Below are 115,343 nucleotides of genomic sequence, written 5' to 3' on the forward strand. Positions count from 1 at the left end.
CTACCTAATAGATTGGCTCAATTTTTCTTGGCACTTGGCTTCACAAATTGTGTGGTATAAGCCGTTTTCCAATCTACTTTAGGATCCAGCAATTTGGCTTGTACCATAAAGTCACGAGTTTTCTTCCAGCGTGCATCTGTCATGACACCGATACCCATTTTTTTGGCATCTCCACCATCAATTAAGCTCAGTTGTTTCATTTGAGACAGCGCAAAAGCAAGTAATTGATCATCCATGTTTGGATTTTCTTTTTTAATAATGGCATTACCCGCAGCAGGATTGTTTAAATAACTTTTCCAGCTTTCCATAGATGCTTGTACAAAACGGCGCATCACATCTGGCTTGGTTTGTAGAACATCATTTCGGGTCACTAAAATACCGCCGTAGGCTGGATAACCATCGTTGGCGAATAAAAAGAATTTACTCGATGGCTCTGCTTTTCTTGCCTGAAAGACTTCAGATGTTGCATAAGCTTGCTGCACCACATTTTTACCCGCTAAAAATGGCTGCATGTTAAAGGTATAAGGACGCGCCTGAGCATTATCTAGATTGTATTTACCACGTAACCAAGGCCACCAGCTGGCTTGTCCACTGGTCGATACCAGCACAGTTTTGCCTTTTAAATCTGCCAACGATTTAACATCGCTATGTGTGATTACCCCTTGAGGATCAAACTGAAATGGTGCAGCAATGGCTTTAATTGGGAAACCACTTTCGATTCCTTTGAGTACCTGTAAGTCATAATTGATAATGACATCGGCTCGTTTTGCCAGAAGTAAAGTCATATTGTTGACTTGAGGACCACCCACTTTAATGGTGACATCCAGACCATGTTTTTTATAAATGCCTTCTGCTAAAGCTTGATAGTAACCACCTTGTTCAGCCTGTGCATACCATGTGGTTTGTAGAACAAGTTTGTCATTTGCCTGAGCAAGAGTTGTGAAAAGTAAAGAAGCGGCAACGACAGCCAGACGCGATGTGCCTAAACGGTTATAAATTTTCATAATAAATCCCTGATGAATAGGTGAAATCTTTTTGCTATTCATTCCAAGGAGGGAGTTTGAGTAATTTCTAAATGTCGACAAACTCTCAATACCTTTTAAATTTTATAAAGGTATTGTCCCCCTAAGAGGAACAGCTGATGCTGTAGAGCAATGTCCCATGCGACTGATCGCACTAACCGCTTATACTCATCAAGATATTAGCAAGCGTTATGCCAATCGGAATGAATCGATGCAATATAAGAAAATTTATATAATGATTTTCTAAAAAAAGATAAAACCTTAATAGCAATATTTAATTTTGTTTTTATTTATCAATGAAATAAAAATTATTTATTAAAATAGAATCTTTTAGGAGTTTGATCAGGACTTAATACAAGATGTTTTATCAGGTGTGCGATTGAAAATGGATCAATGTCATGATGCATTTATAAATATCTATAATGGTCAAAAACTTTTCATCGATGCCAAAAGAACTTATCTTGCATCTTTTTTGTGCAGTTTGCGATTCTTGAGATGATTTGAGTCTTGAAATATGACATTTAGCTATTTTTATTTTGAGAACCTCAATTCACTATTTATATATATATCTTTACCATATTCTGATACCAAATTTATTAAAACTTATTCATGTGAAGCAATAGCTTTAGGATTTATGTAATAACACATATTTACTTCTTATTTGTTACTTCTAAATACCAAATCGTTTCACCCCAACTATTATTTCCTACCTCAGGAAACACCTCTCCCTGTTCAAAATGACGAGATTGCAATTGATTTGCAGGACTCCACCAATTGCCTGTTCGTTGACAAGTTTGACCAGCAAAACCTTTTAAGTTTTCAGTTTGAATTGTTTCAGCAGAGCCGCCTTCATCTCCAATGCGTTCAACCAATACCCATTCAGTATCTTCTTCATGATCATATTGTGGGCAATCTGGATCAAGTCCGACTAATGCTTCTATCGCATCATGCCCTTTAAGCAGCAGCTGTGCACTTGCTTCCTCTATCTCAGGAATGTAAATACCATCCTGTGGCACAGTTTCGCCTGTTTTTACTGTAACGTTTTGGTTTAACTTATACATTGGTAAAGATGATGGTAAGTTTAACTCTCCTAAATACTCTGCATCATAGTCTTCTGTTAAAAACAGTCATAGGCCAATTACCAAAAACTGTAGCTTTAATATTAGATGATAATTTACTAGCTTTACTTTGCCACTCATCAAATAATGACAAATTTTTTTCATCCATCCAATCAGAAAAATAGTCTATTCTTTGATTTCTAAAGTCAGTAACCACATTCCCTGCATATTGCAAAGCAGATAAGTCACCCTCTAATAAACGTTATACCCATAATTCAAGCTCTCAAAAGTTGATCTAAAATTAGGCAATACATGCTCACCCCAAACTATGTCAGGTTGTTGTGAAATATGTTGGTTTCGATAATCATAAGGTAAATCCTGCATAAACTGCTCAAGTGCATTCTCTGCTGCATCCAACATATTTTTAAAAGCATCTACCAGTTCTTTAAAATATTCCGCCGAACTATAGCGTTCAAGTAGGTAAATTTCCTGCGGACGAATTTCAGATGATTGTGACATTACTTTTTGTTCGTTACTTCTAAATACCAAATCGTTTCACCCCAACTATTATTTCCTACCTCAGGAAACACCTCTCCCTGTTCAAAATGACGAGATTGCAATTGATTTGCAGGGCTCCACCAATTGCCTGTTCGTGGACAAGTCTGACCAGCAAAACCTCTTAAGTTTTCTATTTGAATTGTCTCAGATGAACCACCTTCATCTGCAATGCGTTTCACTAGTAACCACGTTGTACTCTCTTCTCTAGCGTATTGCAAACCACTACGACTTAATCCCACCAGAGCCTCAATAGCATCGTACCCTTTAAGCAACAGCTGTGCACTTGCCTCAGATATTTCAGGAATGTAAATACCATTCTGTGGTACTGTTTCTCCTGTCTCTACTTTAATATCAGCGCTTAATTGATAAATAGGTAAAGAAAGTGGCAATTTTAATTCGCCCAAACAATCCGTGTCATAATTTTCTGTTAGAAAGGTTATAGGCCAACTGCTAAAAACCGTGGCTTTTATATTAGATGCTAATAATCTTGCTTTGCTCTGCCATTGATCAAACAATGCAAAATTACTTTCATCCATCCAATCTGGCAAGTAATCAGTAGTCTGAGCATTAAAATCACTTTTCACATTTCCTGCATATTGCAAAGCAGATAAATCACCCTCTAGTAAACACTTATAGCCATAATTCAATGCTTCAAGAGTTGATCTAAAGTTAGGCAATACTCGCTCCCCCCAAACTACATCAGGTTGTTGTGAAATATGCCGGTTTCGATAATCATAAGGTAAATCTTGCATAAACAGCTCAAGTGCATTTTCTGCTGCATCCAACATATTTTTAAAAGCATCTACCAGTTCTTTAAAGTATTCAATCGAACTATAGCGTTCAAGTAAGTAAATTTCCTGTGGACGAATTTCAAACTGCAACATTACTTTTTATCTCCATACCAGTTCTGCTCTAAACGAGGTACACCCACCATAATGGTTCTAGCTTCACCAATTAAACCACTATCATAGCCCCAAGGGGTTGCTTCACGTTTACTTATATTTGCTCGTACCAAATCCTTGGGATCAAGAACAATCTGCATCCCACCACCTTCAAGCACAAATATCTCGCCTTTACTATTTACCTTCTCAACTTTGCCAGCACTATTTTTAAAAGTTTGGCTCGCTGCTGGACCCTCCCATACCTTTAAGCCGCCTTTAGGAACCCTATATTTAACCATTTCTCCATTGTGATTCCATGAAGCAAATACCGCAAAATAGCGTCGCCAATCGGCTTTACTCTTAAGTTTCTTATATTCAGATTCACGCATCCAACAAATACTATTATCATAACTGCTAGGATCAAGGACACGATATAAAATCGTCCCCTCAGGAAGGTCTATAGGTTCTAGGTCATGAAATGTATCAAATTTACCTTTTAAAGCATAACTATTAGAACTATTAGAAATATCAGGATAGCCTTCTAGAATTTTTGGTGATTTTTTCAAAGCTGTATATTTTTCTTTCGCTGCTATATCAACCCAATTCGGTTTATTGTTTAAAACACTTTTTAACTCAGCATCTGTTCCTACTTTCTTAAAATTATGAATATTCTTAACATTAGTCGTCGCTTTAAAAGCCTGATCACTCTCTTTCTCGATTCTAACCGCCAATCTTTCCAAAAACTCTTGTACAGGTTTTAAAAACTCACCAAGTTTTTGATTCGCCAAGTTACGGACATCAATTACGGTTTGCAACATTTGGCGTGCTTTCTCACCAATCGCCTTACTTGCATATTTATCAATAAATTTAACAGTATCTCTTAAATACCCTACAAGTTGATCAAACACGCTTAACAAAGCCTGCTTTGTCAATATCCCTTTAACTTCTCGAATTTTGCTCGCAGTAGCTTTATAAATATTGGTGATTTTTGCGTTTTTGATGGCTTTTTTTACCGCCGGGCGTGCAAGAAATTTATTTAACTCTGTAATACCACTTTCAATCGCAGGTTCAGCAAACTTATAAATATTTCCACCTGTAAACTTCAAACCTTTAGTTGCAGGCTTAAGCATAAAGCGTCTAATAGGTGCCAGAATAACTTTAAAAATCCCTTTAAATAATGAACCCAATACAGGAAATAAGCCAATCAGTGTTAGAATCAGCCCCACCCATGCCCACGGATTATTACTGTCTTCTTTTATTTTTGTTGCGTTAGCGCAAAGGTCCCGAACATCACAAACCTGATCTACAAAAGGGATCATTGAAATCACTGTACCAGTGACAATTTGTGCAGTGGTTTGATCCTTAGCAAAGTCTCCTTGTAATACAACCCACAGCCATTCTGCAATATCTGCAGCAGTCTCTTGTCCTTTTTTGATTGCATCATTTACTGGGGCTGTAAACCACGCTAACGCATTGGTTAACTCTTTCTTAGATGGTAAAAAATCTGGCATTAAAATTGCCCCTTATTCTTATCAATCTTGTTTAACTCAGCCATTACTGTATCAAACCGATCCCAAGGTTTATCTTCTTCCATTTTTGGTTGTTCATACTCAACTCTAATTGCTTTCTCTGGAACATTTTCATGATGAGCTTTACCATGCTCATCTAATCTCCCTTCAATAGTCTGATTATTTTCAAAAAAGATTTTATAACCCAAATTTGCGAATGGCTCCTGATCAACATCTAGATGTTCTAAAGCAATCCAATTTTTATTATCAAATTTAGGCAAAGCTGGTAATTGTGCATTCACTTGCGCTCCCCCCACAAACAAATGCTGCCCTGCCTTCACCTCAAATTTGCCACTTGTCGTTGGAAAAACACCTGAACTATTAATCTTGATTTGTGAACCACCTGACGTAATCACGATCTCTTTTGGACTAGAAATTTCAACTTTGTCTTCCGTAGAGATAATCTTCACATCTTTACGTGCAATTAGATCAATGCCATCCCCTTGTGCCTGTATCTCTACTTTTCCCTTGCCTGCATATAATCTTGCACCTTGTTGTGCTGCAAACAGGCTTATCTTCTCCTGTGCATGTGCAATCATACTCTTTTGTGTGCTCAGATTAATACTTTCGCCCGCATGTTGGCTGAATTGTCCATTTGCACTGACGTAAATATCTGCATTGCTAGACATCGCGATTGATTGTGGTGAAGCCAGTAACATGACGGCTGTTTTAAAATCAACCGCTTTCTCAGGATGCTCTATTTCAAGATCTTTGAGAAAAGCCTGTATATTTTCTAATACGTCCAGCGGATCGGTTTGCTGATTTTTCGCAACTTCACTTAAAGCTTTGGCATTGTTAAGATTGCCTTCTATTTGCTGTTGAGCCTCTGTTGCTTTTAAATGCTGACCTTGTGCTTGTTCTTGTCGATGCGTCGTCAGGTATAGACCTTTTCCAGCCCTTACAGCCCCCCATTGGTCCGTCCTTAATTCAAAGCCCTCTCCACGCCCTTCACTTGTCGCACGTTCTTTAGGGTGACTTAAGTTTCCTAGATTCAATTGCGTAGCACCATGACTACTGTGTAGTTGGGCACTGATTTGTCCTGTGGTATCGTCAAATCTGAGTTGGTTGTAGCCCTCACCACCGATTTCTTTAGAACGAATGCCGCTGAGTTTTTTGGTATCAGGCAGTTGACCTTTGATATCAAATTTGGTCGGTGATCGTTGGGCTTCATGGATTCTTCCCGTGACAAAGGGACGGTCAATGTTGCCATCAAAGAAGTCGATCACTACGATTTCACCAACACGAGGTAAGAAACGAGCGCCATAACCTTCACCCGCCCATGGGGTCAGTACATCTACCCATGCTGAATCTGTATCGCTGTCATTACTGCCTGCACCACCATCGTGTTGATGGTCTTCATTTCTGGTAAAGAGAAAGCGGACTTTAATACGTCCCCATTCATCGACATGGATTTCTTCTCCCTCTGCACCCACAACTCTGGCGCGTTGCACATGGGCAGTCGCACGATGTTGTAGTGGATCATACTCTGGAACAATATCAATACTGCGGCGGACTAAAGTCAGTTCATTGGCTTGACGTTCTTGTTGGCTGTCTTTGCTACTTTGCCAATGGCTCAGTTTAAGGAGTTGTTCAACTTGGTTGTGTATGTCTTTGGGCAAGTTATTCTGGTTGTAAAAGCGTTTGCTCAGAATCAGAAACTCTTTGTCATTTTGACTGTGGTTTTTTTCTAATTCAGGATGATCAATGAGTTGAAACCAGTATCCGACTTGGATATCGCGTACGCTGCTGTATGCAATAAAGGATTTGGCTTGTAATGCTTGATATTGATTCAATTGTTTGTTGAGTTTTTCGAGTTGGCTATTGCCCGAAGCAGTGGCTTGGTCTTCACCATTCAGATCAGTGATCCATGCTGGGGACATGTTCCATGCCTGTTCCAGACTTAAGCTTTCGTTATCGCGTTGTTGACTATGTTGGTGGGTACTTAAGACTGAGCCACTGGCATCTTCCTGACTCAAGCTATCGGCTTGCCAGCGTTGTACATATATGGCGGTCGGTTGCAGTTGACGTTGTGCGATAAAACTGGTGATGCTGTCTTGTTGTTCGGTGGCATTGCTACGATGGTAACGAATGGTACGGCGTTGCAATGCTTGAAAGTGGCTATTGTCATCGATGAGGCGAAGTTTTTGTGCCTGAATTTTTTGCCCTTGTGCAGCAACCAAATAATGATCTTCATCAATCAGCCAGTTAATGGATTCCTCACGCATTAAGCGTGTTAGATATGCGTAGTCGCTCTCATTAGACTGCATGGAAAATGGGCGGATGTCGTAGTCTTTATTGAGTCCACTACTGTCAAGTTTAAGACTGGCAGCAAATAACGGGCTTTTGTTTTGCCACTCTTTAAAGATGATTTCGATAATTTCAATCGCGCTTTTATTCATAAAGACACGACTGTTACGGCGTTTATGCCATAGGCTGGTGGCATCTTGTAAGGTGATACGGTATAAGCTCAGTGCTCCATCACTTTGTCCTTGACTCGCACCTGTGATCATGCCTGTAGTTCGATACAGTTGTCCTGTATCAGTGACTTGATCGACTGCAACCTGACAGCCTATGAATTGTTTGAGGGGAATATAAGGATTGGTTGAAAGACAAATCAGTTCGGCAGAAAGCCCTTCATTCATGGCATGATAACCGTCAATGCGTTGTAGCATGACTTGATGATTCAGTTCTTGATTTGAAAATTGAAAGCTGATTGCACGTTTTTGTTGGTTAAATCCCAGTTGATCAAGAATGCCAAAAATATGATTCAACATTATTATAAGTAGCCTTATTATTGATCGAAAAAGGCTACCAGAACGTCCTGTCTATATCAATTTAAGTTATTTTGTCTTTTTGTTTCAGCTCATGCAAAAGCTTTTATAGGATTTGAAACATGAAATTTTATTTATTCAAACCACATTCGTAAAGTGATTATCAGGCATTTTTTGAAAGCGGTCTAACATAATCAAAACGCCAATATTTCCCATCATCAATTAGAAGATACAGTCCAAAAGCCCATCTGAAAGCTTGATACTCTTTTCTAGTGATTTCTTGTGCACTGATACTACAGACTTTACTTTTGAGTCAGTCAAACTCCTAACAGATTGAGCCATAACTTTACGGTATATTTTCATTTGTAATTAAACATACCGTAAAATATACCGTTAAAAATAAAGACATCCTAAAACGGTATCGGACAAAAATGGAGAGAGTTTAAACCTAATCTAATGATTTTTAATGTTTTTAGGATTTTATCGGGCAGGGTAAAATAGAAAAATGGTGCGCTCAGCGGGACTCGAACCCACGCCACAGGCTTCGGAAACCTGTACTCTATCCAGTTGAGCTATGAGCGCATGCGAGGCACATCATAGGCAAAAAAACTCAACTGGTAAAGTAGATAAGCGACTCAAAGGCTACTTATGTTTAATTAATCATCAGTTTAAAGATGATCGCCGTGTTTTATATAAGCTTTGGCAGATACAATTTATACGATATGCAAAAATTGATGCATCACATCGTTGCAAATTTAGTTCGACTAAATCCTATCAATGGGCTTGGATTATATTTTCAGATCAATCAAAATACCGCTATTATTTCGTAATGTGAGATTTTCATGACTGATGCATTGAAGTTACACGATTTGTCCAAGACATATCGCAATGGATTTCAGGCACTTAAAGGAATTGATTTAACCGTTCCTGAAGGCGAGTTTTATGCATTGTTAGGGCCTAATGGTGCAGGAAAATCGACCACGATCAGTATTATTAGTTCACTGACAAAAAAAACTTCAGGTATCGTCGAAATTTTTGGACATAATCTTGATACACATCCATCTCAAGCCAAGCAATGTCTGGGTGTCGTCCCCCAAGAGTTCAACTTCGGTCAATTTGAAAAGACGTTCGATATTCTGGTCACTCAAGCAGGATATTACGGTATTCCTCAGAAATTAGCGGAACAACGCGCTGAGTATTATCTGGAAAAATTGGGTCTTTGGGAAAAGCGTAATATTCAATCACGTATGCTCTCTGGCGGTATGAAACGTCGCCTCATGATTGCTCGCGCCATGATGCATGAACCTAAATTACTGATTTTAGATGAACCCACGGCAGGAGTAGATATTGAACTGCGCCGCTCTATGTGGGATTTTTTGGTTGAAATGAATAATAATGGAACATCCATCATTTTGACGACGCATTATCTGGAAGAAGCAGAAATGCTGTGTCGTCGTATCGCGATTATTGACCGCGGCACAATCAAGGAAGACACTTCAATGAAAAACTTCCTGAATCAGTTAAGTGAAGAATCTTTTATTTTTGATTTGATCGAACCGATTCAAGCTTTGGAAGATTTGAACATTATCGGGGTACGCTTTAACCTGATTGATCCACTGACTTTAGAAGTTACCATGGATAAAGGTCACTCTCTAAATGATCTTTTTCAGTTACTGGAAGCCCAAGGAATCACTGTACGTAGTATGCGTAACAAATCAAATCGCCTTGAAGAACTATTTGTAAAAATGGTTGAAAAAAATCTTCAAGGGGCAGCATCATGAATTTTAGTCAACTTCAAACTGCACTTTGGACCTTAGTCCGCAAAGAAATACGTCGCTTTATGCGCATTTGGCCACAAACCTTATTGCCACCAGCCATTACCATGAGCTTGTACTTTGTGATTTTTGGTAATCTGGTGGGGTCACGCGTTGGTCAAATGGCTGGGTTTAGCTATATGCAATTTATCGTGCCCGGTTTAATTATGATGGCGATTATCACCAACAGCTATTCTAACGTTTCCTCCAGTTTTTTCAGTGCCAAATTCCAAAAAAGCATTGAAGAATTGATTATGAGTCCAGTGCCTTTGCATTTGATCTTATGGGGCTATGTCATTGGTGGCGTGTGTCGTGGGGTGTTGGTCGGCATTATTGTCACAATCATGAGTTTATTTTTCACAGACCTCTATATTCATAACTGGTTTGTCACCATTTATACGGTTTTAGTGACCTCATTTCTATTTTCATTGGGAGGATTTATCAATGCGGTTTATGCCAAATCCTTTGATGATATTTCAATTATTCCCACCTTTGTACTTACGCCACTGACTTACTTAGGTGGTGTGTTTTATGCAATTAGTGCTTTGGGCCCATTTTGGCAACATTTATCATTAATCAATCCAATTGTGTATATGGTCAATGCCTTCCGTTATGGCATTTTGGGGCAAAGTGATGTCAATGTGACCATCTCTTTAATTGTAGTTACTATTTGCTGTGCTGTTTTATATGTAGTTGCATACTATTTATTGGCTCGTGGTTCAGGAATGCGTGAATGAGTGTCGAACAATCTTTATTGGGTAAAGAAACTGAATATCCTACCGAATATCAGCCGAGCGTATTATTTCCAATTGCTCGTGCCGAATCTCGTAAAAACTACGCAGATCTAGCCGGTATTTCTCAAGGTTTAGACTGGTGGCATGTGTTTGAATTGTCATGGCTAAATAGCGCAGGTATTCCACAAGTTGCGATTGGTCGTATTACCCTACCCGCGACCTCTAACTATTTAATTGAGTCGAAATCACTCAAACTTTATTTTAATAGTTTGAATTTTCATCAATTTAGCTCAAAACAAGCATTAATTGACCTTGTAGAACAAGATTTAAGTCAAGCTGCCAATGCAAAAGTTACACTGCAATTGTTTGATGTAGATGCGCTCGAAATTAGCCGCCCCCAAGGCATTTGTATTGATGATTTAACGCCTGAACGTTTGGAAAATCATCCCAACGCAGGACTGTTAAAACACGATACAGAACAGCAAGAGCATGTGGAAATCAGTTTATTTTCACATTTACTGCGTAGTAATTGTCCTGTAACAGGGCAACCAGATTGGGGTACGGTATTTATACGTTTTCAAGGACTTAAGCCTTGTTATCGTAGTATTTTGGCGTATATTATCTCGTACCGTCAGCACAATGGCTTTCATGAACAGTGTGTAGAACAGATGTTTGCCGACATCTGGACTCAACTTCAGCCAGACAAACTGATGGTATATGCAGCATATACACGCCGTGGAGGATTGGATATTAATCCATGTCGTGTATCGGATTTGTCATGGATGCCAAACCCTATTCGCTTGGCTCGACAATAAAACGAATAATTGAGGAACTCACATGCCATTTTTTGGTTTTATTCCATCTGAATCATTACTCAATAACATCCAAACGGGTATTCAGAAAAAAAACTCAAGTGAACCACTTTATCCATTACGTGATGAAGTGGCATTACAAATTAATGATGAAATTCTGGATGCCATTTTGCTTGAATTGGTTCGTCGTTTTCCCGAAAGTGATAAACGTGAAACAGCCGAAAAACTTGCTGGGTATGTAAAATCAACAGTTGCAGTGTTATTGAAACAACTCTTAAGCAAAGCGCCTAACGATGTCGTGAAGCAATCGATCGAGTTTTCTGAACGTAGTTTACACAAAGATCCAGAAGGTCGTTATCGTGTCGGTGAAGATCTGGATGCGACACTGGTCACGAATCTCAAAAATAGTTTTGCAGAAATTAAAGCAGGCAATGACGTGGATCGCCATGCTTTATCTGAACTGTATAAACAATTTGCTGATGCCACCATTCGCCATTTTATGATTGATTTTAATAAGACCCTTGATTTGGGCATGATCAAACGTAAAGGTGCAGACATTGGTGCCGCAGCGGTGACAAAAGCCGTGCATATTGCAATTGATAAATTGATTCCTCATCTACATAAAGAAGAAATCAAAGCCTTGGCAGAGTATCACGACACCTTATTTTTCCATTGATAGATCAATAAAGTTTAAGTGCTATCGAAAACTCGACAAAAGTCGGGTTTTTTTATTGCAAAATATTGATATTCATTGCCTAAAATAGCAATTATGTTAGCATGCGCCAAGCATTGATTGACCGTGTATGAAATCGCATGTCTCCAAGTTCTCAATACAAATTTCTACGTCAGGCACCACGCGATGGTTTAAGCACCGCAATGCAGCCTTCACGCTTTCAAAAATTACATATTGACCCTTGGCTATGCTTTTTTCTGATCTTAAACGCCTGTTTAGGGCTGACTGTACTTTATAGTGCTTCAGCACAAGATGTCGGCTTAGTGACCAAACAAGCCATAAGCTTTGGAATTGGTTTTGCCGTCATGTTTGCTCTGGCGCAGATCCCTCCCAAAGTCTATCAAGCGTTTTCTCCTTACTTTTATCTGTTTGGCGTATTGTCATTACTGGCGGTGATGATATTTGGCGAAGTACGCATGGGCGCTCAACGCTGGATTGATATTCCCGGTTTTGGTAGCGTACAACCTAGTGAATTTATGAAAATTGGTATGCCCATGATGATTGCATGGTTCTTATCACGTAAACCACTCCCACCTAGCTTAATTAATGTCATTATTTCACTGGTACTGATTGGTGTTCCTTTCCTACTCATTGCAGAACAACCCGACTTGGGCACATCCTTATTAATTTTAGCCAGTGGTGTCTTCGTGCTGTTTTTAAGTGGCTTGTCATGGAAAATGATTGGTGCAGCCGCGCTTGGGGCAGGCATTGTAATTCCAATCGCATGGGAATTTTTATTACATGACTATCAACGCCAACGGGTTTTGACTTTATTAAACCCAGAAGCAGACGCTTTGGGTACGGGCTGGAACATTATTCAGTCCAAAACAGCCATCGGTTCTGGCGGATTTTCAGGCAAAGGTTTCCTTGAAGGAACTCAGTCGCATCTTCACTTTTTACCCGAAGGTCATACCGACTTTATTATTGCTGCCTTTTCCGAAGAGTTTGGCTTAATTGGTGTAACAATTTTAATTCTGCTTTACTTTGCCATCATTTTTAGAACGTTTCAGATTGGGATGAATTGTTTCCACAATTACGGCAGATTAGTCGCGGGTGCATTAGGTTTGTCTTTTTTTGTTTATGTATTTGTAAATGCGGGTATGGTCAGTGGTATTTTACCAGTAGTGGGTGTGCCTTTACCTTTTATGAGCTATGGCGGTACCGCGATCATTACTTTGATGGCAACTTTTGGCTTGGTCATGTCCATTCATACGCATCGTTGATGAAAAAACTAATCATTAGGAAAATTTTAAATCATGTTGAAACTGGTATTACAAAAACCATTGAAACAATTTTGTCTTTTCAGCGGTCTTTTTGCCGCAGCAGTCTGTGCAAATGCCAATGAATTTATAAATACTCCTAATTATTTAGCATTTAAACAAAAGACCATGAATCAATATGGTTTAAGTGCAGAGCAGATTGATATCGCGATGAATGGCGCGCGAAACTTGCCTAATATTTTAACCATCATGACCCGTCCTGGTGAAAGTAAACCATGGTACGACTATAAAGCCATGTTTCTGAGTGAGGGAACCATTCAACGTGGTGTACGCTTTAAAAACCAATATGCGGATGTTTTAAACCGTGCTGAACAACAGTTTGGTGTACCTCAATCCATTATTTTAGGAATTTTAGGGGTTGAAACAGGCTATGGAGCAAATAAAGGTTCTTTTATTACTCGTGACGCCCTAGCAACTCTTGCTTTTGGTTATCCTCGTCGGGCGGACTATTTTAGTGATGAATTGAGTGCCTTACTCGCATGGACCTATAAAGAAGGATATCCAACCAGCAGCATTGTGGGCTCATATGCAGGTGCGATTGGCTATCCACAATTTATGCCGAGTAATATTACTAAATTTGGGGTTGATTACGATGGCAGTGGTCATATTGACCTCAGAAATTCCGCAGAAGATGCAATTGCTTCGATTGCCAATTATCTGGCTCAAAATGGTTGGCAGCGTAACCGCCCAATTGGTTTTGCAGCCCGATATACAGGCACTACCCCAGACAGCGTGATTGCCAAAGATTTAACTCAGCCTGTACCTTATGGCACACTTCAGGCACAAGGTATTACTCCCCTTAATCCAGTGATTAAAATCGATAATTTAGATTTAGTGAATGTCATCCAATTGCAAGAAAACTATGGTCCTATGTACTATATCACCTATCCAAATTTTCAAGTGATTACCACCTACAATAGAAGCAGAATGTATGCGACTGCGGTATGGTTATTAGGTAGCGAAGTTGCCAGCCGTTAACATGAAATTTTAACTACAATACAAAAGTCAACAAATATTTTTGACGAATTGCTCACAAAAACGTCTTTTTAAATAAATTGTTACAATATTGATTATTTTTTAATCTATTTTTGTGAGTTTTTGTCCTTTTTGTAACTATTTTCTTATAAAGACTAGACACTCTTGTTAAGCGATGAATATTATCCACAACCATAAAGCAATTGCAAAAGTGAATAATTTGGATACTTTTCGCTTTATTTTTTTAGGAATCCGCCTGAATAAAGAAGTGTTTTGGTATTCGTAGGAGTTTAAATAATGCAGTTTTCGCTAAAATATGCACTCGCTCTAACAGTCGGGCTGACGGTAACTCAGTCACAGGCTGAAATGATGCCAGCAAGCACACTTTCTAATGATACTGAAAGTTCAAGTCTTGCTGCACGAGTGCTTAACAAGCAGTCTCAAAGTTTTAATTCGCATTTTTCGAATTTAAATAGTCTTTCAATCACCGAAAGTTCGGGTGACCAAATTCGTCGTCAAACAATTGCGGCAAAAATTGAAATTCCTGAAGATGAGCCTTCAGTGATTGAAAAATTAAATACTGTTGCATCGAACACCGTTCGTAAATTTACTCAAACTGGTGTTGCATCTTGGTATGGTCGTCAGTTCCATGGTCGTAAAACTGCCAGTGGTGACACATTCGATATGAATGAATTAACTGCTGCTCACCGTAGCCTCCCTTTAAACTGTTATATCCGCGTAACCAACAAGGATAATGGTCAAAGTGTTGTGGTTAAAGTAAATGATCGTGGTCCTTTCCATGGTAATCGTGTACTCGATTTATCTTATGGTGCAGCAAAACGCATTGGTATTACCAACGCAGGTACTGCAAAAGTAAGCATTGAACGTGTTGATGGTCCAAATTCATAAGATCTAAACTCCTATTCACTGCTTTAGAGAGCCACTTTATTGTGGCTCTTTTGCTTTCATCACTTCCTTTTTTTCATAAAAATAGAACTCAAAAAAAGCTTTTTTCAGTCTAATTATTTTTACAATTCACTCAATTTTCTTATTTCGCTCTCATTTGCGCTTAGCAAGGTTTATTTTAGAAAAAGCTACCCTAGTATTGTTTTTTCATAAACATGCGCTTAAACGCAATTTAAGGCACTAAATAAACATCATTTTTTTACGAATTTTAGCTAAAAGTATTTTTTTCTAAAAAAAGCACAAATTTGAGCATTGAAAACTCTAAAAATGACTGGCTCATTCAACTTGAGTTTTGACCTGATCAATATTCTATTCTATATTCAATCTTAGTAATGGTTTTAACGTGCATGGAGCGCATTATGAAAACAATTAAAGCGTGGTTTGACGATTATAGTGACAGCCACCAAAATAAAACCAACAAAGCGATTCATTGGGTCTGTGTACCCGCCATCCTTTTTTCAATTATTGGAATTTTGGCTCACTTTAGTGCGCTATTAACTGCCTTATTACTTGTACTGACATTGGTTTTTTATGCACGGCTGGATTTGGTGCTTGCTGTCGCAATGGCTGCCTTACTCGCCGTGATGGCATGGCTGATTGTGATATTGCCAGTAGGGGTCGGTTTTTATATTGGCATTTTCGTAGTTGCATGGATTGGTCAATTTTATGGACATAAAGTTGAAGGTAAGAAACCCTCATTTTTTAAAGATTTACAGTTCTTACTCATTGGTCCAGTTTGGTGTATGGATGCTTACTTGGCTAAAATTTTTCCGAACTGGAAAAGCCGTCAAACTCTAAACACATCATCCTAAATAATCATAATCATTTGGGGTGGTTAAGTTGACCATCCCCAATTAACTTAAACTGATAGGTAATATTGAAGTACATAAAAAAATAAAAGACTGAAAATGACGTTGTAAATAATTTTGACTCGACAAACAGCCAAGATCACGCATAAGATCGCCGCATAAAGATATGCATTGTTGGCCATGTTACGAAGCTGATGACCATCAAAGAAAATGATCGGTAAACAGATCGCAGTTAAAAGACAAGGTGCTGAGTATTTCAGCATTTTTTCTAAAAAAGTCGGTAATCGTACTTGTATATTTGGCGATAAAAACACATAACGATTAAAAAATACGATTGCTGTCAATGCGAAAATCATCAGCCAAGTCATGTTTGCGACTCCTTCTCAAATTGTTCCAAAGTGACAGCCGTTAACATTCCCAATAATCCTGAAATTAAAATTGCACCCTCAACCTGATAAAAACGTAACATGAAGCCACTTAAACACGTTATTAATACCGCTATCACGACTTTAAAGTTTTTAATCAATGGCACAACCATGGCAATAAAAATGGCAACAATTGAAAAATCCAGATGATAATCACTTAAGTTTGGAATCATGTTTGCCATAACAATTCCAACAATGCTAAAAATCACCCAAAATAAATAAAAACATAAACCAGCACCCAGCATATAATCTGGATGACGTTTGTCGGGCGATAAGCTGATAGCAAATAATTCATCTGTAAGTAAAAAACCTAAACTTAAACGCTGTTTCAACGGAAGAATCGAGATGTTATTTCTGAAGGTTAAGGCATAAATAAAATGTTGCGCGGTTAGAAAAAAAATCGTAATCAAAATGGTTAGTTTTGATACACCTTCAATCACTAAACTCAAACTGACCAACTGAGCGGCACCTGCAAACACCATTGATGACATTGCCAATGCTTTGGCAAAGGATAAACCCGCATTGATTGCCATCGAACCAGCCAAAATTGCCCACGGAATAACCGCAATTGACAATGGCATGATTGCCATTGTCCCCTGAAAAAATCGCTTCGACTGAAAAAGAGATGAGTCTACTTCTTTTATAGGCATTGAATGCTGGATTCCCAATAAGGTTACAAAATGAATAAAGTTGAATATTCTACTATTTTAAAGACTTGATCTTGAATAAAATTGCGGTGTTTACACTCAGCTTTATTTGAGGCTAGAGACATATTGTGCAGGTGTTACGCCCATTGCTTTTTTAAAATGACGATTAAAATGACTCTGATCAGAAAAACCACATGTCAAAGAAACTGCCAAAATTGAATGTCCATTTTTTAACATTTGTCTGGCCAACTGTAGTCGTACTTGTATCAACCAGCCATGCGGTGGCAATCCCACATATTTTTTAAACTGACGCAAAAAATGCCAAGAACTTAAACCCGCCAAATTTGCCAATTCTGTCAAACTATAATTTTTCTCGGGAGAACTGGCTAATAACTCCTTAATCATCAGAACTTTTTTCTGAGCTTCGGGTAATTGAACCAGATCTCGCTGAGATTGCCCATAACGTGACATTAGATAAGTTAAAGTCGATAAGTACATGGTTTCTTTCAAAAGAAAATTATCTTTTTGTTCAAGTAAATCAAATAGTAGACACAGCTGTTGAGCCAATCCCTCATCACGCACGACGGCCTGAGGAAACCATGGCGCACCCTGATGTTTAACAAAAATATCCCCCCCCATTTCAGTCAACATTTCTGGGGTAGGATAAATCGCGCGGTAACGCCAACCTGACTCAACCGCAGATGAACCTGTATGAATTTCATCGGCATTGACTAAAATAATATCGCCTTTGGGCGCGACATGAAGCTCGCCTGTCCTAAAAAAGGACTGTGCACCATCTTCAATTACCCCAATGCAATAGCCTTCATGCACATGCTTGGAAAATTGCGTTTGGTGATAATGCGCTTTTAATAATTCTAAACCACCTAATTCACGTAAATGTAAATAGTTGGCTTGCTCTTGATACATACCCAGCCTCATCCATCTCTACATGAAACCTTAACATGTTGATGATGGCTGTCTAGAATAAAATTGCTGTCATGCAAATTACCAAAAAATAGATCACAACTGTATGGCACAATTGAATACATGAATTATTGATAAATTTGTCCCTGATGTTTTAACCAGCCATTTTCATGGATTCCTTTCGGGTCATGGTGCGTCCAATGAATGACTCCCCCTTTTGGATTGTATTCATACTCCCCATTAAACTCGACCCTATCCCCTTTTTTTAACTGATCAATACGCGGTGCTAAATCAATATTATGTGCAACCAAGACCGTTAAACCATCGCCCAAAGTTAGGATAAACTTTTGATGACGTGAACCATCATTGTCATCTGCTAAAATGGCTTTGACTTGCCCACTTGCCTGAACCTGTACATTACTTTGTTGCTGAGCAAAAGCATTGGAAATCGCTTCAAGGCCTTTCTGGTCTTGCGTTTTTGGGTTCTGTGCTTGACCCAGAACAATCTGATGTTGCAATGGATGTTGGGCATTTTCAGACTGAGATTTCGAGTGTGGATTTTTGAGCGTATAACTGTAATAGCCAGCCAAAAACGCAATAATGGCAATCAGTAAATAAGTTAATGTTTTATTCATTGTTGTTTTGTTCTCCACCCTGTAGATAAAACAGCTATAAAAAAAGCCCCAGATGGGGCTTTTCTTGCAAAAAAATTATTTTGCAGCGGCTTGAGCAGCAGCAACTTCTTCAGCGAAGCTCATTTCTGCTTTTTTCTCAATCCCTTCACCCACTTCAAAACGTACAAATTCAACAACATTTGTAGCAGTTGCTTTGAGTACATCAGCAACTTTCTTGTCATTGTCAATTACGTACATTTGACGATCAAGCGCAACTTCGTTCAAGTATTTTTCAACTGAACCAGATACCATTTTTTCAACGATGTTTGCAGGCTTACCAGATTCAATTGCTTTTGCTTCAGCAATTTCTTTCTCTTTTGCGATAAGATCAGCAGAAACCGCTTCAGCATTTACCGCAACTGGATTGAACGCAGCAACGTGCATTGCAATACCTTTACCAGTTTCAGCATCACCAGTATAAGAAACGACAACACCAATACGAAGACCGTGCTTATAAACAGACAAAGCATCGCCGCTCACGATTTTTGCACGACGAACTTGGATGTTTTCACCAATTTTTTGAACAAGCGCAATACGAGCTTCTTCAACAGTTTGGCCATCTTCTAACTTTAATTCTGCAATTTTTGCAGGATCAGTTTCGCCAGAAGCAAGAATTGCCTGAGCGACTTTGTTAGAGAAGTTAGCAAAGTTTTCGTCTTTTGCAACGAAGTCAGTTTGGCAGTTGACTTCAACCAATACGGCTTTGTTACCGTCTTGAACAATTGTGATCGCACCGTCAGCTGCAATGTTACCTGCTTTTTTAGCAGCTTTTGCCTGACCAGATTTACGAAGGTTGTCGATTGCAAGCTCAATGTCACCATTCGCTTCTGTTAATGCTTTTTTGCATTCCATCATCGCAAGACCAGTACGGTCACGTAATTCTTTTACCATGCTTGCAGTAATTGCAGTCATGTTGTTCTCCTAAATCGGTAGAAAATAAATCTGTTCAACAAAAACGGCCCAAAGTAAAACCCGGGCCGTTTGCTTTTCGACGCTTTAATTTGCCACCATTACATGTCGCAAAAATGACAAGCCTGCGTCAAAACGCATTAAGCCTCAGGAGCTTCTTTCGCTTCTTCGCCTTTTGCTTGTGCATTCGCTTGAGTTTGAGCGTATTCTTTACCAGCAATGATTGCATCTGCCATTGATGAAGCATACAAAGTTACTGCACGGATCGCATCGTCATTACCAGGAATAATGTAATCAACATTGTCTGGGTTTGAGTTTGTATCAACGATACCGATAACAGGAATACCTAAGTTTTTAGCTTCTTTAATTGCAATTGCTTCGTGGTCAACGTCAATTACAAATAATGCGTCAGGTAAACCACCCATGTTTTTAACGCCGCCTAAAGCACGCTCAAGTTTGTCCATCTCACGAGTACGTTCTAATGCTTCACGTTTAGTCAGTTTAGCAAAAGTACCGTCTTGAGATTGAGTTTGAAGGTCTTTTAAACGGTTGATAGATTGGCGAAGTGTTTTCCAGTTCGTCAACATACCACCTAACCAACGGTGATCTACATAAGGTTGACCAGCGCGTTGAGCTTGTTCACGGATGATGTTTGAAGCAGCACGTTTAGTACCAACGAACAAAACTTTGTTCTTTTTGCTTGCTAACTGGTTAGCAAAGTTCAAAGCATCATTTAACGCAGGAACAGTGTGCTCAAGGTTGATGATGTGAATTTTGTTACGCGCGCCAAAAATGTATTGACGCATTTTTGGGTTCCAGAAACGAGTTTGGTGACCAAAGTGCGCACCTGCTTGAAGAAGGTCGCGCATGCTTACGTTGTAATCTGCCATTTTTCTTTACCTTAAAGTTGGGTTAGGCCTCCATATGTCCAGCATTCTCCACCTTATAAAAGGCACCCAGAGTAACGTGACGACATATGTGCGGATTTTTCCATTGCATCAAATTTCTTCGTAAAGGATATTCACGAAAAGCATTTGATAAAATGGGCGGCTATTTATACCATAGACACCTACAAATTACCAAAAGTTTTTAGAGATCATGAATACGACTTATACAGCCCCTCGCCGATTAATCAAAACCCCTGATGAAATTGAAAAAATGCGCATTGCAGGAAAACTGGCGGCTGAAGTATTGGACATGATCAAGCCTCATATTGTGCCGGGTGTCACCACGCTTGAACTCGATACAATCTGTCATGATTATATTGTCAATGTACAGCAGGCCATTCCCGCTTGTCTGGGTTATGGAGCAGCACCTGGGCGTCCTGCCTTTCAGCACGTGATTTGTACTTCGGTCAACCATGTAGTGTGTCATGGTATTCCATCTGAAAATAAAGTACTTAAACACGGCGATATCTTAAATATTGATGTGACAGTCATTAAAGATGGTTATCACGGCGATACCAATATGATGTATGTGGTGGGTGGTGAAACCTCAATTCTGGCAAATCGCCTATGTAAAGTGGCTCAAGAAGCGATGTATCGCGGCATGGAAACGGTAAAAGCGGGTTCTTATATTGGTGACATTGGTTATGCCATCCAAAAATATGTGGAATCAGAACGCTTTAGCGTGGTACGTGAATATTGTGGACATGGCATCGGTACAGTGTTCCATGATGAACCGCAAGTTTTGCACTATGGTCAAAAAGGCACAGGCATGCAACTTGAAGCCGGTATGACGTTCACCATTGAGCCGATGGTCAATGCAGGGGTTTGGCAGACAAAACTTTTAGGTGACAAATGGACAGTTGTGACCAAGGATCATAAATTGTCTGCTCAATATGAACATACCATTTTAGTCACTGAGACTGGTCTTGAAGTGTTAACTGCACGTCCAGAAGAAGACTTATCACGTTTTCAAAAGTAGATAAATTTGTTTTTTTCTCCATAAAGGCTACATTTTTGTAGCCTTTTTTGTGTATTTTTACAGTATTTCTGATGCATATTTTCAAAAAATATACCAAGTATTTCATTTTCATTACATTTAGTAATTTTTCTTGAACAATGTAAAAAATAAAAAAGCGTTATGGTGAGCGCATAAAAATTATCTACAAATGTTAATCGGACATGGAGTCCCGCTGATGAAAAAGTCTTTGCTAGGAATAGCGACGAGTCTTATTGTACTTCCTACTTTATCTTATGCCGATTCACCCTATTTTAGTTTTAAAGATGGTGATGGGTTTAAACGCTTTTCTGTTTCCGCTGGTTGGCTGCATGCAATGCCGCAAGGTAAAGCCAATAACGTAAAGGTCAATACCAGTGCCAAAAGCGGAACCTATGCAGTAGGCGATGTAAAACTGGATACAGTAACAGGAGCAATAGCCGATACCGAAGCAGGCAATAAAGCCAAAGATAAATTACTGGGTGTTGCAAAGCTTGGTGAAGCATTAGGTCTGATTAAAGATGGTACACTTACCGCAGATATGAGTGGTAAAGCTCAAATCAACAGTCTTGAAAGTTGGGATAACCCAAATACAGGACTGGAAGCAGATGATGTTGACACTGTCGGGATGATGTTTAACTACAACTTTACCGACAACGTTTCACTTGAAATTAAGGCAGGTATCCCACCTAAAGTCGATATTAAAGGTAAAGGACAAATTAATGCGCCTGTGGTTGGTGTCGCCACACCAGAAGGTAAAATAGATACGCCTATAATCGGTGGAATTGCCAATAATCTTATTAATGGCATCGGTAATATACCGCTGGATACTCAAATTCCTATTACGGATTTAACTCAAGGCAGTAAAGCTGCAACCGCCCGAGCATGGTTACCTGCTGCCGAAATTCATTATCAATTTGGTAAATCTGGTGTAAATAAATTCCGTCCCTATGTCGGTGTCGGGGTTATGTATGCCTACTTTAACGATGTGAAGCTTAACTCAGGGATTGAGTCGGATTTGGTTACAGCAGGTCATATGGTACAAAACGTTTTAGATGGAAAGGCAGGCGCAGCATTAGATGGTAAAACCTCTTCTGCGGATCCGCGAGTGAAAGTTAAAGCAACCGATACTTTTGCACCGATTGCTACTGTAGGTGCAACTTATGACTTTAATGAAAACTGGTTTGCAGTAGGCTCTGTGTCTTACTCAAAAATGAACAATGAAGCCAAAATTAGTGTAACGGACAATAACACGGGTAAAGAATTGATTAATGCCAAAACCAAAATTGACATTGATCCTGTGATTACCTATGTCGGTGTAGGTTATCGATTTTAATCAGTTTGATCTGATTTAAAGCAGCTTCGGCTGCTTTTTTATTATTTTACTTTTCAAATATCGACTTGATTATATCGATTATTTTCGATTTGTGATCTACAATAGAGCCAAGTCCATAGTTTTCATTAATCAGTATGTCTAGTACCAATACTACATTTTCCAAAACCATGATTTATATGCTGATTGGCAGTGCCTGTATTTTGGCACTTTCATTAGGTACGAGACATGCGTTTGGTTTGTATTTGGTACCTATGAGTCATGAATTTGACTGGAGTCACCAAGTTTTTAGCCTTGCCATTGCCATGCAAAATTTAATTTGGGGCGCGGTACAACCTTTTACTGGAGCTTTGGCAGACAAATACGGCAGTAAAAAAGTCGTTGCTTGTGGAGGCTTATTATATACCGTAGGTTTATTGCTTATGGCATTTAGCTCAACTGGATTACTGCTTAATCTCAGTTTAGGCCTGATACTAGGTATGGCACTCTCTGCAACGTCTTTTTCAGTCTTGCTTTCAGCCGTTGGACGTGCAGCCGCACCAGAAAAACGAAGTATGGCAATGGGTATTGCCAGTGCTGCGGGCTCTTTTGGTCAATTCATTATGTTACCGACCACGCTTTTACTACTACAGCATTTTGGCTGGTCAGCGACTTTAATGATTAGCGCCATTTTAATTGCGCTTATCATCCCGTTGGCATTCACTTTAAATGCACCAGCTTATCGAACAGCAAGTTTAAATGTTACTCAACCCAGTAAGAGTTTTAAAGAAATTTTAACACTTGCCAAAAATCATAAACCTTTTTGGTGGTTAGCTTTAGGCTTTCTAGTCTGTGGTTTTCAGGTAGTATTTCTAGGTGTACATTTACCGGGTTATCTCATTGACCATGGTTTTGATGCAACCACAGGAACCATCTTTTTGGCATTGGTCGGACTATTTAATGTTTTCGGAACTTATGCTGCTGGCTGGCTAGGTGATCGTTATTCAAAACCCAAATTATTAATGCTTTTGTATGGCTTACGTGGCATTGCAATTATCGCTTTTCTATTGCTCCCTCTCTCAAGTCTCACCGTTTATGCATTTGGTATTGTGATGGGTTTGCTCTGGTTATCCACCGTGCCCTTAACCAATGGTATCGTGGCCAATATGTTCGGTGTCCAATATTTATCTATGCTCAGTGGCATCGTGTTTTTTACTCATCAGGTCGGATCATTTTTTGGTGGATACTTAGGTGGACTTAATCACGATATGACTGGAAACTATAATGCGATGTGGATGATTTCAATTGCATTAAGTATATTAGGTGTCTGTGTACACTTCTTTGTTAATGAGCGGAGTGTGATTGATGATGAGCCTAAACACGCTTAAATATTTGATCGGTTTATTTGTACTGACTGCGATGATTGCGGCGATTTATATATGGTCACAAACGCCTGAATTATTTCATTATTTCAATCAGGCCTTCTGTCCTCATTAAATTCAGATATTTATTTATCATAAACAGCTAAAAATAAATAAAACAATAGGATAGCTATTAAAAATAGATCAATCATAAGCTTTGCATTTTTTCTCATTTCAACATTGGCTTTATCTTTTCTATGCTTGGAACATTCTAAAATTATAAGAGTACGATTTTCATGAGCAGCCTCAGCCAACTTTCACAAGCCATTCATGATGCACCGCGTTGGCACCAACCTGAACATTTTCAACATATTGATGAAATTCAAATTGAGGTTCAAAAAGATCAAGCTCTTGGTGCGATCGTTACTGGATTGGATGCGCGTAAGGCACAATCTGGCGAAACTATTTTTAAACTCAAACGTGCGCTGGCTGAACATTTAATTCTAATTTTCAAAGATCAGAGTCTGGATGATTTACAATTTTTGGCATTTGCCAGTTATTTCGGTTCCATTTTCCGCCCAAGTAAAGACAATCCTGTGCTGGGCTATGACTTAGAAACAGGCGTGCCACCCGATGTGGTTCCTGTTTCTAATGCTGTTGGTCAAGGCGATTACACAGGTCATGGCGAACTCGCCCCGCATGCTGACCATCAATGGACACCACTTCCCTCTTTTGGTTCTTTACTCTATGCGATTGAATTACCCAAAGATGGAGGAAAAACCTCATGGTTTAATACCATTGCCGCTTATGATGCACTGGATGAGACCACTAAAGCGCATATCGATCAGTTGCAGTTGATTACCTATAATCCTTTTGTCCGCGCACAAAGCAACAAAGGCTCTGGCAATTATGCAAACAGTCCACTGTATCGTTTTAAAGATCAACCCATTTTAGGTCACGCTTATCCGCATCCTTTGGTTCGCACACATCCTGAAACAGGACACAAAGCACTCTGGCTCAATACTAAAAGCGAAGTTGAATTGGTTCATTATGATGATCAAGCTGGTGCGAAACTCATCGAAAAATTACGTCAACATATCGAAAAACCAGAATTTCGCTATCAACATCACTGGCAAACTGGAGATATTGTTTTTTGGGATAATCAGGCGACTTTACACGCCAGAGAACCCTTTCCAGCCGATCAAAGACGATTATTGAAAAGAATTAGTTTGGCAGGCAGTCGTCCTTTTTAATAAAAAATTTAGGCTGTCATAAAATGATCAAATTTGTCTGCTTTAATAAAAACAAAAACACAAAACAAAAAGAATCAAGGGTCATCGCAAAAAAGCCCGTCATTTGACGGGCTTGATTTTTTTCATGAATATTTTTTAATGAACTTGCTTAGAACAGTCGATTTAAACCATTTAACGCTGCCACACGATAGGCTTCTGCCATGGTTGGATAGTTAAAGGTGGTTTCCATAAAATACTTCATCGAATTATTTGGACTTTGCATGACAGCTTGTCCAATATGAATAATTTCAGAAGCATTATTACCAAAACAATGAATGCCTAAAATTTCCAAAGTATCACGATGGAATAAAATTTTAAGCTCACCGACTGTATCACCTGTGATTTGCGCACGTGCCAAGTGACGGAATGATGACTGACCGACTTCGTAAGGAATTTTTTCTTCCGTTAATTGCTGCTCAGTCTTACCAAAACATGAAATTTCTGGAATGGTATAAATCCCGGTTGGAATATCGGTCACAGGTTTGACATTTTCCTCACCACTCATGTTGGCACCCGCACAGCGACCTTGGTCATACGCCGCAGAAGCCAGTGAAGGCCAGCCAACAACATCGCCCGCAGCATAGATATTGTCAGCTTCGGTTTGATATTTTTCATTCACTGCAAGCTGACCCCGGCTATTTGGCGTCACACCGACATTTTCAAGTCCCAAGCCATCGGTATTGCCCGAACGTCCATTGCACCAAAGAATCGCATCAGCTTTAATTTTCTTACCACTTTGTAAATGTAACACCACATAATCATCGTGGGTTTCAAGGTGATCAATTTGTTCATTATGACGAATCAATACGCCTTGTTCACGCAAGTGATAAGACAAGGCATCCGCGATTTCATCGTCCAGATAACTGAGTAGCTTGTGCTGTGTATTAATCAAATCAACTTTATGATTTAAACCAATAAAAATAGAGGCATATTCACAGCCAATTACACCTGCACCATAAATGATGATTTTTTGAATAGTGAAATCCAGATCCAGAATTTTATCCGAATCAAACACACGTGGATGTTTAAAATCAAGACCTTGTGGCTGATATGGGCGACTACCCGTTGCAATGACCAATTGATCAAATACAATGCTCTCTTTAACCCCTTCAGGGTTAAAAACGATGACAGTATTTTTATCCTGAATATAAGCACGACCATGAAATACATCAATGTTATTGCGGTCATAGAACCGTGTATGTGTCGCAACTTGCTGTTGTATAACACGATGTGCATGACTCAGCACTTGTTTCATGGTGAATTTTTTCCACTCACCTACTTTTTGAAACATCGGATCACGTTGATAACGGATAATACTGGAAACGGTTTGTCGAAGTGCCTTACTCGGGATGGTTCCTACATGAGTACAGTTACCCCCCAACTGCTCTCGAATATCCACAATTGCAACGCGCTTACCCGCTTTTGCAAGCTTCATTGCCGCGCCTTCACCCGCAGGTCCTGAACCGAGAACTACCGCATCATATCTAACGAAATTCCCACTAATGACCTCTTTCTTACGTGGCATTTAAAGCTCCTGTGCAATCTAGTTATGGTGCTATTTTATAACAAACTATGCCTAATATGCTGTGCAATAATGTATTTCTCAAGCCAATATCTTTGAATAACGACATTTTTTAAATGAATAGTGAATTTGCCCAATTTACAGCGAAGTCCGTTATAATAGTCATATGAAATCCTCTCGAATCACAGTGGAACAGTTGACTATGTCTGAAAACCGTAAACCAGAACAGGGCGTAAAGCTGCGTGGTGCAGAAAAAGTTGCTCGAATTCCTGTAAAAGTTGTTCCTACGGTTGAAGTGCCGCGTAAGCCCGACTGGATTCGCGTAAAAATGACTGCGCCTGAAGAAGTGCAACGTATCAAAACTACACTTCGTGCGCAAAAACTGCATACCGTTTGTGAAGAAGCAGCTTGCCCTAACCTACCAGAATGTTTTGGTGGTGGTACAGCCACTTTTATGATTATGGGCGATATTTGTACGCGTCGCTGTCCTTTTTGTGATGTGGCACATGGTCGTCCAAATGCGCTTGATGCAGACGAGCCACGTCACATGGCGGAAACGATTGCCAATCTTAAACTGAAATATGCGGTGATTACGTCGGTGGATCGTGATGATTTACGCGATGGCGGTGCACAGCATTTTGTCGATTGTATTAAAGAAGCACGCGCTTTAAGTCCAAACACCTTATTAGAAATTTTAGTTCCGGACTTTCGTGGCCGCATGGATATTGCGCTACGTATTATGACTGAATGCCCGCCAGATGTGTTTAACCATAATATCGAAACTGTGCCACGTCTTTATAAAGCCATGCGTCCGGGTTCAGATTATCAGCATTCATTAAATTTACTTAAAATGTTTAAGGAATATTGCCCTGACATTCCAACCAAATGTGGCTTAATGGTCGGGATTGGTGAAACTGAAGAAGAAGTGATTTCTTTGCTGAATGACTTACGTGCGCATGATGTTGACTATGTCACGATTGGTCAATATTTACAGCCATCCAAACAACATGCACCTATTGACCGTTTTGTCAGCCCAGAAGAATTTGAGCGTTATGCAGAACACGGACGCAAACTTGGCTTTCGTAATATCTGGTCTGCGCCGATGGTTCGTTCAAGTTACTTTGCAGATCGTCAATATTATGGTGAGCCTGTACCAGCCGTTCGTCGTAAAGTGGATCCAGCTAAAAAAATCGCTGTACAAACGATTGAAGCTTGATTTAACTCAACTTCAAAATAAAAAACCTCTCATCATTGAGAGGTTTTTTTATGAGAAAGTCAAAAATTTCAAGAATAACCTTTTGTGACAAATCAATAACCTAACTCTCCTCCGAAAAACTGAAAAAATACACTATTTATAGGAAGAACAAAAAATTACTTTTTAGCTTGATCAATACAACTAGGAAATTAAGCTACTCATTTTATAAAGATTTTTCCTATAACGACATGCATACGTCATTGATCAAAATAAAAAGTTAAACCTCTCTCTATCACTTTTAACACATTGATTTGATGTGAAGTGCAACACTCAAAGGAGCAAGTATGACTTTTTTCCTGTTTATCGTTGCCATTTTGGTACAGCTATTCACCATTTGGGCTGTGTTTTATTTTGGTCTGTCGCGAACTGTTGGAAGCATTGTCACCATCGTTGTGACTGTCTTATCTGCCTTTATTTTTACCGCATGGTCTTTATTACTTGGTCTTCCACTCATTTTGATCAGCTTGATTATACTGATTGATCCATTGCGCTTTAACCTCATTACTAAACCTGCATTTAATACTTTAGGTAACTCAATGCCGAGTATTAGTACCACAGAACAAGAAGCCCTTGAAGCAGGAACCAGTTGGTGGGAAAAAGAATTATTTACAGGCGCGCCTAATTGGGACACTTTTAATGCCTATCCCTTTCCACAATTATCAGAAGAAGAACAAGCTTTTATTGATCATGAAGTCGAACAATTGTGCGCGATGCTAGATGAATGGGAAATTCATCATAAAGCGAAAGATTTACCCGATCATGTTTGGCAATTTATTAAGGATAAGGGTTTTCTCAGCTTAATTATTCCAAAATCTTATGGTGGTAAAGAATTTAGCTCATTTGCACAAAGCCGCATCATGAGCAAAATTGCCTCACGCTCACTCACAGCGGCTGTCAGTTGTATGGTACCTAACTCATTAGGACCGGGTGAGTTACTGATGCATTACGGTACTGATGAACAAAAACAACGCTACTTACCCGGTTTAGCCGCAGGAACGGAAATTCCATGTTTTGGCTTAACCAGTCCGGAAGCGGGTTCAGATGCAGGGGCAATTCCAGATACTGGCGTAGTGTGTTACGGCGAATTTGAGGGACAAGAAGTTCTTGGGCTACGCATGAACTTCTCTAAACGCTGGATTACGCTTGCTCCAATTGCAACTGTAGTCGGTTTAGCATTTAAATTATATGATCCTGATGGATTAATGGGTGACACGTCAAAAACTGAATATGGGATTACCTGTGCCCTCATTCCAGCCAGTCACGAAGGTGTAGAAATTGGACCACGTCATTATCCGGGCTCACCGTTTATGAATGGTACAGTTGAAGGACGTGACGTGTTCATTCCAATTGACTGGATTATTGGCGGCCCTAAAAATGCAGGTAAAGGCTGGCGCATGTTGATGGAATGTTTAGGGGTTGGTCGTGGTATTTCACTGCCTGCACTTTCCACCGCAGCTGGTGAAATGAGCTACTTAACTGTCGGCGCATTTGCCAAAGTCCGTGAACAATTTAAGCTTCCTGTTGGTAAATTTGAAGGTGTACAAGAAGCGACCAGTGATATTGCCAGTGATGCCTATATGCTGGAGTCATTCCGTTATATGGTGACTTGTGGGCTGAATCAAGGAGGAACACCAGCAGTCATGACTGCGATGGCAAAATACTATGCGACTGAAACCATGCGTAAAGTCGTGAATCACGGTATGGATGTGGTGGGTGGACGTGCGATTCAGCTTGGACCACGTAACTTTTTAGCCTTGTCCTATCAAGCGATTCCTGTTGCGATTACTGTAGAAGGTGCCAACATTCTCACCCGCTCCCTCATGATTTTTGGTCAAGGTTCGATGCGTTGTCATCCTTATTTATTTAACGAGCTTCAATTGTTGCAATCGGACGATAAACCAAGCGCCTTAAAACAATTTCATGAGATCTTGTTTAAGCATCTGGGCTATACCTTTAATCGTGGCGCACGTTCCTTTGCTTATGGTTTTACTGGTGGATCAAATGATGCACCCGTCATTTCCGATGATTTTACACAGCCATACTACAAAATCATCAACCGGTTAAGTGCCAATTTAGCATTGACTGCCGATATGTCGCTGGGTTTACTCGCAGGTGATATTAAACGTAAAGAAATGCTGTCAGGTCGTTTGGCCGATATTCATGCTTATCTCTTTATTGCGAGTTCAATTTTAAAATATTATGCACACGGAACCAAATCTGAAGCTGAACAATTACATGCGAAGTTAGCACTAGAAAAAGCCCTATATAATGTTCAGGAAGCTTTCTATGGGTTGTTTGAAAACTTTCCAATCAAACTGGGCGCAGCATTGGTTAAATTTGTTTGCTTTCCATTGGGTCAACCTATTGCGAAACCGAGTGATGAGTTAAAACAAGAAGTTGCAGAGCTGATTATGCAGGAAAATCCGTTCCGTGAGCAGCTTAAAAAGCATGTGTATTATTCTCAAGATGCCAATGATGTTACAGGGCGCATGGAATCTGCTTTTCAAATGCTGCTTCAAATTGAACCCTTGTGGCATAAATTTAAAAAAGCTGAATCCAAAGATCAGTTTAAAGGTTTAAGTTTTGAAGAACATATCACAGATGCGGTTGCAACAGGCTTTATCACTGAATCAGAAGCGCAAAGCTTGATTCTTTATAACGCTAAACGTTTCGACAGCATGTTGACTGACATCTTCGACATGCAATTAAATGAAGATCTTGAACTGGAAAATCCACATATGCCCATTACCGGTGAAGCAGCTTTGGATTAAAGTAAGCTATTAGACACTTACTCAATATGATAAAAGCGTCTCAAGACGCTTTTATTTTGCTACTGATACAGGAAACGCTATGTCTCAACAAGATTATGAAAATGGATTAAAAGTTCGCACTGAAGTTATGGGCGAAAGTTTTGTCAAACGCGCTCAAGACAATACCGTACCATTTACAGCTCCCCTTCAGGACTGGATTAATGAACATGCATGGGGATCAACCTGGCAACGCGAAGGTGTATTACCTCGCAAATACCGCTCACTGATTACACTTGCGATGCTGACTGCATTAAAAGCACCCACAGAAATTAAAGGACATGTGAGAGGTGCACTCAATAATGGCTGTACGGTCGAAGAGATACAGGAAACGCTATTACATAGCTTACCGTATTGTGGCGCACCAGCCACTCAAGAAGCATTTCGTGCAGCACTTGAAGTGATTCAGGAATATCAACAAAATCAGGTTAAATAAATTTTAACTATAGCAGTTGAATACCATCTCGACCGTTACGCTTGATGTAATACAACGCTTTATCTGCCAGACTAAACCATTCTGAGACTGTTTTAACAGTCTCTATAGATGCAATACCAATACTAATACTTGCAAAAAATGTTTGGTCACTTTGCAAACGAATCTGCTTGATACAGTTTGAAATATTCTGGGCTAATTGCAAAATTTCTTCATCACTTTGATCCACCACAATAATCGCGAGCTCGTCTCCACCAAAACGTGCTGGAATATCTTTGGGTCCAATCATGCCCCTTAAAATTGTAGAGATTTCTGACAAAAAGTAGTCGCCTGCTTCATGTCCATATGTGTCATTGATATATTTGAAATGATCGACATCTAATAACATCAGATGTGCTTGTGCTTGATTTCTCTGAGCTTGCATAAAAGTTGATAACAATCGCTGCTCAAATAAGCGGCGGTTAGGAATATGCAAACGCGGATCCATCAGTGCAATACGTTCAAATTCACGATTTTTATCAATCAGTTGCACGGCCAAATTTCGAGTCAGTACACTTAAAGACATAATATAAACTGTCGCCAGCGGTAAGGATAACCAAATCATAGCGCGATCAAACTGTATATTGACTTGAAAGCCAAGGATTGCCCAGACGATAAAAAAACTGCTTAACATTGCAATCAAAGAGGGTTTTAAAATAACCCACCCACCCGCAGCATAACGATCAGACACTAAAATAGCTATCATGATTAAGGATGGAAATGGGCTAATTGCCATAACACCAATCCAGAGGCCGCCCAAAGCCGCATCAATGACCAAACTCAAATTTGTTGTCTTTACAGCATCAGAATTATTTTTTGCATAGAAATAAGCCACGACTGGCCAGCAAAAAGCATTGATAGCAAGAAGAATATAGACGAAAAAAGGATAATTTAAAAAATGAAAAACAGCTGAAATTGAAAGAAAACAAAGCGTCGTGCCCATTTGTCTCATGATAAAAATACGAGAAACATAGCGGTTACTGCGCTCAAGTAAGATGGATTCATCCGCTTTTATATATGGCATGGTCATATGTCGTTTCTGGATTGCTATCGTTGTAAGGCTTCGTTATCATGCTTTTGCATGAGCAACATTTATTAAAATCATGATTGAATTAATTTTAACGTTATTTTCAATTTAATATAATGCATTAATATACCAATTTTTTAAATACGTGAATAAATCAATGCTCATTTTATTTTGTTATTACATTTCTTATTATCTTGACTCAAGAACTCAACTTCTTAATGCGATGAAAATATATATTTTAATTTCAATACAATAAAAAGGATACGACAAAAAAATCAAATAAACATATACTCCACATTTTCTCCATAATTTATAAATCTAATCTTAAATATAAAATATTTTCCATTTAATATTAAATATCTTTAAACCGAATATTAATAATCTATATTCCAATCTAAATTTAACTTAAAAAATGTGAAATATATCACATATTTAAATCTTATCATCATATCATTGCCCTATGGGTCTTGTCATGAAAACCCATAGGACAACTGTTTCAGGTTTTATTTACTTTGTCTTTGATCGAACTAATCCAGTCTTTAAAATATCCGAATTGTTCTGCCAAAAAGGATTCTGCTTCAGGCTGATCCACATGCGTTGGTAAAATATGTTCATAGTAAGTGCCTTTTAACACATGGCGTAGCAAACGCTCACCAGGAAATGGACCACCATCATTTAAAGTTTTCGCGCCTTTAATAAGATGCCGAATATCATATTGGAGTGGTGATAAGTCCGGCACCTGCTTATCTATATTCAACAGGTTATAGACAGCTAGGCGACCTGTTCTGGCCGAACTTTCAATGGTAAATACAACATCATTGTTGGTTTCGACAAACTGTCCCACCAGTGCTAGATTTTTACATCCTTCAGGCACCACTCTTGGACGATCGCCTTTAGCACGTGGCATAAACATGGAAGTGATATAAGGCATAAAAGAAATGCGGGTAATGGTGTTTTCAATCACATTTTCTACTTGATCCAGAATATCCAAGTGATAACACAACTCTGTTAATATTTCATTGCCTGTACATTCAGGCATGGTTTTCTTCACATAATTGCCTTGTTTATCCATAAATAAAGCATAAACCCAAAGTACCAGAACATCATCGGGCTGTGTAGGGAAATGCGGTTGTCGGTTACAGGTAAAACTCATGAGCCAATTTGAATCAGTAATGGTAATAATTCCCCCAGTTACGGATTTTCCAGAGTAAGGATCATTGACTGAATAGGTTTTAAGTTTTTCAACAAATGCTGAAGGCTTACACGTTAAGGTCACCGATAACCATGATGATTTTTCAATATTGCTGCAAAATTTCTCTGGCTGACCAAAAACCGGAGATTTGGCTGCCAGATTTTTCCACAATTGCCAACCTGCACTTTGCCCACTACTTTGGTTATCAATTTGACTCACGGCTGGTGTAGTGTTATTTCCATAAGCAGTATCTTCGGTCATTGAACCGGTGGTAATGACTACAAAATCATGATCTCCGAGACTAATTTTTTCTTCTTTGCCCTCTTTTTCAATTAGAAGTGATTTAACAATTTTTTTCTGCCCTTTTTCTTCAAGCTCAACATCTTTGACCAATGTATTCAATTGAATCGAAACACCCTGTTTCTTTAGATATTGTCCTAAAGGTTTAACGAAGGTGTCATGTTGATTATATTTTGGAAAAACCAATGCTGTCATGTCTTTAAAACCATCAAACTGATGTAAAAAACGATGCATATACAGTTTACATTCCAACAAACTATGCCAGTTTTCGAAAGCAAACATAGTACGCCAGAGTGTCCAAAAGTTTGAAGCCAAAAAAGACTCGCTAAAATATTGTTCAATGGTGACATCGTCCAGATCTTCTTTTTTAGCTAAAAGAAGCTTAACAATGGCAAGTTGATCTTTTTTTGTAAGACCAAATTTACTAAAGTCTTGAACTTTGCCCTGCTCATGAATTAAACGTGCTTTGGAATAATTTGGATCGTTATCATTTAACAATCGATACTCATCCAGCACACTAAAAGGTTCTGGTAACTCTAACGCTGGAATGTCCTGAAAAATGTTCCAGATATTTTCATAGGCAAATTCCATTTCGCGTCCACCGCGAATGAGAAAGCCCTCTTCAGCATTACCTGCACCATCTAAAGAGCCACCCTCAACATGCAAATGTTCTAGGAAAACAATATTAGATGCTGGAATTTGCGCATCTCGGATAAAGTAATATGCTGCGGACAATCCAGCAATACCACTTCCGACAATATAAATTTTACTCTGCTTGTACTCTTCTGAACCAATTCCTCTATTGCGCTGATAGTTTCCGATATAGTCTGCCGGAGGAGTGGTAATGTCTGGCCTATTTTGGTAGGTTTCTGTACTTGAATCTGGTTCATGAACCATTTTTTTATAAAATGTAGATGCATTAAGAACCTTGTCAAATTTTGAAGTAATTTTACTCATGAGTTCCTCTTCGGATTTATTATCTGAAATATGTTATTTATGAGCTTATTAGTATGATCATATCAACTGCTATTTTAAGCCAAGTTCTGTATTAAGTTTGTATTTCAGCACTTCAACTTTTAAATCCGTGTATTTAAGTCAAGTTTAACCATATATATTATTCAGAGTTTAAATTCTCGTCATAAAAATAATATTTATCAAAGTAGTAGAATTTTTATTTCAATATTGGCACAAAAATAATATCAATATTCTGAGTAGGCTTAAAATTCTTTTCAGAAACCTTGAACTGAGTCGTATTTATTTTTTGTATTTTTCCCTTCCAGCATAACGAAACCAATTCATTTTTATCACGCTCGATAAGCATGTTAAAGTTTCTAATGGAACTCGCCCAATTTGCCCATGTTTTTAAAATATAACTCAGTCCCATATATGGTGGATTTTTATTTTGCATTTTATTGAGTGCATTCCTAAAACTCTGATCAACACAATGATCTTTTGCAACCTCATCATCAAGATACACTGAACCACCGACCAATGGCTGATATTGATGCTGAACATCTGTCACGCTATTCGCTTTAAAAACTTGTGGCCAACTATAAATGATCTGTGCTTCCCAATAGATTTGTTCATCTTGATGATAGGGTTTGATTAATTTTTGAATCATTGGTTGTTGGCATTGATAAATACGTTGATTTATCGCTTCATCATTCAGTTTTTGTGTCCACGGATTCATCAATTCCTGATCGGTCAAACCACATGTCTTTAATGCCTGAGTAACATCAACAGAATCACGTTTCCAATCAAGTTCACCCTTTTGATTTACATTTAATAAAAAAGCACGGACATGTGTTACAACATCCACAGGCTGCTGATTAACCTTGACCTTAAAACTTTTGATCAATGCTTCTGTGTGTGCAAAATCGCTTTCACGTGAATTTGCAACTTTGGGCAAGGGAAATACGATGTTTTCCTGAATATTATGAGAAGTTAAGTTTTTAAACTCATATTCAACACGGATTTGCCGCTTACTTATAAATAGATTTTCTTTTTGCATCTGAATATTAGGATTTTTAATATATTCAACCCCACCTGTTGCGACATATCCAGTTGAATCATTGGCGTGTACATTAGAAAAACTTAAAATACTGAATAAACCAATAACAATGAGCTTTTTAATCATTATGAAAACCCCTTTATTCTCTTTTTAATAGACTACATTTTCCTGTTATTTATTCATCATACTTTAAATCTCATGGTCTTTTTTGAGATTGTTAGCTCACTTTTACCGATTGCATCGGTTGTATATGTTGATCATCTATCAAAATGACCTGTCGGCAAATTCCTTCTGCAGCACGTTGTTGCTCAAATAAAGCAGCAGGCATCGGCTCAAAACTATCAAAAAAACAAATGTCTTGTTTATCTATTGAATAGACCAACGACTGATTGCCTACACCATCTAAGGTGTCATAAGCAACGATTGCCATTTTTCCATTTTCAATTGCTGTCTGAATTTCTAAATAACTAAGTGCCGAATGTATTGGAATATTCAAAGCTTGGGCTTGCTGATAAGTCAAACGCTCACTGTCATCGATATCTGGATCAGGATCTGTGTAAAAAGATACATCGAACCCAAAGTTTTTTAATGCAACTGCTAAAGCAATCGTAAAAGTTCCGTGTTCTTCATCGTGCTGAGTTGCCTGTATAAGTTCAGCAATATTTATTTCAATGCCATGATGTTGAAACAACATCCATAACGCAAAAACGCCGCAGTTAGCTTCAAGATTTAATAAAGATTCGGGAATATTTACAGCCATCACACTGAGCTCGTTGTATATTTATGCGAATCATACACAAAACAGCGTTGGCACTATACCTATTTCCAAGTACAATACGCCACTAGTCGAGGGATGCTGCGACGTTTTCATAAGCATATATGTGAAACCGCTAGGCTCGACGATTCGGTTAAAGCTCTGATCTTTAATCAACAACGGCATCCGCGAACTGAATGATCAATATTTGTTTTATAAAAGGAGATCGTGATGAACGCGGTTACTGCTTCATTTACAGATTATAAAGTTGCCGATATTTCTCTGGCAGATTACGGCCGTAAAGAAATTAAACTTGCTGAAGCAGAAATGCCAGCATTGATGGGCTTACGTCAACGTTATGCACAAGCAAAACCTTTAGCTGGCGCAAAGATTCTGGGTTGTATTCACATGACCATCCAGACTGCGGTATTAATTGAAACACTGGTTGAACTTGGTGCAGAAGTTCGCTGGACTTCTTGTAATATCTTTTCTACACAAGACCATGCTGCGGCTGCCATTGCAGCAAGTGGTGTTCCTGTTTTTGCATGGAAAGGCGAAACAGAAGAAGAATATGTCTGGTGTTTAGAACAACAAATTAATATCAATGGTACTCCTTGGGATGCCAATATGATTCTGGACGACGGCGGAGATTTAACCGCACTTGTTCATGAAAAATATCCAAATGTTTTGGCAAAAATTCATGGTATTACTGAAGAAACCACGACTGGCGTAGCACGTTTACTTGAAATGTGGAAAGATGGTTCACTTAAAGTTCCAGCGATTAACGTCAATGATTCTGTGACCAAATCTAAAAATGACAACAAATATGGTTGCCGCCATTCACTTAACGATGCCATCAAACGTGGTACAGACATGCTGCTGTCTGGTCGTCGTGCCTTAGTCATTGGTTATGGCGATGTAGGTAAAGGTTCTGCGCAATCTTTACGTCAGGAAGGCATGATTGTACGTGTCACTGAGGTTGATCCAATCTGTGCAATGCAAGCATGTATGGATGGTTACGAAGTTGTTGCACCTTATAAAAATGGTGTACAAACAGGCAACAAAGAAGACATCAATGTTGATCTTCTACAAAACACAGATTTGATTGTTACCACCACAGGTAACTACCATGTGTGTGACGCTGCGATGCTCGATACACTTAAAGCGGGTGCAGTTGTATGTAATATTGGTCACTTCGATACCGAAATTGATACTAACTACCTTCGTGGCTACAAATGGGTTGAAGTTAAACCTCAGGTACATCAGGTCTATCGTTCAGAAAACGAAAATGATTATTTGGTTCTGCTTTCTGAAGGCCGTCTAGTCAATCTGGGTAATGCAACCGGTCATCCTTCACGGATTATGGATGGTTCATTTGCCAACCAAGTCCTCGGTCAAATGCATTTATTTACTGAAAAATTTGCTGATCTTCCAGAAGATCAAAAAGCAGCAAAAATCCGTGTTGAACTGATTCCGAAGAAACTAGATGAAGAAGTTGCTGCGGCAATGGTTGCTGGTTTTGGTGGTGTCTTAACGCAATTGACTCAAGTTCAGGCCGATTACTTAGGCGTTCCTGTTGAAGGTCCTTTCAAATCTGAAGCTTATAAATATTAAACAAAACTGGGCAGCCCTTTATGCTGCCCTTTTTTTAATGTCTAAGCAATTTTAAAAAGGATTTGAAATGACAAAACGTGTTCCTATTTCTTTTGAGTTTTTCCCACCTAAAACTGATGCAGGTGCAGAAAAATTACGTGTGGTTCATCAAGAACTCCAACAACTCAATCCAGAGTTTTTCTCGATTACTTATGGTGCTGGTGGTTCAACACGTGAGCGTACTTTAGCGGCCATTCATGATTTTAATGGCAAAGGAACGCCTGTTGCGCCTCACCTTTCATGTATTGGGGATGACAAAGCACGTATTGCTGAACTGTTAGATTTATATCAGGCGCAAGGGATTAACCGAATTGTTGCTTTGCGTGGTGACTTACCATCTGGTCAAGTGGGTTTAGGCGAGCTACCTTATGCACAAGATCTAGTCCGTTTTATTCGTGAACATTCAGGTGATCATTTTCAGATTGAAGTCGCAGCCTACCCTGAAATGCACCCACAAGCGGAAAGCTTTGACCACGATATCAAACGGTTTATAGAAAAAGTAAATGCCGGTGCGAATGCTGCAATTACCCAATTCTTTTTTAATCCAGATGCCTATTTTTATTTTGTTGAACGCCTTCAAAAACAAGGGATACATATTCCAGTTGCACCAGGCATCATGCCAATCACTAATGCCAGTAATCTGATTCGTTTTGCAGACGGAACGGGTGCTGAAATTCCACGCTGGATTCGTAAGCAACTCCAGGCCTATGGTGATGACAGTGCAAGCATTAAAGCCTTTGGACATGAAGTCATACTCAAGTTGTGTGAGCGTCTGATTTCAGGTGGAGCACCAAGTTTGCATTTTTACTCCATGAATAATACCGAACCAACCAAACAGTTGGTACTTGATCTCGGCTTAAATTAATTTTGTTTGTGCTGTAAATGAGAGCAAAAATCCAATGAACCGTTTTTATGTTGAAACAGAACTTGAAGTCGGAACTGATTTAGCGTTACCCGAATCAGTTTTCCATCATTGGATTCGGGTACTGCGTGCTCAACCTCATGAACAGGCGATTTTCTTTCATGGTCAAGGCGGTGAATACACCGTGACTCTGAAAGAAATGAATAAAAAAAATGCGATTGTATCGGTCGACCATTTTAATCCAGTCGATCGAACGCCTGCATTTAAAGCCTTACTTGGTCAAGTCATGAGCAAAGGTGATCGAATGGATTACGCCATTCAGAAAGCCACGGAACTGGGGGTAAGCACTATTCAATTACTCACCAGTGAACGTTGTGAAATGCGTTTAAAATACGAGCGTGATCAAAAAAAAATTGAGCATTGGCAAGCCGTTGCGATTGCCGCATGCGAACAATGTGGCATGAATCGTGTCCCTCAAGTTTTGGCACCTGTAAATCTAAACGAGTGGCTAAAATCCTCTCTTCCAGCGACGAAATTAGTTCTTGCCCCAGAAAAACAACTGCAGCAAGTATTACAGCATGCGCAGTCAGAAATCGCATTATTAGTTGGGCCTGAAGGTGGATTAAGCGAAAATGAAATAATGTTAGCCAACCAACATGGATTTGTGAATTGGTGTATAGGTGAACGAGTCCTGCGTACGGAAACAGCTCCAATTGTGGCACTTTCGATTCTAAATCACCATTTTTTGTCAGAAGGTGACTGATTTTGTAGAAAGAATCATTGATTTTTTGTGTCAGGTATGACAACTTTGAAGCATATTAACAAACGTCTTAATCAACACTAAAAAGCAGATTATTTTTATTTTTGTAGTTATTTATTTTTATTTATATATTGGCCGGGTCATATTTATATGTCTGAAATACAAGAAACTGAATTGTTCGACCATGTCGATACAGTGCATATTAAAAGCTCAATCAGACATAGCAAAGCTTTATTAATTAATTTATTTTTACTCTGTATATTTGATTACCTACTTTACCGTGTATTTTACAGCCCTGTTTCTTCATTTGGCTTTAATTTATGGGTTATTATCAGTAGTGTGTTTTTTATGAGTTGTCTTTATATTCACTCTCATTTTTTCCAAAATAAAGATTATAACTTTAAAGTCGCACATCGCTGGTTGCAATTTGTGTGTTTGAGTAGTGGCTCTATTATTGGTACAGGCATTTTACTCATTTTATATAATTTAACCCAACTCATTCCGCCTATTTCAGCAGCACACATTTTAACATTGAGTTCGCTCTTGTACATTCTAACTGGAGTGATTTGTCTTACATATTTAACCTATTCTTTACGTTATTTCTTTCTATTATTTATCCCTAGCATTATTCCAATTTTTATTTCTCAGTTTAGTCACCATCAAAATGATTATGCCTTATTTTATATTGCTTATAATTTTATTGTCATTATTCTGATCATCAGTGCCATCAATTCACACCGTAATAAATATAATATGTCACTTCTGTTTTTTAAGAATAAAGAGCTTAAAAAAACTGCTGAAGAACAAGTAAAATGGACTGATGAGCTGTATCAACAACTTCAGTTGGAAATGGAAAAATCCAAGGAAATTGAATTACAACTACAATTACATAATCAGTTACTTGAACAAAAAGTAAAAGAACGAACCTATGATATTGAGAAGATGAATGATCGTCTTGAAAATCATGCACAAAATTTACGACTTGCACACGAGATTGCAGGAATTCGTCCATGGAGTTGGGACATTGAACATAGAAAAATAGAAATCACGACCCCTGAACAAGATAAAGTTATTAAAGACTGGAAACTGCATCAACGTTATCTGGAAGAGATTGTCCATCCTGATGATTTACTTCCTGTTAAAAGAGCGCTGTACCGTCATTTGCGCGGTTATACACCACGCTTTGATGTTGTGGTTCGCATTCAACAAAATGATCAATGGTGCTGGGTACAAGAAGTAGGTCAAGTGGTTGCAAGACAAGCTAAAACGAATATTCCTTTACGTATGGTTGGTATTCGTCGTGATATTAGTCAGGAGAAAAAAGATCAGGACCGCCTAAAACTTGCAGCAAGTGTGGTGCAACAAGCTGCGGAAGGAATTTTCGTACTGGATGAAAATTTATGTTATATCGATGCCAATCCATGTTATGAGCAATTAACCGGATTTAGCCAGAACGAAATTTTGGGGAAACACTTATTTGACATTACCAGTAATGATAAATTCCAACAAAAAAATATGCATTTAAATATCACCAAACAACTTTTACAAAAGGGTGAGTTTGATGGTGAGTTAAATGAGTTATTTTTATCAGGACGTGAAGTGTCGATATGGACCCATATTAATGCGGTTAAAAATGATAATGATCAAATCATGAACTATATCGGTATTGTTTCGGATCAAACCGAACGTAAACGTCAGGAACAGCGTCTATCCTATCTTGAAAATTACGATAAGTTAACCGACCTACCGAATCGTTTTTATTATAACTATCAACTGCATCAGTATTTAGTCAGCCAGAAAGATCCAATTAAACAATTTGCGGTTATTCGTTTTAATATTGACCGTTTCCGTACTCTCAATGAATTTTTAACCAATCATGGTGGAGACGAATTATTAAAAAAAGTGGCTCAACGGTTACGTATTACCAATTCTGAAGCACTGTTACTGGCTCATCTTAATGGCGATAATTTTGCAATTATTTACGAAATTTCCCACATTCGCCCTTCGATAGAACAACATTGTGCGCGTATTTTTAATAGTTTTCTGGAACCTTTTCATGTTCAGGATCAGGAATTTGTTATTACTGTATCGATGGGAGTGGCGTATTACCCCGAACATGGTCGCCAGATTGATAGCTTAAATAGTCATGCAGAACAGGCTTTAAATGATGCCAAACGTCTGGGCGGCAATACCGTTTGCTACTACTCCCCAGAAAAAGCAGCGTTGTTGACGCAAGGGGTAAATATTGAACGCGAATTGCGTAATGCCATTAAAAATAATGAATTGATTGTGTATTACCAACCTAAAATTTGTGCACAAAATAATCGAATTTATGGTTTTGAAGCACTTGCACGTTGGAATCATCCAGTTAAAGGCATTATTTCTCCTGATTTATTTATTCCGATCGCTTTGGAAACTAGTCTGATTTCAGACATTGGTCGTTTTGTGATCCTAGAAACAGCAAAACAAATTCGTGCATGGGAAGATCAAGGTTATCCAAATATTTGTGTATCTGTGAATGTGGTGGCTCAACAAATTCATCGCGGTCAATTACTCAATGATCTGGATGACGCGATGCAACTTTATCATATTGATGGAAAAAATTTAGAACTTGAAATTACCGAATCTTCACTCATGGAAAGCTCTGAAATTGTTCAGGAAATGCTTCAAGAGATTAAAGAGCGTAATATTTTAATTTCACTGGATGACTTTGGTACAGGTTATTCATCGCTGGCCTACCTTACAGAATATCCAATTGATATTTTAAAAATTGATCGAGCTTTTATTTCTAATATTGGTAATCCTAAACAGGAAGCCATAGTCAGTGCCATGATTGCGATGGGTAAAGCGATGAACTTAGGATTGGTTGCCGAAGGGGTAGAAACCGAAGAACAAGCCAATTTTCTACGCCAACAAAAATGCGATATTTTACAAGGTTTTTTATTTTCCAAACCTTTATGTGCCGAGAAAAGCACCGCTTTTCTAAAAAAACACGCTTCACTCAATTCATAAGTAGAAATAAGCAAAAACCCATATGTTTAAAGGAAATTGATCTTTTTTGTCTGGGCGTAAGGTCGAACTAGTGGTATATTCGAACGGATTTACCAATTACCCCAGTATTCATTAGTTAAATTCTGTAACAACCGAGATTCAGATGGACGATCAATCATTAAAACAAGCTGCTTTGTATTACCATGAACATCCTACCCCAGGAAAAATCAGCGTTACTCCAAGTAAACAGCTTGTCAATCAGCATGACTTGGCACTTGCTTATTCTCCGGGAGTTGCAGCTCCGTGTTTAGAGATTGAACGCGATCCTTCCGCTGCTGCCAAATATACTGCACGTGGCAATCTGGTTGCCGTTGTCAGTAATGGTACTGCTGTTTTGGGTCTGGGCAATATCGGTCCATTGGCTTCAAAACCTGTCATGGAAGGTAAAGGCGTACTGTTTAAGAAATTTGCAGGCGTGGACGTTTTTGATATTGAAATTGCAGAAAATGATCCAGATAAAATTGTCGATATCGTTGCTGCGTTAGAACCTACTTTTGGCGGTATTAACCTCGAAGACATTAAAGCACCTGAATGTTTTTATATTGAGAAGAAACTGCGTGAGCGCATGAATATTCCTGTGTTCCATGATGATCAACATGGAACCAGTATTATTGTCGGGTCAGCCTTATTAAATGCCTTACAATTAGTGAATAAAAAAATTGAAGACATTAAAATTGTGGCATCAGGTGCAGGTGCTGCTGCGTTATCTTGCCTCGACTTACTTTGCGCGCTTGGTGTAAATAAGCAAAATATCACAGTTGCTGACTCGCGTGGTTTGTTAACAACCTCACGTGATGGCTTGGATGATTCTAAAAAACGTTATGTTCAAGATATTCCACAGACCCAATTACATGAAGTGATTGCAGGTGCGGACATGTTCCTTGGTCTTTCTGCGGCGGGTATTCTCACCAAAGAAATGGTGAAAGGCATGGCAGAAAATCCAATTATTTTCGCATTGGCAAATCCAGATCCAGAAATTTTACCTGAACACGCACATGAAGTTCGCCCTGATGTGATTATGGCGACTGGTCGTTCTGACTATCCAAATCAGGTGAACAATGCCCTATGTTTCCCATACATCTTCCGTGGTGCCTTAGATGTAGGTGCAACCACGATTAATGAAGAAATGAAAATTGCCTGTGTTCATGCGATTGCACGTATGGCACATGTAGAAGCTGATGCTGCGACGTATGGCGAAAAATCGGCTTCATTTGGTCGTGATTACCTAATTCCACGTCCATTAGATCAACGCCTGATTTTGGAAATTGCGCCTGCTGTAGCGCAAGCAGCAATGGATTCTGGTGTAGCGACTCGTCCAATCGAAGATTTTTCTGCATATCGTCAAAAATTATCTGAGTTTGTATATAACTCAGCATTTATGATGAAGCCAATTTTCTCACAAGCCAAAGCCAATCCTAAACGAATTGCCTATGCTGAAGGTGAAGACTTACGTGTACTTCGCGCTGTACAAATTGCAGTTGATGATGGTATCGCTTACCCGATTCTGGTTGGTCGTACTGCGGTCATTGAAGCAAACATTAAAAAGCTAGGTTTGCGTTTAGAAAACGGCAAAAACATGCAGATTGTTGATCAGGAAAATAATCCTCAGTATGAAGATTTTTGGAAAGATTATCATCAAACCATGCAACGCAAAGGTGTGACGGTTGAATATGCTCAACGTGAAGCACGTCGTCGCTCGACTTTAATTGCAGCATTACTGGTTAAATTTGGTCAAGCAGATGGTATGCTGTGCGGTACATACAGCAGTTATGACATCCATTTAGATTTTGTCAGCAATGTGATTGGACTTAAAGAAGGTGTAAATAACTTCTTTACTTTAAATGCATTAATGCTTGAAGATCGTAATCTGTTTATTGCAGATACCTACGTCAATACTAATCCAACCGCAGAACAGTTGGTTGATATGACCATTATGGCCGCTGAAGAAGTACGTCGCTTTGGTATTACCCCACGCATTGCTTTGCTTTCTCACTCAAGTTTTGGTAGTGACCAGAATGATCCGAGCGCAAAAAAAATGCGTGAAGTTTACCGCTTACTTTCTGAACGTGCCCCTGAACTTGAAGTTGAAGGTGAAATGCATGGTGATGCTGCGCTTGATGAAAACATTCGTCATTTCGCGTTCCCACATTCACGTTTCAAAGGTTCTGCTAACCTATTGATTATGCCGAATCTTGATTCTGCAAATATTTCATTTAACTTATTAAAAGCAACCTCTGGTAACAATGTGACCATTGGCCCTATTTTACTAGGTGCAGCAAAACCTGTTCATATTCTTACTCCGACGGCAACAACGCGTCGGGTTTTAAATATGACAGCCCTGACTGTGGCTGAAATTCAACAAAGTGGTGGCTAATCTCTAAACATAAGTTTAAAGAAAAGCTTAACTTTGTGACTTGAGAAAACCTCTGTTCTGTAGCATGATGCTGATAAGAACAGAGGTTTTTTCATGCATGTTTATTTAGTAGGCGGTGCCGTACGCGATCATTTACTTGGGCATCCCTATCACGAAAAAGATTATGTTGTGGTCGGAGCTACACCACAGCAATTGCTTGATCAGGGTTATCAGCCCGTTGGTAAAGATTTCCCCGTATTTTTACATCCGCAAACCAAAGACGAATATGCACTGGCACGTACCGAACGCAAATCTGGTGTCGGTTATCATGGTTTTCAATTTTTTACTGACCCAAGTGTTACCCTTGAAGATGATCTGATTCGTCGTGATCTCACCATCAATGCTATTGCAATGGATGAAGGTTCTGGTCAGATTTATGATCCTTATGGTGGTCGTCAAGATCTGGAAATGAAAATCTTACGCCATGTTTCCGATGCTTTTTTAGAAGATCCACTTCGAGTACTTCGGGTTGCACGTTTCGCAGCACGTTATTTTCAATATGGTTTTAGCATTGCACCAGAAACACTAAGTTTAATGCAAAAATTAAGTGAATCAGGCGAGCTCGATGCACTCACACCTGAACGTGTCTGGAAAGAAACGTACAGAGCACTGATGGAAACAAATGCTCAGGTCTATTTTGAAGTTTTACGTGCGTGTGGTGCTTTGCAGGTGCTATTCCCAGAAATAGATGCACTATTTGGTGTACCGCAACGTCCAGAATATCATCCCGAAATTGACTGCGGCATTCATACCCTCATGGCCTTGCAGCAAGCCTGTAATGCTAATTATTCGCTTGATGTACGCTATGCAGTTTTGGTTCACGACTTGGGTAAAGCTCTGACACCTAAAGATGAACTTCCACGGCATATTATGCATGAAGAACGAGGGGTTAAACCTGTACAGATTTTATCGGATCGTTTAAAAGTCCCCACCCAACTCAAACAATTAGCAGTTTCAGTCTGTAAAGAACATTTAAAATGTCATCAAGCCATGACGCTGAAACCAGGCACTTTATGGCGTTTATTACAACGTTTGGATGTTTTAAGACGACCTGAACGGGTCGAAGCTTTTATACAAGCCTGTGAATGTGATGCACGTGGACGCTTGGGACTAGAACATCGAGAATATCCTCAAGCAGAATATATGCGTCAGGCCATGAACATTGTCCGCTCAATTAAGGCATCAGATTTGCCTGATCATATTCAGGGACCTGAAATTGGTGAAATGCTGATTCAATATCGTATTGATGCTTTGGCTCATCTTAAACAGCAATATGAAAACCATGTTTAACGAGTAATATTTAAGTAGACATATTTCAACTTCATAAAAAAAACCTGAGAAAAATCTCAGGTTTTTTCAATCACTCAAATCAAGCTTCTGGCGCTGGGCTATGTTGCTCAATTAAAGGTTTTAATTCACCATTTTGGAACATTTCCAACATGATGTCGCTACCACCAACCAGTTCACCATTGACCCAAAGTTGTGGGAAAGTTGGCCAGTTGGCAATTTGAGGAAGCGTTGCACGAATGTCTGGATTTTCCAAAATATTCACATAGGCAAATGGACGACCGATTTGACTGAGTGCTTCAACTGCACGCGCAGAGAAACCACATTGTGGAAACTGTGGAGTGCCTTTCATATAAAGTAAAACCGAGTGCTTGGCAATTTGATCGCGAATCAGTGCTTCGGTATCACGTGCTTGTTCAGTCATAGATAAATCCTCAACTATTCTGCATGCATTATACCTAAAACCAGTCTCTTTGTTATGATCCAATACGATAATTCTATTTTAATTTCGTTTAGCCCTTTCATTCTGTAATGGTTTTTGCTTATATAAACCCTTTCCATTTATTCAACAGATAAGAGTTCGTTATGAATCACATTACTCTCGCCCCTGTACAAGCTGATCAACCTTCACATTTGATGGCAACCTATGGCCGCCAAGCGATCAGTTTTGTGCGAGGACGAGGTTCTTATCTTTACACAGCAGATGGCACAGAGTACCTGGACGCACTGACAGGTATTGCAGTCTGTGGTTTAGGTCATGCGCATCCTGTCATTGCAGAAGCGATTGCGGAGCAAGCCGCCACTCTTGTTCACACCAGCAATTTATTTGAAATTCCTTGGCAAACGGCTGCTGCACAAAAACTGGCTGAAGTTTCAGGTATGCAGGAAGTGTTCTTTTCTAATAGCGGTGCTGAAGCCAACGAAGGTGCAATTAAAATTGCACGTAAATATGCCAGCCAGCAAGGTATTCAAAACCCCAAAATTGTGGTTGCTGAAAAATCCTTTCATGGTCGAACGTTAGCGACGTTATCTGCAACAGGTAACACGAAAGTTCAGGAAGGTTTTTTCCCTTTAGTGGAAGGTTTTATTCGTGTGCCTTTTGGTGACTTGGAAGCATTGCAGGAAGTTGCATTGCAACATCCTGATATCGTCGCGATTTTAATTGAACCGATTCAGGGTGAAGGCGGTATTAATACTGCACCGCAAGGTTTTAGTTATTTAGAAGATGTTCGTGCCTTATGTATTCAACATAATTGGCTGATGATGCTGGATGAAATTCAAACAGGTAATGGTCGTACAGGCAAATATTTTGCTTATCAACATACCAATATTATTCCAGATGTATTAACAACCGCCAAAGGCTTGGGAAATGGCTTCCCTGTTGGTGCTGTAATGACTCAAGCAAAAGCAGTTGGGATACTTGGCCCGGGAAGTCATGGTTCAACTTATGGCGGAACTGTGCTAGGTTCCCGTGTGGTCTACACGGTTATTGATACCATTCAAAAAGAGAATGCCGTAGAAAATGCTGCAAAAGTCGGACAATATATTGTTGAACAATTGCGTGAAAAACTTTCTGGTTTAAATGTTGAAGTTCGCGGTTTTGGTATGATGATTGGTGTTGAATTACCAAAAGCCTGCCCTGAAATGGTTGCCATTGCGCGCGATGAATATAAATTAATTATCAATGTGACCGCAGGTTCTGTGGTGCGTTTATTGCCACCACTGAATATGACGCAACAACAAGCAGATGATTTATTATCTCGTTTAGTGCCAGCTATTCAGCAATTTTTAGCTTAATATTCCAAGTCAAAATGTTGAGTTCAACATTTTGATAAGAAAGCCGCAACGTTGTAGCTTAAAATCAATGTTGCGGCTTTTTTCAATCTTAAAAGCAAAAAACGAGCTATTGGCATAACTCGATTTTTTTCACTATTGCATTTTAACTAAGACAGATTAAAAGTAATTAGGATACTTCCTGAAATGTTCTCCCACCGGGTAACTGACTAAAATATTGCTTTAACGCATCCAGACAACGATGGATCTTCATCGGGTGCTGTTCACGTTTAGATGTCATGGCATAGAGTGTGAAATGCGGTAAATTCCATTCAGGCAACACTTCAACCAAAGAACCATTAATCAGTTCTTTTTGTACATCCAGATAAAGGATTCGGGTCAGCCCATGGCCTTGTTGACATAAAGATTTCGCTACAAAAACATTGTTCGTTTGTAGACGAGTTTTCATGTCAATATTTACGGATTCGCCCGTTGACGCATGCTGAAATGAAAAGTGCTGATAATTATTCATCAGATTTACTGGAATCAGATCGTGATTCTTCAAATCTTCAGGACGCGAGATGGGAGCAGACTGATTTAAATAGCTCGGTGAAGCAACCAAAACCTGATCAACTCTTGCCATCGGAATGATAGTTAAATTTTGATCTTCGATTTTTGCACTCATACGAACGGCAATATCAATACGACCTTCAATCAGGTCAATATAGCGATGGTCTGCTTCAAAATTAATAGATAATCCACGATGTGCGGACATCCAGTGAGATAAGGCTGGAACAATGTGTAATGCACCTAGTTCTGGTGTCGTTGCGATACGCAAATCACCCACCAAGTCATCACGCAATTCGTTAATTCGAATTTTACCACGTTCCGCTGCGGCAAGCATTTCTTGACAACTGTGGAAAAAAGCCTGTCCAGCTTCAGTTAAGCTAAGTTTACGGGTAGAACGATGTAGAAGTGTAACCTCCATGTCCTGCTCTAACGACCGAATCTGTTGACTCACTGCGCTTGTAGTGATACCCAAATCACGGGCTGCACCACTAAACGAGCTTTTTTCTACAACACAAGCAAACACTCCCATTGCTCGAAGTTGATCTAACATAAATTTCCCTCTAAACTTATGAGATGCAGTTATCATTATTTGATAAAATCATCTCATTGTATTATACGGAGAAATTTACGATTTGCATTAGCTAATTTGAATATAGAATTAGTTAATTGGGATAATATTTGCAGGGTTAATTGGCTTTCCATCTAAGCGAATCTGGAATTCCAACATCACACTATTTGCGCCAGATGAGCCCATTTCTGCAATTTTTTGCCCTGCTGTGATGTTGTCACCACTTTTAACCAGCATTTTACTGTTATGTGCGTATGCAGTGATGTAACCATCAATATGCTTAATTAAAACCAGATTACCATATTCTTTCAGTCCATCTGCGGCATAAACCACTTGCCCATTTGCTGCTGCATAGACAGGATCACCCACATTTCCACCGTAACGCAAACCTTTGATGTTATTTGCCAGATTAAATTGTTGAATCACCGGTCCAGTTGATGGTTTTACCCAACGTAATGTCGTTGAGGTAGGTGTGGTTGTAATAGGCGGTGCAGTTGTGACTGGAGCAGCGGTTTGTGGCGCTGGACGTGTCGTGGTGGTTGGGGCAGTTGTTGTTGGCAACGCAATAGTTTGACGCTGAATTGGAGCACTTTGGGTAATGGCTTGAGTCGTGGTTGTACGCTTGGTTGCAGTGCCTTTCAGTCGTAATGATTGATTTACATAAATCCGATACGGCGGCGCGATATCATTAAGTTCAGCAACATTGATATAGTTTAAACCATAACGTGCTGCAATCCCGCTTAGCGTATCGCCTGAACGGACGGTATAATAATCTGGTGAATTTATGGTACGAGTAGAATGACCATTAATTTGAGGTTTGGAAGCACACCCTGTTATCGCCATGGCTGAGACAACAGCTACCGACATTATTATTGTTTTTAAAAATTTACGGTCTGAAATAGTCAGCATCTGGTCATTTAGTCGAAGCAATCGCATCGATCTCCCTCTCTCATAATATAAAACAACAGATATTTTCGCTAAGAGTACCAAAAAAGGACGAAGACGCACGTTCCTCGTCTTAATTTTCACAAAGTTATAACATTTTGTTTAAACATACAGAGAACCGTTTCACAAAGATAAATTCAAGTTCTGCTGTAAATCTTCAAGCACACTATAATTGGTGGCATCCATCTGGATCGGGGTAATACTGACATAGCCATTAGCAACAGCAAAAAAATCAGACTGAATATGACTTCGTGTTTTCTTTGGATCTGTGACTGCTTCGCCAGCTAACCCAATCCAGTAAACTTGCCGACCACGCGGATCAACATGACTGGTAATCGGCTTAGATTGGGCACGAAGCCCCTGATAGGTCACTCTTTCGCCTTGAAGCTCTGCAACATCTGGAATATTAATATTTAAAATATGTCGCGGTGGTAGGCTTGGCAAACCTCGTGCAATAAAATCATGTACCCATTTTGCTGCAACAGCATAATCATTTGCATGTTCATACGAACGAACATTACTACCTGCCAATGACACCGCAATTGCGGGCTGTTTCATCAAGCGTCCTTCAAATGCTGCCCCGACTGTCCCTGAGTAAAGTACATCATCACCCAAGTTTGCACCGCTGTTGATGCCACTCACCACCAGATCAAACTCAAAATCAAACAAACCATTCATGGAAAGATAGACACAATCGGCGGGTGTACCATTTACAGCCCAGACATCCTCTGCAATTGGAATTGGGCGTAAAGGACGATCCAGTGTTAATGCACTTGAAAATCCACTTCGCTCACTTTCTGGAGCAACGACGACCACACGACCTAAAGGTTTTAAAGCTTGAGCAAGTGCCTGAATGCCAGGTGCAAAAACACCATCATCATTGGCTATAAGGATATTCACAAAACAAGATCTCGATAAATGACTGTTGAGGTTAATCAATTGAAATATTTATTAAATTATATATATTTAACGATTAAATTCATTAATAATTTTGTGAAATCATGAGAATGTCCCTTCTATCACGCTTTTGTTTAATTACTTTAACGGTTATCACACTTAATCAAACTGCTTCTGCGGCAGCAACTTTAAATTCTGATGAAAATAATGCGCTGGTAAAAGAGGATATTGCAGGAACGCAGGTTTTAAGTGAAGTTTGCCCTGCCCTTATCGGAAAAAATGCCAAGTTTGAACAAAATATTCAAAAATTGATTCAAATGAACTTAAAACAATATACAGGTCAAACCATGACACTTTCAGTATTACAAAATGATGCTGAATACAAAGCATTGCTGGATGATGCCCATAAAGCAGTCAAAGAAACTCCAGCGGACGAACAAAAATCAGTCTGTGAAGATGTGCTGAATTTTGAAGACTAATTCAGCTCTTTTCAATGCTCATAAAGACTTTAAACACTGTCTTTAAAGTCTTTAGCCCTTTCATGCTCTACAGCAAAGATACAATTCAGAAATTAATTTTATGCTATAAGTGGTTCAAATTGTTTAAGTCTTGTTTTGAGTTTGAGTTTTTTATGAAGAAAAATCTTTTTAAAATAGCAGGTTTATCATTTCTTATCGCATCCAGTACGCTAATTACTGCAACCTCAACATTTGCAGCTGATAAAAAAACTGATGCTGAAAAAATTGAAGTTACACCTAGTTCAGATAATGTGACCCCCCAAGAACTTGCAGCCATTTATGTACTTTCTGAAGTCTGCCCAACTCTGATTGGCAAAGATTTGAAGTTTAATAAAGCTTACGAGAATCTGGTCAAAGCTTATTTGAACAACGAGCCAAACGCTGTTGAAATCTTGAAAAAACGTGTAAAAACCAAAGAGTTTCAGCCTGCATTAAAAGAAGCACGTGCCGATGCCAAAAAAGCATCTGATGATGATAATCGTCAAATTTGCGATGATGTTCGTAATTATTATTCCAAGTAGTCAATTATTTACAATATGTATGAAATAAGCCGACTGAAACCGTAGAAGTCGGCTTGGCTTTATCCTAAAATGCTAGGCTCGTCTGCTTCACACAAGTTATCGGAACCGCCTAGAATGATTCAAAAAAGCACCTTTGCTGCACTCATACTTTTACCTTCATTTTCATATGCAGCAACTGTTTTATCCTCACCCCCAGAATTAAATAATAAAGCTTATGTATTAATGGATTATGAGACGGGGCAAATTCTCGCATCGAAAAATGAAAATGAACACCTCGCCCCTGCTTCAATGACCAAAATGATGACCAGTTACATCATTGAGCAAAAACTTTTAAAGGGCGAGCTGACAGAAAACGAAAATGTTCGTATGAACGAATCAGCATGGTGTCGTGGGAGTAGTTCAGAATCATGTATGTATGTTCCCTTAAACGGAACAGCAACCGTACTGGAAATGCTACGTGGCATTATTGTTCAATCAGGTAACGATGCTTCTGTAGCCATGGCTGAACACATTGCGGGCAATGAAGGTACTTTTGCCCACATGATGAATCAGGAAGCCAAACGAATTGGCATGAGCAATACCCATTTTATTAACTCTACGGGTATGCCTGCTGAAGGTCATTATTCTTCTGCCAAAGATATGGCACTTCTTGCACAACATATTATTAAAGACAGTTCAAAATATTATCCAATCTATTCTGAAAAAGAATTTACATTTAACGGTATTAAACAAGGTAACCGTAATGCCTTACTTTATACCGATCCAAGTGTGGATGGTTTAAAAACAGGTCATACCAACGAAGCTGGTTACTGTATGACCACTTCAAGTAAACGTGGTCCTATGCGTTTAATCTCAGTGATCTTTGGTACACCAAGCATGAATGAACGTGCTGCTCAAACACGTACTTTACTGGCTTGGGGCTATGCAAATTTTGAAACGGTTAATGTTCAACCTGCGAACCAAGTGCTGGCTAAAGCGAAAGTCTGGTTTGGTAAGCAAGATGAAGTACAGATTGGTTTAGCTGAAAACTTCAATGTTACGATGCCTAAAGGTCAAGCAGATAACATCAAAACGCAACTGGTGATTCAGCCAAAACTGAATGCACCTTTAGCCAAAGGTCAGGTCGTCGGTAAATTGGTGGCGAGCCTTGACGGTAAAGTCATTGCTGAAAAACCGCTTGTTGCCTTAAAGCCTGTGGAAGAAGCAGGTTTCTTCGCACGTATGATTGATCATATCAAAATGTTTTTTAGTAACTTATTTTAATTTTTAGAATAAGCAATTCGGGCATTCAGGCGCTTTAGTCTGAATGCTTTTTTATTTTATAATTCTTTAATCTCTGATTTTGAAACTAGCCATGACCAAGAACATTCGTCCCTATTTAGATCACTATCCACACATTGATGAAAGCTGTTATATCGATGAGATGTCCGTCGTGGTCGGAGATGTTCATTTAGCTGAGAATGTTTCTGTGTGGCCTTTTGCGGTGGTTCGAGGTGATGTTAATCATATTCGCATTGGTAAAAACAGCAATGTGCAAGATCACTGCATGCTGCATGTGACCCACAAGCAAACAGGCAAACCTGATGGTTCTCCTTTAATTATTGGTGAAGATGTCACAGTTGGACATCATGTGACTTTACATGGCTGCACCATTGGTAATCGGGTTTTAATCGGCATCAATACTGTGATTCTGGATGATGTGATTGTTGAAGATGATGTGATGATTGGCGCGGGCAGTTTGGTTCCACCACGTAAGGTTTTGGAAAGTGGATATTTATATGTCGGAAGTCCTATTCAAAAAGTACGACCTTTAACCGATAAAGAAAAAGCCTTTTTACCTTATTCAGCGCAGAATTATGTGAAGGTGAAGAATAATTATTTAAAAGAATAAGGATGTCTAACTCTTACCTTTTTAGAAAGTTTAATTTTTTGATTGGATATTTTTAATAAAATCCCTTTTAATTACATTTTAATCAAAATTAAATTGCTATGGAAAATTGGATCATTCCACTATTAGGTGACCTTGGTATAGGTTCTGTACTTACAGCAATAATTACAAAATTATTAGACCATTTTATTAATAGAAAGTCAGCCAAGCAAACCTTATTATATAAAGAAAAGAGGGAGGCTTATTTTGGTTTACTAGATGCCTTACATAAAGCAGCTATTCAACCTAGTATGGAAAATTCAAAGTATTTTGCCCTATGGCAAACTCGTGTAGAAGTTTTTGGCACACAAGAAATAGCAAATGGCGTACAAGGGATGGTTAATACCAATGAACCTAACCAGCGCCATGAAAGAGATATATTTTTCAAACAATTAATTAGTGCTATAAGAAAAGATTTACAAGATAACGCTTAGGAAACGATTGAATAGCCTACTTATCTAAGACAACATCACCTAGCCACCAAGCTTCAAATTTTGTATCATACTGCTTTTAAATCAGGGTGCTTTTTATGACCACTTGGACACCGCACGTTACCGTTGCCACAGTTGTTGAAAAAGATGGACGTTTTCTATTTGTCGAAGAACATACCGAAGGCGTGACCCATACTGTATTCAATCAACCTGCGGGTCATGTCGAATATGGTGAAACCCTGATCCAAGCCGCGATTAGAGAAACACGGGAAGAAACAGGACATACAGTTGAGATTGATGCCTTGCTTGGTGTCTACACCTATACCCCACCCATGTTTCCAGATCGTACCTATTATCGCTTTTGTTTTATAGCGCACAGTGTCAATGCTGATTTAAATGCAACGTTAGATACAGGTATTGTGCGTGCCGTCTGGATGAATCTGGATGAATTACAGGAAACCGCGCGCGCGCGTAGTCCTTTAGTTACTAAAGCCATTCAAGATGCTTTAAGCGGTCAACGTTATCCTTTATCGTTGATATACGAACATCACTCTCCTTCTTTCACTTCAAATCTGGATGCTTAATCCTATGTCACAACGCGTCATCGTCGGGATGTCTGGCGGAGTCGATTCTTCGGTTTCTGCTGCACTTTTACTTCAACAGGGATATCAGGTTGAAGGTCTTTTCATGAAAAACTGGGAAGAAGATGATGGAACGGAATACTGTACAGCACTTGAAGATCTAGCAGATGCGCAAGCCGTTGCCGATAAAATTGGCATTAAACTCCATACGGCTAACTTTGCCATGGAATATTGGGATCGCGTATTCGAGCATTTTCTTGCTGAATATGCTGCGGGACGTACCCCGAATCCAGATATTCTATGCAACAAAGAAATTAAATTTCGCGCGTTTTTAGATCATGCGATGACTTTGGGCGCAGACTTTATTGCCACGGGTCATTATGCACGTCGTGGTGAGAGTCTGCAAAATTCACGTGGTGAAAGCTATGCACCGTTATTGCGTGGTGCAGATAACAATAAAGACCAAACCTATTTTCTGCATGCAGTTCATGGTCGTGAAATTAATAAGACGCTATTTCCTGTGGGTGAAATTGAAAAACCTGAAGTGCGTAAAATTGCGGAACAACTTGATTTAGCAACTGCCAAGAAAAAAGACTCGACTGGAATTTGCTTTATTGGAGAACGTCGCTTCAATGATTTTCTTAAACAATATCTGCCTGCACAACCCGGAAAAATTGTTTTGGATAATGGCCAAGAGGTTGGTGAACATCATGGCTTAATGTACTATACGCTGGGTCAGCGTGGTGGTATTGGTTTAGGTGGTCTTAAAAATGCACCTGAAGGTGCATGGTTTGTACTGCATAAAGATATTGCCAATAATCGACTGGTGATTGGTCAAGGTCATGAACATCCACTCATGCAAAGTACACAACTTTGGAGTGAGTCGATTGACTGGGTGGCAGGTGAGCAAGAGATTCCAGCAACGGGTTTCCGATGCACGGCGAAAACTCGTTATCGTCAACCTGATCAAGCGTGTACAATCTATCGTGATGAAAATAGTGAAACAGGGATTCGCGTAGAATTTGATCAACCACAACGCGCTGTCACTCCAGGTCAAAGTGTGGTGTTTTACGCTGATGATGTATGTTTAGGTGGTGGTGTCATTTTACACACCAATGCACCCAAACCCGATTTTATTTAAAGTGTATTTGAAGGAATTTTAGGCATGGTTGATATTCCTTTTCAACAGCCTCAAGCACTCAATGTACGTCAAAACCGTGCATTGGCGCTTGCGGGTGTCTTTCAGTCCGCACAGTTGACGCACATGACAGCCATGACTGGTCAGCAAAGCATTGGTGAAAGTGGAAACTTTTATTTCGAACAACTGATTAAAGCGTGTCTCAATATTCGACCTGCCGTTAATTCTACAACTCAAACACTCGATTTTTTTAATCAACTTGCTGATATTTCATTGGGCTTAAAAACACTAGAAAGTAGTATTACCCAACCTTTTAGTAGCACACCCAAATCGCGCCTGCCCAAACTTTCCAATGCCAAATTGCCTATGACCTATGCCATGGCACTGCTACAACTGGAAAAGAAAGTTTATAAAAACCCAGAATTTGTTGAAATTATTGAAAAATCACAGCAAAAAATTCTAAAACAACTGTCTTTTTTCGATAACAACTACTTGCACCCCAGTATTATTGCCAATCTTGCTCAAACTTATGTAGATACAGCGGGTCAGATTAATCCACGAATTATGGTGCGTGGCAATGCTGAAGCCTTTAAAGATAGTCATCATACCAATCGTATTCGCGCCTGTTTATTTACAGGTTTACAGATGGCACATCTATGGCGGCAGTTGGGTGGTAGCTCTTGGAATATGATTTTTAGCAAACGTAAATTGCTACAGGACATTCAAACTCTCGCTCGTTTGCAATATCAAATGGTCTAATCCTGATGCTGCAACGAGTTTATTTTATATTTTTATACCCTCTCTAAATCTCTCCCTGAGGAACAACTAAAGTTCCGCAAGAGAGACTAACTTTAAGGAATCTGTATGAATGCTTTAACCGCACTCTCGCCACTTGACGGACGTTATGCAAGCAAATGTGATGCTCTACGCCCATATCTTTCTGAGTTTGGTTTAATTCATGCTCGCGTGACTGTTGAGGTGCGTTGGTTACAAGCACTTGCTAACCATTCTGAAATCATTGAAGTTGCTCCATTTTCAAGTCAAACCAATGCTGCCTTAGATGCGATTGTAAGCGACTTCTCTGAAGATGATGCCAATCGTATCAAAGAGATTGAACGTACCACCAATCATGATGTTAAAGCAGTTGAATATTTCCTTAAAGAAAAAATCGCAGGCATCGACGAACTTAAAAATGCAGGTGAATTTATTCACTTTGCATGTACTTCTGAAGACATTAATAACTTGTCTCATGCATTAATGCTAAAAAATGGTCGTGAAGTTTTACTGACCAGCATGAAGCAAATTTTAAATGCGATTGCAGCTTTGGCAACGACACACGCTGAACAACCAATGCTCTCTCGTACACACGGTCAAACTGCAAGCCCAACCACTTTGGGTAAAGAAATGGCAAACGTTGCTTATCGTTTGGCACGTCAAATCAAGCAATTTGAAAATGTTGAATTACTTGGCAAAATCAATGGTGCGGTAGGTAACTACAATGCCCACCTATCAGCTTATCCAGACATTGATTGGGCAGCACATGCACAAGCCTTTGTTGAGTCTTTAGGTTTAACCTTTAACCCATACACCACTCAAATTGAGCCACATGACTATATGGCTGAATTGTTTGATGCTTTACGTCGTTATAACACCATTCTGATTGATTTTAACCGCGACGTTTGGGGTTATATCTCTTTGGGCTACTTCAAGCAAAAATTAAAAGATGGCGAAGTAGGTTCTTCCACCATGCCACATAAAGTCAATCCGATTGACTTTGAAAACTCTGAAGGTAACTTGGGGATTGCCAATGCCGTCTTGGCTCACTTAGGTGAAAAATTGCCAATCTCTCGCTGGCAGCGTGACCTGACTGACTCAACCGTACTTCGTAATATGGGTGTTGGTTTTGCGCAAAGCTTGATTGCTTTTGATGCTTGCTTAAAAGGTGTCGGTAAGCTTGAACTCAATGCCAACCGTTTGAATGAAGATTTAGACCAAGCGCAAGAAGTTCTGGCAGAACCGATTCAAACAGTGATGCGTCGTTATAATGTTGAAAAACCATATGAAAAATTGAAAGCACTCACACGTGGTCAAGCCATGACACGTGACATGATGGTTAATTTTGTGAATGGTGACGAGCTTGCACAAGTCCCAACAGATGAGCGTGCACGTCTTGCTGAACTGACACCTGCAACTTACACAGGTAATGCCACAGAGCAAGCTAAACAAATCAATGATTTGATCAATAAACTTTAATCAATATCAGTTAAACTAGAGCGGAATCATTTTATAAATGGTTCCGCTTTTTATCGCCTATTACAAACAAAAAGAATGACCGTATATGATTGAAAAAAATTTTACCTTAAAACACTACCTTGCCATTCTTATTATTTTTGTTGAAATTGTCATTGCAAGTATTCAGCCGTTAGAGCTGGAATCTTATTTATTACATCAAGTGGGCACGGTATTGATGCTCATTCTACTTTTTGTGAGCTTTAAAAAAATTGGATTAGATTTTCAAAGTTTTAGTTTATATCTGGGTTTTCTTTTTATTCATATTCTGGCCGCCCATTATTTATATTCCTATGTGCCTTATAATGAGTGGATTAAAACAATTTTCCATGTTGATCTTAATCAGTTGTTTGGCTGGCAGCGTAATATGTATGATCGTCTAGTGCATTTTAGCTATGGCTTTTTACTTTACCCTTTTTTCTATCGCTGCTTTCAGGTTTGGTTTCCACAATCAAAGCCCAGTACATTATTCTTGCTGGTCTTACAGTTTGTGATGGCATCCAGTATGGCGTATGAACTGATTGAATGGCTAATCGCAATTGGCATGTCACCTGAAGCGGCTGAAAAATATAATGGACAACAAGGTGACATATGGGATGCCCATAAAGATATGCTGTTAGCCACGATTGGAGCCCTAATATTTGGTTTGGGACAATTATTGCTCGATAAAAAGCACTCTTAAATGAGTGCTTTTGAATTTAAACAAACAGAATCAAAGCTTAGGGTCGCGTATCTGAACCAGATGACTATTGGCTTTGCTTAAACTTTCGATCATTTTATTCATGATGGCTGGAATTAAGTTATCTGCCAATTGTGCAGCTTGCAATCCTAACTTTTCACCCAAAGTTGGACGCTTGCGTGTGCTAATTACATACACATCGTGCTGAGGCAATAAACCTAAAATATATTCATCTGATGTTTGTAATTTATCTACTAAATTCAGATCTAAAGCATCCTGACCGTACCAGTGTTCGCCTGTTGCAACTTTATCAACATTCAGTTGTGGACGGTATTTTTCTACAAAATGTTTAAACAGCGCATGCGTTTGCTGTAACTCTTCTTCAAATTTAGCTTTTCCTTCTGGGGTATTTTCACCAAACATGGTCACGGTACGCTTATATTCCCCTGCGGTATAAAGTTCAAAATCAACATTATGCTGCTTAAGCAAACGATTAAAGTTTGGAACCTGAGCCACTACCCCAATTGAACCTAAAATGGCAAACGGTGCAGAAATAATTTCACTGGCAATACAAGCCATCATATAACCACCACTGGCAGCGACTTTATCGACCACGATAGTGACGTGAAAACCTGCATCACGTAAACGAACCAGTTGCGCTGCTGCCAAGCCGTAACCGTGCACCATCCCCCCCGGACTTTCCAGACGTACAACTACACGATCTTTGCCTGCTTTTGCTGTGGCTAACACCAATGTAATTTCTTCACGTAATTGTTCAACAGCCGATGCCTGAATGTCGCCCTTGAAATCAAGTACAAAAACTTTTTGATTATTCTTTTTGCGTGATCTGGATTCTTTTGCCAGTTGTTGAGTTAACTGTAGCAACTCAAATTTTGATGCAGTCGTTTGCGCAATTTTTTTACGCTGTTCATTGACTCGTGCATTTAAATGGCTGACATGAAGTTCGGCAGGTAATTTGGGCAAATGAAATAGCATAAGCTGTTTGTTCTCTAAAGTTCCTATTTATGAACAAAAGATGAGGGTTAATCATAAAAATTTCAATATGACTTTTGAAAACAAGATGATATATAAGCTTTTTTTCAATAAAAAAAGCACCCCAAGGTGCTTCTCTGTACGTTTAGCAACTAACCGAACCGGCCTGTAATATAGGCTTCAGTTAACTGATGATCAGGTTGGGTAAAGACTTTCTCCGTCGAGTTCACTTCAATCAGGTCACCCAAGTGGAAATACGCTGTACGATCTGATACACGTGCTGCCTGTTGCATCGAGTGGGTTACAATTGCAATGGTATATTGAGTAGAAAGCTCTGAAATCAGCTCTTCTACTTTAGCCGTTGCAATCGGATCAAGTGCCGAACAAGGCTCATCCATCAAAATAACTTCTGGGCTAACCGCAATCGTACGCGCAATACATAAACGCTGTTGTTGACCACCTGATAAACCTGTACCCGGCTGGCTTAGACGATCTTTGACTTCGTCCCAAAGACCTGCTTTACGTAAGCTATTTTCAACGATTTCTTCCAGATCGTATTTATCGCGCGCCAAACCATGAAGTTTTGGTCCATAAGCGACATTGTCAAAAATAGATTTCGGAAATGGATTAGGTTTCTGGAAAACCATGCCCACTTGCGCTCGCAATAACACCACATCCAGATTTGGATCATAAATGTCATGATTATCTAACAACACCTTACCTGTCACTCGACAGCTATCAATGGTGTCGTTCATACGGTTAAGTGTGCGCAGAAAAGTCGATTTACCACAACCCGAAGGTCCAATAAATGCAATCACTTCATTTTCATAGACTTCTAAGTCAATGCCTTTAATGGCTTCACTGTCACCATAATAAACATGAACATCATTGGTACTTAGCTTTACTTTGGTCTTTGTTTCTTTTTTAGTACTGACTTGAGTATCAAACTGAGAAACAAATGAAGTTTGACGCTTTTGTTCAGTTTCAACACCGCTAAATTGTTTTTGCTCAGAAGTCACGGCTGTATCCTTTTCTAAGGCGTTTGCTGTATCAGTTGTATCAATATTCATCATCTTACCCTCTATTACCAACGCACTTCGAATTTTTTACGTAACCAAATGGCTAAACTATTCAAACCAATCATCATTGCCAGTAAAACGATAATTGCTGCTGCGGTACGTCCTTCAAAGAAATTACGTAGTTCATTACCCTGCCATAAGAAAATTTGCACGGGTAACGCAGTTGACTGATCTAAAGGACTGGTCGGCACACTGGCGACGAAAGCACTCATACCAATTAAAAGTAACGGTGCTGTTTCACCTAAAGCTTGTGCCACACCAATAATCGCACCTGTTAAAATACCCGGTAAAGCAAGCGGTAATACATGATGAAAAACCACTTGTACACGCGAAGCACCCAAACCTAAAGCAGCTTGACGAATCGACGGCGGCACGGCTTTGAGTGCCGCACGTGTAGTAATAATCACGGTTGGTAATGTCATTAAACTTAGAACCAAACCACCGACCAAAGGTGCAGACAATGGTAAATGCATCCAGTTAATAAAGATGGCCGCACCCAATAAACCAAATACGATGGATGGAACTGCTGCCAAGTTGTTAATATTGACTTCGACGACATCTGTAATCACATTTTGCTTGGCAAACTCTTCCAGATAGACCGCACTGGCCACCCCAATTGGAATCGAGATAAAGATCACGATCAGCATCATGAATAATGAACCCATAAATGCGCCGGCTAACCCACTGGTCGCTGGTGAACTACGTGAGTCTGGATTGGTAAAAATATTGGTATTAAACGAATGCGTTAAGACTCCATTTTTATCCAATTGATCGGCCAATTGACGTATTTCTGGGCTGAGTTGTTGTTGTTCGTCAGGTAAGCTACGGTCAATTTTCCCCGTGAGCCAGACATCAATATTTGCATCTGCCAAAAACTTAATTTCTTCGCGTTTACCAATCAAAGATGGATCCTTAAACACCATATCCCGTAATCGATAAGCTTCTGAACTGGTATATAAGCTACTCAAGTCATCACGTTTTGCGGCTAAAGCTGGATCTTTGGCAATCAAGCCATTCACAATCAGTGCATCCCAATCCACCATGCCCATTTTAGTTTGCCAGTCGATGTAACGCTCCTGAAAATGTGCGGGCGTTTCTCCTGCTGCCTGTACAGGTTTAGGGCCTGCATCAATGACAGTCGGATCAAAATAAACAGGAACTTTCATGCTGGTTTGCCAAAAAGCAGGCAAACCTTTTGACAAAATACTGCCAAATAAAAGCGCCACAAAGAACAAACCAATCACAACAGCCGAAAAGCCAAATAATCGAAAGGTTGTTTCTTTACGATGACGCTTTGCCAAAGATTTTTCAATTTTATCTTTGCGTTTTGCACGTAATTCAGCGGCAACTTCAGGATCAAAACCTTTTTGGTCCATTGATGTAGATGTATTTGATGTACTCATTCGTATTGCTCGCGATATTTACGCACGATATAAAGTGCAACAATGTTAAGCCCCAAGGTAATCACAAACAGTGTTAACCCCAAGGCAAATGCCACCAATGCCTGCGGACTTGCAAAGTCTGTATCACCGGTTAACTGGTTTACAATCGTGATTGTGACGGTCGAAACAGCTTCGAGCGGATTAGCATGTAATAATGGGCTATTTCCTGCTGCCAACACCACAATCATGGTTTCACCAATTGCGCGAGACGCGGCAAGCAAGAATGCACCAATAATTCCCGGTAATGCAGCCGGAATAACCACCTGAAGAATTGTTTCTGATTTAGTCGCACCTAGTCCAAGTGAACCATCACGTAATGCACGTGGCACTTGAGTAATAATGTCGTCAGAAAGTGAAGAAACAAACGGAATAATCATGATCCCCATCACGAAACCCGCAGTCAGCGCACTGGTGGCATTAATATTAATGCCGACCATTTCTCCAAGCATTTTGAAGAAAGGTCCAATAACCATTAACGCAAATACACCATATACGATGGTCGGAATACCTGCCAAAATTTCAATAGCGGGTTTTGCCCAAGAGCGTAATGTAGAAGATGCATATTCAGCCAGATAAATCGCAATCATTAGACCAATTGGAACCGCAACCAGTAAGGCAATCGCGCTCACCATCAGCGTACCCCAGAGCAATGGAAGTAAACCATAACTGCCTTCTGCGCTACCTGATGTACTAAACCCCGGATTCCATTCAGTTCCAAAGAAAAAGTCTAGTGGGCTAACAAATGAGAAGAAGCGTAATGCCTCACTAAACATTGACATGACAATGCCCAGTGTCGTTAAAATTGCCACACCCGAACATAATGCCAATGCAATATTAATGACACGTTCTACTTTATTACGTGCACGATACTGCCCTGCCACATGTTTTTTTGCCCAGATTAATCCCACAATTGCAGCACAAAGTACCACTGCAAATTTAGCATATGAACCAATGGTCTGAATTTTGGCAAGCTGTTGAGCGGCTGCGAGCTCATAGACGGCAGGTTGATCTGTCACCCCAAAACCAGAAGCAATGGCTTTGACACGATTCATCAGCACTTCGATACTGGCCTGATCCATACTGGCTAAAGTTGCCGCCGGCACCTGATCCAATACCACATGTTTTAAAATATTAGGTTCAACTAAATTCCAAACAATCAAAATTAAAAAAGCAGGGATCCCGCACCACAGCGCAACCAGCGCACCGTAGTAACCCGGACGCGAATGTAATACCGCAGTATTATTTCCCTTACCTGCTAGGCTACGACTTTTTGATAGCCCGATTTGATAAGCTATGGCGATGAGTGCCAGTAGCACGCCAATCAATAGCAGATTCATGTAATCTCCACCGTTTTCTCAATTTTCATGATTTGAAAAAACCCAGTTAAAATCTTGCTAGACCAAAAGCTGATGGAGGTCTATACCCACCATCAGCCTTCGATTCAAATATATTACTTAACAGACTTGCCCGCTTTAAAGTCTGCTAGAACTTTTGAACGCTCTGAATCAGACATCGAAATTAAACCTGCTTTTTCCAGCTTAGAGCCTTTACCTGAAGTCTTCTTGTTCAAGAAAAATTCAACATATTGTGGTAAGCCTTTGATTGATTTCAAATGCTCGCCTTTTACATAAAAGAATAATGGACGAGATACCGGGTAGCTGCCATTCAAAATTGTCTTTTCAGAAGGTGCAACATTGTTTACAGTGGCAACACGTAACTTGTCACGGTTTTGATCATAGAAACCTAAACCAAAAACACCGACTGCACTTGGAGAAGTTTTTAAACGAGCCAAAGTTTCAGTGTAATCGCCAGCGATTTCAATGACGCGACCATCTTTACGGAACGCTGAACAGGCTTTTTTCTGGTCATCTTTATCCAATTTTTTGAAATAGTCATACGCTTCACAGCCTGCTTCTACCATTTTTTCCTGGAACACTTCACGTGTACCGTGGTTAGAAGCTGGAATAACTAAAGTAATTGGCTCATTTGGCAGTGACTTATCAATCTGATTCCAGCGCGTATACGGGTTTGCAACAAGCTGACCATTTGATGGTAATTTTTCTGCAAGTGCAGCAAATACAAATGCTGGTTTTAATTTATATGCAGCTTTATTTGAATTTGATGCAAAGACGATGCCGTCATAACCAATTTTAATTTCTTGTACTTGGTTCACGCCTGCTTTTTTACAAGCCGCTAATTCAGTATCTTTGATTTTACGTGACGCGTTTGCGATATCAATCGTGTTATCACCAACACCTTGACAAAACTGCTTTAGACCACCCGATGTACCACCAGAACCAACAACAGGTGTTTTAAACTGTGGAAAAGTATTCCCAAATTCTTCTGCAACAATACTTGCATAAGGTAAAACAGTTGATGAACCAGCGATCTGAATGGTATCACGGGCTGCATTTGCAGTTGTCGCTACAGCGGCCCCAGAAACTGCAAGTGCAATGGCAAGTTGGCGTGAATTTAAGCGCATGCTTTTCTCTCTTTATTTAGCGTAATGTGGGTACATCACTTTAGAAACAGTGTTTGTACTTTGGATAACAGCATTTTGATTTTAAAATGTGACAATTAAGTGACAGCTACATGACGCTTTTATGATAATTACCGCCTAAACTTTGATTTTTATAAAATTCTTTTAATTTCAATATGTAACTTCAATTTTCAAGACATACTTTTTATTTTTATTTACCAATGAAAATGTAATATTTCATTGTTTTGTCATAAAAAAGGCCACCGAAGTGACCTTTTTGTGACCATTACAAGATTTAGTCAATCGCAGGCGTATAAGTTCCCGCAACAATTGCATCTTTAATGCGATCACTTTCAGCAACAACCATTGCCAATAAGCTTTTTACATTATCCAGTGTAGCCACTGGGCTCAGTGTGGTCATTTTTAAAGACTGCACCTGGCCGACTTTAGTGACGCCAATATTGGCATCGCCACGCGCAAATAATTCATCTGCCACGTTTTGATTCAAGCTATCAATAAATTCAACCGGATAGCCTTCTGGCACAACACGGAACAATACCGAAGCAAATTGTGGCTCAACCAACAATTCAAGTCCATCAGTCGCCTTGATGTAATCGGCCACTTCACGGGTTAGCTTCACACCATGATCAATCATCGAACCATAAAGTTCTTCGCCGAGTGCTTCCACAGTCATCCATAGCTTTAAAGCATCAAAACGACGTGTCGTTTGCAATGATTTAGACACAAGGTTCGGAACACCGTGCTCTTCATCATAAGCTGAGTTTAAATACTCTGCTTCATAGTGCATAAAGCGGTAATTGGCTTCATCTTTGAGTAAGAACGCACCACAGCTAATGCTTTGGAAATAATGCTTATGGAAATCCAGTGTGATTGAATCAGAAAGCTCAATACCATCCAACATATCACGATGTGCATTAGACAGAATTAATGCACCACCCCAAGCCGCATCAATGTGCATCCACGAACCATATTTGTTCGTAATTTCACGGATTTTCTTGAGAGGGTCAATCGCACCAGCATCCGTTGTCCCTGCAGTTGCAACCACACACGCCACAATTTTGCCTTCAGCTTGCAAATGTGCCATGGTTTTTTCTAGTGCATCGACATCCATTTGGGCATTGTCGTTCACAGGAACAGTCACCACAGACTGAAAACCCATGCCCATCATCGCCATGTTCTTTTGCACAGAAAAATGCGCATTTTCAGAACAGATAACTTTGACATTTTTCATCGCATCGCTTGGAATGCCGTCACGCTGTACTGACCATGGCTGACCATTTTCATCTTTCCAGTTTTTGGAAATACACCAGTCACGTGCCAGTAGAACGCCCATTAAGTTAGACTGGGTACCACCTGAGGTAAATACACCCGCCTGACCCGATCCATAACCGACTTTTTGACGCAACCAATCGATGAGCTGCACTTCCATCAATGAACCCGCAGGACTTTGATCCCATGAGTCCATCGACTGGTTAGTCGCATTGATCAGCACTTCTGCAATTTGGCTAGTCACCATGGTTGGACAGTGCAAATGCGCAAGTGAATACGGATGATGCACTTTCAAACTTTTGTTGAGAAATAACTCAACCATACGACTTAAAGACTGATGTAAACCTAATCCTTCTTTTGAAGGATTAAAAGAAATCGCTGAACGCAATTCCTTGATGCTACCACCTGTGTACATTTTATCGTTTTGCAACCATGCAGCGACGGCTTTCACCGCCTCATCCATAGCTGACTGATAATCAGCTATAGAACCCGCATCATTGCAGAGTAACGCTTTACGATGTTCTGCAAAATCAACCATGCGCTTAGCCTCGAACTGCTTTCAGTGCTTCACCTATTGCTTGTTTAAAACGAGCAATCACTTCAACACATTCATCTTGACTAATGATAAGCGGACAAAGTAGACGAATGACTGTACCGTTACGACCACCTTTTTCAAGCAAAAGCTTATTGTTAAAACAAGCTGTTTGAATGGCAGCAGCCAATTGTGCATCGGCAGGACGTGAACCAATACGATCTGCTGGTTTACGCTCATCGACAATTTCGATACCAATCATGAGACCGCGACCACGCACGTTGCCAATACATGGAAATTCCTGAGCCAATTTTTTAAGTTCAGCCTGTAAGAAGTCACCGCGTTCTTGTGCATTTTGAGCCAGATTTTGCTCTTTAATGGTTTTTAAAACCATTAGGCCTGTACCCATTGCTAACTGGTTACCACGGAAAGTACCCGTGTGACCCGCAGGTTGCCATGCATCAAACTTACGTTTAATACCCAATACGGCAAGTGGTAAACCACCACCGACTGCTTTTGACATCACCACCACATCAGGTTCAATTCCTGCATGTTCAAACGCAAACATTTTGCCTGAACGAGCAAAACCAGCCTGAACTTCGTCCAGAATAAGCACGATATTATGCTTTTCAGTCACTTCACGGATTTTTTGCAGCCATTTTACTGGTGCTGTGACCACACCACCTTCACCTTGAATCGCTTCAAGAATCACGGCAGCAGGTTTAGTCACACCGCTTTCAACATCTTCAATTAAATTTTCAAAATAATAGGTTAATGCGTCAACACCCGCTTCACCGCCTAAACCCAATGGGCAGCGATATTCATGCGGATATGGCATAAATTGAACGCCGGGCATTAAATTGTTGACTGCATTCTTAGCACTTAAGTTACCTGTCATCGCAAGTGAACCGTGCGTCATACCATGATAACCGCCAGAGAAACTAATCACTGAGCTACGACCAGTATAAGTTTTGGCAAGTTTAATCGCAGCTTCGGTCGCATCTGCACCAGATGGACCACAGAACTGTAAGCAGTATTCTTCCTGACCACCCGGTAGATGAGCCAGTAATGCTTCAGTAAATGCATCTTTCAAAGGAGTGGTTAAATCTAAAGTATGTAATGGAAGACCGCTTGCAAGCGTGTCCTGAATACTTTGAATGACCGCAGGATGATTATGGCCTAAAGCCAATGTTCCTGCTCCTGCTAAACAATCAAGGTATTGTGTACCTTCCACATCTGTTACCCAACAACCTTGTGCTTTAGCAATGGCGAGTGGTAACTTGCGTGGATAACTACGAACGTTCGATTCCATCTGACTTTGGCGAGTCAAGTAGTATTCGTTAGTTGAATGGGTGGCAGGATTTACGGAATTAACGCTCATATCGAATTACCATCTCTGATATGGGTTGAAAGAAATAAGTCTGGTGACTTGCGGTCCTTTGACTCGGTGCTTGTAGGATTCTAGTTAGGCAACATTTGCTTTCTTATCACTAGGAGGGCGATGATACCCTTTTTTGTATAAAAATAAAGACCTTTTGGTCCATAATTTCATGCAACTTGATCAAAAAAAATAAATGCCTAACTCCTTGAACAATTTATAATCATACTATGTGACAGACGAAAGAAAATACGCTTTTTTTCTTCAAAAAATCATTTTTTACCTATTTATCATATTCGCGCTGCAATAAAAATATTAAATACATGATTTTTAATATCTTATCTGTCAATATTTGGATTCTAATTTCATCTAAACTATTACAAACTTGCCACAAAAGATTTTTAAGTTCTACATCACTGATCATTAAGATAGATTCAGATAAAAACAAGTTTTTATTTTTATATTCTAAGGAGATTTTATGCGTCATTTATTATTGGGCAGTTTATTACTTTCAGCAAGTATCAGCCCTGCTGTGTTTGCAGCTGAAAATGAGTCACTTCACTATAATGTGGTCAATGTTCAGGCAGAAGCATCCCGTCAAGTGTCCAATGATGAAATGCATGCCACACTTTATATTGAAAAGAGTAATAAGCAACCTGCTGCTCTGGCGACACAGATTAATCAACTGATGAACGAGGCCATGGCTGTTTCACGTAAATACCCTCAGGTAAAAGTTGAAACAGGCGCACAAAGTACTTATCCAATTTATGACAATGACAGCAGTAAGTTTAAAGAATGGCGTGGACGTGCTGAAATCCGTTTGGAAAGTAAAGATTTTAAAGCAGCGAGCCAACTGATGAGTGAGTTACAACAAAATTTCCAGACTCAATCGGTTAATTTTACTGTTTCGGATGAACAACGTAAAAAAGTTGAAAATGAGCTTATGGTTGAAGCATCAAAAAATTTTCAGCAACGTGCTCAGGTCATTACACAGGCTTGGAACAAAGCAAGCTACAATTTGGTTAATCTCAATTTAAATACCAATAATTATTTTCCACAACCCATCATGTTGCGTGCCAGTATGGCAAAATTTGCGACGGCTGAAGCTGCCCCAGCACAGGATGTTGCTGCGGGTGAATCTAAAATTACAGTCAATGCCAATGGTTCGATTCAGTTTAAATAATAATGGCTGGATTAAAGTGGTAAAAATAGAGAGTTTAGACTCTCTATTTTACAATGAAGAACTAAAAACTATTTCTTAAACGGAAACGCATATTTCACAATACGACCTAACACCTGTCCGTACTGTTTAACCAGACTCGCATTGTTGTAATGAATACCATATTTTTTACAGACCGCTTCAACTTTGGGTGCCATTTTACGATAACGGCGCGCAGGCACATCAGGGAACAAATGATGCTCAATTTGATGACTCAAATGCCCTGTCAAAATATGAAAAACTTCTGAACCTGTCAAATTTGAAGAACCTCGAATCTGACGCATATACCAATGTCCACGGCTTTCATTTTGTAGAACCGTCTTTGGAAAGACTTCCACATCTTTGGTAAAGTGACCACAGAAAATAATACTAAACGTCCAGATATTACGTATCCCATTCGCTACAAGATTTCCAGTAAATACAGGCAAAGCCGCAGGTCCAGCAATCAACGGGAAAAATACATAATCTTTAAACAGGAGTTTACCCATTTTTTTCTGAGCAGGTTTCCAATCTGACATAAACTGTTTCCATGTTCTACGTTTGTAGATCACTTTCCCAATTTCCAGATTTTGGATGGCAACACCCCATTGAAATAATAAACAAAATGGAATGCTATAAATCGGTTGTAATAAAAAACCCGGTTTCCAGCGTTGCTCTGGAAATAAACGTAATAGTCCATAACCAATGTCATCATCCATCCCTTTGATATTGGTATAAGTATGATGTTTAAAATTATGCGTTTGTCGCCAGTTGTCAGAAGTTCCTACTGTATCCCATTCATAGGTTTGACCATTAAATTTAGGATCATTCATCCAGTCATATTGCCCATGCATCACATTGTGACCCAATTCCATATTTTCCAGAATTTTTGAAACGCCTAAAAGTCCTGTACCTAAAAGCCACGCAGGCGGAAACCAGCCTGCAAATAAACACGCACGACCAAAAAAACTGGTATATCGGATCGCACTATAAACACGGCGAATATATGCAGCATCTTTTTCGCCAATATCATCCAGTACTTCCTGCTTAATTTGATCCAACTCTTGAGCAAATTGGTCTAACTCTGCTTGAGTCAACTCTCTATTTTTTGGATTTTTAAAATATTCAACTTTGACAGGCATATTCATGGGAGTGCTCTCTTTAAAGGTCGATCACAAGATCAGACTTGGCTGAACTAACACAAATTTTGATGAGGTTTTTAGGTTCGCTATTTTCACTGGCATTGAGTAAATCTTTGGTGGTGCCTTGCGTTTTTTGGCACACGCACTTGTGACAAACTCCCATACGACAGCCATAAGTTGGTTTAATATTGGCTTGTTCCAAACCAGCCAAAATGGATTGTCCTTTGGGTATCGCGATGATTTGATTGGAACGACTTAAGGTGACATTCACAAATCCGGTGTCATTGTCAGAGATCTGAGTCAAACTAAATGCTTCACTCATAAAAACTTGAGCATGACCAAATAGCTCTTCTGCTGTTTGCACAAACCCTGAAGGACCACAAGCATAAACCGTTGTATTTTCCAGATGTTCAATATCAGCCAAATGTGTCACGTTTAAACGAGCATCATGTTGGTGGTCTTGGGTACTAAAAATTTTCAACTCAAACTGAGGATATTGCTGTGCAAGTTGTTCAAACTCAGTTGCAAAAGCGGCTTCATCACGGTGTTTGACCCAATACAAGAGTTTGACCTGTGATTGAGCCAATTGCTGATTGTCTTTAAGCTGCTTAATCAGGCTGTACATTGGAGTAATACCACTCCCAGCCGCCAACAGTACAATATTGGCTTGATGAGTAAGTTGCATTTCACCAAAGGGTTGACCTAACTCTACGATATCGCCCACTTGGCTTTTTTCATGAAACCAAGTGCTGACTTTTCCATCTGCAATTCTTTTTACCGTCAAAATCAAATTGCCATTATGTTTAGTTAAGCTATAGCTGCGCTCATATAAACGGCCGTCTATTTTAACCTTCACAGGATGATGTTGCCCTGCCTTCCCTAATTCTACGTGACGATTGGTTTGCAGCGTTAAACTTACAGTATCCTTGGCGACGTGTTTTTTTTCTATTATTTGTGCCAAAGCACGTGAAGTTGACCAAATTGGATTTATTTTTTGTAGCCAAAAATCAGCTGCATGCGGATCGAACACAGATTGTGTCAATGTACGAAAGAGAGATGAACTCTTTTGAATTGCTTGCATAGGAATGCCACTCTAGGTTGCTTTCCAATTATTATACACATGTATATAAATTTGTGTATATATATGTATTTTTATTTGCATTTCACAATGGCTCATACTGTGGTTATAATGACGAAATACCTACAATGTATTGAAAAATATGACTGCTTCCTCTTTTTCTACAACACTTGACGCTCATTCTGATGTATCTGAATTTAATCAGAAAATCCCGAGTCGTACGGTAGGTCGTAAAGCAACAATTACTAAGGAAGAATTGTTTGAAGCCGCATTAAACTTGATTGGACCACAAAAAAGTATTGCATCTTTAAGCCTTAGAGAAGTGGCTCGCGAGGCGGGTATTGCTCCAAATAGTTTTTATCGTCATTTTAAGGATGTTGACGAACTTGCAATTGCCCTGATTGATCGCTCAGGAATTGTGCTACGTCAAATTATCCGTGAAGCCCGGTTACAAGCGTCCAAGCAAAACAGTATTATCCGTAGCTCGGTTGAAGTGTTTATTCAGCAACTTGATACTGATGAAGGTAATTTAAGTTTATTACTGCGTGAAGGTTTTACAGGGTCAAAATCTTATAAAGAAGCGGTTGAACGCCAATTAATTTTTTTCCAGCAAGAATTACAAGAAGATCTCATTCGCTTAGAACGTTTAAATCGCAATAAACTCTATCATCCAGATCTTGTGGCAAAGGCAATTACACAACTGGTATTTAATATGGGCGCAAAAGTGATTGATTTGCCCATTGAACAACGTGAAGAAGTGGCTGAACAAACCATGATTATGATCCGTATGATTTTACAAGGCGCACGTCATCTGGACGAATCAAAAATTTGATAATTAGTTGACTTTACGGACAAAATGACAAGAAAAACTTCTAATACAAAACTTGAAGAATAAAAACAATTCTCACTCTCATTATGTGCTAGCTTAAATAGACAACATTCATTTAGTCAGACCTTTCAATTCTTGCAAGGACTGACCTTTTATAAATTGGGACTATGATGAGCAAATCGACTTCAAAAGTATTAAAAGTATATACACGTAATAATCTTGATGCTTCTGTCAAAGAAGCCACCGTTAAAATTTTAAACCAAATTTTGGCGAATTTAATCGATCTTTCATTGCTGACCAAGCAAGCGCACTGGAACATGCGTGGCAGTAACTTTATTGCCGTACATGAAATGTTAGATACCTTTAGAACATCGTTGATTACACATTTGGATAATGTCGCTGAACGTGCGGTACAGATTGGTGGTACAGCACTGGGTACAACTCAAGCGGTCAGCAATACGTCACATTTAAAAGCTTATCCTGTCGAAATTCATGATGTACAGGATCATTTAAAAGAATTAGCCGATCGTTATGCAATTGTTGCCAACCATTTACGCGATACGATTGAAAAAATTGAAGATCCAATTTCTGAAGACATTATTCATGCTGCTTTGGAAGATCTAGATCAATATTTATGGTTCCTTGAAGCCAATATTGATCAAGACAAAACAGCGTAACGAGCTTTGTAAATAGTGATCTTTGTAAATAAATTAAAAACATACGCTTTTTAATCAAAAAGGAGGAATTTAAATTCCTCCTTTTTTATATTTTTATTCCATCAAATCACTTATGGTTTGACCACCACCATGATCTGAATCGCTTCTGGAGTCACCGATAATCCATCCAGAAGATTTAAACCTTCTTTTTGCAATTTTTGTAGACGTTCAATTTCATCAGGACGAATGCTTGGATTAAACTGTTTTAAATAGCTTAAACGCTCAATTTCATATTGCCACTTTTGACCATAATGTTGTTTGGCTTGCTCAATTAAACTTGGTAATGATGTTTTGGCAATATCAAGTGCCTGCGTATAACGTTGCTCAATCACTTCACGACGCGCTTTCACGACTTGACGACAGCTATTACCATCCAGATGATGCAAATATGGTTTTAAAATAGCGGGATCAATTTTTTCAGATAAATCCTGACCTGTTTCACTCAGTAATACGCGAATCAATTGCTTTGGCAAACTTGATGGCAAATTCAAAGCTTTCGGTGCAACCACATCCACTTTAAACCAGACTTCAATCAGTACCGAACCTTGTTTCAGTGCATTTGACTTCAAGACCGCAACATTGGTACTCCCAAAAGCTTGGGTATTGATCATTTCCATGACACTTTCAACAAATGGATGTTCCAAAGTCAGGTATTGCGCATCTTCACGAATCTGTGCCTGATCGCGATAGAATGTAGCGGTCATTCCTTCTTCATCAAGCGTTAGACCCTGTACCTGCATTTGGTCAGTTGGCTTGATAATGACCGTACCATTACTTTGCTCATCAAAGTCGATATTGGTCGATGACATAAAACGCTTCATAAACATCGGCAATGTCGTGTTGTCATCATAATCTTCAAGCGCTTCGACAATTTTTTGCGCGACCATTGGACGGCAAGAATTGTATTCAAGTAAACGGTCACGACCTGCTTGTAGCTCCCCTTCTAATGCCTGACGCTGAACATTCACTTCTTCGAGTAAATCTTCAAAACGCTGACCTAAGTCAGCAAGTAAGCATTCTTTTAAATCGACAATAAAGTTTTCCTGTAGCGTTTGCGCGGTTGGCGAAATACTACTAAAAATATTTAAAGCTTCGTTGTACCAACGGAACATACGCTCTTGTGCTGTTCCAATTAAATAAGGCACATGAATCTGGATACGGTTTTCCTGACCAATACGATCCAGACGACCAATACGTTGTTCCAACACATCAGGATTGGCTGGCAAATCAAATAAAATGAGATCACTGGCAAACTGGAAATTACGCCCTTCTGAACCAATTTCTGAACAGAGTAAAATCTGCGCACCATAACTGTCTTCAGCAAAATATGCAGCCGCCTGATCACGCTCCAATAGACTCATGCCTTCATGGAACATCGCAGTACGAATACCGGCATGCAAACGTAGCGCATTTTCTAGCGCTTCTACCACAGGCCCACTACGCGCAATCAACAACACTTTTTCGTGTTTTAAATCCTTGCGCAAAATTTCCATCAGCCATGCAACACGTGGATCAGTTTGCATCCATGAACCATCAAGTTGAGCTTCTTCTGGCCACATTTGCTCAAGCAGTTTACCATCCATTGACCAATCGGCTGGTGCTGGCAAAGCGGCTGGCTGACAATCACGTCCCGGAAAGCCCTGAATCGCTTCACGCGTATTACGGAACAAGATACGACCTGTCCCGTGACGATCCAATAATTCTTGAATAGCTTGATAACGCTGTTCAGGTTGATCCTGAATACGATGGCTGAGTAAACCTTCCAAAGCATCTATATGTTGATCGGTTAATGCTTCATCCGACATCAGCACTTCAGCGACTTTTGCCGTTTGTTGATATTGTTCTTCTTCATCCAGAAAACGATCCAGACTGCTAAAACGCTGTGGATCAAGCAACCGTAAACGAGCAAAGTGACTTTCTACTCCAAGCTGTTCCGGCGTTGCAGTGAGTAACAATACACCTGCGGTTTGTTGTGCAAATTCTTCGACCAGATCGTAACGATCATTACCACCTTCTTCTTCGCTCCACATTAAGTGATGCGCTTCATCGACCACAAGCAGATCAAAGCCCGCTTCAAGTGCTTGTTCACGCAGGTCCTCATGGTCAATCATTAAATCGATACTGGCAATAATGCATTGTTCGGTCGAAAATGGATTTAACTCAGGATCATGTTCTTTTATCGACGCAGTACGGGTCAAATCGAATAAAGAAAAATGCAGATTGAAACGGCGACGCATTTCAATCATCCATTGATATTGCAATGAATCTGGCACCAAAATCAGGATACGTTCGGAGCGTCCTGTTTTAAGTTGCTGGTGAATAATCAAGCCTGCTTCAATGGTTTTACCTAAACCCACTTCATCGGCAAGCAAGACACGTGGTGCAAAACGCTGACCAACTTCATGTGCAATGTACAACTGATGCGGAATTAAACCGACACGCGCGCCAATCAAACCGCGCAAAGGACTGGTTTGCATTTGCGCTTGCATAATCAACGCTTCGATGCGTAAGTCGTACCATTCCTTATAATCCACTTGACTTGCAAGCAAGCGATCGACAGGTTTGGATAACTGGATTTGAGCACCAATACGAGTTTCATTTAGCGCTTTACGCTCTTGTTCACCGCCATCAATATGACGTACTACGTTATAGCGCAGTACTCCATGGCGATCTTCAATCGATTCAACCAGCCACTTATTGCCTTCTTGATCTTGTACTTCATCATTAATATTAAAAATAATACGTGATAAAGGTGCATTGTTGCGTGCATAGACACGAGTTTCATCACTTTTGGGGAATAAAATGCTGATTGAACGCTCATCAACATCAATCAAAACACCCAAGCCGAGTTCAGTTTCCGTATCTGATAACCAACGTTGACCAATAGCAAACTGCTGCAATTTTTCCACCTTTATCTCAAATTTGCACCACACATTTTACGCTGTTCATTGAAATCAATGGCAGTCATTTTGTGTAGTCTTTCATCACATATTTTGACACAAAGCTCATTAAAAAGAATGAGCTTTTCGCGATTGTTAAAAAAGTTTTGACCTTAAAACGGAACTGGACAACTAAATGTTAACTGTTGTTCCGTTTTGGGATGTTGAAAACTTAAAGTCATCGCATGCAAACACAAACGAGACATAAGTTGCTGATATTGTTCATCTGCATACAAGGTATCCCCTACAATTGGATGACCTAAATATTGCATATGTACCCTTAACTGATGAGAACGCCCCGTAATGGGTGTCAATTCTACGCGCGTCACGGGCTGACCTTGTAATTCAAAATTTTCAATCACCTTCCAGTGTGTTAATGCTGGTTTATGATAGCTTGGATCGACCACATGCAAAGGCGGTCGATCCGGATCATAAACGACTGGAATATCGACTGAACCTTCGCCAGTCAAGCTACCTGCAACCACAGCCTGATAAATTTTATCTGTCTGGCGAGCCTGAAACTGTTTTGAAATATGAGTTTGCGCCGCTTTGTTTAAAGCAAAGACTAAAATTCCAGAGGTATCCCGATCCAGACGATGAATCAGTAAGCTACGTGGTTCAATTGCAACCAGACGTGTTAAAACACTATCGTATAAATCACCCTTACCCGGAACACTAAGTATGCCTGCTGGTTTGTGAATGACAATAAAATCATCATCACGATGAATCAGGTGATCGCTTAGAAAATTACTCAAAGTCTATTCCAGAAGTGATTTTTAAATCAGCGGGCAATAATAAAAATCTTGAGCCAGAAATACAATCAAAAATCTGCATTTTTCATCAAGTTTTAAAAGTATCTTCGATCAAAACTTAAATTCATACTCAGTCGCAATAGTTCTGCTCAGCATTGATCAGATTTGCTGAAAAAAATCACAGATTGTAGTCTGTGCAATGTCTGCATCTTCAAAAGCTTTCGCACCCGAAATACCGATTGCACCAATCAATTGTCCTTCATAAATGATTGGCTCACCCCCTTCGAGCATGCCCGACACACTTTCAAGCGTTAAGAAACCCATTTGACCATTACGGATAATATCTTCATAAAACTTAGATGGACGACGACTCATGGCTGAACATTTGGCTTTTTCCAGACTTAAATGCGCTGTTAACGGTGTTGCACCGTCCATACGTTTCATCATCATTAGAGCACCAGCATCATCGACAATCGAAATACTCATATTAAAACCACGTTCATAGGATAATTCGATGGCACGATTCATTAAAACGTCTGCATCAGTCAATGTAAGATAATGTTTAGTTTTCATTCAATATTCTCCATTAAAAAAGCCCGTAACCACGGGCTCTCACATCATTACTTCATTGATTGAAAGGTATCTTTCGCCGCTTGAATGGTAAATTCAATGTCTTCATCGCTATGTGCTGCCGAAATAAATCCAGCTTCAAATGCGGACGGCGCAAAATTCACACCACGATCTAACATGCCATGAAAGAACTTTTTAAACGCTTCAGTATCACAGGCCAGCATTGAATCAAAACTGGTAATGTCGTCTTGATCGGTAAAATACAATCCAAACATGGCACCTGCTTGTTGGGTTTTAAACGCAATGCCTGCTTCATCCGCCACCGCTTGTAAACCTGCAAGCAATTTTTCAAGCTTTAGATTGAGGTTTTGGTAAAAATCAGGCTGACGTAAATGCTTAAACATTTCAATGCCTGCTCGCATTGCCAATGGATTACCAGACAAAGTACCTGCTTGATAGACTCCACCCAAAGGTGCGATGCATTGCATAATTTCACGTTTACCACCAAAGGCGCCAACAGGTAGCCCTGCCCCAATAATTTTACCGAGTGTGGTCAAATCTGGTTTAACATTGTAATGCGCTTGCGCACCACCTAGTGCCACGCGAAAACCAGTCATCACTTCATCAATAATAAACACTGAACCGTATTCATCACAGACATCACGAATCGCTTGTAAGAAACCGTCAATTGGTTTTACCAAATTCATATTGCCCGCGACAGGTTCTACAATCACCCCTGCGATTTCATGACCAAATTTGGCAAAACATTGTTTTAAGGCAGCAATGTCGTTATAAGGCAGGGTTAAAGTATGTTTGGCAAAATCAGCAGGTACACCTTTTGAGGTCGGTTCACCTTCGCCTTTGGTCAGTAAACCTGAACCTGCTTTGACTAAAAGTGAATCTGAATGTCCGTGATAACACCCTTCAAATTTGACGATTTTGTCACGACCAGTATAACCACGCGCCAGACGAATTGCGGTCATGGTGGCTTCAGTGCCTGAGTTGGTCATGCGCACCAATTCAATCGATGGCATGATCTCACAAATAATATCGGCCAAAGTGGTTTCATGGACTGTTGGCGCACCAAAACTCAAACCATCTTCGGCTGCGGTTTGTACTGCCTGAATAATATCAGGATGAGCATGACCCAAGATCATCGGTCCCCAAGAGCCCACATAATCGACATAACGCTGATTATCTTCATCCCAAAGATAAGCACCTTTGGCTTTTTTGATAAATACCGGAGTTCCACCCACACCATTAAATGCGCGAACAGGAGAATTGACACCACCAGGAATATGTTTGCTGGCTTGCTCAAATAATTGCACTTGTTTTGGAGATAAACTCATGAATACTCTCGATATTTTTAAGTTTGTATAAAATCAGAATACAGAACATTTTCTTTAAATCAGGCTTTGATCAAAAGCCTAGAATTTTTAGATCAATCTTCTGCAAATAACGCAGCCCACGCATGTACACGCGCAGGAATGTCTTGAACCGAACAACCTAATATATCACTAATCACGGCACACAGGTCAGCACCACTTTCAATCACCTCTTTGGAGTTTTCAACAGTTAAACCACCAATGGCGCAGATGGGCACATTGATTTTCTTACGTGCCTGTTTTAGCGTTTCTAAACCAATATTGCCTGCTTCTGGTTTGGTCGTAGTCGCATAAATTGCACCAAATGCCACATAGCTTGCGCCGTCAATAATCGCCTGTTCAGCCAGTTCAATCGAGTTGGCACAGGTTCGACCAATGATCGCATTGGGCGCTAATCTAGCTTTGGCATCGATAATTTCACCATCGGATTGACCCAAATGTACACCCAGTTGAAATTGAGCCGCTAACATCAAATCATCATTGATGATCAAAGGCACCTGAAATTTTTCACACAGCCATTTAATGGCATCGACTTCGGCAGGTTGATCCAGTGGCGCAACTTTTTTACGACGATACTGCAAAATTGCCACTTGACCCGTTGCCAAAGCAGCTTCTAACTTTTCCAATAAGAGTTCAATCGGATCATCATTGGTAATTAAATATAAACCACGCATTGAATTTCAATCTCTTGATGCATTTTTAAAGCAAAGTATAAGTAACGCTAGATTTCTTTCATCAAGATTTAGTCCTTGTTTATTTTTCTCGCCAAAAGAGAATGGAAGGAACTGATGAAAGAAATCAGGTATAAAAAAACAAAATTTTTTATACCGCCATGATTTATTTAAGCCATGAATCCAGTTTGGATTGATCTTCAATCTTAAATTCAACTGTTTGTAATGGAATTTCGCCAGCTATCACATTGAACTGCAACAACTCATCACGACGGAATGCAAACACGGTAAATTGACCCTTTTGTTTTGCATATTGCGCCAATAGTTTTTCAGAAGCTTTAAGTCCATCAATCGAGATAATGATATCTTGAGCCGATAAACCTGCTTTTGCCCCTTCTCCTGCACGATTGGCTTGCTGAATGAAGACGCCTTCTGGCTTATCTAGCAGCTTTAAACCAAAAGGTAATGCTTTATCATGTTTAAACTCATAGCTGAGTCCAAACGATGGCAATAACTCATTGAGTGGCAATTCTTCTGTGGTATTGATCAGGAAACTTAAGCGTTCTGTCCAATCCTGTCCTGTGAGTTCTTTGGCTAACTCAAAAATACTTCGTTCACTGACCTGAATACCGTTTTGGGTATTGTCATATAAACGGCACAGTAAAGCATCTAAGCTTGAGCCATAAGTACGCAAACCAAGATCCAGACACAACGCAACCAAAGCACCTTTGTTGTAATAACTGGTGCCTGCATTATTGGAGTTTTCATCCTGACGATAAAACTTGATCCATGCGTCAAAACTTGATTCAGACACAGATTGAATAAAACGTCCCGGATTTTGTAGATAACGATCAATCTGGGCTTTTAATAATTTAAGGTAAGAGGCCTGAGAAATCACGCCGCTACGCAGCAAAATCAAGTCATCATAATATGAAGTGAAACCTTCAAATATCCACAGTAAAGACGTATAAGACTCTTGCTGTAAATTGTATTGGGCAAAATTTTCAGGCCGTATAAATTTAACCAACCATGAATGAAAATATTCATGACTGCACAAACCTAAAAAGCGTTGATAATCTTCCGATGGTTCTTCTGGCTCATTGGCTTTTGGTAGATCATGACGCGGTGTGATCAAACTGGTACTGTTGCAATGTTCCAATCCACCATAACTATTGCCCGTTGCCATGGTCATAAACGTATAGTTTTTAAATGGTGCAGAACCAAAAATTGCAATTTCTGTTTCACAAATTTTGCTTAAGTCAGACTTTAAACGTGCAACATTGGTCTGATGCTGACCTGACACCACAAACTCGTGCGCAATGCCCTTTGCTTCAAAATTAAAGCGCGTTTGTTCTGCCAATTCAAATGGACTATCAATCAGTTGATCATAATTGTCCGCTTTTAAGGTAAAACGTCCTTTGACTAGACTTTTCGAGCCTAAACCTGTCGCCAACTGAAAATGTTTAAGTTCATCTGGTAAAAAAACTTCAACTTCACAGGCTGATTGTTCCTGATCTTGTAGACCTAAACACACACAAGCAGGATTCACATATAAACGGGTTTGATCGACATAGGCACCACGAACAGAAAGGTCGTAAGCATAGACATCATATTCAACCGTAATCAGTTCATGGTCGGTATTAAACAAACGCCATCTATTTTTCTGATCTTTTCGAATCGACAATAATCGACCGGCTTCATCATAGGCTTTAACCGATTCAATATGCTTTGCAAATTCTCGAATCAGATAACTTCCAGGAATCCACGTCGGTAGCCAAAGTTCCTGATTGGGATTGGCTAGAAAACGCATCGTGACATGAATCAGGTGTTGGCGATAATCATCAAATTCAATTTGGTAATGCAACATATTTTTAAGAGATCAAATGAGTCAATTTCACTTAGCTTAACATTTTTTTAAGAGCGCATGACTTTTTCACCGTTTAGAAGTTACTTAACAGTGCATCAATAAAGTCTGCACTCCTTTCATCATCAAATGAACTATCATTAAAATATAAGTAGATTTTAATTGTCGTATTTGTCTACAAAAGCCACTAGCCTTCATGAAAAAAAAGGCATAGCATGCAACTATTTTTAGCATTTCACACCACGGGATGGTCATGCAGGTGAACACGTGAGATTTTTTCTTTCACTTTTTACGCTTTTTAGTTTGTTTTGTACCACAGTTACCCATGCACAACTCCTGAATATTGCACCCGAAAGTGTGGAAGCTCAGGCATGGAGTATTATTGATGCTCAATCAGGACAAACCATTGCTGAATACAATAGTCATGCTCAGCGCGCACCCGCGTCTTTAACCAAAATGATGGTGGCGTATATTGCTTTAAAAGAAATTAAAGCGGGTAAATTGCGTAAGGACGAAATTTTAACTGCAACACCTGTGGTTAAAATGGTGATGTGGGATGAATCTCAAATGTACTTAAAAGAAGGTGAACAGATTTCTGTTGATCAACTTTTGGCAGGTCTAATTGTAATGTCAGCTAATGATGCTGCGGTAACTTTAGCTGAACGCATTTCTGGCAATGTTCCTGCATTTTTACAGCGTATGAATCAGGAAGCTCAAGCGTTAGACATGAAAGATACACACTTCTCTAATCCTGCTGGTGTGACCATGCCAGATCATTATTCGACTTCTCATGATTTGGGTTTGCTTGCCAAAGCACTGGTGAATCAGGTTCCTGATTATTTAAACTATTCAAAATTGCCTAGTTTTAGTTATAACCAGCGTTTTCACCGTGCAACCAATTTGGTTCTTAAAAATGACCCAAGCGTAGATGGCTTAAAAACAGGTTTTACCAAAGCCGCAGGTTATAATCTTGCTCTTACCGCAAAACGCCCAACCCTCAATCCTGACCTGCCTGAGCGTCGTTTGATTGTGGTGGTTTTAGGCACCAAAAGTGCGCTGAAACGTGCAGAAGTTGCACATAAATTAATGAATCTGGCCTACACCTATACACGTGATGAAGAAGTCATTAAAGACAAACAACTAATTGCAGAATTACCCGTGGTGAAATCTACCTTAAAAATGTTTAAGGTTGAAACCCAACAACCTACGATTGTCACCACGTCATTGTATGACTCAGCCCAAGCGATTGATCTGAATCAGTTTGATATGCAAACTCAACGCTTGCACGTGACCTATGACAATGGAATTATGACCACCATTGAACCTTTGCAAACCACAAAAACCCATGTCAATGTTGAACTGAACGAAAAACAACTGACTGCCCCCCTGATGAAAGCAGTTAACCTTGCAACGGTTCAGGTCTATCAAAACAATCAGTTGATTCAAAGCATTCAAATTAATGACAATGTGCAAATACAAGAAGCCAATATTTTTGAACGTTTCTTCATGTGGTTCAAAAGTCTTTTCTCACTTTTTGGACACGATGAACCAAGCGTAAAGCTTTACCCACTCAACTAAGACAAGTCACATAGATTTTTGACAAGGTAGCTTTTAAGCTGCCTTTTCTTTTTGAAGTTATTCATTTTTGAAACGATGTGCTGATATTTAAAGCATAAAAAAGTAGTTTTGCATTGAAATTTAAAAAAACACCCCGATCTATGAAAAAATGAATATTTAAATGTGAAAACTTGTGCTTTTTTACGATTTTTAATCTACAAAACGAATTTTTCACTTTATGATATGTACTTAAATTGATTGAATGGATCAAATAACATGACTGCTATTGCAAATAACCACGTGGTTTCATTCCACTACACGCTGACTAATGCTGAGGGTGAAACTCTTGACCAATCACAAGGTGAACCACTTGCCTATTTGCACGGTGCAGGTAACATCATCCCAGGTTTAGAAAATGCATTGTTGGGTAAAACTGTAGGTGAAAAATTTACAGTCAATGTTCCTGCGGCTGAAGGCTATGGCGAATACAACCCAGATCTAGTTCAGGAAGTTCCTGCACAAATGTTCCAAGGTGTTGAAAACATTCAACCTGGTATGCAATTTCAAGCTCAAACTGACGATGGCGTGCAAATCGTAACCGTTAAAGCAGTTGAAGGCGATAACGTTGTGGTTGATGCAAACTTCCCACTTGCTGGTCAAGATTTAACATTTGAAGTTGAAATCGTTGAAATTCGTGATGCAACTCAAGAAGAACTTGATCATGGTCACGTACATGGTGCGGGTGGTCACCACCACTAATCATAAAATTTTATGATTGTTGTGACGCTCTAATTTTATAAAGCAAAGTTTCGACTTTGCTTTATTTTTATTGAAATTGCCCTTGGGCATAAATTTGAACTTAAATACAACTATTATTGCTTCTTTAGATTTAATCAAACATACAATTCATCTATATCGCCTGATGGCAATCAAAAAGAGTTTAATTTTTTCAGATTTTGTCATGCTAGTATGGCGCGCCTACGTTCGAAATCAAAATTAAGTAATTGATTTTATTTAAATTAAAATCAAGTTTAAATAAATGGAGATTTAATCAATCAAATTAATGATGAATAAATCACAATTATTGACCAATATTGTGACATATGTTAGATTTTTAATCGAATTATGATTTTTTCATATATTCATCCCTCGAGAAGCCGTCTTTTGATTACTCAAAAGACGGTTTTTTTAATGATGTCTTGACCTTAAATATTGATGTTGAACCAAGTGCAATCATGTCATACAGAGTGTTTCATACGTGATAGCAGCATAAAATTTTATTCGGAAAATAAGTGAATGTAATTTTAATGATCAATCATTCAAGCATCTCACTGCAAAACATTATTTTAGATTTGTAATTCGCCTTGTACTTGTTTTCATTTATTTTTATGATGGAATTGAAAGCGGAGACTCATGAAATAATTCAGGTGTTATTCGCTATTAACTTATAAGAATGATTGGCTACATAGGAATAATATATTATGAAATATCAACACATTTTAGTCCCAGTTGACGGTTCTGACATTTCTCTTGCAGCATTACAGCAAGCGGCTTCTATTGCTAAAGCCTTTGAGAGCAAAATTACGGCAATTAGTTTATTGGCTGTAGATCCTTTTAGTGGTGTCGATTTTTATTATGTTTCTCCTGTGATGAAAGATTACTTTGTAGAAGCACATGCTCAAGCAGAAGAAACTTTAGCAAAAGCTAAAAATATTGGTGCTGAGCTGGGTGTAGACATTGAGACTCAAATCGTTAAGGGTGAAGTTTCAGCAGAAGGAATCTTACAGGCAGCAGAAGATTTAAAAGTAGATTTAATCGTCATGGGTTCACATGGACGTAAAGGCTTTCAAAAATTCTTCCTAGGTAGTTTTGCCCAAGAAGTTTTAGGACATACCGAACTTCCCGTTCTTATTGTAAAAAAATAATTTTTAAACACTAAAAAGCCCGTTTTTACGGGCTTTTCTAGAACTTGAACAATTATTGAGTGAATATCCTCAAATGGTTCGTTGTTAGCATATAACGCATCAAGGTTACCACATCTGTTTCACCTTAGCCGAGAATCAACTCTTGTAAACCAAGCAGTATGTGAATACCTTATAAATAGATTAACAGCTACTCTTCGACTGATCAATATTTAAACACCCCTTACCTGCTCATGATTTGTAAAAAAACGTATCCCTAATATTACGCTTTAGCATTATTTTTTATAGAGTATTCTAAATTTGTACTTAATCAGTAAAATAATGAATTAAAAGCATATTTTTCAAATAAACTACGCATGTTGTTCGTTAAAGTATTTAAGAAATTTATTATACAACTTTAGTGCTTAAAAATGATTTGGAGAAAAAAATGTTGAAGAAATTATTCGTAACAACAACTTTTGTATCTGCTTTGACTATGGTCGGCTGTGCCACTATGAGTAATCCATCGACAGATCGTAACCTATCTATGTTACAAAATAAGCTGTGGTTAGTGACTGAAATCAATGGCGTAGAATACAAAGCAAACCCTGCCCAAACGGCCAATGTTGCTGCCCTTATGTTTGATAATAATGCATTGAGCGGTTCTGATGGATGTAATCGTCTAATGGGCGGATATACAGTCAAAGGTACAAAGATTGCTTTCACTCAGTTGGCAAAAACTCAAATGGCTTGTTTATCTGCAACAGATGTTCCAGAAAAATTCTCGAATGCTCTAGGTCAAACTACAAGCTATAAAGTGTCTGAGAAAAAGTTAGAACTTTTAAACAATGACGGTAAAGTCCTAGTTGAATTAAAAAGTAAATAATTTAAAAATGCTCCCAGTTTAGGCTGGGAGTAGTTGACTTAACTTTATAAAAATAAAAAATTTTTGGAACAACTTAGTTCTACAATAGAATAAAAAAACTCTAACTCATTAATATAAAATTTAATTAAAAATGATTAACTTTACTTTGCGATTATGAAATGTTTTGCGAGCCTTATTTTTCCCTTCTCTGATCTTTTCTTGAATAGCTTTTTTTGGACATTGCTCTACACAAGGTGATCAAGATTATACAATTTTTATTAAAATACTGACATTACCTTAATTTTTTTATGGTTTAATAATGAATAAGAATCAATTAACTTTGGCAGATTGACTATCGAGAATCATCAAATCATTCTTCAAGATGAGCATCAAAAACGCCATAAAATTATCAGGGTGCATGATGTTTCATTTAATAGCCAAACCTTGATGAACACTTATCAATGGTTATGGATTTATGCTGAAAGCTACGAATTCTTCCCATTTGAGTTATGGGAGTGTTTAGATCGTGCCCAAATTGATGACATCATTCAAGATCATCAACAAACTTATAGAGTCACTCAAATTTTCTTGATTCGTAAACCTAAATTTTCATAAGCTGCTCTCAGTATTGAGACTTCATTCTAAAATAAAGCAAGTGTGCTCAATTTTATAAAATATTTATGACAGATTTCATGTGAATGATTACATCTGTTTGGCTTTGTTGCACAAACCTATCTCTAAAGGCTTATTCCACAATATAATTCTCAAATGAATAAGCCCACACCTAAAATCTATCGTACAACCAATTGGTCTTCTTATAACAGTGCATTAATAAATCGAGTTCTTGACTCAAGCATTAATGCAGTACGATCTTCAAAGTTAAGATGATGGTATGACAATTTTATATACTCCATAAACCCTTTAAATTAATTAGGTGGTTTATGTCGCACTTCAAGTTTTACTCTGCCATGCTTCATTATCTAAATGACGATCCTGATAAATGATTTCACCTTTCCAGATCAGATTTGGTAAAATTCGATAATCCAAAGCCAATGATGTAGCAGTATTGTCAGCATCTGAACCGTTGTATGTTTCACCTTTTTCTTTCACCACATTAAAACGATAACCAAATTGCTTATCCTCTCCTACACGGCCTCCAGCATCCAAACTTGCGGATAGAATGCCTGCATTTCGATAACCTATTTTGGTACTCAGCAAAGTTTCTTCAGTGGGTTGTTTTGTTTGATAATTAATAATCCCACCTGGTGTAGCAAAACCATACATTAAACCAGACAAACCTTTTAATGCCATTACATTCTGGGCAAGCTCAACAGGGAACTCTCCTCCCCATGCACTGACTGAATAACCATTGACTTTATAACCATTCGTTTCATCGAGCTTTAAACCACGTATAGAAACAGGTGTACTCCATCCACTACTGTATGAATTAACTTCTGTGACAATACTTGGATCACCGACAAAAATTTTGCCCAATGAATTAGTTTGTCTAGTTTCAATTTCTTCAGCCGTTTTTGTAGTAATTGAATAAGGTGTATCGATCACACTTTTATTGCCTAATACACCTACAGTGTTCACTCGTTTTAAAGGTACATTTTGATTGTCAGCTTCCAGTGTAATCGTCGGTAATACCGAACCTGAAGATGCCTCTAAAGAAGATCGGCCACTTTGATTGGCTTTAGATTGAAGTGGGGTAAGTTTTACTACTTCTTCTTTTTTATCATTTTGACTTTTTTGTTCTAATCGGTAACCACTCGATGTTTGTTTAATTTGATAATTGGTATTTTTTAATAACTCTGCAAAACCATCATTGATGTCATAAGCACCTTGTATTCCTTGACTTTGTACTCCAGAAAACAAGCGACTATCGAAAACAATATTGACACCCTGCTCTAAGGCATAACGATTCAGCACTTGCGCCAGATTTCCTGCGGGAATATTAACTTGAGTCGGCGCTGCATGAGCAATCAGAGGCAATGCAGCCACAGAAAAAATTGCCATATGAATCGCTAAAACCAAAGGTTTTGGATTGAGAAATGGACGACGAAAAGACCCCATTTTAATTTCCTTACATCATTTGTATTTGCCTATTAACTAAGACGTTTCAGAAATCAAAACAGGAAAAAATTTTTCTATTTTTTAATTTTTTTGGATGACAGTAAACAAATCTCCTACCGCATAGGTGTTGAGATGAAGTTGCTCTTTCAATAATTGCATGGCTGCATTTGGGTCATCCAAAGGTAATACCGCATTAACACGATATTGGCTTAAAGTCTTGTGATTAAAAATATATCGGCTAGATTGATAACTCTCAAGCATATCTAAAACCTGATCTAAGGCCATATCATTGACCACCAGTTTTTTACTTTGCCATGATTTTCGTAGAATATCTGGATGAACAGGTTCGATGTGAACCTGCTTCCCATCAAAATTAAAGCTTTGTCCTGTTTCAAGCACGATCGGCTCAAACTGATGATGCACCGAATAAATTTTGGTTTTCGATTCAATCATGCTGACATGCGCCTGATTGTGATCATAATTGACAATAAATTGGGTTCCCAGTGCCTGCACCTGAATATCACCCAAATCAACGACAAAAGGACGGGTATGATCTTTAGCGACATTGACCAAAATGTTGCCTTTAAACAAATGTATTTTTCTTTGATCCAAATTGTATTGCTGGTTGTAAGCGGTTTGTCCTGCCATCTCAATCGCACTTTGATCCGATAAAATATTCTGTTTCCATTGTTGTGCTTGTGTTGAATGATCTGCATTCCAGCGTTGATAAGGTAGTTGGGAAACGATCCAAACCGCAATCATGGCAATGATTAAACTGCTTCCCCACAATAAACTTGCCGATTTTTTCTTGGCTGTGGTTTTTCTTAAAATCATCTTTTGAACAATTGGATGTTGCGATTGCAGACTTTGCGCTTTCAGGAGATCCATTTGACTTAAAAATTGTTGTAATTCTTCAAAGGTTTTTAAATGCTCAGGACTTTGTTGTTTCCATTGTTCCAATCGAGCTAAATCATCCTGAGAAAAATCGCCTGAACTTAATGTAATCAAACATTCTGATGCTTCGTTTATAATTTGTTGATCAGGTTTTGACATGAAAATTGGCTATTATAAGGATAAATTTATAGATCTGATATTATCACAGAATAACAATGACTTAATGTTTTGACTAAATCATGATGAATGGTTTTGCTACTCACGTTTAACTGTTTGGCGATATCAACTAAACTTAAACCATCAATATAATGCATGAGAAACGCGAGCTGCTGACGTTCAGGCAAACCATGCAAAACTTGAGCAAGTTGATTGAGTATATCAATCGCCATAATGGTTTGTTCGGGGCTAATGTCGTAAGTTAAATTTTGCTGAGTCAAATATTCCAGATACGCCTGCTCAATCTTTTGATGACGTGCTCGATCGATCAAAATCCGTTTTGCAGTGGTGGTTAAATATGCCTTAGGCTGCTGAATATCAAGTAATCCCTGACTGCGAATCAGTTTAGCAAACGTATCCTGTAAGACATCTTCAGCGTTTTCAGCCGATCCTAATTTTTTATATAACCAACCGTATAACCAGCCATAGTGGGCTTTATATAGCTCGGCGATATAGTGCGTGATGATTTGTTGATTTGCCGTCATGAGAGTAACGCCACATCGTCAGAAATGTGGCTAATTTAACAGTAATGAGAATTACTATCAATTTTATTTAAAATTAATTTTTACGACTTTGGTCGTTATCCCATCCTGTTCCCAAAGCTGCAATCAGTTGCATTGAACTCATCATTTGACGTTGTTGTAACGCTAATCGATCTTGTTCAGCTTGTAAACGTAAGTTCTGAGCAATGGCGACTTCGAGATAACTGACCATTCCTGCGTTATAGCGTTGCGTCACCACTCGCTCATTTTCATGGGCCAGATTTAACAATTGAGCTTGCTCCGAGGCTTGTTGTTTTAAACTTGCTGCTTGCAGCAAGCTATCTTCCACTTCTTTCCATCCTGTCAACACGCTTTGCTTATACGCTGCTAATTTTTCATCATAATTGGCTTGAGCCTGATCTATTTCAGCTTTACGTTTTCCACCATCAAATACGGTGGCTACGGTGCTTAAACTGATTGACCAGAGATAGTTAGGCGACTGAAAAAGTTGCGAAAATACATTGTTATTTAGACTTCCATTTAGACCAATACTGACATCAGGCAACCATGTGGTTTGTGCCAGACCCAGGTGTGCGTGTGTGGCAGCAAGTTCACGTTCGGCACGAATCACATCAGGTCGCTGGATCAATAAGTGGCTTGGAATCTTAACAGGAATTTCAGGCAGATGAAATTGAGCTGTTTGTTGAGTCAGTTGAAACTGAGCCACCGTTTGCCCCAGTAATACCGCAAGAATATTCTCTTGTAAATTTCGCTCACGTTGCTGTTCTATTTGCTGGATTTCAACTTGTTTAAGCTGAGTTTCGGCCTGAATCACATCTGCACGAGCAATCATTCCTGCCTGATATTGATTTTTTAAAATCTGTAAAGAACGCGCATAACTTTGCTCAGTTTGTTGCAGTACAGTAAGTTGTAAATCTAATAGTCGGATATTCCAATAGCTTTGTGCAGCTAGTAATTGTTGGTTGAGTTTAATCGCAGCTAAATCTGCCTGCGAAGCCTCTAGATTGGCTTGTTGCCCTTCTATGGCTTTAGCAACCCTGCCCCAAAGATCAGGCACCCAACTGGCTTGCAATCCTGCACTAAATTGCGCACTGGATTGATGCTTTAAGTCATTATCTTTACTGCCATTACGATTTGCGCCTGCTTCTACACCGAGTGTAGGCAAACGTACTGAGCGTTGTACATTTAACAGCGCATTGGCATGACGGTAACGAGCTTCGGCTTGTTTTAAACTTAGATTTTCTGCATTAAGTTGTTGAATCAAAAGATTCAGCTTGTCATCCCGATAAAGTTGCCACCATTGGGAGCCTTGGCTCGTTAAACTTTGGGTTTGCACCCAGTTGAGTGAGGCATATTTATATTGTGAATCTGCTTGAATGATGGGTTGTTGATATACAGGTGGATGCATCAGCATCGTTGAACTACATCCAGTAAAAAGCACAACACATCCAAAACTTGCCAGATATTTAGATAAATCCGAACTGATCACTTTTATATTTTCCTATCTATTTCTATAGCCGATGGCATGACTGATCTTAAATTGCTTAAACATTTGAGCCAGTTTCTCTAATAGAAGATACATGACAGGTGTGGTATAGAGGGTTAAGAGCTGGCCTAATGCCAAACCGCCAACAATCACCAGACCCAAAGGCTGTCTTAATTCGGAGCCTTCAGTGGTACTGAGTGCCAAAGGAATCGCACCTAATAACGCTGCGGTATTGGTCATTAAAATAGGGCGGAAGCGTAATGTCGCCGCAGAGATTACCGATTCAAATGCTGTTTTGCCCTGACGACGTTGTTGCAAGGTAAAATCAATCAGTAAAATGGCATTTTTCACCACAATCCCAATCAATAAAAACATGCCAAGCAATGCAATCAGGGTAAATTCAAAATTAAATAACCAAAGCGTGATTAAGCCACCTAAAGCCACAGCAGGTACGGTTGATAAGATAGTCAAAGGATGCATCATACTTTCATAAGTCACCCCTAACACGATATAAATCAATATAATGACTGCCAATAGCAACACGGGGGTGCTTAAACCTGCTTGTAAACTTTCAGCTTCTACGTCTTTATCTGTCGCCACAAAAATCTGATTAGGAAGCATGACTTGTGGCAACACACTCCGAATCGCAAGCTCTGCCTGTTCTGCGGTATAACCTTGTTTCAGCACATAACCGATGCCCATTGCGGCATACTGATTGCGTCGATGTACGCGATCATTGGTGATTCCATATGACCACGTGGCAAAGTTGGTCAGAGGCACATATTCGCCGTTTTGATTTGGAACTTTAATATTCGCCAAAGCTTCGGGATTTTCGGTAAAGCGTTTATCAATTTCCATGACTACATGAAACTGATTGGTTTGATCATAGATCGTAGAAATTTGTCGTTGTGAAAACGAATTATTCAGGACACTGGAAATACTTTCGATATCAACGCCTAAACGCCGTGCTGCTTCTCGGTTAATGTCAAGTGTGACATGCTGTGCGCCCTCATCCCCTAAAGTTTCAACTTCTTCAAGCTCAGGGAGTTTTTGCATGGCCTCTGCAACTTTGGGTGCCCATTTTCTGAGTAAAGCCACATCATCAGATTGCAATAATAGTAAATAATCCTGCCCGCCACTGGCTGAAAACATATCTTCCAGATCCAGATCTTGTTGAACACGTGCCGAGAAGACTGCACCTGCGAGCCAAGGTGCATTTTGGCGAATCCGTTCAGCAATTTCATGCGTGGTTTTGCCATCACGTTGTGCTTTAGGTTTCAAACTCACCATAAAAAAGGAATTGGTGGTTCCGCCTGCGCCGCCTGAAGTTCCAATGACATCTTTGATTGCTGGATCTTTGAGCAAACTTTGGCTAAAGGTCAAAATTTTAGGCTGCATAATCTGAAAGGAAAAACCATCATCACCGCGAATAAATGTTTCGATTCGACCTGTATCCTGTTCAGGTAAAATCTTTTTAGGCAAGCTTTGATATAAATAAACAGAACCTGCAATTGCAGCCAACCAAAGTAAGATCACCAAATAAGTATGACGCATCATCCACTTTAATGAACCTAGATAATAATGCGTCAAGGCTTGCATCATGCGTTGACTATAATCGTATAACGGCTGTTTATGCTGCTCATTAAGTGGTCGTAAACAATGTGCAGATAGGCTTGGTGTCAAGATCAAAGACACAAAAACAGAAAGAACTACAATAAACACCAGTGTCAGTGAAAATTCACGAAATAGTCGCTCGATCACACCGCCCATAAATAGCACGGAAATAAAAATCACAATCAGTGCCAGATTCATGGCAATCAAAGTAAATCCGACTTCTCGAACGCCCTGAATCGCGGCATGAAATGGATGTTTACCCTGTTCGATGTGTCGTTCAATATTTTCAAGCACCACAATGGCATCATCTACCACAAGCCCGATCGCAACAATCACCGCCATGATGGATAAATTGTTCAGTGAAAATCCGGCCAGATAAACCAGACTGGTTGCACCAATCAAAGTCACCAACATTGCAATGCTCGGTACAATTGCACTTTGTAAGCGGCCTAACATCAGCGCAACCACAATCACCACCAATAACATCGAAAAAAGCAAGGTATTACGCGCTTCTTTTAAACCCGCATGAATCACCTCTGAACCGTCCATCACCGTGGTTAATTCGGCATCGGCAGGAATCATCGAATTTAATTCAGGTAATTTTGCTTTAATTTTTTCAATCGTTGCGATGGTATTGGCATTGGGCTGTCGACTGATTTTAAGAATCACCGCAGGTTCGCCATTATGAAAACCACTGACATAACGATTCTCAACTGAATCTTCTACTTCTGCGACATCTTTAAGTCGAACAACGCCTTGCGCTGTTTGATGCACAATTAAATTTGAAAAATCTGCTGCATCTTTTAAATGGGTTGAAAGTGCCACTTGCCAACGAGTGTTTTGATTTTCAATTACACCCAAAGACTGAACTACATTACTTTTTTCAACTGCCTCGCGTACTTGTTCCAACGAAACCCCTTGCGAGATCAAGGCATTGGGATTGAGAATAATCCGCACCGCAGGCATTGAGGCACCATCAATCTCGACCTCACCCACACCGCTAATTTGGGCAAGATTGGGCTGTAATTGATTGCTTGCCAATTCATACAATTTACCTGCCGATAAATACTTGGAGCTGAGTGCCAGATAAAAAATCGGACTTTGACTTGGATTGACCTTAAAATATTCAGGTGGGCTTGGCATTCCTGATGGTAATTGTGACATTGCAGCATTAATAGCGGCCTGTACTTCTCGCGCTGCTTCATTAATGTCTGTATCCAGATCAAAATGCAAAGTCACTTGTGTTGAATTTTGACTGCTCGATGAATTAATCGCTTTGACCCCAGACACGCCCATCATGGCGCGTTCCAATGGAGTCGCAACAGTAGCGGACATACTTTCTGGGCTTGCCCCTGGTAAACTTGCCCGTACTACAATCGTCGGAATATCTGCCTGAGGTAAAGCCGCGACAGGTAAACGAAAATAGGCCAATATCCCAAGCAAAGTAATGGCAATTCCCAGTAAAATACTGGCCACAGGACGATGCACAAATAAAGCAAAGATATTCACGTGATTGCCCCTGACTCATCCATCGGCGCAGTCGCTTTTTTGTGTTGATACTTGCTTCCTTGCAAACGATCAAAAAATAGATAAACCACAGGCGTGGTAAATAATGTAAGAACTTGACTTAAAATGAGTCCACCGACCATCACAATACCAAGTGGCTGACGTAATTCAGCCCCCGAACCAGAAGCCAACATCAGTGGAATTGCCCCGACTAAAGCCGCTAATGTGGTCATCAAAATCGGGCGAAAGCGCATTAAAGCAGCCTGATAAATTGCTTGCTGAGGAGATAATCCTTCATTGCGCTGTGCTGCCAGTGCAAAATCGACCATCATAATGCCGTTTTTTTTCACCAGACCAATCAGCAAAATAATCCCGATCAGTGCGATCATATCGAGTGGCTGATTGACCATAAACAGCGCCAATAACGCACCAATCGCGGCAGATGGTAAGGTCGAAAGAATAGTAATCGGATGAATAAAACTTTCGTACAAAATACCCAATACGATATACATGGTCACAATGGCAGCAATCACTAGCCAAAAAGTATGCTGTCGTGAGTTTTCAAATGCTGCTGCTGCCCCTTGTAAACTCAGGCTAATTTCAGCAGGTAGCTTGAGTTGCTGTTCGACTCGATCAATCGCCTGAATCGCTTCACCAAGTGAAACTCCTTGAGCCAGATTAAATGAAATGCTATTGGCAGGAAATTGCGCTTGTTGTTGCAAGACACTCGCCACTCTTTTTTGCTCAATTGTTGCCACCGCGCTGAGTTGGATTGCCTCACCATTGGCATTGTGAATATAGGTTTGATTTAAGGCATCAAGTCCTTGTGCCTGATCAGGATCAAGCTCTAATACAATCCGATATTGATTAGACTGCGTATATAACGTGGCAATTTGACGTTGCGCAAATAAATTCTGCAATGCCAGACTGATATCTTCAATAGAAAGCCCTAAACGCACCGCGGCATCTCGATTAACATCGATATAGGCCTGCAATGCTTGTCCACCATCTTCACTGGTCACATCTGAAAATTCGGTCTGCTGCTTTAAAGCATCCACAACAACAGGTGTCCATTGTTGTAAATCCTCAGCTTTCGCTGCGCTCAGACTGACTTGATATTGGGTACGACTGATTTTGTCTTCAATACTCAATTCCTGAACAGGCTGCATCCAAGCGTGAATTCCTTGTACATTTTTAAGCTGATCTCGTAAACGATCGATCACCTGCTGCGCCGAATCACTCTCTGCATGGGGTTTTAAATTAATTAAAATACGGCCATTGCTGAGTTTAGGATTATTGGCATCTATACCAATAAAAGATGACAAACTGGCAACCGATGGATCTTTTAAAATTTGTGCGGCTACGTTTTTCTGACGTTCGCTCATGGCCTGAAAAGAAATATCATCGGGTGCTTCAGTCACCACCTGAATCACACCGCTATCTTGTACAGGAAAAAATCCTTTAGGAATCATCCAATATAAAACGCCTGCTAAAACTACCGTACTGAGCATGATCCCGAGCATCAACGACTGATGCTTAAACACCCACTGTAATGCCTTTGCGTAGCGGTCAATAATTTGATCCAGACTCCAGCGACTAGGCTTGTGAGTATGTTGATTGTTTTTAAGTAAATAAGCGCACATCATAGGCGTAAGGGTTAAAGACACCACCAACGAAAGTGCAATGGCTGCCGCTAAGGTCACGGCAAACTCATGGAATAAACGTCCGACCACATCGCCCATAAAGAGTAAGGGAATCAAAACTGCAATTAAAGAAATCGTTAATGAAATCAAAGTAAATCCAATTTCTTTCGATCCTTTCAGTGCAGCATCTAGCAGGCTTTCTCCTGCTTCACGATGCCGTGTAATATTCTCTAGCATGACAATGGCATCATCAACCACAAAACCCGTGGCAATAGTTAGCGCCATCAGCGTGAGATTGTTAACTGAAAAACCCAGAAAATACATCAGTACAAAGGTGCCAATAATCGATAAAGGCACGGCAATACTTGGGATAATGGTCGCTGACAGATTCCGTAAAAACAGAAAAGTCACCATCACCACCAGACACACGGCAAAAACCAATTCCTTTTGTACATCACGAATGGAACTACGAATACTTTCGGTACGATCTGTTAAAACTCGAATCTTGACATTTTCAGGCAGATTTTTTTGCAGTTCAGGCAAAACATTTTTGATCTGATCTGCAACCTGAATCACATTGGCATTGGGTTGTCGTTGTACATTAATCAAAATGGCAGATTGTTGGTCTGCCCATGCTGCCATATAACGATCTTCACTGCCTTGCTTCACCTGCGCGACATCTTTAAGCCGAATCGGTGCGCCATTATTCCAGCGTAAAATCAAATTTTCATAATCTGCAATAGAGCGAATCTGGTCATTGGCATCGAGCATCGTGGTTCGATATGGCCCATCAAAACTGCCTTTGGGCTGATTGGCATTGGCAGAATTAATTGCTGAGCGCACATCCTCAGCACTCATTTTATAGGCGGCCAAAGCAGTTGGATTCATTTGCACACGGATGGCAGGACGTTGCCCACCTGCCAAACTCACCATTCCCACACCAGATAATTGCGATAACTTCTGCGCGATCCGCGTATCAACCATGTCATAAACAGTGGTGAGCGGCAGAGTATCTGAACTTACCGCTAAGGTAATTACAGGCACATCTGCGGGATTTACTTTTCGATAAACAGGTGGTGTGGGTAAATCATTGGGCAATTTACTGCTTGCGGTACTCAGCGCAGATTGTACCTCTTGCTCAACTACACCTAATTCGGCACTGAGTTCAAACTGTAAAGTGATGACTGATGCACCAACGGAGCTATTGGAGGACATCTGTTTAAGTCCAGCAATTTTGCCCATTTCACGCTCAAGCGGCGCAGTAACGGTTCGCTGAACCGTATCTGGATTTGCACCAGGTTGAAAGGTATAGACCTGAATAATTGGATAATCGACTTGTGGTAAAGCAGAAACAGGAAGAAGCCGCCAAATCAATAAGCCACTGAATAAAAGTGCCAGCATCAATAGTGTGGTTGCAACGGGACGTAAAATAAAGAATCGGGAGATATTCATTGAACTTATCCACGTACTGTTGGTGTGGATGCCGATGAAACGGTGCCATCCTGAACCACTTGCGCTTCTTTACCTTCCGAAAGGCGATCGATTCCCTCTAAAACGACACGTTCATTGCCTTGTAATCCCGCTAAAATCTCGGTCTGGCCATTCGAACTCATCCCCAGTTTAAGTATTCGAATTTCGGCTTTACTGTCTTTATTAATGATATACACATAGGTGCCTTTCGCGCCATTTTGAATCGCATCGGTCGGAATATTGATTGCATTTTGAATGGTTTGAGCATTTAAACGGATATTGACAAACTGATTTGGAAATAACGCATCATCACGATTTTCAAAAATGGCTTTGAGTTTTAAAGTGCCTGTATTGGTATCAATCTGATTATCAAGCGCTTCCACATATCCTGTTGCAAGTTGTTTTTTCTCTGCACGATCCCAAGCGCTGACTTCAACTTTTTGCCCCTTTTTCAGACTTGCACGTAAAGTGTCCAGATAGTTTTCAGCGATTGCAAATTGAACATAGATTGGATGTACCTGTGTAATGCTGACCAGCCCTGCTTCTTCGTTGGCTTGGATCAAATTTCCTGTATCTTTTTGTTTGAAACCGACTCGACCTTCAATTGGCGCATAAATCTTAGTATAGGAAAGCTGTAATTTTGCGGCATCAACTTGCGCTTGATTGGCTTGAATTTGACCTTTGAGCTGATTGACCAAAGCCTGTTGTTGCTCAACTTGTTGTCGGGCGATGGAATCCTGTTTAAATAACAATTGATAGCGAGCAAGTTCACTTTGTGCATTACGTAATTGAGCCAGATTTTGTTGCTGTGTCCCTTGTGCTTGAGCTAAAGCCACCTGAAATGGCGCTGGATCAATTTGTGCCAGAAGTTGACCTTTGCTGACGTATTGACCTTCTTTAAAATAAATCTCTTGTATAACACCCGCTATCTGACTTTGCACTTTGACCAAATGCGTCGGAAGCACTGTACCAATCGCTTTGATTTCTAGCTGTAAATCGTTTCGTTGTACAGCAATTACTCTGACAGGAACAGGCTTACTCCACTGGCTGTATTCCTGTGTCGGAACTTGGCTCGATTTCCACCAGTAAATTGCAAGTGCAATCGCCACAATAACAATTACAAATAGCACAAACCATTTTGTATTTTTTGGGAGAGTTCGAGATTTTTTTTCAACATTTAACGGTTGTTCTATCATTACATTCACTTAAATCGATATCAATATTGATCAAATCCCTTTCATCCCGCTTCCCCTTTAAAGCATCTGTGATGGGATGAAAATTGTATTTGTATTAACTAAGACGGTTGAATCAACAAAAAAGGATCAATCTTCATGTAAGGAATTGTATATTATTTTTGCAAACGATTCTCATTATTATTAAAAGTGACTTAAATTCTTCAAAATTTTGTGTCGTTTACCGTTATTATCTAATTATTCGAAACAGAGAGATTTTGGTTTCAATTTAACATCAACAATAATGGTCTTCCCTGTTTAGGGGTAGATATTATCTAAGACCATAATTATGGCAAACCAATCAATGTATCCCTGCACGATCTACAATTTATACATAACAGTGAAGCCCTAGCAGGTAGCGGTGTTACTCATGAATATGATTTCGATGACCTAAGCGATGCGACCCAATTGCCTTGGTGTCATAGCAGCACCAATGAGAGACCCCATGTTAAAACTTGGTGTCCATATAGTGCCAAGATGAAAATTTAGAAAACAAAAAACCCACCTTTGATGGTGGGTTTTAAGTTACTGATTTAACAGTATATCTTGGTAGGCATATCCAGACTCGAACTGGAGACCTCTACGATGTCAACGTAGCGCTCTAACCAACTGAGCTATACGCCTAAGTGTGAGCAATCATATTCAGTTTTCATGAAGATGACAAGTTTTTTTCTGCTCGCTTGATTTCAGATGAACAGTCTTTAAGCAATCGCCTGAATTTCACAATATCCTGATCATGATATTGTTCAACATATCGTATTTTTTCCTGTAAATGAATGACTTCAAAAAATACCTGTTTGTACGCTACATGTTCAGCCAGACGTTGCATCCATTGTTTAAAGGTTTCTGCATATCTTTTTTTCATTTCAACTGATAGTTTTTTTTCAAAGCTATAAATTTCATGTTCAAGTACTGAAAGTTCTCTTCGCCGATCCATCCGCCATTTTAAGTAATAAAACAAAATCAAAATTGCGATTGCAACGAGCATGACCACAACAGAACTATACAATGAGTGTAGCCCAAGTCTGGACAAAAAGCTTTGCTGGCGATCTACATCATAGCCGACAACTTTACTCTGCCACTGATAAGCTAAATAATCACTCCAAACACGTGTCTGTTTTAGAAGATTAAACTGGTGTTTCCAGATTAGCCCAGATTGCTCTCCCCACACACGTTGATCTTGCTGCAAATATTGTTGCATGCCCATATCCAGACGTGTCGGGGCAATAGCAGATGTAGGATCAACTCTTTGCCATTGACCATTTATATAAACTTCTGCCCATGCATGAGCATCAAGCTGTCTGACTTCCCAACTTTGGGCATCAGGAGCCAATTGTCCACCTTGATAGCCCACCACCACTCGTGCAGGAATCCCCGCGTAACGCATTAATATGACAAAACTCGAAGCATAATGTTCACAAAAGCCTTTTTGAGTTTCAAATAAAAATTGATCCGTTCGGTTTGCAGTTAAATGACCCGGCGATAAAGTATAGACAAAGCCCTGTTGACGATACCAATCGAGCACTTTATGCACATAACGTTCAGGATTGAACTGACTTTGCGCCCATAACTGTCGTGCCAACGCTTGAGTTTTAGGTTGTAAAGTAAAGTCGGTTTGTTGAGCCGCCTTAATTTGTTGTTGATCACTTGGATAAATACGATTCTGATCCGCCTTCCAGCGCAATTGAATTGGTTTGTTTTGTTGTATCAATCGGCGTGGTTTGACACTTCCATCCATATGAGTTTGATAAAAAGAATCAACTGGAAATGATTGTTCTAATGACATCACCCATGGCTGTGGCTCGGCTGCCAGATATTGATATTTGACCGTTTTGTCCGTATCAACTGGTTCATGCACTGGCAACGGCAACTGATTGAATGGCTGGCTTGTCCACACTGCACCATCATAGTGATCCAATACCATTGCACGCCAATACATCTTCTGCACAGGAGGCAGTTGTTTTAAATGACCAATAATACGAAATGCCAATGCAGACGATTGGGAAAGCTCTGCAATATCTCCAGGCGACATTCGATCACTCATCCCTGTCACCCCCTGATGAGATGCAATTGGAACACGCCATAATGGTGGTAATCTTGGGAAAAAAATGAAAAGAATAATAAAAAAAGGCAGTGCAAAAGCAATGAATTTTAATACGTGTTGAGCATCATTTTTTATAGATATTTTTTTTGTTTGAACATGCTCAAAATTGTAGGTCTGAATCCGATATAAACCTATAAAACAAAATACAAGCCCGATCAAAACCAGACAGGTCATCCAGAACGACTGACTATGCAAAAACAAACTGGCACAAACAAATAATCCAAAATTAAAAACAATCAGTAAATCGCGAACACTTTTACTTTCAAGACATTTGGCAAATAGACAACTGCTGAGTAATGCAACACCAGCCTCAACTCCCCAAAAACTCTGATATTGTAAGTAGATAAATAGCAGACATAGCATGACAAAACCAAGCAAAATCCATTTGGAAATGGGTGCAATTTTGCCACGGTAATAACGCCAAATCTGCCAAAATAGTGCCCCCGACCACAACGCACTGAGACTGATCGGCAAATAAACCAATTGCGCCAATAGAATAATGATCAGTAAAGGAATTAAACAAAAATATAGAATAGCGGTCATACTAAGCCTGCGCCAGTAATCTTCTGGCTTGTATACTCTGCTTTTCCCCAGAACCATATTCAAGCGATGCATGTGGTAAAACCAGTGCGAAAGTCTCCTGACGCTGCTCACAAAGTTCGACCAAGCTCATCATCCAGTTTAGTTTTTGTTCATGTCCCTGACAGGGAATATCAGCATAATCAATCATTAACCTTTGCTGATCCATTTCATTTTCAAATACTTTGACAAATAAACCTTGCCCTCGTGCAAATTGTTTCCATGAAACAGATTGAAGACCATCCCCTTCTCTAAAATTACGTAACTCTCTAAACTCATGTAAATCATGCTGATTCATTTGGCTTTGCTGTTGATCATCCAGTTCAATGCTGACCGTATTCGGTGCAATCCAGATTTTCCGCTGAAGATAAAAATAAGTCCACGCACGGACTAAACCAAATGGATAGGTCGAATAAATGTGTATCGCAGGTAACTCAAATTCACCGCGCTGCTTCGGTTCAAAAATAAGTTCAAACTGCTGGTCATGCTGGTTAAACAACATATGCTGTTGCTGATGCTCTGTCCTTATTTGCAAAAAACGTGTCGACATGTGCAATTGTCTAAACTGAAGTTTAAGCACCAGAAAATGCCCCACTTGCCCAACTTCTGGATAAATAATCTCGACTTTTAATTGATGTAATTGTTTAAAAGTCAGATAAAAACTGATGCACAACACTGCACTGATTAAAAAACAAAAGCCCAGAATCAGGTTGTTGGCATAATTAATACCTGCAATAAATGTAATGACAATTAAAACCAAATACAAAAAACCTTGCTGATAACAAAAAACTAAAATATCGCTTTGTTTCAAAATCTTTGATTGGTCTACTCGAAAACGTTTTGCAAACCATTTTTGCACAGCAGTTTGCATTGTTTGCTCTCCATATTTTTAAATCGTTATAACACGTTCACACTTTCCAGAATTTGTTGTGCTTCATATTCATTCACATTCATACGATGTGAAACCACTGCAACAAAAACTGCTTGTATATCGTCTGTAATGACATAACTACGTTTGGAAATAAAGGCAAATGCCTGAGCAGCGACTTTCAGTGCCAAAACACCACGTGTCGATAAACCATGACGGTGCTTGCGCGTTTGTTGAGCCAAATCCAGTATGTATTCTAAAACTCGATCACTGCTATGAATTTCTGGGATAATATTCTGAATTTCGACAATTTCTGATGCACTAAATACCGCCTGAATATGTGATAGTAAATCTTGCCTGGATTGCTGCTGTAATAATAATTTTTCAGCATCACGTGAAGGATAACCTAAAGACAATCGCATTAAAAAACGATCAAGCTGTGATTCGGGTAAAGCATAAGTGCCACTTTGAAAGAGTGGATTTTGTGTCGCGACCACCCAAAATGGATGCGGTAAGGAATAACGGATACCATCTACAGTGACTGCCCCCTCTTCCATCGCCTCAAGCAAAGCACTTTGGGTTTTGGGACTACAACGGTTAATCTCATCTGCCAATAGAATTTGGGTAAAAATTGGACCTTTTTTGAACTCAAACAGCTGTTGTTTCTGATTAAACATATTAATGCCGATGACATCACTGGCCAGCATATCATTTGTAAACTGAATACGGCCAAAATCAAGTCCTGCCAAACGTGCCAAAGCATGAGCTAATGTGGTTTTACCCAAACCCGGCAAATCTTCAAACAAAACATGTCCACCAGCGAACAAACACGCCAAAGCCAATTGCGTTTGTTGCGATTTATCTAAAATCAATTGGTTAATTTGCTTGAGAAATACATCAATTTTAGGAGAATAATCCCTGATTATACGTTCCAGATTGGCATTTTCTTGACGTTGTTCAGGTTTTGTTATTCTTTCCATTCCCCACATGACACAGATTCCAAATAAAAAACGGCATATGAATCAACATACACCGTTTTTGTTTTTTTCCAAAGAAATTAAAAACCTATCAGCACGGACATTTTTTTAAATTTCCACTGGATGGATAACGTGCATCCACACAATGCCGATAAAACGTTTTGGCATCCATCGGTTCCAGATCTGGATGATGTTTATGCATGTGTTCCAAATAAGTTTCATAATCAGGCACACCCACCATCAAACGGAAACTCTGCTGTAAACGTTTGAATAAGGTTGCAATACGTGACCAATTTTTTGGAGACAACAACAGATCTTTTTGCGACATAATGGTCATTTTGATAATTTTAACAATGACCGCACGACCATTTTGAGCAATTTTTAGATTCATAGTCATTCTCCTTTTGTGGTCACTGGCGTAACCGTTTCAGGATCAGCATAAATGGCAGGTGCTTCTTTTGCAGTTGGCTCTCGACTCGCCAAGGCACGACGAATCACACCTAGCGATGCAATGACCATAATAATTGCAACAATCATAAAGAATGCACAAAGTACTGCATTAATTTGATTAGACAACACAACTGTTTGCATCTCCGCCATGGTTTTGGCTGGAGCTAACATTTCACCACGACCAATGGCATCTGAAAAACGATTCGCTTGTGCCAAGAAACCAATTTTTGGATTTTCATGAAAAATCTTTTGCCAACCTGCCGTCATACAGGTAATCAGTAAGAAAATAGTCGGCACAATGGTGACCCACACATATTTTTCTTTCTTCATCTTAAACAGAATGACTGTACCTAAAATCAATGCCATCGCTGCCAGCATTTGGTTACCAATACCAAATAGCGGCCATAAGGAGTTAATCCCACCCAAAGGATCAACCACCCCTTGATAAACAAAGAATCCCCAGCCACCTACTGCAACCGCCGTACCAATCACATTTCCAATAAATGAACCTGATTTTTTAATCGCTGGAATCACGATACCGACTGTATCCTGCACCATAAAACGACAAGCACGTGTTCCTGCATCAACCGCAGTTAAAATGAATAGGGCTTCAAAAAGAATCGCAAAGTGATACCAAAATGCCATCATTGAACGGTTATTAAAAATTTCCGAAATGATATGTGCCATACCAATCGCAAAGGTTGGTGCACCACCTGTACGTGACAAGATTGTAGTCTCACCCACTTCCTGCGCCAACAAAGTTAGCATTTCAGGCGTCACTACAAAACCGATATTACGTACAGCTTCAGCAGCACTTTCTACCGTTGTACCGAGTACAGCAGCTGGCGCATTAATGGCAAAATACACACCCGGATCAAGCACTGTCGCACAGATCATGGCCATAATCGCCACGAATGATTCCATCAACATGCCACCATAACCGATGACACGAATATCTTTTTCATTATCAATCAGTTTCGGTGTAGTACCACTGGAAACTAATGCATGGAAACCAGAAATTGCACCACAGGCAATGGTAATAAACAGAAACGGAAACATGCTGCCAGCGAATACAGGCCCCGTACCATCGACAAAATGAGTCACTGCTGGCATTTTGAGTTCTGGTAAAGCAACCATAATTCCAATGGCTAAACCTGCAATCACCCCAATTTTAAGGAATGTTGATAAATAGTCACGAGGTGCAAGCAGGAGCCAGACTGGCAAAACAGACGCAATAAAGCCATAAATGATGAGACACCAAGTCAGTTGTGTTCCGGTCAGGGTAAAAAATGGTCCCCAATATGGATCAGCAGCGATATGTCCACCATAGACAATGGCCAGCATCATCAATACGAAACCAATAATTGAAACTTCAGCAATTTTTCCGGGACGTAGATAGCGCATATATACGCCCATAAACAATGCAATCGGTATCGTAGCGGCGATACTAAATACACCCCATGGACTATGCGCAAGTGCTTTAACCACCACCAGTGCCAATACTGCCAAAATAATGATCATGACACCCAATGCACCCAGCATGACCACCACACCGGCAAAGGAACCGAGCTCCTGTTTTGCCATTTCACCCAGTGATTTACCATCACGGCGTGTTGAGATAAACAAAACTAAAAAGTCCTGAACAGCACCAGCAATTACCACGCCGACCAAGAGCCAAATGGTACCGGGCAAATAACCCATTTGAGCAGCCAAAATAGGCCCGACCAGCGGTCCTGCTCCAGCAATCGCAGCAAAGTGATGTCCAAATAAAACGTATTTATTGGTTGGTACATAGTCCAGACCATCAGCCAGACGATGTGCTGGGGTTAATCGTCTGGCGTTGAGTTCGAAAACTCGTGTTGCAATAAATAAACTATAAAACCGATATGCAATGCTATAAACACAGATTGCAGCCAAAACCATCCATACTGCATTGACGTGTTCCCCACGACTTACGGCCAATATCCCGAAAGATATTGCACCTACAATCGCGACGAGACTCCAGAGTAACTTTGAGGGAAGTGTCGATTTCCTTTGAATTGTTTCCATTCATGACCTCATTATTTATGAATAACCGCCCTAAAATATAGATCCATCTATTGTGTGTAATTTCCTACGGTGAATTTACTCCTCATCTTGTTATTTTCATCTAATACTTTGGCATAAAAAAAGGGATGATTGTGATCATCCCTTGCATGATAGTCTATTTTAAAACCATTATGCACGTTCTAAATATTCGCCTGTACGAGTATCTACGCGAACACTTTCTTCTTGTTGAACAAACAATGGAACACGTACAACTGCACCTGTTTCAAGTTTTGCAGGCTTACCGCCACCACCTGAAGTATCACCACGAACACCCGGATCAGTTTCAACAATTTTTAATACCACAAAGTTTGGTGCGCTGACATTTAAAGGAACGCCATTAAACAACATAATGGTACATTTCTCATTTGAGTCATCTTTTAACCATTTGGCTGCATCACCCATTGCCACTTTATCAGCTGCAATTTGTTCAAAAGATACAGGATCCATGAAGTTCCAAAGCTCACCATCGTTATACAGATAGTCCATTTCGACTTCTACGATGTCAGCTGCTTCTAGTGAATCACCAGATTTAAATGTTTTTTCTAAAACTTTACCTGTTTTTAGGTTACGAAGTTTCACACGGTTAAATGCTTGGCCCTTACCCGGCTTAACATACTCGTTTTCCATGATTGAACATGGGTTACCATCAAGCATGACTTTAAGACCTTGCTTGAATTCATTTGTAGAATAACTAGCCATGACTGGCAAACTCCAAACTTACTAACTTAAATGTATTAATGCTAGACTAGCATTATTTTTTCCGTGTCGCATGATAAACTATTTGTATCAAGAGCAAAACTGGCAAAAGCAACTCAATGATCTCATCACAGATCCTTTAGAGTTATTAAATATTTTGCAACTCTCTCCAGATCAGCTCTTATCTGGGGCAATTCTTGCGTCAAATGAGTTTAAATTGCGGGTTCCACGTGCTTTTGTTGACAAAATGCAAAAGGGAAATCCGGCTGACCCACTACTCTTACAAATTTTACCTCATCATTTAGAATTAGAAGAATATCCAGAGTTTGTGACTGATCCGCTTGCAGAAGAAGATGCCAATCAATTACCGGGCGTTTTACATAAGTATCATTCCAGATTTTTACTTACACTTACAGGCGCGTGTGCGGTTCATTGTCGATATTGTTTCCGTCGACATTTCCCTTATCAGGAAAATTTACCTAAAAATGAAGATTGGTTAAACATTCAAAATTATATTGAGTCACATCCTGCCATCGAGGAAGTCATTTTAAGTGGCGGTGATCCCCTGACCTTGAGCAATCGTAAATTAAAAATCTGGTTAGAACGAATCGAATCTCTTGCTCAAATTAAAATTTTGAGAATTCATTCACGAGTTCCGATTGTTATCCCCAACCGTGTCGATGATGAGCTGATTTCTTTATTAAAAAACAGTAGGCTACGCATAGTAGTAGTGGTACACTCAAACCATGCTTTAGAGCTGGATGACTACACCTGTAGTAAGCTGGCAGCATTATCATTTGAACGTATTACTGTGTTAAATCAGGCAGTTTTACTGAAGGGTGTGAATGATGACGCAGAAACGTTGATCAATTTAAGTCATCGTTTGTTTGAAGCACGAGTATTGCCTTATTACTTACATGTTTTAGATAAAGTAAAAGGTGCCCAACATTTTGATGTTGAGACATCAAAAGTTGATCATATATATCAGGAAGTCTTAGCGAGTTTATCAGGATATCTGGTGCCTAAGCTGGTTAGGGAAATCGCGGGCGAGAAAAATAAAACACCACTGTTTGGGGTTTCAACATTTTGAGTTGAATAATAAGCCATGATGAATCAAACATTTACGGATATTTTCGAAGCTTCCACTATTTTAAGTCGAGATGCGTTAAGCTTTAGTGATGCCAATGTTAAAGATATTTCTGAATGGGTGTCTTCATTATCCATTATGCAACTGGGGGATACATCCAAAGCATTATTCTCGGCACTCATCGAATTATCTGAATTAAAATGTTCTGAAACCTTGCGCTTTGATTTATTACAAACCATGCATCCAATGCTGGAGAACGTTTTAGGAAGTTTTGAAAAGCATTTTGTGAATCAAGGTTTAATTACGACTGACCGTAATGAACATATTATTGAGCTAGCGATTCTACTGCGTAAACATTTTGCTGGTATATACATTGATATCGTTCGACGTAGTACCGAACAACTCGAACAAAATAAATTTTCTATTTTTGCGCTACATAAAAAAAAGAATTTACAAACTGCACGTATCCTTGCAATTTTTTATGCGCTAGAGCAACTAACCGAATTGTTATACCAAGAACATTTACTCTATAGCGAACCTATGATTGGGCAATGGTTTATTGCACATTATCTGTATGAAATCGCCTTAAAATCCAACATTCATTTTACCAATATTAATCAGCTACAAGGCACTCAAAACCAGTTAAATAATATTACCCAAGCGTATGCTCGCTTAATTTTGCTGGATATTTTAAATACGAATCAGATTCGTCAGACAGAAATTCAGGCACTGTATCAATGCAGTTATGATTGGGCAAAATTATTACAGATTTTTCCCAAAGAAACTTCACTTTCAAAATATATCATCGACACACAAAAGGATCAGCCACCTGTTTATAATAAACAACAAAATGAGGGTTACTCTCCTTCAATCTATGTCGTTATTCAAAGCTTACTCGATCATATTACTTCTACGTTGCATCGTAGCAATGATTATCTTTCGCAAACTGAAAAAATTTATTTAAGCCCTGCCCTAAAATTTCATGTTCAAAATATTTTAGGTACTGTGGCAGAACGTCAGCACGAACGTTATGAATATTCAGCACAACTACAAATTTGTTTTAGTTTACTCACTGCACATTTTTATTTATCCAAAGCCAAAAATTTTAGTGAAACGCTACAGCTCGATAACCACTATGCTTTACAAAACAGTTCAAGAGTAGCCTCTGGTTTAACTCAACAAGAAACATCAAGTTTGCCTAATAATCAGCGTTTAAACCGTGAAGCTAAACTCATCTATCAAACTGAAGTTTTAGATATAAGTGTCAATGGTTATCGCATCAAATGGACTGAAGAAGCACCCAAAAATTTAAGAACGGGTGAGTTCATTTTAGTGAAAGAAAATACGCATAACCAGTGGCGTGGTGGTGTAATTCGCTGGATTAAACAGTCCAGTGAAAAAAGTCTGGAAATTGGTCTGGAAATTTTGGCGCAAGAAATTTTCCCATGCGCTGTACGGGTACAAGCAGATCAACATAGTCATAATTATCACCCTGCCCTGTTAATGCAAAGTCAAAATCTGGATCAAGTCAAAAACAGTCTAATTTTACCGGGTTCGCAGATTTTTAGAGAACAACAAGGTGTTCATCTTAGACTGGATAAAGAGGAATTTAAGCTGTATTTACTCAAAGCCCAGCTGATTACTCAAAGTTTTATACAGTTTGATTTCGAGTTCTTAGATGATCGGCAACAAAATATTCTGAAAAACTTTATGTTTAAGCAGACAAAAGATTTAAATAACCAAGATGTATGGGAAGCTTTAAAATGAGAAACTCGTTACTTTCTAAAAAGTTAAAATTAACGAAGACGCGCTTACTCATTATTGATGATAATCAGCTTCGTTATAATCAAATCATTGAAATTTTTACCTCTAAAAATCATCAGGTTCAAGCAACCTTACTTGATGATCTAAAAAGTTTTGAGAAACAATTAAATACAGGTTGGGATATCGTTATTTTTGGTCGTGCTTATGACTTAAAGTTTGAACAAGTGATTTCACTTATTCAGGCATCTTCACAACCTCAATTACCTGTTTTACTTCTAACGCCTGAAAACTATCATTTATCTGAATATACCAGTTATATTCATAAAGGCATTTATGATCTGATTGATCTAAAAAATCCTGAAAATGTCTATATTTCGCTCATTAGAACATTGTCCTATAGTCGCTTACAACAAAATGAGCAACGCCTTGCAGACGAACTCGATCATATTCATTTACATGTGCAATCACAGGTACAAGAAAGTAATAAAGCTGTTGCGATTATTCAGGAAGGTATTCATATACAAGCCAATCCAGAATATCTTGAACTGTTTAAAATTAACAACGAACAGGATTTAATTGGTTTACCCATTCTGGATATTTTACAACCCACAGATTTAAATACCTTCAAGCAAAAATTTAAACGTGTTTCTCAACATATTTTTGATCAATCAAAATTTGATATTGTCTCTAAAAACACATCCATTGATGTGAAAAATCCGCTTAAAATCGAATTTTTACCTTCCGATCAAGAAGATGCCATACAACTGGTGATCGATTGCGATGTGTCCACTGTCGCACCGACGTTTTCAGAAACAGGCTTAAAAGCTGTTGAATTAGAAAGACGCTCTTCTTTAAACAATGTATATCATTCAGTGAGTCGTCAATTGAGCAAACAACCGGCAGAAGCAAATGCCTTAGTTGTGATTAGTTTATCCCATTGTCCAGATGAAGTATTTAAACAACATTTAAGTACAATAAAAGATTATTTTTTAAATATTCATGATTTTATTAAAGAACAAGTGAATAGTTCCGTTTATAAATTAAATGCGGCTGTTTATATTTGTCTATTTCAAGCCGAATCTGAGCAAGTCCTTCAATCACAGTTGATGAGTTTAAAATCTTTAGAAAAGCCACAACTGTTAGGCGTTGGAAAATTGACTTTTTCTTTAAATCTTCGCTTAGGTTATCTCACGCTGCCAGAGCCATCATTAAAAGATGAAAAAACTTTTGAATCTTTAATGGAACAGGCTTTTAGTCAAAGTTTGCCGACCATCATCCAGAATATTTCTCAACAAGATTTAGGTGAACTCAGTAAAACTCAACCTGAAGTAAAACTGGATAAAATTAACTTAGATACCTCGAGTATTCCGAAAGCTCAACAATCCATTTTGCAGGTTTTGCAGCAAAAATTGGATGTAGGCGATATTCATTTAAAATACCAGCAACTTTATGATAAACAAGACACCAACCTTTATATCTATGAAGTGACCAGTGGATTTATTTACGACAATACTTGGCAGAATGTTCATCATCTTCCTGATTTACGAGAAAATGCCGAGCTTTCAATCAAGGTAGACCGCTGGATCTTGGTGGAAGCATGTAAACAATTACATAATTTCCTTATTCAATATCCAAACGCCAAACTTATTATTAATTTAAATCGTCATGTTTTATTAAATGACCAACAACTACCCGATTTAATCTCCAAGCTTCTAACCATTGTAGGTAGTCGAAATAAATCGCCACTTATCCTGCAATTTTCTGAAGAATCAATTAGTCTAAATTTAAATGTGGCGCAACAACAAATTGCAAGATTAAAACAGCTTGATGCGGAAATTTCGGTACGCGATTTTGGGCTTTCCATGTATAGCGAATCAATTCTAAGTCAGATCGATTTAAACTATATCAGCTTGAATGAAAAGCTCTGTAAGATGTTAAGTTCTGATCGTGAGTTGTCGCAACTTCAAGAAAAGGTTGAACATTTTCACACAGTCAAACCTGTAGAAATATTAGTCAAAGATTTAAATGATATGACGATGTTTGCAAATGCATGGAACATTGAGGCTCGATATTTGCAAGGTGATTATTTTCAGAAAAAACTGGATCAATTAACTGATGTGCAAGATCAATAAGATTTAAACCAGTCGACGGTTTAAACCGTTGAGCTTTTATTATTATTTGAAAATACAAAAAAAGAACCGCAGGTGCGGTTCTTTTTTTGTATGATTATTAACTGTTAAATTACCAGTAGAAGTTAAGACCCACTTTACCTACAGGTAACCATTCATACTTGTTATCATTACGGATTTTATCTTCTTCTCTATCTACTGCTTCTTGAGCACCAGTCGTATTACCTGTTACTGGAGCAAGATTATATTGAGTTAATTCAACTTTTGGATTACCCGTATAGTATGCACCTACTTCTGCAAACACACCCCAGTTTTTATTAAATTTCGGTGCAAAACCGAAACCAACATAAGGAGAAATGTTGTTTTCATAGCTCATCTTACCACGAACGCCACCTTCTTGACCTGGTACAAGTTGCTGATAATTTTTGTTATCAATCGATAACGTATCACCATCACCAATACGTTTAGCAAGATCATAATCATTGTCTAAATAAGCTGCACCTGCCGCGACATAGAGACCTTGAGCCCATGGATTGGCACTTGCACCCCAAGGACGGATTTCAGCATTCAAATAGATATTGTTGTTGTCCATATCAAGATCGTATTTTGTACCATTTACAGATACATCATCAGTCCAAGAAATGTCACCACCATTATAACCTAGAGCTAAACCTACATATGGGTTAGCCTGCCATAAGAATGCACCACCATAACCTGTGGTACCGACTTCAGCACGAACACCTACTGGTAGAAGTTGTTTTTGATCGAATTGGTAATGATCCTGAACAACAGCATCATCCGCCATTACTGTTCCCGCAACAGCAGCTAAAGCACCAGCAACTGCAATAAGTTTTAACATTTTCATTGATTTCTCTCCTCAAAAAGACTTTCTTTGCATCTAAATAAATTGTTATTGCGTAGGGCTATCTTATGAGAAACATAAAAAAGGTTTTATAAGAGAATTGATCATTTTCTGTTAACTTTTGATACAAATAAGTTTGGTTATTGTTTTTAAAGACATTTGTTGTAATTGCAATTAACAATTATCTGGTTAAAACTTAATCTTTTTATTTCTAAATAATGCAGCCGAAAATTTATTTCACAAGATTATTCATCAGAATTCGTGTAAAATTGTTCAAATTTTTTTGGAAGGAAGAACATGTCTCAGCTTTCTACAATCATCGAGCAAGCCTTTGAAGATCGTGCAAATTATAGTGCAGCGGAATGCCCAACTGAAATTCGTGATGCCGTAGAACAAGCCATTGCAGGCTTAGACAATGGTACTTTACGTGTTGCTGAAAAAATTGATAGCGCATGGGTTGTGCATCAATGGCTTAAAAAAGCAGTGCTCTTGTCTTTCAAATTGAACGATAACAAACCGATTGAATCTTGTGACTTACGTTTTTATGACAAAGTTGCAACCAAGCATGCGGATTGGACTGAAGAACAGTTTAAAGCTGCGGGAGTTCGTGTTGTACCTCCAGCAGTAGCACGTCGTGGTAGTTTTCAGGCAAAAAATGTCGTGCTAATGCCTTCTTATGTCAATATTGGTGCATATGTAGATGAAGGCACGATGGTCGATACATGGGCAACGGTTGGTTCATGTGCGCAAATTGGTAAAAATGTTCATTTGTCTGGCGGTGTAGGTATTGGTGGTGTATTAGAGCCTTTACAAGCAAATCCAACAATTATTGAAGATAACTGCTTTATCGGTGCACGTTCTGAAATCGTGGAAGGCGTGATCGTTGAAGAAGGTTCTGTCATTTCTATGGGCGTTTATATTGGTCAATCGACTCGTATTTATGACCGTGAAACTGGCGAAATCCACTATGGCCGCGTACCAGCAGGTTCTGTCGTTGTACCGGGTAACCTACCATCAAAAGATGGTACATATAGCTTATATGCTGCAATTATCGTGAAGAAGGTTGATGCACAAACTCGTGCAAAAACAAGCTTAAACGATTTGTTACGCGCTGATTAATTCGATTTATTTTAAGAACTTAATCGTTCTTTGGAGCTTAAAACGCTCCTCGTCTCTAAGTTCAAATCTGATCGTAGAGATTTTTGTTTTCTAAGGTGTGGTATTTCTGCAATGACTTCTTTACGTTCAACAAATATTCCTGTATCAGCCCCATCTGCGGGGCTCCGTATTACGGAAATTTTTTATTCCTTACAAGGAGAAGCCAATACCGCAGGTTTACCTACTGTCTTTATTCGTTTAACGGGCTGTCCCTTACGCTGTACCTATTGTGATACCACATATTCTTTTGAAGGCGGTGAACGTCAGTTACTCGATCAAATTATTGAAACAGCGTTATCGTTTAAAACACCTTATATTTGTGTGACAGGCGGTGAACCGCTTGCTCAGCCTAACTGTTTGCATTTATTGACGCGGTTATCAGATTTAGGTTGCCAAGTCTCTTTGGAAACCAGTGGTGCACTTGATGTGTCTAATGTTGATCCACGGGTATCAAAAGTACTGGATTTAAAAACCCCCACTTCTGGGGAAGAAAAGCGTAATCTTTTAAGTAATTTGGATTACTTAACTGCACATGACCAAATCAAATTTGTAATTTGTAACCGTGAAGACTATGAATGGTCTAAGAAACAGTTAAAAGATTATCAATTGGAACAGAAAGTCAGTACCGTTTGGTTTTCTCCTGCATTTGCAGTTGAAACAGGTTCAGTTAAACTACCTCAGCTTGCGCGTGATATGGCGCAATGGATTCTGGATGACCATCTCCCAGTTCGCTTCCAGTTGCAATTACACAAACTGCTCTGGAATGACGAAACAGGTCGTTAATCCGCAATTGTCTTATTTTTTGTTTTGGAGAACATCGTATGCGCCCTCGTGCCATCGTTTTATTATCAGGCGGCTTAGATTCAACCACTTGTTTAGCTTGGGCACAAGCGCGTTATGAATGCATGGCTTTAAGTTTCATGTATGGGCAACGCTCAACTACCGAACTTGATGCTGCCAAAGCTTTAGCACAAGCTGCTGGTGTTGAACATCGCATCATTAATATTGACTTGGGTAATCTGGGTGGCTCTGCGCTTACAGATCATAACATTGAAGTACCCGATCACGAGCAACAAGGTATTCCTATTACCTATGTCCCTGCCCGTAATACAATATTTTTATCTTATGCACTGGCTGCGGCAGAAGTATTTGGAGCAGAAGCCATTGTGATTGGGGTTAATGCTGTAGATTACTCAGGTTATCCAGATTGTCGTCCTGAATATATTGAAGCCTTTACAAATATGGCACGCTTGGCAACAAAGGCAGGCGTTGAAGGTAAACCTCTTACATTTGAAACACCTTTGTTACATTTATCCAAAGCGAATATTATACGTTTAGGGCTTGAACATGGCGTAGACTATAGTCAAACTGTTTCCTGCTACCAAGCAGATGCTGAAGGTCGTGCATGTGGGAAATGTGATAGCTGTCGTTTACGTAAACAAGGCTTTATTGAAGCAGGCGTCGCAGATCCAACACGCTACATACCATAATAATCAGGTACTATTTATGAAATTATTGAACACGCAACTTATCCTTTCTTCAATTATGGCTGCTGCTGCATTTACTGCAACCATGACTCATGCCGCGGATGAAAACAAACTGCAACAGGCTT

Annotated in this window: 97 protein-coding genes and 2 tRNA genes (1 of these 99 running past the window's edge); 47 read left to right on the forward strand and 52 right to left on the reverse strand. The window is 39.3% G+C overall.

The features are described from left to right. Positions 1 to 17 precede the first annotated feature (17 nt). From E0D95_RS05105 to E0D95_RS05130, 7 genes are all read right to left on the reverse strand, one after another. Positions 18 to 1,004 (reverse strand): ABC transporter substrate-binding protein, encoded by a 987-nt coding sequence (locus E0D95_RS05105; protein ID WP_130802874.1) that lies wholly within the window; start codon positions 1,002 to 1,004, stop codon positions 18 to 20. Between the two features lie 668 nt (positions 1,005 to 1,672). Then, positions 1,673 to 2,083 carry a hypothetical protein gene (locus E0D95_RS15820; RefSeq protein ID WP_228258827.1) on the reverse strand — a complete coding sequence of 137 codons (411 nt, stop codon included), beginning with the start codon at positions 2,081 to 2,083 and terminating at the stop codon, positions 1,673 to 1,675. Between the two features lie 249 nt (positions 2,084 to 2,332). Further along, the gene (locus E0D95_RS15825) at positions 2,333 to 2,599 is read right to left on the reverse strand and encodes a hypothetical protein (RefSeq protein WP_228258828.1); all 267 of its coding nucleotides are present in this window, start codon (positions 2,597 to 2,599) and stop codon (positions 2,333 to 2,335) included. Further along, complete coding sequence (locus tag E0D95_RS05115; protein ID WP_130802875.1) at positions 2,599 to 3,522, reverse strand: hypothetical protein; 924 nt, start codon at positions 3,520 to 3,522, stop codon at positions 2,599 to 2,601. The genes E0D95_RS15825 and E0D95_RS05115 overlap by 1 nt, the downstream gene beginning before the upstream one ends. Next, the gene (locus E0D95_RS05120) at positions 3,522 to 5,030 is read right to left on the reverse strand and encodes a hypothetical protein (protein WP_130802876.1); all 1,509 of its coding nucleotides are present in this window, start codon (positions 5,028 to 5,030) and stop codon (positions 3,522 to 3,524) included. The genes E0D95_RS05115 and E0D95_RS05120 overlap by 1 nt, the downstream gene beginning before the upstream one ends. Beyond that, a complete protein-coding gene (locus E0D95_RS05125) occupies positions 5,030 to 7,861 on the reverse strand; it encodes a type VI secretion system Vgr family protein (protein WP_130802877.1) in 2,832 nt (943 codons plus the stop codon). The genes E0D95_RS05120 and E0D95_RS05125 overlap by 1 nt, the downstream gene beginning before the upstream one ends. A gap of 503 nt (positions 7,862 to 8,364) precedes the next feature. Next, positions 8,365 to 8,440: transfer RNA gene (locus tag E0D95_RS05130), tRNA-Arg, on the reverse strand. Between the two features lie 260 nt (positions 8,441 to 8,700). On the opposite strand from E0D95_RS05130, the gene E0D95_RS05135 reads away from it, so the two are divergent. The 8 genes from E0D95_RS05135 (at position 8,701) to E0D95_RS05170 (ending at position 15,984) form a co-directional block, all read left to right on the forward strand. Next, a complete protein-coding gene (locus tag E0D95_RS05135; RefSeq protein ID WP_130802878.1) occupies positions 8,701 to 9,639 on the forward strand; it encodes an ABC transporter ATP-binding protein in 939 nt (312 codons plus the stop codon). Then, a complete protein-coding gene (locus E0D95_RS05140) occupies positions 9,636 to 10,409 on the forward strand; it encodes an ABC transporter permease (RefSeq protein WP_130802879.1) in 774 nt (257 codons plus the stop codon). The genes E0D95_RS05135 and E0D95_RS05140 overlap by 4 nt, the downstream gene beginning before the upstream one ends. Then, positions 10,406 to 11,221: an NADPH-dependent 7-cyano-7-deazaguanine reductase QueF gene (gene queF / locus E0D95_RS05145; protein WP_130802880.1), complete on the forward strand. Its 816-nt coding sequence runs from the start codon at positions 10,406 to 10,408 to the stop codon at positions 11,219 to 11,221. The genes E0D95_RS05140 and queF overlap by 4 nt, the downstream gene beginning before the upstream one ends. A 22-nt stretch (positions 11,222 to 11,243) precedes the next feature. Further along, positions 11,244 to 11,894: a hypothetical protein gene (locus E0D95_RS05150; RefSeq protein WP_130802881.1), complete on the forward strand. Its 651-nt coding sequence runs from the start codon at positions 11,244 to 11,246 to the stop codon at positions 11,892 to 11,894. Between the two features lie 137 nt (positions 11,895 to 12,031). Beyond that, positions 12,032 to 13,174: a rod shape-determining protein RodA gene (gene rodA, locus E0D95_RS05155; protein ID WP_130802882.1), complete on the forward strand. Its 1,143-nt coding sequence runs from the start codon at positions 12,032 to 12,034 to the stop codon at positions 13,172 to 13,174. Between the two features lie 33 nt (positions 13,175 to 13,207). Continuing rightward, the gene (gene mltB, locus E0D95_RS05160; RefSeq protein WP_130802883.1) at positions 13,208 to 14,209 is read left to right on the forward strand and encodes a lytic murein transglycosylase B; all 1,002 of its coding nucleotides are present in this window, start codon (positions 13,208 to 13,210) and stop codon (positions 14,207 to 14,209) included. 294 nt (positions 14,210 to 14,503) lie between these two features. Continuing rightward, positions 14,504 to 15,115, forward strand: a complete 612-nt coding sequence (locus E0D95_RS05165; protein WP_130802884.1) for a septal ring lytic transglycosylase RlpA family protein — start codon at positions 14,504 to 14,506, stop codon at positions 15,113 to 15,115. 416 nt (positions 15,116 to 15,531) lie between these two features. After that, the gene (locus tag E0D95_RS05170; RefSeq protein WP_130802885.1) at positions 15,532 to 15,984 is read left to right on the forward strand and encodes an Mpo1 family 2-hydroxy fatty acid dioxygenase; all 453 of its coding nucleotides are present in this window, start codon (positions 15,532 to 15,534) and stop codon (positions 15,982 to 15,984) included. 47 nt (positions 15,985 to 16,031) lie between these two features. On the opposite strand, the gene E0D95_RS05175 is transcribed toward E0D95_RS05170, so the two are convergent. The 6 genes from E0D95_RS05175 to rpsB form a co-directional block, all read right to left on the reverse strand. Next, complete coding sequence (locus E0D95_RS05175; RefSeq protein ID WP_130802886.1) at positions 16,032 to 16,349, reverse strand: AzlD domain-containing protein; 318 nt, start codon at positions 16,347 to 16,349, stop codon at positions 16,032 to 16,034. Next, positions 16,346 to 17,056 (reverse strand): AzlC family ABC transporter permease, encoded by a 711-nt coding sequence (locus tag E0D95_RS05180; RefSeq protein WP_130802887.1) that lies wholly within the window; start codon positions 17,054 to 17,056, stop codon positions 16,346 to 16,348. The genes E0D95_RS05175 and E0D95_RS05180 overlap by 4 nt, the downstream gene beginning before the upstream one ends. A 102-nt stretch (positions 17,057 to 17,158) precedes the next feature. After that, positions 17,159 to 17,980, reverse strand: coding sequence for an AraC family transcriptional regulator (locus E0D95_RS05185; protein ID WP_130802888.1), 822 nt, complete (start codon positions 17,978 to 17,980; stop codon positions 17,159 to 17,161). Positions 17,981 to 18,105: 125 nt separating this feature from the next. After that, complete coding sequence (locus E0D95_RS05190; RefSeq protein ID WP_130802889.1) at positions 18,106 to 18,612, reverse strand: DUF3465 domain-containing protein; 507 nt, start codon at positions 18,610 to 18,612, stop codon at positions 18,106 to 18,108. A 75-nt stretch (positions 18,613 to 18,687) separates the two neighbouring features. Further along, positions 18,688 to 19,563, reverse strand: coding sequence for a translation elongation factor Ts (gene tsf / locus E0D95_RS05195; protein WP_130802890.1), 876 nt, complete (start codon positions 19,561 to 19,563; stop codon positions 18,688 to 18,690). Positions 19,564 to 19,700: 137 nt separating this feature from the next. Beyond that, positions 19,701 to 20,450, reverse strand: a complete 750-nt coding sequence (gene rpsB / locus E0D95_RS05200; protein ID WP_130802891.1) for a 30S ribosomal protein S2 — start codon at positions 20,448 to 20,450, stop codon at positions 19,701 to 19,703. Positions 20,451 to 20,658: 208 nt separating this feature from the next. Between rpsB and map the strand changes: the two genes are divergently transcribed. The 4 genes from map to E0D95_RS05220 all read left to right on the forward strand — a co-directional run bounded on the left by map (position 20,659) and on the right by E0D95_RS05220 (position 25,427). Then, entirely contained in the window at positions 20,659 to 21,486 is an 828-nt protein-coding gene (gene map / locus E0D95_RS05205; RefSeq protein ID WP_130802892.1) for a type I methionyl aminopeptidase, read from the forward strand. 214 nt (positions 21,487 to 21,700) lie between these two features. Beyond that, on the forward strand, positions 21,701 to 22,837 hold the full coding sequence (locus tag E0D95_RS05210; RefSeq protein WP_130802893.1) for an OmpW/AlkL family protein: 1,137 nt from the start codon (positions 21,701 to 21,703) through the stop codon (positions 22,835 to 22,837). Between the two features lie 134 nt (positions 22,838 to 22,971). Further along, positions 22,972 to 24,201, forward strand: a complete 1,230-nt coding sequence (locus E0D95_RS05215; RefSeq protein WP_130802894.1) for an MFS transporter — start codon at positions 22,972 to 22,974, stop codon at positions 24,199 to 24,201. Positions 24,202 to 24,470: 269 nt separating this feature from the next. Continuing rightward, positions 24,471 to 25,427 (forward strand): TauD/TfdA dioxygenase family protein, encoded by a 957-nt coding sequence (locus E0D95_RS05220; protein ID WP_130802895.1) that lies wholly within the window; start codon positions 24,471 to 24,473, stop codon positions 25,425 to 25,427. Positions 25,428 to 25,575: 148 nt separating this feature from the next. Here E0D95_RS05220 and sthA read toward each other — a convergent pair whose 3' ends face one another. Next, the gene (gene sthA, locus E0D95_RS05225) at positions 25,576 to 26,991 is read right to left on the reverse strand and encodes a Si-specific NAD(P)(+) transhydrogenase (protein WP_130802896.1); all 1,416 of its coding nucleotides are present in this window, start codon (positions 26,989 to 26,991) and stop codon (positions 25,576 to 25,578) included. A gap of 199 nt (positions 26,992 to 27,190) precedes the next feature. Between sthA and lipA the strand changes: the two genes are divergently transcribed. The 3 genes from lipA to E0D95_RS05240 all read left to right on the forward strand — a co-directional run bounded on the left by lipA (position 27,191) and on the right by E0D95_RS05240 (position 31,486). Then, positions 27,191 to 28,204: a lipoyl synthase gene (gene lipA / locus E0D95_RS05230; protein WP_130802897.1), complete on the forward strand. Its 1,014-nt coding sequence runs from the start codon at positions 27,191 to 27,193 to the stop codon at positions 28,202 to 28,204. 323 nt (positions 28,205 to 28,527) lie between these two features. Then, complete coding sequence (locus E0D95_RS05235; protein WP_130802898.1) at positions 28,528 to 31,014, forward strand: acyl-CoA dehydrogenase; 2,487 nt, start codon at positions 28,528 to 28,530, stop codon at positions 31,012 to 31,014. A gap of 79 nt (positions 31,015 to 31,093) precedes the next feature. Further along, positions 31,094 to 31,486: a carboxymuconolactone decarboxylase family protein gene (locus E0D95_RS05240; RefSeq protein WP_130802899.1), complete on the forward strand. Its 393-nt coding sequence runs from the start codon at positions 31,094 to 31,096 to the stop codon at positions 31,484 to 31,486. Between the two features lie 7 nt (positions 31,487 to 31,493). Here E0D95_RS05240 and E0D95_RS05245 read toward each other — a convergent pair whose 3' ends face one another. From E0D95_RS05245 to E0D95_RS05260, 4 genes are all read right to left on the reverse strand, one after another. Next, entirely contained in the window at positions 31,494 to 32,546 is a 1,053-nt protein-coding gene (locus E0D95_RS05245) for a sensor domain-containing diguanylate cyclase (protein WP_130802900.1), read from the reverse strand. Positions 32,547 to 33,045: 499 nt separating this feature from the next. Next, the gene (locus tag E0D95_RS05250) at positions 33,046 to 34,998 is read right to left on the reverse strand and encodes an oleate hydratase (protein WP_130802901.1); all 1,953 of its coding nucleotides are present in this window, start codon (positions 34,996 to 34,998) and stop codon (positions 33,046 to 33,048) included. A gap of 214 nt (positions 34,999 to 35,212) precedes the next feature. Further along, positions 35,213 to 36,178: a DUF4424 family protein gene (locus tag E0D95_RS05255; protein WP_130802902.1), complete on the reverse strand. Its 966-nt coding sequence runs from the start codon at positions 36,176 to 36,178 to the stop codon at positions 35,213 to 35,215. A gap of 91 nt (positions 36,179 to 36,269) precedes the next feature. Continuing rightward, the gene (locus E0D95_RS05260; RefSeq protein WP_130802903.1) at positions 36,270 to 36,812 is read right to left on the reverse strand and encodes a cysteine peptidase family C39 domain-containing protein; all 543 of its coding nucleotides are present in this window, start codon (positions 36,810 to 36,812) and stop codon (positions 36,270 to 36,272) included. A gap of 225 nt (positions 36,813 to 37,037) precedes the next feature. Here E0D95_RS05260 and ahcY point away from each other — a divergent pair, with 225 nt between their 5' ends. From ahcY to E0D95_RS05290, 6 genes are all read left to right on the forward strand, one after another. Beyond that, positions 37,038 to 38,420, forward strand: a complete 1,383-nt coding sequence (ahcY, locus tag E0D95_RS05265; RefSeq protein WP_130802904.1) for an adenosylhomocysteinase — start codon at positions 37,038 to 37,040, stop codon at positions 38,418 to 38,420. 67 nt (positions 38,421 to 38,487) lie between these two features. Continuing rightward, the gene (gene metF, locus E0D95_RS05270) at positions 38,488 to 39,324 is read left to right on the forward strand and encodes a methylenetetrahydrofolate reductase [NAD(P)H] (protein WP_130802905.1); all 837 of its coding nucleotides are present in this window, start codon (positions 38,488 to 38,490) and stop codon (positions 39,322 to 39,324) included. Between the two features lie 34 nt (positions 39,325 to 39,358). Further along, positions 39,359 to 40,084, forward strand: coding sequence for a 16S rRNA (uracil(1498)-N(3))-methyltransferase (locus tag E0D95_RS05275; protein WP_130802906.1), 726 nt, complete (start codon positions 39,359 to 39,361; stop codon positions 40,082 to 40,084). A gap of 147 nt (positions 40,085 to 40,231) precedes the next feature. After that, positions 40,232 to 43,093 (forward strand): putative bifunctional diguanylate cyclase/phosphodiesterase, encoded by a 2,862-nt coding sequence (locus tag E0D95_RS05280; protein WP_130802907.1) that lies wholly within the window; start codon positions 40,232 to 40,234, stop codon positions 43,091 to 43,093. Positions 43,094 to 43,235: 142 nt separating this feature from the next. After that, positions 43,236 to 45,506, forward strand: a complete 2,271-nt coding sequence (locus tag E0D95_RS05285; protein WP_130802908.1) for an NADP-dependent malic enzyme — start codon at positions 43,236 to 43,238, stop codon at positions 45,504 to 45,506. A 93-nt stretch (positions 45,507 to 45,599) separates the two neighbouring features. Next, a complete protein-coding gene (locus E0D95_RS05290; RefSeq protein WP_130802909.1) occupies positions 45,600 to 46,835 on the forward strand; it encodes a multifunctional CCA addition/repair protein in 1,236 nt (411 codons plus the stop codon). Positions 46,836 to 46,914: 79 nt separating this feature from the next. On the opposite strand, the gene grxD is transcribed toward E0D95_RS05290, so the two are convergent. Next, positions 46,915 to 47,256, reverse strand: coding sequence for a Grx4 family monothiol glutaredoxin (grxD, locus tag E0D95_RS05295; protein WP_130802910.1), 342 nt, complete (start codon positions 47,254 to 47,256; stop codon positions 46,915 to 46,917). A 161-nt stretch (positions 47,257 to 47,417) separates the two neighbouring features. Here grxD and E0D95_RS05300 point away from each other — a divergent pair, with 161 nt between their 5' ends. Then, positions 47,418 to 48,629, forward strand: a complete 1,212-nt coding sequence (locus E0D95_RS05300) for an aspartate aminotransferase family protein (protein ID WP_130802911.1) — start codon at positions 47,418 to 47,420, stop codon at positions 48,627 to 48,629. Between the two features lie 166 nt (positions 48,630 to 48,795). On the opposite strand, the gene E0D95_RS05305 is transcribed toward E0D95_RS05300, so the two are convergent. The 3 genes from E0D95_RS05305 to surE all read right to left on the reverse strand — a co-directional run bounded on the left by E0D95_RS05305 (position 48,796) and on the right by surE (position 51,588). Next, complete coding sequence (locus E0D95_RS05305; RefSeq protein WP_130802912.1) at positions 48,796 to 49,725, reverse strand: LysR family transcriptional regulator; 930 nt, start codon at positions 49,723 to 49,725, stop codon at positions 48,796 to 48,798. A 108-nt stretch (positions 49,726 to 49,833) separates the two neighbouring features. After that, a complete protein-coding gene (locus E0D95_RS05310; RefSeq protein WP_130802913.1) occupies positions 49,834 to 50,679 on the reverse strand; it encodes a peptidoglycan DD-metalloendopeptidase family protein in 846 nt (281 codons plus the stop codon). 132 nt (positions 50,680 to 50,811) lie between these two features. Next, entirely contained in the window at positions 50,812 to 51,588 is a 777-nt protein-coding gene (gene surE, locus E0D95_RS05315; protein WP_130802914.1) for a 5'/3'-nucleotidase SurE, read from the reverse strand. A gap of 101 nt (positions 51,589 to 51,689) precedes the next feature. Here surE and E0D95_RS05320 point away from each other — a divergent pair, with 101 nt between their 5' ends. From E0D95_RS05320 to E0D95_RS05365, 10 genes are all read left to right on the forward strand, one after another. Beyond that, on the forward strand, positions 51,690 to 52,064 hold the full coding sequence (locus E0D95_RS05320) for an MCR_0457 family protein (protein ID WP_130802915.1): 375 nt from the start codon (positions 51,690 to 51,692) through the stop codon (positions 52,062 to 52,064). A 152-nt stretch (positions 52,065 to 52,216) separates the two neighbouring features. After that, a complete protein-coding gene (locus E0D95_RS05325; RefSeq protein ID WP_130802916.1) occupies positions 52,217 to 52,624 on the forward strand; it encodes an MCR_0457 family protein in 408 nt (135 codons plus the stop codon). A 114-nt stretch (positions 52,625 to 52,738) separates the two neighbouring features. Next, a complete protein-coding gene (gene dacC / locus E0D95_RS05330; protein WP_130802917.1) occupies positions 52,739 to 53,887 on the forward strand; it encodes a D-alanyl-D-alanine carboxypeptidase PBP5/6 in 1,149 nt (382 codons plus the stop codon). Between the two features lie 91 nt (positions 53,888 to 53,978). Then, the gene (locus tag E0D95_RS05335) at positions 53,979 to 54,515 is read left to right on the forward strand and encodes a gamma carbonic anhydrase family protein (protein WP_130802918.1); all 537 of its coding nucleotides are present in this window, start codon (positions 53,979 to 53,981) and stop codon (positions 54,513 to 54,515) included. A gap of 98 nt (positions 54,516 to 54,613) precedes the next feature. Further along, positions 54,614 to 54,985, forward strand: a complete 372-nt coding sequence (locus E0D95_RS05340; RefSeq protein WP_130802919.1) for a hypothetical protein — start codon at positions 54,614 to 54,616, stop codon at positions 54,983 to 54,985. Positions 54,986 to 55,080: 95 nt separating this feature from the next. Next, complete coding sequence (locus E0D95_RS05345; RefSeq protein WP_130802920.1) at positions 55,081 to 55,566, forward strand: NUDIX hydrolase; 486 nt, start codon at positions 55,081 to 55,083, stop codon at positions 55,564 to 55,566. A gap of 4 nt (positions 55,567 to 55,570) precedes the next feature. After that, complete coding sequence (gene mnmA, locus E0D95_RS05350) at positions 55,571 to 56,704, forward strand: tRNA 2-thiouridine(34) synthase MnmA (RefSeq protein WP_130802921.1); 1,134 nt, start codon at positions 55,571 to 55,573, stop codon at positions 56,702 to 56,704. Between the two features lie 24 nt (positions 56,705 to 56,728). Next, positions 56,729 to 57,460: a high frequency lysogenization protein HflD gene (gene hflD / locus E0D95_RS05355; RefSeq protein ID WP_130802922.1), complete on the forward strand. Its 732-nt coding sequence runs from the start codon at positions 56,729 to 56,731 to the stop codon at positions 57,458 to 57,460. A 105-nt stretch (positions 57,461 to 57,565) separates the two neighbouring features. After that, complete coding sequence (purB, locus tag E0D95_RS05360; protein WP_130802923.1) at positions 57,566 to 58,954, forward strand: adenylosuccinate lyase; 1,389 nt, start codon at positions 57,566 to 57,568, stop codon at positions 58,952 to 58,954. An 85-nt stretch (positions 58,955 to 59,039) separates the two neighbouring features. Next, positions 59,040 to 59,672 carry a DUF2238 domain-containing protein gene (locus E0D95_RS05365; RefSeq protein ID WP_130802924.1) on the forward strand — a complete coding sequence of 211 codons (633 nt, stop codon included), beginning with the start codon at positions 59,040 to 59,042 and terminating at the stop codon, positions 59,670 to 59,672. A gap of 30 nt (positions 59,673 to 59,702) precedes the next feature. Here the strand turns inward: E0D95_RS05365 and sohB are convergent, their stop codons facing one another. The 7 genes from sohB to E0D95_RS05400 all read right to left on the reverse strand — a co-directional run bounded on the left by sohB (position 59,703) and on the right by E0D95_RS05400 (position 68,865). Beyond that, positions 59,703 to 60,665, reverse strand: a complete 963-nt coding sequence (gene sohB / locus E0D95_RS05370; protein WP_130802925.1) for a protease SohB — start codon at positions 60,663 to 60,665, stop codon at positions 59,703 to 59,705. Between the two features lie 149 nt (positions 60,666 to 60,814). Further along, positions 60,815 to 61,732, reverse strand: coding sequence for a phosphate ABC transporter ATP-binding protein PstB (gene pstB, locus E0D95_RS05375; RefSeq protein ID WP_130802926.1), 918 nt, complete (start codon positions 61,730 to 61,732; stop codon positions 60,815 to 60,817). Positions 61,733 to 61,746: 14 nt separating this feature from the next. Further along, positions 61,747 to 63,144 (reverse strand): phosphate ABC transporter permease PstA, encoded by a 1,398-nt coding sequence (pstA, locus tag E0D95_RS05380; protein ID WP_130802927.1) that lies wholly within the window; start codon positions 63,142 to 63,144, stop codon positions 61,747 to 61,749. Next, positions 63,141 to 64,520, reverse strand: a complete 1,380-nt coding sequence (gene pstC, locus E0D95_RS05385) for a phosphate ABC transporter permease subunit PstC (protein WP_130802928.1) — start codon at positions 64,518 to 64,520, stop codon at positions 63,141 to 63,143. Before pstC ends, pstA begins: the two co-directional genes overlap by 4 nt. Before the next feature lie 113 nt (positions 64,521 to 64,633). Beyond that, positions 64,634 to 65,665 carry a substrate-binding domain-containing protein gene (locus E0D95_RS05390; RefSeq protein ID WP_130802929.1) on the reverse strand — a complete coding sequence of 344 codons (1,032 nt, stop codon included), beginning with the start codon at positions 65,663 to 65,665 and terminating at the stop codon, positions 64,634 to 64,636. 292 nt (positions 65,666 to 65,957) lie between these two features. Then, positions 65,958 to 67,490, reverse strand: coding sequence for a pyridoxal phosphate-dependent decarboxylase family protein (locus tag E0D95_RS05395; RefSeq protein WP_130802930.1), 1,533 nt, complete (start codon positions 67,488 to 67,490; stop codon positions 65,958 to 65,960). Between the two features lie 4 nt (positions 67,491 to 67,494). Continuing rightward, positions 67,495 to 68,865 carry a diaminobutyrate--2-oxoglutarate transaminase gene (locus E0D95_RS05400; RefSeq protein WP_130802931.1) on the reverse strand — a complete coding sequence of 457 codons (1,371 nt, stop codon included), beginning with the start codon at positions 68,863 to 68,865 and terminating at the stop codon, positions 67,495 to 67,497. A gap of 475 nt (positions 68,866 to 69,340) precedes the next feature. On the opposite strand from E0D95_RS05400, the gene E0D95_RS05405 reads away from it, so the two are divergent. Next, positions 69,341 to 70,045, forward strand: coding sequence for an SIMPL domain-containing protein (locus E0D95_RS05405; RefSeq protein WP_130802932.1), 705 nt, complete (start codon positions 69,341 to 69,343; stop codon positions 70,043 to 70,045). Positions 70,046 to 70,113: 68 nt separating this feature from the next. On the opposite strand, the gene E0D95_RS05410 is transcribed toward E0D95_RS05405, so the two are convergent. After that, complete coding sequence (locus tag E0D95_RS05410) at positions 70,114 to 71,208, reverse strand: fatty acid desaturase family protein (RefSeq protein WP_130802933.1); 1,095 nt, start codon at positions 71,206 to 71,208, stop codon at positions 70,114 to 70,116. Positions 71,209 to 71,221: 13 nt separating this feature from the next. Further along, positions 71,222 to 72,283: a ferredoxin reductase gene (locus E0D95_RS05415; protein WP_130802934.1), complete on the reverse strand. Its 1,062-nt coding sequence runs from the start codon at positions 72,281 to 72,283 to the stop codon at positions 71,222 to 71,224. Between the two features lie 139 nt (positions 72,284 to 72,422). Here E0D95_RS05415 and fabR point away from each other — a divergent pair, with 139 nt between their 5' ends. After that, positions 72,423 to 73,112 (forward strand): HTH-type transcriptional repressor FabR, encoded by a 690-nt coding sequence (fabR, locus tag E0D95_RS05420; RefSeq protein ID WP_130802935.1) that lies wholly within the window; start codon positions 72,423 to 72,425, stop codon positions 73,110 to 73,112. Positions 73,113 to 73,279: 167 nt separating this feature from the next. After that, positions 73,280 to 73,786, forward strand: coding sequence for a DNA starvation/stationary phase protection protein Dps (dps, locus tag E0D95_RS05425; protein ID WP_130802936.1), 507 nt, complete (start codon positions 73,280 to 73,282; stop codon positions 73,784 to 73,786). 110 nt (positions 73,787 to 73,896) lie between these two features. Here dps and rapA read toward each other — a convergent pair whose 3' ends face one another. The 6 genes from rapA to E0D95_RS05455 all read right to left on the reverse strand — a co-directional run bounded on the left by rapA (position 73,897) and on the right by E0D95_RS05455 (position 82,009). Further along, entirely contained in the window at positions 73,897 to 76,734 is a 2,838-nt protein-coding gene (rapA, locus tag E0D95_RS05430) for an RNA polymerase-associated protein RapA (RefSeq protein ID WP_130802937.1), read from the reverse strand. 143 nt (positions 76,735 to 76,877) lie between these two features. Continuing rightward, positions 76,878 to 77,519 (reverse strand): RluA family pseudouridine synthase, encoded by a 642-nt coding sequence (locus tag E0D95_RS05435; protein WP_130802938.1) that lies wholly within the window; start codon positions 77,517 to 77,519, stop codon positions 76,878 to 76,880. Positions 77,520 to 77,675: 156 nt separating this feature from the next. Beyond that, positions 77,676 to 78,089: a GlcG/HbpS family heme-binding protein gene (locus E0D95_RS05440; protein WP_130802939.1), complete on the reverse strand. Its 414-nt coding sequence runs from the start codon at positions 78,087 to 78,089 to the stop codon at positions 77,676 to 77,678. A 47-nt stretch (positions 78,090 to 78,136) separates the two neighbouring features. Next, a complete protein-coding gene (gene hemL / locus E0D95_RS05445) occupies positions 78,137 to 79,435 on the reverse strand; it encodes a glutamate-1-semialdehyde 2,1-aminomutase (protein WP_130802940.1) in 1,299 nt (432 codons plus the stop codon). A gap of 92 nt (positions 79,436 to 79,527) precedes the next feature. After that, complete coding sequence (thiE, locus tag E0D95_RS05450; RefSeq protein ID WP_130802941.1) at positions 79,528 to 80,145, reverse strand: thiamine phosphate synthase; 618 nt, start codon at positions 80,143 to 80,145, stop codon at positions 79,528 to 79,530. Between the two features lie 163 nt (positions 80,146 to 80,308). Then, positions 80,309 to 82,009 (reverse strand): M61 family metallopeptidase, encoded by a 1,701-nt coding sequence (locus E0D95_RS05455; protein WP_130802942.1) that lies wholly within the window; start codon positions 82,007 to 82,009, stop codon positions 80,309 to 80,311. A gap of 264 nt (positions 82,010 to 82,273) precedes the next feature. On the opposite strand from E0D95_RS05455, the gene E0D95_RS05460 reads away from it, so the two are divergent. From E0D95_RS05460 to E0D95_RS05480, 5 genes are all read left to right on the forward strand, one after another. Continuing rightward, entirely contained in the window at positions 82,274 to 83,584 is a 1,311-nt protein-coding gene (locus E0D95_RS05460; RefSeq protein ID WP_130802943.1) for a D-alanyl-D-alanine carboxypeptidase PBP6B, read from the forward strand. Positions 83,585 to 83,839: 255 nt separating this feature from the next. Next, on the forward strand, positions 83,840 to 84,322 hold the full coding sequence (locus E0D95_RS05465) for an FKBP-type peptidyl-prolyl cis-trans isomerase (RefSeq protein WP_130802944.1): 483 nt from the start codon (positions 83,840 to 83,842) through the stop codon (positions 84,320 to 84,322). Positions 84,323 to 85,044: 722 nt separating this feature from the next. Further along, positions 85,045 to 85,488 carry a universal stress protein gene (locus tag E0D95_RS05470; RefSeq protein ID WP_130802945.1) on the forward strand — a complete coding sequence of 148 codons (444 nt, stop codon included), beginning with the start codon at positions 85,045 to 85,047 and terminating at the stop codon, positions 85,486 to 85,488. A gap of 424 nt (positions 85,489 to 85,912) precedes the next feature. Beyond that, positions 85,913 to 86,350, forward strand: a complete 438-nt coding sequence (locus E0D95_RS05475; protein ID WP_130802946.1) for an META domain-containing protein — start codon at positions 85,913 to 85,915, stop codon at positions 86,348 to 86,350. A gap of 333 nt (positions 86,351 to 86,683) precedes the next feature. Beyond that, positions 86,684 to 86,944, forward strand: a complete 261-nt coding sequence (locus tag E0D95_RS05480) for a hypothetical protein (protein WP_130804840.1) — start codon at positions 86,684 to 86,686, stop codon at positions 86,942 to 86,944. A gap of 336 nt (positions 86,945 to 87,280) precedes the next feature. Here E0D95_RS05480 and E0D95_RS05490 read toward each other — a convergent pair whose 3' ends face one another. The 14 genes from E0D95_RS05490 to efp all read right to left on the reverse strand — a co-directional run bounded on the left by E0D95_RS05490 (position 87,281) and on the right by efp (position 106,734). Then, positions 87,281 to 88,405 carry a TonB-dependent receptor gene (locus E0D95_RS05490; protein WP_228258830.1) on the reverse strand — a complete coding sequence of 375 codons (1,125 nt, stop codon included), beginning with the start codon at positions 88,403 to 88,405 and terminating at the stop codon, positions 87,281 to 87,283. An 81-nt stretch (positions 88,406 to 88,486) separates the two neighbouring features. Next, positions 88,487 to 89,458 carry a FecR family protein gene (locus tag E0D95_RS05495; RefSeq protein WP_130802947.1) on the reverse strand — a complete coding sequence of 324 codons (972 nt, stop codon included), beginning with the start codon at positions 89,456 to 89,458 and terminating at the stop codon, positions 88,487 to 88,489. A gap of 26 nt (positions 89,459 to 89,484) precedes the next feature. Beyond that, positions 89,485 to 90,000, reverse strand: coding sequence for an RNA polymerase sigma factor (locus tag E0D95_RS05500; RefSeq protein WP_130802948.1), 516 nt, complete (start codon positions 89,998 to 90,000; stop codon positions 89,485 to 89,487). 73 nt (positions 90,001 to 90,073) lie between these two features. Next, complete coding sequence (locus tag E0D95_RS05505) at positions 90,074 to 91,507, reverse strand: efflux transporter outer membrane subunit (RefSeq protein ID WP_130802949.1); 1,434 nt, start codon at positions 91,505 to 91,507, stop codon at positions 90,074 to 90,076. A gap of 12 nt (positions 91,508 to 91,519) precedes the next feature. Further along, positions 91,520 to 94,627, reverse strand: a complete 3,108-nt coding sequence (locus E0D95_RS05510) for an efflux RND transporter permease subunit (protein ID WP_130802950.1) — start codon at positions 94,625 to 94,627, stop codon at positions 91,520 to 91,522. After that, positions 94,624 to 97,719 (reverse strand): multidrug efflux RND transporter permease subunit, encoded by a 3,096-nt coding sequence (locus tag E0D95_RS05515; RefSeq protein ID WP_130802951.1) that lies wholly within the window; start codon positions 97,717 to 97,719, stop codon positions 94,624 to 94,626. Before E0D95_RS05515 ends, E0D95_RS05510 begins: the two co-directional genes overlap by 4 nt. 5 nt (positions 97,720 to 97,724) lie before the next feature. Next, positions 97,725 to 98,933 (reverse strand): efflux RND transporter periplasmic adaptor subunit, encoded by a 1,209-nt coding sequence (locus tag E0D95_RS05520; protein WP_130802952.1) that lies wholly within the window; start codon positions 98,931 to 98,933, stop codon positions 97,725 to 97,727. 583 nt (positions 98,934 to 99,516) lie between these two features. Next, positions 99,517 to 99,593, reverse strand: a tRNA-Val gene (locus E0D95_RS05525). A gap of 25 nt (positions 99,594 to 99,618) precedes the next feature. Beyond that, complete coding sequence (locus tag E0D95_RS05530; RefSeq protein WP_130802953.1) at positions 99,619 to 101,616, reverse strand: transglutaminase TgpA family protein; 1,998 nt, start codon at positions 101,614 to 101,616, stop codon at positions 99,619 to 99,621. A 1-nt stretch (position 101,617) separates the two neighbouring features. Then, positions 101,618 to 102,523, reverse strand: coding sequence for a DUF58 domain-containing protein (locus E0D95_RS05535; protein WP_130802954.1), 906 nt, complete (start codon positions 102,521 to 102,523; stop codon positions 101,618 to 101,620). A gap of 26 nt (positions 102,524 to 102,549) precedes the next feature. Next, the gene (locus E0D95_RS05540; RefSeq protein WP_130802955.1) at positions 102,550 to 103,509 is read right to left on the reverse strand and encodes an AAA family ATPase; all 960 of its coding nucleotides are present in this window, start codon (positions 103,507 to 103,509) and stop codon (positions 102,550 to 102,552) included. A gap of 79 nt (positions 103,510 to 103,588) precedes the next feature. Next, a complete protein-coding gene (locus E0D95_RS05545; RefSeq protein ID WP_130802956.1) occupies positions 103,589 to 103,888 on the reverse strand; it encodes a YbdD/YjiX family protein in 300 nt (99 codons plus the stop codon). A 2-nt stretch (positions 103,889 to 103,890) separates the two neighbouring features. Next, complete coding sequence (locus tag E0D95_RS05550; RefSeq protein ID WP_130802957.1) at positions 103,891 to 105,996, reverse strand: carbon starvation CstA family protein; 2,106 nt, start codon at positions 105,994 to 105,996, stop codon at positions 103,891 to 103,893. Between the two features lie 168 nt (positions 105,997 to 106,164). Continuing rightward, positions 106,165 to 106,734, reverse strand: a complete 570-nt coding sequence (gene efp, locus E0D95_RS05555) for an elongation factor P (protein WP_130802958.1) — start codon at positions 106,732 to 106,734, stop codon at positions 106,165 to 106,167. 70 nt (positions 106,735 to 106,804) lie between these two features. Here efp and epmB point away from each other — a divergent pair, with 70 nt between their 5' ends. The 3 genes from epmB to E0D95_RS05570 are packed head-to-tail and all read left to right on the forward strand — an operon-like array spanning position 106,805 to position 111,714. Continuing rightward, positions 106,805 to 107,821, forward strand: coding sequence for an EF-P beta-lysylation protein EpmB (gene epmB / locus E0D95_RS05560; protein WP_130802959.1), 1,017 nt, complete (start codon positions 106,805 to 106,807; stop codon positions 107,819 to 107,821). A 15-nt stretch (positions 107,822 to 107,836) separates the two neighbouring features. Then, positions 107,837 to 109,585 (forward strand): GTPase, encoded by a 1,749-nt coding sequence (locus E0D95_RS05565; protein ID WP_130802960.1) that lies wholly within the window; start codon positions 107,837 to 107,839, stop codon positions 109,583 to 109,585. Next, entirely contained in the window at positions 109,567 to 111,714 is a 2,148-nt protein-coding gene (locus E0D95_RS05570; RefSeq protein WP_130802961.1) for an EAL domain-containing protein, read from the forward strand. The genes E0D95_RS05565 and E0D95_RS05570 overlap by 19 nt, the downstream gene beginning before the upstream one ends. Positions 111,715 to 111,823: 109 nt before the next feature. Here E0D95_RS05570 and carO read toward each other — a convergent pair whose 3' ends face one another. Continuing rightward, entirely contained in the window at positions 111,824 to 112,576 is a 753-nt protein-coding gene (gene carO, locus E0D95_RS05575; RefSeq protein WP_130802962.1) for an ornithine uptake porin CarO, read from the reverse strand. A 294-nt stretch (positions 112,577 to 112,870) separates the two neighbouring features. Here carO and dapD point away from each other — a divergent pair, with 294 nt between their 5' ends. From dapD to E0D95_RS05595, 4 genes are all read left to right on the forward strand, one after another. After that, positions 112,871 to 113,692, forward strand: coding sequence for a 2,3,4,5-tetrahydropyridine-2,6-dicarboxylate N-succinyltransferase (gene dapD, locus E0D95_RS05580; RefSeq protein WP_130802963.1), 822 nt, complete (start codon positions 112,871 to 112,873; stop codon positions 113,690 to 113,692). Positions 113,693 to 113,803: 111 nt separating this feature from the next. Further along, positions 113,804 to 114,514: a 7-carboxy-7-deazaguanine synthase QueE gene (gene queE, locus E0D95_RS05585; RefSeq protein ID WP_130802964.1), complete on the forward strand. Its 711-nt coding sequence runs from the start codon at positions 113,804 to 113,806 to the stop codon at positions 114,512 to 114,514. 38 nt (positions 114,515 to 114,552) lie between these two features. Further along, positions 114,553 to 115,221 carry a 7-cyano-7-deazaguanine synthase QueC gene (queC, locus tag E0D95_RS05590; RefSeq protein WP_130802965.1) on the forward strand — a complete coding sequence of 223 codons (669 nt, stop codon included), beginning with the start codon at positions 114,553 to 114,555 and terminating at the stop codon, positions 115,219 to 115,221. A 16-nt stretch (positions 115,222 to 115,237) separates the two neighbouring features. Further along, on the forward strand, positions 115,238 to 115,343 hold the 5' end (the start) of the coding sequence (locus E0D95_RS05595) for a hypothetical protein (RefSeq protein WP_130802966.1). Its footprint extends 305 nt past the window's final position; the window shows 106 of its 411 coding nt (coding positions 1-106); it begins with the start codon at positions 115,238 to 115,240; its stop codon lies beyond the right edge, outside the window.

The sequence above is a fragment of the Acinetobacter ihumii genome, from assembly GCF_900625095.1.
GTDB lineage: Bacteria > Pseudomonadota > Gammaproteobacteria > Pseudomonadales > Moraxellaceae > Acinetobacter > Acinetobacter ihumii.

Excerpts from the sequence above, each read along its gene's own strand:
- E0D95_RS05105 (WP_130802874.1), bottom strand. The coding sequence starts at position 1,004 with ATGAAAATTTATAACCGTTTAGGCACATCGCGTCTGGCTGTCGTTGCC.
- E0D95_RS15820 (WP_228258827.1), bottom strand. The coding sequence starts at position 2,083 with ATGTATAAGTTAAACCAAAACGTTACAGTAAAAACAGGCGAAACTGTG.
- E0D95_RS15825 (WP_228258828.1), bottom strand. The coding sequence starts at position 2,599 with ATGTCACAATCATCTGAAATTCGTCCGCAGGAAATTTACCTACTTGAA.
- E0D95_RS05115 (WP_130802875.1), bottom strand. The coding sequence starts at position 3,522 with ATGTTGCAGTTTGAAATTCGTCCACAGGAAATTTACTTACTTGAACGC.
- E0D95_RS05120 (WP_130802876.1), bottom strand. The coding sequence starts at position 5,030 with ATGCCAGATTTTTTACCATCTAAGAAAGAGTTAACCAATGCGTTAGCG.
- E0D95_RS05125 (WP_130802877.1), bottom strand. The coding sequence starts at position 7,861 with ATGTTGAATCATATTTTTGGCATTCTTGATCAACTGGGATTTAACCAA.
- E0D95_RS05135 (WP_130802878.1), top strand. The coding sequence starts at position 8,701 with ATGACTGATGCATTGAAGTTACACGATTTGTCCAAGACATATCGCAAT.
- E0D95_RS05140 (WP_130802879.1), top strand. The coding sequence starts at position 9,636 with ATGAATTTTAGTCAACTTCAAACTGCACTTTGGACCTTAGTCCGCAAA.
- queF (WP_130802880.1), top strand. The coding sequence starts at position 10,406 with ATGAGTGTCGAACAATCTTTATTGGGTAAAGAAACTGAATATCCTACC.
- E0D95_RS05150 (WP_130802881.1), top strand. The coding sequence starts at position 11,244 with ATGCCATTTTTTGGTTTTATTCCATCTGAATCATTACTCAATAACATC.
- rodA (WP_130802882.1), top strand. The coding sequence starts at position 12,032 with ATGTCTCCAAGTTCTCAATACAAATTTCTACGTCAGGCACCACGCGAT.
- mltB (WP_130802883.1), top strand. The coding sequence starts at position 13,208 with ATGTTGAAACTGGTATTACAAAAACCATTGAAACAATTTTGTCTTTTC.
- E0D95_RS05165 (WP_130802884.1), top strand. The coding sequence starts at position 14,504 with ATGCAGTTTTCGCTAAAATATGCACTCGCTCTAACAGTCGGGCTGACG.
- E0D95_RS05170 (WP_130802885.1), top strand. The coding sequence starts at position 15,532 with ATGAAAACAATTAAAGCGTGGTTTGACGATTATAGTGACAGCCACCAA.
- E0D95_RS05175 (WP_130802886.1), bottom strand. The coding sequence starts at position 16,349 with ATGACTTGGCTGATGATTTTCGCATTGACAGCAATCGTATTTTTTAAT.
- E0D95_RS05180 (WP_130802887.1), bottom strand. The coding sequence starts at position 17,056 with ATGCCTATAAAAGAAGTAGACTCATCTCTTTTTCAGTCGAAGCGATTT.
- E0D95_RS05185 (WP_130802888.1), bottom strand. The coding sequence starts at position 17,980 with ATGTATCAAGAGCAAGCCAACTATTTACATTTACGTGAATTAGGTGGT.
- E0D95_RS05190 (WP_130802889.1), bottom strand. The coding sequence starts at position 18,612 with ATGAATAAAACATTAACTTATTTACTGATTGCCATTATTGCGTTTTTG.
- tsf (WP_130802890.1), bottom strand. The coding sequence starts at position 19,563 with ATGACTGCAATTACTGCAAGCATGGTAAAAGAATTACGTGACCGTACT.
- rpsB (WP_130802891.1), bottom strand. The coding sequence starts at position 20,450 with ATGGCAGATTACAACGTAAGCATGCGCGACCTTCTTCAAGCAGGTGCG.
- map (WP_130802892.1), top strand. The coding sequence starts at position 20,659 with ATGAATACGACTTATACAGCCCCTCGCCGATTAATCAAAACCCCTGAT.
- E0D95_RS05210 (WP_130802893.1), top strand. The coding sequence starts at position 21,701 with ATGAAAAAGTCTTTGCTAGGAATAGCGACGAGTCTTATTGTACTTCCT.
- E0D95_RS05215 (WP_130802894.1), top strand. The coding sequence starts at position 22,972 with ATGTCTAGTACCAATACTACATTTTCCAAAACCATGATTTATATGCTG.
- E0D95_RS05220 (WP_130802895.1), top strand. The coding sequence starts at position 24,471 with ATGAGCAGCCTCAGCCAACTTTCACAAGCCATTCATGATGCACCGCGT.
- sthA (WP_130802896.1), bottom strand. The coding sequence starts at position 26,991 with ATGCCACGTAAGAAAGAGGTCATTAGTGGGAATTTCGTTAGATATGAT.
- lipA (WP_130802897.1), top strand. The coding sequence starts at position 27,191 with ATGTCTGAAAACCGTAAACCAGAACAGGGCGTAAAGCTGCGTGGTGCA.
- E0D95_RS05235 (WP_130802898.1), top strand. The coding sequence starts at position 28,528 with ATGACTTTTTTCCTGTTTATCGTTGCCATTTTGGTACAGCTATTCACC.
- E0D95_RS05240 (WP_130802899.1), top strand. The coding sequence starts at position 31,094 with ATGTCTCAACAAGATTATGAAAATGGATTAAAAGTTCGCACTGAAGTT.
- E0D95_RS05245 (WP_130802900.1), bottom strand. The coding sequence starts at position 32,546 with ATGCCATATATAAAAGCGGATGAATCCATCTTACTTGAGCGCAGTAAC.
- E0D95_RS05250 (WP_130802901.1), bottom strand. The coding sequence starts at position 34,998 with ATGAGTAAAATTACTTCAAAATTTGACAAGGTTCTTAATGCATCTACA.
- E0D95_RS05255 (WP_130802902.1), bottom strand. The coding sequence starts at position 36,178 with ATGATTAAAAAGCTCATTGTTATTGGTTTATTCAGTATTTTAAGTTTT.
- E0D95_RS05260 (WP_130802903.1), bottom strand. The coding sequence starts at position 36,812 with ATGGCTGTAAATATTCCCGAATCTTTATTAAATCTTGAAGCTAACTGC.
- ahcY (WP_130802904.1), top strand. The coding sequence starts at position 37,038 with ATGAACGCGGTTACTGCTTCATTTACAGATTATAAAGTTGCCGATATT.
- metF (WP_130802905.1), top strand. The coding sequence starts at position 38,488 with ATGACAAAACGTGTTCCTATTTCTTTTGAGTTTTTCCCACCTAAAACT.
- E0D95_RS05275 (WP_130802906.1), top strand. The coding sequence starts at position 39,359 with ATGAACCGTTTTTATGTTGAAACAGAACTTGAAGTCGGAACTGATTTA.
- E0D95_RS05280 (WP_130802907.1), top strand. The coding sequence starts at position 40,232 with ATGTCTGAAATACAAGAAACTGAATTGTTCGACCATGTCGATACAGTG.
- E0D95_RS05285 (WP_130802908.1), top strand. The coding sequence starts at position 43,236 with ATGGACGATCAATCATTAAAACAAGCTGCTTTGTATTACCATGAACAT.
- E0D95_RS05290 (WP_130802909.1), top strand. The coding sequence starts at position 45,600 with ATGCATGTTTATTTAGTAGGCGGTGCCGTACGCGATCATTTACTTGGG.
- grxD (WP_130802910.1), bottom strand. The coding sequence starts at position 47,256 with ATGACTGAACAAGCACGTGATACCGAAGCACTGATTCGCGATCAAATT.
- E0D95_RS05300 (WP_130802911.1), top strand. The coding sequence starts at position 47,418 with ATGAATCACATTACTCTCGCCCCTGTACAAGCTGATCAACCTTCACAT.
- E0D95_RS05305 (WP_130802912.1), bottom strand. The coding sequence starts at position 49,725 with ATGTTAGATCAACTTCGAGCAATGGGAGTGTTTGCTTGTGTTGTAGAA.
- E0D95_RS05310 (WP_130802913.1), bottom strand. The coding sequence starts at position 50,679 with ATGCGATTGCTTCGACTAAATGACCAGATGCTGACTATTTCAGACCGT.
- E0D95_RS05320 (WP_130802915.1), top strand. The coding sequence starts at position 51,690 with ATGAGAATGTCCCTTCTATCACGCTTTTGTTTAATTACTTTAACGGTT.
- E0D95_RS05325 (WP_130802916.1), top strand. The coding sequence starts at position 52,217 with ATGAAGAAAAATCTTTTTAAAATAGCAGGTTTATCATTTCTTATCGCA.
- dacC (WP_130802917.1), top strand. The coding sequence starts at position 52,739 with ATGATTCAAAAAAGCACCTTTGCTGCACTCATACTTTTACCTTCATTT.
- E0D95_RS05335 (WP_130802918.1), top strand. The coding sequence starts at position 53,979 with ATGACCAAGAACATTCGTCCCTATTTAGATCACTATCCACACATTGAT.
- E0D95_RS05340 (WP_130802919.1), top strand. The coding sequence starts at position 54,614 with ATGGAAAATTGGATCATTCCACTATTAGGTGACCTTGGTATAGGTTCT.
- E0D95_RS05345 (WP_130802920.1), top strand. The coding sequence starts at position 55,081 with ATGACCACTTGGACACCGCACGTTACCGTTGCCACAGTTGTTGAAAAA.
- mnmA (WP_130802921.1), top strand. The coding sequence starts at position 55,571 with ATGTCACAACGCGTCATCGTCGGGATGTCTGGCGGAGTCGATTCTTCG.
- hflD (WP_130802922.1), top strand. The coding sequence starts at position 56,729 with ATGGTTGATATTCCTTTTCAACAGCCTCAAGCACTCAATGTACGTCAA.
- purB (WP_130802923.1), top strand. The coding sequence starts at position 57,566 with ATGAATGCTTTAACCGCACTCTCGCCACTTGACGGACGTTATGCAAGC.
- E0D95_RS05365 (WP_130802924.1), top strand. The coding sequence starts at position 59,040 with ATGATTGAAAAAAATTTTACCTTAAAACACTACCTTGCCATTCTTATT.
- sohB (WP_130802925.1), bottom strand. The coding sequence starts at position 60,665 with ATGCTATTTCATTTGCCCAAATTACCTGCCGAACTTCATGTCAGCCAT.
- pstB (WP_130802926.1), bottom strand. The coding sequence starts at position 61,732 with ATGAATATTGATACAACTGATACAGCAAACGCCTTAGAAAAGGATACA.
- pstA (WP_130802927.1), bottom strand. The coding sequence starts at position 63,144 with ATGAGTACATCAAATACATCTACATCAATGGACCAAAAAGGTTTTGAT.
- pstC (WP_130802928.1), bottom strand. The coding sequence starts at position 64,520 with ATGAATCTGCTATTGATTGGCGTGCTACTGGCACTCATCGCCATAGCT.
- E0D95_RS05390 (WP_130802929.1), bottom strand. The coding sequence starts at position 65,665 with ATGCGCTTAAATTCACGCCAACTTGCCATTGCACTTGCAGTTTCTGGG.
- E0D95_RS05395 (WP_130802930.1), bottom strand. The coding sequence starts at position 67,490 with ATGGTTGATTTTGCAGAACATCGTAAAGCGTTACTCTGCAATGATGCG.
- E0D95_RS05400 (WP_130802931.1), bottom strand. The coding sequence starts at position 68,865 with ATGAGCGTTAATTCCGTAAATCCTGCCACCCATTCAACTAACGAATAC.
- E0D95_RS05405 (WP_130802932.1), top strand. The coding sequence starts at position 69,341 with ATGCGTCATTTATTATTGGGCAGTTTATTACTTTCAGCAAGTATCAGC.
- E0D95_RS05410 (WP_130802933.1), bottom strand. The coding sequence starts at position 71,208 with ATGAATATGCCTGTCAAAGTTGAATATTTTAAAAATCCAAAAAATAGA.
- E0D95_RS05415 (WP_130802934.1), bottom strand. The coding sequence starts at position 72,283 with ATGCAAGCAATTCAAAAGAGTTCATCTCTCTTTCGTACATTGACACAA.
- fabR (WP_130802935.1), top strand. The coding sequence starts at position 72,423 with ATGACTGCTTCCTCTTTTTCTACAACACTTGACGCTCATTCTGATGTA.
- dps (WP_130802936.1), top strand. The coding sequence starts at position 73,280 with ATGAGCAAATCGACTTCAAAAGTATTAAAAGTATATACACGTAATAAT.
- E0D95_RS05440 (WP_130802939.1), bottom strand. The coding sequence starts at position 78,089 with ATGAAAACTAAACATTATCTTACATTGACTGATGCAGACGTTTTAATG.
- hemL (WP_130802940.1), bottom strand. The coding sequence starts at position 79,435 with ATGAGTTTATCTCCAAAACAAGTGCAATTATTTGAGCAAGCCAGCAAA.
- thiE (WP_130802941.1), bottom strand. The coding sequence starts at position 80,145 with ATGCGTGGTTTATATTTAATTACCAATGATGATCCGATTGAACTCTTA.
- E0D95_RS05455 (WP_130802942.1), bottom strand. The coding sequence starts at position 82,009 with ATGTTGCATTACCAAATTGAATTTGATGATTATCGCCAACACCTGATT.
- E0D95_RS05465 (WP_130802944.1), top strand. The coding sequence starts at position 83,840 with ATGACTGCTATTGCAAATAACCACGTGGTTTCATTCCACTACACGCTG.
- E0D95_RS05470 (WP_130802945.1), top strand. The coding sequence starts at position 85,045 with ATGAAATATCAACACATTTTAGTCCCAGTTGACGGTTCTGACATTTCT.
- E0D95_RS05475 (WP_130802946.1), top strand. The coding sequence starts at position 85,913 with ATGTTGAAGAAATTATTCGTAACAACAACTTTTGTATCTGCTTTGACT.
- E0D95_RS05490 (WP_228258830.1), bottom strand. The coding sequence starts at position 88,405 with ATGGGGTCTTTTCGTCGTCCATTTCTCAATCCAAAACCTTTGGTTTTA.
- E0D95_RS05495 (WP_130802947.1), bottom strand. The coding sequence starts at position 89,458 with ATGTCAAAACCTGATCAACAAATTATAAACGAAGCATCAGAATGTTTG.
- E0D95_RS05500 (WP_130802948.1), bottom strand. The coding sequence starts at position 90,000 with ATGACGGCAAATCAACAAATCATCACGCACTATATCGCCGAGCTATAT.
- E0D95_RS05515 (WP_130802951.1), bottom strand. The coding sequence starts at position 97,719 with ATGAATATCTCCCGATTCTTTATTTTACGTCCCGTTGCAACCACACTA.
- E0D95_RS05520 (WP_130802952.1), bottom strand. The coding sequence starts at position 98,933 with ATGATAGAACAACCGTTAAATGTTGAAAAAAAATCTCGAACTCTCCCA.
- E0D95_RS05530 (WP_130802953.1), bottom strand. The coding sequence starts at position 101,616 with ATGACCGCTATTCTATATTTTTGTTTAATTCCTTTACTGATCATTATT.
- E0D95_RS05535 (WP_130802954.1), bottom strand. The coding sequence starts at position 102,523 with ATGCAAACTGCTGTGCAAAAATGGTTTGCAAAACGTTTTCGAGTAGAC.
- E0D95_RS05540 (WP_130802955.1), bottom strand. The coding sequence starts at position 103,509 with ATGTGGGGAATGGAAAGAATAACAAAACCTGAACAACGTCAAGAAAAT.
- E0D95_RS05545 (WP_130802956.1), bottom strand. The coding sequence starts at position 103,888 with ATGAATCTAAAAATTGCTCAAAATGGTCGTGCGGTCATTGTTAAAATT.
- E0D95_RS05550 (WP_130802957.1), bottom strand. The coding sequence starts at position 105,996 with ATGGAAACAATTCAAAGGAAATCGACACTTCCCTCAAAGTTACTCTGG.
- efp (WP_130802958.1), bottom strand. The coding sequence starts at position 106,734 with ATGGCTAGTTATTCTACAAATGAATTCAAGCAAGGTCTTAAAGTCATG.
- epmB (WP_130802959.1), top strand. The coding sequence starts at position 106,805 with ATGATAAACTATTTGTATCAAGAGCAAAACTGGCAAAAGCAACTCAAT.
- E0D95_RS05565 (WP_130802960.1), top strand. The coding sequence starts at position 107,837 with ATGATGAATCAAACATTTACGGATATTTTCGAAGCTTCCACTATTTTA.
- E0D95_RS05570 (WP_130802961.1), top strand. The coding sequence starts at position 109,567 with ATGGGAAGCTTTAAAATGAGAAACTCGTTACTTTCTAAAAAGTTAAAA.
- carO (WP_130802962.1), bottom strand. The coding sequence starts at position 112,576 with ATGAAAATGTTAAAACTTATTGCAGTTGCTGGTGCTTTAGCTGCTGTT.
- dapD (WP_130802963.1), top strand. The coding sequence starts at position 112,871 with ATGTCTCAGCTTTCTACAATCATCGAGCAAGCCTTTGAAGATCGTGCA.
- queE (WP_130802964.1), top strand. The coding sequence starts at position 113,804 with ATGACTTCTTTACGTTCAACAAATATTCCTGTATCAGCCCCATCTGCG.
- queC (WP_130802965.1), top strand. The coding sequence starts at position 114,553 with ATGCGCCCTCGTGCCATCGTTTTATTATCAGGCGGCTTAGATTCAACC.